Source organism: uncultured Dechloromonas sp. (assembly GCF_945957265.1).
Classification (GTDB): domain Bacteria; phylum Pseudomonadota; class Gammaproteobacteria; order Burkholderiales; family Rhodocyclaceae; genus Azonexus.
Genome location: NZ_CAMFKO010000011.1, coordinates 1 through 105405, shown reverse-complemented (window position 1 = coordinate 105405; position 105405 = coordinate 1). Strand labels below are relative to the sequence as shown.

Sequence of the window (105405 nt, the reverse complement as noted above, 5' to 3'; positions counted from 1 at the left end):
GCCGGTGTTGGTGGCGCGCAGCATGGGGCGGCCGGTTTCCAGCGCCCGCATGCGCGCGATCTGCAGGTGCTGCGGCTGGGCCAGCGAACGGCCGAACCAGGCGGTATTGGAGAGGTTGGCCAGGATGCCGGCGGCGGGCAGGGCGCGGATGATTTCGCTGCCGAAAACGTCTTCGTAGCAGATATTGGCCGCCACCTGCCGGCCGGCGACGGCCAGCGGCGCCTGGCTGTCCGGGCCGCGCGAGAAGGATGAGGCGGGGATGTTGGCGTAGGCCATGAACCAGGCGAAACCGGGCGGGATGAACTCGCCGTAAGGCACCAGGTGATTCTTGCTATAGACCTGCAGCGGCGAGCTGCCGAGGCTGACGGCGCTGTTGTAGTAGGCGTTGCCGTCGCCGGTCAGCGTGCCGAGGATGATGTCGCCGTGCTGGCGGCCGGCCAGCGCCTTCAGGGCGGCGAGATAGTCTTCGGGCAACTGGTCGAGAAAGACCGGGAAGGCGGTTTCCGGCAAGAGCGTCAGTTGCGCCGGGTTGGCTTCGATCAGTTCGCGATAGAGGTTCAGCGTGCGGACGAAGGCTTCCGGGCGGAATTTCATTTCCTGCGGGATATTGCCCTGGATCAGCGCGACGCTGATCGGTTCGCCTTGCGGCGTCGTCCATTCGACCTGGCGCAGGCCGAATCCGGCGATCGCCAGCACGGCCAGCGCCGGCAAGCCGATTCGCCAGCGCAGCAGCAGGGCGCCGCTCAGCGCGACCAGTGCCGACAGCCCGAAGACGCCGAGCAGCGGCGCAAAGCCGGCCAGCGGGCTGGGCGGCGTTTGCGAATAGCCGATGGCCAGCCACGGGAAACCGGTGAGCAACCAGCTGCGCACCCAGTCGCCGGCGGCGAGCAGCGCCGCGAAGAGCAGGGCCTGTTGCCGGAAACCGGCCGGCTGCCAGCGCTTGAATGCCCAGCCGGCGGCCATCGGGAACAGCGCCATCACCGTGCAGAACAGGAAGGCGGCCGGCCCGGCCAGCCACCACGGCATGCCGCCGAAGACGGAGAGGCTGACATAGACCCACGACACGCCGCACAGGAAGAAGCCGAGGCCGAAGGCCAGGCCGGTCAGCAGCCCCCGGCGCGGCGACTCGGTGCGCCGCAGCAGGGCGAAGAAGCCGGCCCAGACGGCAGGCGCCAGCCAGAACAGGTCAAAGGGCGCGAAGCACAATACCCCTGCCGCGCCGATCAGCGCAGCCAGGGCAAGGCGTGCAGGCAAGCGCTCAGGCAGTCTCGCCAGCACCGGTCTGCGGTTTGGGTGGGTCGACGAGCAGGGTGTACAGCCGGCGGCTGTCGGCGCGCAGCACCTGGAAGCGCATGCCAGCGATGTCGACGACTTCGTTGCGCTTGGGCACGCGGCCGAGCTGGCGCAGGACCAGGCCGCCGACGGTGTCGAATTCCTCGTCGGAGAAGGTGGTCGCGAAGGCCTCGTTGAAGTCCTCGATCTCGGTGCGCGCCTTGACCCGGTAGCGGCCGGTGGAGTCCTGGCGGATGTTGTCGTGCGCCTCGTCGAAGTCGTATTCGTCCTCGATGTCGCCGACGATCTGCTCGAGCACGTCCTCGATGGTGACCAGGCCGGCGACGCCGCCGTATTCGTTGACGACGATGGCCATGTGGTTGCGCGAGACGCGGAATTCGCGCAGCAGCACGTTCAGGCGCTTCGATTCGGGAATGAAGACGGCCGGGCGCAGCCAGTCGCGCAGGTCGAAATTTTCTTCGGTGTGGATGCGCAGAAGATCCTTGGCGAGCAGGATGCCGAGCGCGTTGTCGCGGTCGCCGTCGACCACCGGGAAGCGCGAGTGCGCGGCTTCGATGACGGTCTTGACGATCTCGTCCAGCGGATCGTCGACGTCGATGACGTCCATCTGGGCACGCGGGATCATCACGTCGGTGACGCGGGTGTCGGAGGCGGCCAGCGCGCCTTCGATGATGGTCAGCGCATCGGCGTCCATCAGGTTGCGCTCGTAGGCCGAGTGCAGGATTTCAAGCAGCTGCTCGCGATCCTCGGGTTCGCGTAGCAGCAGGGAAGTCAGTCGTTCGATGAAACTCGGTTTACTGTCACTGTCCATATTTTTCAGGCGGCGTAGGGGTCGGGATAGCCCAGCGCGGCGAGGATTTCCTTTTCTTCGTTTTCCATGGCCTCGGCATCATCGTCATTGTCATGATCCCAGCCCTGCAAATGCAGCATACCATGCACCGTCAGGTGCGCGTAATGCGCCGCCAGAGGCTTGTTCTGCTCCGCCGCCTCGCGCGCCACGACGCTCGGGCAGATGACCAGGTCGCCCTGCACCACCGGCTCGGTTTCGTACGGAAAGGACAGCACGTTGGTCGCGTAGTCCTTGCCGCGGTACTCGTTGTTCAGCGCCTGGCCTTCGTCGGCATCGACCAGGCGGATGGTGATCTCGCCGCCGCCGACCAGCGCGGCACGGGCCCAGCGCACGAAATCCGTCCGCAAGGGTAGGCCCTCGCGGTTACAGGCATATTGCACGGACAGGTTAAGACGATTGCTGGCGTTTTTCATAGGCGTCGACGATGCGGGCGACCAGCGGGTGGCGCACCACGTCTTCCTTCTTGAAATGGGTGAAAGCGATGCCGCGCACGTCGCGCAGCACGTCGATGGCTTCCTTGAGGCCGCTCTTGTGGCCCTTGGGCAGGTCGATCTGCGTGATGTCGCCGGTGACAACCGCCTTGGCGCCGATGCCGATGCGGGTCAGGAACATCTTCATCTGCTCCGGCGTCGTATTCTGCGCCTCGTCGAGGATGATGAAGGCGTGGTTCAGCGTGCGGCCGCGCATGAAAGCGAGCGGCGCGATCTCGATGGCGCGCTTCTCGTACAGCTTGGCGACGCGGTCGGCGCCCATCAGGTCGTACAGCGCGTCGTACAGCGGGCGCAGGTAGGGGTCGATCTTCTGCGTCAGGTCGCCGGGCAGGAAACCGAGGCGCTCGCCGGCTTCGACCGCCGGCCGGGTCAGGATGATGCGTTCGACCAGGTCGCGCTCGAAGGCATCGACCGCGCTGGCGACGGCCAGGTAGGTCTTGCCGGTGCCGGCCGGGCCGACGCCGAAGGTGATGTCGTGTTCCTGGATGTGCTTCAGGTACTCGACCTGGCGCGGCGTGCGGCCGTGCAGCTCGGTCTTGCGGGTGACCAGTTGCGGGCCGTCGACCGGGCCTTCGGCGCTGCGCGAAATGCGGCGTACCGGGGCGTTGAGGAATTCGATCAGGCCGAGCTGGATTTCATCGACCGACAGCGGTTCGCGCGCCATGGCGTAGAAGTGGCGGATGGCATCGGCCGTCAGCTGCGCCTTCTCGCCGGTGATCGACAGGCGCTCGTTGCGGCGGCGGATCAGCACGTCGAAACCAGTCTCGATCTGCCGGATGTTCTCGTCGAGCGGCCCGCACAGGTTGGCGAGCAGGGTGTTGTCGACCGGCGCGAGGGCGAACTCGACCGGCCGCGACTTGGGTGCCGGCTTAGTCTTCGCGGATGACAATTTCGCCTCGCAGGCTGTGCGGCAGGGCCGATGTGATGCGGACGTCGACGAAGGTGTTGATCAGTCGCGCGTTACCGGCGAAATTGACGATGCGGTTGTTGTCCGTGCGTCCGGCCAGCTCGTGGGCGTCCTTCTTCGACGTGCCTTCGACCAGCACGCGCTGGATGCTGCCGACCATGGACTGGCTGACGGCCTGTGCCAGTTCGTCGATGCGCTTCTGCAGGCGCGACAGGCGCGCCGATTTCACGTCGGCCGGCGTGCTGTCGTCCAGTTCCAGCGCCGGCGTGCCGGGGCGCGGGCTGTAGATGAAGGAGAACGAGGCGTCGAACTGGACGTCGTCGATCAGCTTCATGGTCTTCTCGAAATCCTCGTCCGTCTCGCCCGGGAAGCCGACGATGAAGTCGGTGGACATCGAGATGTCCGGCCGCGCCGCGCGCAGCTTGCGGATGATGGACTTGTACTCCAGCGTCGTGTAGCCGCGCTTCATCGCGGCCAGCACGCGGTCGGAGCCGGCCTGCACCGGCAGATGCAGGTGCGACACCAGCTTCGGCACCTTGGCATAGGTGTCGATCAGGCGCTGCGACATTTCGCGCGGATGCGAGGTCGTGTAGCGGATGCGCTCGATGCCCGGCACCTCGGCGATGTATTCGATGAGCATCGCCAGGTCGGCCTTTTCGTCGGTGCCTTCCATGTCGCCGCGGTAGGCATTGACGTTCTGGCCGAGCAGGGTCACCTCGCCGACGCCGTGGGCGGCCAGGTCGGCCACCTCGGTCAGCACGTCGGTGAACGGGCGCGATACCTCGCCGCCGCGGGTGTAGGGCACGATGCAGAAGGTGCAGAACTTGGAGCAGCCTTCCATGATCGACACGAAAGCGGTGGCGCCCTTCACTTCAGCCGGCGGCATGGCATCGAACTTCTCGATTTCCGGGAAGGACACATCGACCGCCGCCTTGCCCTTGCTCTTGCGCTCGGCAATCAGCTGCGGCAGGCGGTGCAGGGTCTGCGGGCCGAACACGATGTCGACGTAAGGGGCGCGCGATACGATGGCCTCGCCCTCCTGGCTGGCCACGCAGCCGCCGACGCCGATCACCAGGTTCGGGTTCTGCTGCTTCAGGTGCTTGACCCGGCCCAGATCGTGGAAAACCTTCTCCTGCGCCTTCTCGCGCACCGAGCAGGTGTTGAACAGGATGATGTCGGCTTCTTCGGGGTTGTCGGTCTTGACGATACCTTCGGAGGCGTTGAGCACGTCGGCCATCTTGTCCGAATCGTACTCGTTCATCTGGCACCCGAAAGTGCGGATGAAAAGCTTTTTGGTCATGGAAATGCTTTGAAAATCAGTGGGTGCCGCTTCGGCAAGCCGGCGGCGGAAAAGTTGCGCATTATAACGCGGTTGACCATCCCTCCGCTGCCCCACTATAATTCGCGCCCTCTAAGCGTGGTGATGTAGCTCAGACGGTTAGAGCGATGGATTCATAACCCATAGGTCGGCAGTTCGATTCTGCCCATCACCACCAGTAATATCAAAGACTTAGCCCCGGATAACATCCGGGGCTTTTTCTTTTTCGTTTTCCGTGTACTCGTTGTGTACTCAAATTTGGGTAATGTCGATGCACGCAAATCAACACGTTCTGCCGTCTTTCCCTCGGGCCGGACAGGGATAGGCTGTCTAACAGTCCGGGAAGTTTCGAGATTGATAGAAAAAATCTCTTCTATTTTTGGTTCGCGTTTCTGCATCTGAACTCCATTCAGTTACACATATAAAATCTGAAGACTAGGCCGTCCTGGCCTTCACTCCCCAGTTTCCATCCATTCAAGAGCCCGTTACCTGCAGAGGTAGCGGGCTCTTTTCATTTCCAGGAGAAAAATCCATGCGTAACAAATGTCCCGTCTGCCATTCGACCAATGTCTATCGCCTGCACACCGCCCGAAGGATCGGCAGCACGGTCGGCGCAGTTGGTGGTGCCGCCACCGGTGCCGGTGGTGCCTTATCAGGTGCCCAAACCGGTGCAGCCGTCGGTGCTGTCGGAGGTCCTGCCGGAATGCTACTCGGTGGTCTGGCCGGCGCAATCCTTGGCGGTCTACTCGGCGGCGCGGCTGGTTCCGTGGCAGGTTCCAAATTCGGCGATGTCGTCGACGAAAAATGGCTCGGCAATTTTCAGTGCGGTGATTGCGGCCATGAGTTCAGCGACCGCTGATCTGCTGTTATCACCATTCATATTCAGGAGCCTCAAATGGCACACCAAGTCCAACAAATGGCATACGTGGGTGATGTTCCTTGGCATGGCCTCGGCAACGAACTCACCCCACAACAGCCGATTGAAGTCTGGGCAGAGCAATCCGGCATGTCCTTCCAGATTCTCGAAACGCCCGTTCGCTTCATGGCGGAATCAGCTGGACCGCTCGGTTCCATCAAAACCTTCGCCGATCAGAAAGTCCTGTATCGCTCAGATACACAGGATGCCCTGTCGGTCGTATCGAATCGTTATCAAGTCGTCCAGCCCAGCGAAGTACTCGAGTTTTACCGCGATCTGACGGAAGTCGCCGGCTACGAACTCGAAACTGCTGGTGTCCTGAAGAACGGGAAAAAATTCTGGGCACTGGCAAAAACTGGTCAATCTTCATCCCTCAAGGGGAACGATCTTGTCCAGGGCTACTTGTTGCTGGCAACTTCCTGTGACGGCACTCTGGCCACCACAGCAACACCCACCACGGTCCGTGTCGTCTGCAACAACACACTGACCATCGCTGTGAATGGTGCGGTCTCGGCGATCAAGGTGCCGCACAACACCCGATTCGATGCTCAGGCCGTCAAGCAGCAATTGGGTATTGCCGTATCTCAGTGGGACGGCTTCATGTATCGGATGCGGACACTGGCGGAGCGTAAGGTGAAAAGCCATGAGGCGATGGCCTATTTTCTCCGTGTGCTCTGCGAGGTCGATCCGAACAGTTCCGACCTATCGAATCTGACCAATGAACGCGCACTTGCGAAGGTGCAATCGCTCTACGACGGTCAGGGTCGTGGCTCTGAACTGAATTCCTCCCGGGGCACTGCGTGGGGATTATTGAATGCCGTGACCGAGTACGTCGATCACAAGCGACGGGCACGGAGTCCTGAGTTCCGACTGGATTCAGCCTGGTTCGGCCAAGGTGCTGTCATCAAGCAACGCGCACTGGATACCGCATTGAAACTCGTCGCTTAGTTTCGCTAGCAGCTTCCTCACGACTTTCTCCTCTCCGATTGCCCGGTTCGGTGTTTGCCGACCGGGCTTTTTGTCGTCTGGCGGCAGTGAGCGGATTTCCGATTCTTCATTCCTTACACATATTCAGGAGGTCATCATGGCACTTCCCTCTGTACCACTATCACCCGTGCAATCAAGTCGGCCAGCTTTGAGGTTGGTCAGCACCAAAGCTCTGCCTCGTGAAGATTGGCTCAATGTACGCCGGCAAGGTATCGGCGGTTCCGATGCGGCTGCCGCTGTCGGTCTTAACCCCTACAAATCCCAGCTCGAACTCTGGCTGGAAAAAACTGGCCGTGATGGCCTATTGCCCAAGACTGATCCGCTGGATGAGGAAAGCCCGGCTTACTGGGGCAACATCCTCGAACCCATCGTGGCAGCGCACTACACCCGACGTTCCGGTAATCGTGTTCGTCGTATCAATGCGGTGCTCCAGCATCCCGATCCCCAGTTGCACTGGATGCTGGCCAATATCGACCGGGAGGTCATCGGCGCTCAAGACGTTCAGATCCTCGAGTGCAAAACCGCCGGGATTAACGGTAGCCGCCTCTGGAAAGAAGGTGTGCCGGAGTACGTGCAGTTGCAGGTTCAGCATCAACTGGTCGTCACCGGAAAAGCTGCTGCCGATGTCGCGGTGCTACTTGGTGGTCAACATCTGGAGATCCATCGCATTCATCGGGATGAGGCGCTGATTGCACGGCTGATTCAGTTGGAGGCAGCGTTCTGGCGTTACGTCGAGACCGATACACCACCACCGGCCGATGGTTCCGAATCGGCAGAGCAGGCACTGCGTTGTCTCTATCCTCAGGACAAGGGAATCGCAGTCGACTTCAGTACCGACCGTAATCTGTCCGCGACCTTTGCCGACTGGATCAGTGTTCGTCAGACATTGGCCGAAACCGAGAAGCTGGAATCGAAGTTGAAGCAGACCTTGCAGCAGGCCATGGGTGAAGCGTCACGCGCCATCTTCGAAACCGGCGAAGTCACCTGGAAGAAAGCTAAGGACAGCGTGGTGCTCGATACGGCGAAGCTGTTGGCTGATCAGCCGGATTTGCTTACCCGCTACGGAATGCAACGCCAAGGGTCACGCCGGTTTGTCCAGGCCTGAGTCATCTCCGAAAAGCCAACGTAGCAATAGAAACCCATCACTCCTCATCGGCAACCGGATAGACATCCAGCGCCGGTGAGGAGTTTTTTATTTGAGAGGAACAATCATGTTGAAAGGTTTGGTCATCACCCCGCCGGTACTTGGGCGGATTTCGATCGGCAAGGTCATCGAAAAAAACGGCAAGAAATTGCCGGAGAAGGATGATCAGTTCACCATCACTAGCCAACTACAAGGCAGCGAGGGTTGGGTGCCTCACCCGTGTGACGAGGGACTCCGAAAAGCCCAGGGCGGGAAGATTCGTGCGATTCCGATCCGGCTACTGTTCAACGATCCTGATCTGAATTTCAGGGCTGAATATGCCTTGTTCGACCGTAGGACGGGTCGGCCGGTTTGTGTCGGCAATGGTGAGACCTGCAAGCGTCGGGCGGAGTCGGGAGTTCAGTCATTGCCCTGTCCTTCGCCGGATGGTTGTGCTCTGGCGCAGAGCGGTGCGTGCAAGCCGTATGGCCGGTTGAATGTGCTGATCGGTGACGATGATCCCCTGGGAAGCTTTGTGTTCCGGACGACGGGATTCAACAGCATACGGACCTTATCGGCACGATTGGCTTACTTTCAGGCGATCTCCGGCAACCGACTGGCGTACTTGCCGCTGGAACTTCGGCTGCGCGGAAAGTCGACTCGGCAGAGCATGGGCACCCCAATTTATTACGTCGATCTCACGGTACGCAACGGTGTTTCTGTTGAGGAGGCTCTGACCGAGGCCAAACGGCTGGAGGCTGATCGTCAGGAAGCCGGATTTGATCAGGTTGCGCTGGAAACGGCGGCGCGGCTTGGGTTCTCGAATGGTGCTTTCGAGGAAGGCGATGACGAAGGGGATTCGGTAGTCGAGGAATTTTTTCCTGAGGGGGGTGGTGGGCAGGGTGATCCTGGCATCACTCCAGAGAAAGCGCTTGCACCGAGCCTTGCCGATAAGTTGGAAGATCGGGGGGCAAGCCTTGCTAAGTATGCCGTGTAGCGTTTCCAATTTCCTTGATTGACTACTTCTCGCCAAATCTTCCAGCTGCTGCGAAGGTGAGGCACCCGAGGCGCGCCTGCGCCCCGGGACCATTTTTCCTCACGGTGGATGGGTGGATTTCAGCTGTTTGGCCGAAGCAGCGATGAGCGCCTATAACGCGGACCTGTCTGCTATGGGCACCTGACCGAACGTTCTACGATGAGCTGATTTACACTTAATAATTTTTCCGGGTTCTAATAGTGCTTTTGGGTAAGCATATTCTCCATTGAAAAGGGCTATGCATCAGCTATACTCAGGAAGTTGAATAAACTGTAAATATATACAGTAACAAAGAGGAAGCAATGGCGAGTGATAGTCAAATCGAATGGACGGAACAGACGTGGAACCCGGTGACGGGCTGCACCAAGATTTCTCCGGGATGCAAGCACTGTTACGCTGAAATCATGGCGGGACGGCTAAAAGCCATGGGAGCCGTGGGGTACGAAGATGGATTTCGACTGGCACTACATCCGGAACGTCTGGCCCAGCCGCTGCAGAGGAAGAAGGACACTGTTTATTTTGTGAATTCGATGAGCGACCTTTTCCATGAGGCCGTGCCAGACAACTTTATTGATCAGGTCTTTGACGTCATCAGACGTACTCCGCACCACACTTACCAAATTCTGACTAAGCGGGCGGACCGGCTAACCGGCTATTTTGCCCAACGCAGCTGCCCGGAAAACGTCTGGCTAGGGGTTTCCGTAGAAGATCGGGCCTATGGACTTCCACGCATCGATTATCTGCGCCAGGTTAATGCCCGAATCCGATTCCTATCCGTGGAACCGTTGCTTGAAGATCTTGGAGAATTCGACCTCACAGGCATCCATTGGGTAATTGTCGGGGGGGAATCAGGCCCCAAAGCACGCCCCATGCGGCCGGAGTGGGTTCAGAACGTTAAACATGTTTCTGACAAAGCCGGCGTGGCATTCTTTTTCAAACAATGGGGTGGCTGGGGTGCAGACGGTGTCAAGCGGCATAAGAAGGCCAATGGCCGCCTTTTCCTAGGCAAAACCTGGGACGCTTATCCAGTAGCAGCCGTTACGTCCGTTTGAGGATGTCTGCGGCTATCTTGCAGGCCAGCCCGTATGCCTTGGGGCTCGGGTTCGATGCAGCAAAGTATAAGGCGAACAGTGGCGCACCCTCCTTGCCATTGGGTAGAGCCTGATACAGAAGGCGCGGTTCCGTAACGCCCGGGAAGATTTCTTTCAGCCTTGTAGTTACCCATTTTGTCATTTGCTTGACGTCGGCAGTCCGGACATCTGACTCGTCCGACTCGAAAAGGCTGGTTTGCTTTGGCGGTGCATAGAAATCCTTACGCCAAGTTTCCGTTCCCAGCATTCGATCCAGGGCAGCCGCCTTATCTGGGTCGATAGCAGCTGCATCATTTGCCGCTTGTCGATAAAGGCCGCTTAAAGGGAACAGGTACCATAGGTCAACAATTTGAGAATCGGCAATCGCCTTCAGAGTAATCCAATCGACCGCCATCCCATATGGATCGAGGAATACCAACGCACGATCCTTTTTCGGGTTAAGTCCTCTGAGGATCGGTGGAAGCTCGCTGTTTGCATCACCGTGAATAACTTCGACCGGCATTGCAGCTTCAATTTTCAAGCGCCGTAATGCATCGGCGTGCCGCTTTTTCTTTTCGATAAAGAAAATCTGATGAAAAGGCGGCTTGCAATCAATAGCGATCGATGCGGACCCCGGAATCAAGCGCTTTTCCTGCCCCTTTCCAATCTTAACGTGGCAAACACCAGTGCCGGCAAACGCATCGATATAACTCAGGCGGAACTGCGTATTCGACAATGCTGTTGTGTAGGCCGGTAAGTACTTCGAGATCGCCCCCAATTTGATGCGGGTCTGCTCGCCCCCAAAAATATGTGTATGGTCTAACATCCGCACCCCCCTTATCTATGTCATTTGGGTGCATTATAGGCATCATATATTGCCGAGTACTAACAAATCAGAGCTTCCTTATCACTCTTGGCAGAAGCTAAGAATGCGATACCGTGACAATGACTCAACTAGTCACATGGGGTAATTTCACCGCTGTCGATGGAGAGCAAATGAATCTATCCGATTTTTGGAAAAGGTTTCGACTCGGCGAGGAAATTCACATCTCAGGCACGTTTATCTACAACGGGTTCCGGCGATTGGCCAAAAAACAAGCCATCCCAAAGAATCCGAGCAGCCGGATATCAAAGCTTCGATGTATGATTTGTAACTACATAGGACGGCCGAACTGGCATCCATGGTATGCCGCCTTTGAACCTATGTGCATGCCCAAGCCTGAAGCCGCACTTTTTCTAGACGCCATAGCGCTAGTTATCCCCCTGTCGAGGCCATGATACGAACGACCTTCATTGGATTCTTCTGGAATTCGTGGCTCAATGGCTTTTGCATAACTGCTGCACGAATTTGATTTGCGATTTCGTGATCTGGCGATCCGCCACGCAACATTGGCAATAGTTCGAGATGGTCATTTTGACCTAGACATAGGTGTAATCTGCCAGTTACCGAAACCCTGACACGGTTACATGCCTCGCAAAAGTGTTGGGACATCGGGGTAATAAAACCGACCGAGAATGAGCGATCCGGGGTCCCAAGGTAACGAGCTGGGCCTCCGCCAGCAACGATGTGATCGACCAAATGGAAGCGCTCTCTAAGCTGGCCGATTAGCGGTTGGAGGGACGAGGAGCCAAGTTGACGTGCGCTATCTCCCATTGGCATGTTTTCGATCAAGCGCAACACAAAATTGCGTTCCATGCAGTATTTGATCATTGCATCCAGTTCGTCACCATTGAATTCGGGTAACCAGACCATGTTGATCTTTATCAGGCGAAATCCACTCTCTCGTGCCACCTCGAGTCCTGCGAGGACATCGTGCAAAGCGTCACGCCGAGTTAACGTCAGAAATCGAACTGGAGACAACGTATCGAGGCTAACATTCAGTCGCGTAACACCTGAAGCCAGAAGTTTTGACGCAAATTGCGTCAATCGTGTGCCATTCGTACTGAGGGAAAGATCGTTCAATCCGGGGAGTTGCCCAACATCTTGGACTAGATCTCCGATTCTGGATCTAACCAAGGGTTCGCCGCCAGTAAGGCGCACTCTGGAAACCCCAAGATCAATGAATATCCTGCATATCCGCACAATCTCACTGAACGATAACCAGTTATCGGGAATTTCATAACTATCAAACTCCGGCGGCATGCAATACGCGCATCGCAAGTCGCAACGATCAGTCACCGACAATCGGAGATAGTCTATCCGACGACCACAACCATCAATTAACATCGAATCGTGACTTCGCAAAAATAGGCGCACACTCTTACGCGCCATCGACTAAAAATATGCAATAAGACAATGTTGCATCGTGTTACAAACGGAAACACTGACAGACTTTTGTCTGGAATGGCCGGCTCTCCCAATCGCTGTAGGTTGACTAGACATTACCCTGCATGGAATGCCGTTTAAGCGCTGAGCGTCTCAGGTTTTGTCCCGATTGTGGGAGTCAACCTCATAAGCGCCCTCCTTGAAACCCCTTACTGCGCGACCTAAATCCAGGTCAATATTGGGCAGCCTTTTGGTTCCAAAAATTAGGAGAATGATGGCACGGTCAAACACTTACTGCTTGACGGCTTTAATGTCGCCATCAGCGCCAAAACCAAGTTTGTAGCCAAGCGAAACGTGGTGGAAGCGACCTGTTGAATGATCGGCATGTACCGCAATGCCAAACGGCACTGCTTTGCCCTCAGCTAAGGCACCCGAAAACTTGCGAGTAAAAGTGACGGTGTACATATCCCCCGCCTTAACACCTTCAGCCTTCGCGCCGGTCGTGCCGCCTTCCATATTGCGCTTATCACTAATAGATCCATCAACAACCTTCGCCCCTTTAGAACTCTTCCACTGCATCAGTTCATAGGCGCCATCCTTTACGTATTTCGTCTTTTTGTCGTCGGCCCCGGGCATAGTGCGCGCATCGGCATGGCAGGTTGCCCAGCAACCAACTTGGTCGCCTGGAATCGCTTTGTCACCGGAGGCTGCCGAAACTTTGTCGTTGGCAAACATAACAGCAACCTTGACTTCATTCTCTTTGTCGGCGGTATTAGCTGCTCCGGCAGGCGCCTTGAAGGTTAGGCGGATGTAGGCATACTCCTTGTCGTACGCAACTTGCATAGAGACAGGGAAATTCATCGTTTTTGGAGCGCCGAACGGCTCCAGGTCCTTTCCCGCCAAACGTTTCATATCAAAATTAAGTCCACCTTTTTCTTCGTGGCATCCAACACAGCTTTCTCCTTTAATCAGTCCAGTCCGACCACTGTGATCAGATTTCTTCGCAATCCATTCAATCGGAGTAACACCAGGATGGAACACTTGAATGTCTCTTTTGGGAACCTTGCTCCAGTCCGGTGCGGCATTAGCGATTTGAGACCCAAGGGAAAATACGGCACCAAGAATGGCTACTGACAAGGCACTTTTTTTCATTTAAATTCTCCAGACGATTTGTCGATGATTGGTGTCAGGGATATGCGAGGGCGATCACTCGTCATCATCCTCTTTCATACCTTTTGGCTTGCGGTGAGCAATACCTTTGTGGCAATCGATACAGGTCTTTTTTTCGTCTTGGGCGATTTTGTGCATTTTCGCGCCGCGAAGTTTTTGTTTTTCTGTATTCATGCCTTCGAAACTGTGACAGTTTCGGCATTCGCGCGAATCACTGGCTTTCATTCGCGCCCATTCGTGCTCGGCTAATTCGAGGCGCTTGGTCTCAAATTTTTCCTTTGTATCAATGGTTCCCATAAGTTTGCCGTAGACTTCGCCACTCGCTTGGATCTTGCGCATCATCTTGTGCCCCCAATCTTTGGGTACATGGCAGTCCGAGCAAACGGCGCGAACGCCAGTCCGATTGGAAAAGTGAATGGTTTCCTTGTATTCCTGATATACGTTGTCACGCATTTCATGGCATGAAATACAGAACTCAAGCGTGTTGGTGGCTTCCATTACGGTATTAAAGCCCCCCCAAAAGAAAATGCCTGCGATAAAGCCAACTGAGAGCAAACCCAATAATGAATATTTAGTGCTTGGTTGGCGCAGTGATTTGAGAATGTTTTTCATTAAATTGGCATACTTAATTGCGAGTTGATTACTAAGCGATCTGAAAAACAAAGGTGATCGTCAGTAAATCAAGTGCTCGAATATTGCGGCGTATGGCGAGCGATCCTTGGGCTATTTCAAGGATCGCTGCACTGCAGCTCCAAGCACGCTTGAGAGGAACAGCGATTAGGTTAATCGGCTAATGCCTTGATCACATCTTCTGGAGAGTGAATGGTGCCGAGCGTAGTCGGACTGCCCCAGCGAACGTGGAATTTATTCTCTTTAACCTGTGCCAGAGAGAGCATCAGATTGTTGAATGCGGTCAGATCATCAGTCTCAAAGTAGGTAATGAAATCGGTGTCATCTAAGCCGGTGGAATGGTACAACTTGCGCTTGACGTTCACGAGATAGGCCAAGGTAGGCGCCGTGTGAACTTCCATTTCCTTCAGACGATCTTCCGGCGACATGTTCCACCATTCCGCGTTTTTCTTGACGGGAATTACGATCACATATCGTGGTGCCGGCCCGCTATAGGTAGCAGAACTAAGTCCAGCATTCAGCCCAGGAGACTTGTCTTTGCTGATGTAGTTCAAGGGCTTTGTTACACCGACAAGGGTCTCGAATACATCAGCATTCTTGCCGACAGTTGTCGAGCGGAATTCGCGCATGAAGGTCTGGGCTTTTGCCAAGTCGTAGGCGTTGATGCGGAAAAAAAAGTCAGAATTGGTTTCCAGGCCACGTGTCAGGTAGAGATCAACCAGAACGTTATCCTTATGCTTCTCAATTAGTTTCTTGACTTCTTCTGCGGCACCCTTGCGTTCCATTGCTGGCACCTTGTTCCAATCCGGGCGTAATTTGAACATTGTAAAAACACCGAAGACCCCGGGCTGGGTCAAGATAGTTCCTCGCTCAATTTTCATAGGTTGCATTGCCTGCTGAGCCACAACAGGTGACGAAGCCATCGCGATGGCCGCACCGATAGTAGTGGCGATGAGACTCAATTTGAAACTGCGAATTGATATGTTTTGCATGGATATCTCCTTTTGTGAAATGAATTAACGAAATCTAAATTTAATAAATGCTGGAGTTTTGATGCTTAAACTCCTTCGCAAGTCGACTTTACGAATTAATTTCCCGCAGAATTTCTTGTAGATCAGCCTCCACAAATTTTTCAGCTAGATCTGTCATGGCAACAAAAAACTGGGTTGAAACCTTTGCGTTTACCTCCGCTCGCACAAGAGGTAACCAAGCCACCAAGTGACGCTCCAGAAAATCTCGTTGAGCCCGTTGGTATGCATTTGGTGGCAGGCCGTCCAATTCTGCCTGTGCCTGTTTTGCCGAAAGAAAATGCATAAACTCAAGCTCAGCAGTGAGCGTGTCTTCGAGTTCATTCCCTCGGGCGTCCATGGTTAGTCCGAAATTCCGATAAAAGCCTTTTAGTTCGAGGATCAAGGCCGGGCGGTTACTCCGCTGGACATGCACCCCCTCATTCAAGGCTGCGCTAGGTACAGGAGTGTTTATCTCGAAGGCAGTAAGAAACAAAGCTTCGAAATCCTCGAAAGAGCAAGTCAACTTAAGGCGAGGGGCTATTTGCTCGCAGTAATAATCAGCCAGATCGGGCATACAGACCTCTATCGCCCGTTGCATCTCAAGGATTAGGCGACCATCCGAAAAACCTGCATGACTTTCGAAATCAGGAAATCCCAATCCAATAGCAAGCAAGCTATATACACGGCTACGTTCCAATGAGCGCTCGATTCTTCCAACAACTGCTTGGTCGACAAGGCTATTCATTTGATTCCTCATTTCTTAAACAGGATCTAGGTTGTTAAAACGTCCTGGCGTTACTATCAGCGCTATTCGGGCTCAGGCGCATCTTCCTGAAGTGTTGCGCGAACAGCCGGCACTGGATCGCCCTTGAATACGCCACGCAGTTTGAAGTGGGTATGTACAGGATTGCTTTTTCCAGTCGCCGTTACCGACTTGAGATAATCGAAGTGGTACTTGCTATCGATGGCCGGGGAGAAAGGCGTAAATGGAGCCTTTGCCTGATACTTCGATGAGCCTTCGTAATTGAGATGGCAACGCGCACATGCTTTTTCCATATCGAAGTTCTGGCCAGCATCCACCAGAGGCTTCCGCTCGCTGGTTTCCCCCCGATTCTTCAATCTGTCACTCGCCTCACCATGTAGATTTCGAAACTTTCCTCCCGCCCCATGGCAGGATTCGCAAGTGACACCGACCAGGGTCTTCATATCGTCCAGCGAAGCCCCCGAGACAAATCCACCCGGTTCCCCGTAACCCGTTACGTGGCAGCCGACACAGTTTTTGTCCTGCGTGTAGTCCTTTTGGGGATCAAGTTTTGCCTTGGCTTTCGCCTCTGATTTTGCGTTCGGCTTTAGCGAATCGAAGGCTTTCGCATGTGCCGAAGCCCGCCACGTCTCACCCTGTGAGTCGTGACATTTGGTGCATGCGCGAAAACCAAGGTATTCCGCTTGTTGCGCCACCGTCACACCGGGAAGAAAGCTCGAAAGAAGCAGGGTGGCGAGAGCAAGAATTTTTATCATGGCGGGCAATCTCGAAAGTAACGACTGGTAGGAAGAAGCGGCCCGTGCGGCCGCTCCATTGCAACATTAGGTCAAAGGAGAAATCATCATGTCGGCGCTGCGACGACCGATCAGCACATCCATCAAATCGGAAGCCAGTCCCTTCATTTTTTTCTCGCGCTCGGTTTGAAGGATCGCCAACACATCACGTACCTGTTTGCCAAACAACCCCTCCAGTTGAGCCAATGGAATCTTTGGATCTGAAGACAGCTCGCCATTCGCCATCTCCATGCGCGGCCCAAGTACAGGCGGCACATAGAAGACGTTAGGTTCGGTGCCAAACTCAGGATGCAGAGGCAAAGCAACCTTGTATTGCTTGATGAGCTTGTACACCGAGCTGCTGACATCGTCGACAAAGCCGACGTGCATGGCACGACCCACACATTGCGCAACGCAGGCCGGCGCGACGCCTTGTTCAATCCGCGGGAAGCAGCCGATACACTTGTTGGCCTTATTGGCCAGCGGATTGAAATAGGGCTTGGCGTATGGGCAAGACTGGACACAAGCCTGGGCTCCCTTGCACTTGTCCTGATGGATTACGACCACCCCGTCCTGCTCTCGTTTATAGATTGCCTCGTTCGGGCAGGCTTCCAAGCACGCCGGTTTGGTGCAGTGGTTGCACATGCGCGGTAAGTAGAAAAACGAGTTGTTCGGGTATTCTCCGGCGCCCTGATCCTCGTCCCAGTTGGGCGCAGAGCGAGGGGTAGGGCTGGGTCGCACCCGTCCTGGCTTGCCCTCGAACAACCTACCGGCATAGTCGAATTGAAACGGGATACCGTAGTCGATCATCGGTGGGATTTTGCCTTTTTGCAGTTCCCCGTTCTTATAGCCACCGCCTTTGGTCTGCCAGTTTCTGGGGTACCCTAAGCCCGGCGCGGTTTCAACGTTTCGCCAGTACATGAAGTCCTGACCCGGTCCCGTCGTCCACAATTTCTTGCACGCCACGGTGCAAGTCTGACAACCGATGCATTTGTTCAAATCGGTTACGTAGGTCAGTTGGCGCTTGGGCGCCTTCATCACATTAGCCATGATTAATATTCCTGTTCTGTTGATCAGCGGTTCTGACTAGAAGCTCATCGGCGTAGCGCCGATGTAGCGCTTCACGTCGACTCGCACGTCGCGCTGGGTTCCGCCGGGGCCGTAGTAGTTGGGGCGGAATACGAGATGTCCGTAATTACCAACTAGGTGTGTCGGCGTGATGCGAACCGGGCAGACGCTTTGCGAACCGCCTTCAATCAGATCCATGTACAACTCTGGGGTATGCCACATGGTGACGCGTCCACGCTGCTCGCCGCTGCGGATTTTCACCCGGCAGATCACCTTGCCATGGTCGTTCCAGGCCTCGACCCAATCGTTGTCCTTGATGCCACGGGATTTCGCGTCGATGGGCGACATTTCAATCGACGGTCCGCCACGTTGCAGACGAAGCATCAGAATGTTGTCCTTCCACGTCGAGTGAATCGAGTGACGACTGTGCGGTGTATTGAAACGGAACGGGTACTTATCGGCATCCAGGGGGGCCTTGAAAGTAGGCAGCTCAACACCCATCTCGAAAAATGTCGGGTGATCAAGGTAGAACTGCTGGCGTCCGGTCAATGTGGGCCACGGTTTTTTATCAACTACGAAGTTCTGGAATGGCGTATAAGGCATTCCTTCTTTCATAGTCGATGTCCAGTTCGCCTTGAAACGCTGCGGCTTCTCGCGCAGCATGTCGAGCGTGATGCCCTTGGAATGAGGGGCGTTATCCAGGATGTACTGAGCAGCAGCCGCATCCTCGGCCAGCTTTCCGTCCATCGTCATCTGATTCCAGAGATTTGAAAGGTCGCGCACCCACTTGAACTGCTCATCGTTGAACTTGGTGTAGTTCTTCCGGACCGAGGCCATTTCGACGCGCTTAGACAGGGCCAGGAAAATCTGCCAATCGGTCTTGGACTCCCACATCGGCTTGATTGCCGGCTCGGTCAAGTTGATATAGGTATGCTCTCCGGTTACGTTCAGATCGAGTTTTTCATACCAGTGCGCCGAAGGAAGCACGACGTCCGAGTAAAGCGCCGTCGAATCCATACGGATATTGATGTTGACGATCAACTCCAACTTTGGCCATAGATTACGCAGAACGTACTTCTGACCTTTGGCTTGATTCAGATAGTTGCCGCGATAGACGAAGAGGACCTTCGGATCGCGACCTTCACGAGGCAGATTGGGCATCTGACCGGAACTGATAGCCTCACGCAGATACTTTTCGGTATCAATATCGGCCTTGATGATTTCGTCATTTACCTCAGCGTGAATGTAGGTCCAGATGGTGGTCTGACAGAAACGCTGCTTGCCTGCCCCTTCAGGGAAAGCAAGTGCGGCAAGGCCGGGGAGAAAAGTTGGTTTCCACTGGCCAATGTAGTGGTTCATCCCGCCGCCATTTTTCCCTTCGCTGCCGGTCAGCGCTGTCAATAGATGCATGGCGCGCAACAGTACATCGCTGTAATACCAGTGCTGCGTGCCGCCGCCGCAGATAATCATCGACGGCTTGGCGTTGGCGTATTCCCGCGCCAGCTCAACAATGGCCTTGGCCGGTACTCCGGTGATTTTTGAGGCCTTTTCCGGCGTGTTGTCAGCTAGGACGCGCGACTTGAGAATTTCGAAAACGGGCCGGACTTCAACACTCTTGCCGTCTAACAACTGGATTTTGAAGTTCCCCTCAAGCGCCGGATCAAGATCGCCTAGCTCGATATAGCCTTTCGGGAAGGTGTTGGTATTGCGCCCCATGAAAGCGACGGGCGGCGCTTTCTGCTCTGGCTGATCGCCCCAGCATCCCTTCGGGATCATCGGCATCCCGGTTTTCGCGTTCCAGAAATAGAACTTGTCCTTGGAGCCTCCGGCGACGACATCCGCTTCACGCAAGAAACGCTTGGTATCACTGCGCACCAGATAGGAAAGATCCGTCTGCTCCTTCAGGTTATGTGCGTCATAAAGCTTTTCTTTGATGATGACATGCGCCATCGCCAAGGCCAATGCGCCATCGGTACCTGGCTGCGGATGAATCCACTTGTCGACCTTAATCGCCGACGAGTTGAAGTCCGGCGCAATACTGACGATTTTCGTGCCGTTGAGTTGTGCCTCGGAAAGGAAGTGTGCATCGGGAATTCGCGTCTGGGTGGGATTCGATCCCCAGAGAATGATGTATCTGGAATTAAACCAGTCAGCCGTTTCCGCAGTATCGCCCTGAACACCGCATGTCTGGGTTTGGCCAGTCGGATGATCACCGTACCAGTCGAAGAAAGTATGGGTGTGGGCGCCAATGTAGTGGGCAAAGCGGTGGCCTGCCGAAAACGACACAGGCGATACCGCCGGCACCGGCGAGAAAACGCTGATGCAATCCGGTGCATGGTTTTTGATGGTATCGACGCACTTGTCGGCAATCATGTCGAGCGCCTCCTCCCAGGTCGCGCGCCGCCACTTTCCTTCGCCACGTTCGCCAACGCGAATCAAAGGGTATTTGATACGATGCGGCCCATACATGTAGTCGTGACCACACTCTCCCTTGTTGCATCCGCGCGGGTTGTACTCGGGAATGTTAGGCATGGGAGCTATATCTTTTGACTGCTCCTCGCGCATGACCACGCCGTCCTTGCTATAGACGAAATGAGGGCAGGCGCCAGTACAGTTGACGAGGTGAGCGCCGCGCGTTTTTTTGTCCCAGGACCATTGAGCACGATGGAAGTTTTCCCATCCTGAATATTCGAAAACCCCACTAAGATCTGTAGCTGCAGCTAAGGTTCTTAAACTTAGAGAGCTTCCCAAGAGCGTAGCGCCAGAGGCTAGCAAGAAGCCTCTGCGAGTCATCTGAACCATTGTCATCTCCTTATCTACTGTTTGACCGAGTGCCAAAACCGTACGTCGCTTTCGCGGCGTTCAGAAACCCCCTGATATTGGGAATACGGTCGTATGCAACTTCGAAGGGGTAACAGCAATGAGCATGCCAATGGTTAGCAGCTCGAAAAACAGGTCAAAACCCACATTTAAATTGTGGTTTATTGACCTAGGTCAACAAAACCTCTTGGTGGGTATCAAGTTCCAAAAACCAAGGAGATTCATTTCGTTAAATTGAACGAAATGAGATTTAACGTTTCGTTAAATTCGTTGCGTGCCTGAGCACCCATAGAAAATTTGCTCTATGTCATTGAAGGCAGCATATTTAGATGGCTGGCATCCAAGAAATCCGGTATGCAACTGGGTTATATGCCATCAAGATGCCTGCCTTTTGCCACGATCATCTTCGACCGCTTTCAGGCCATGTTTATGTTCAGCAAGGTGATCCGTAATTGTCGGTGGGCGTAGTTCAAGGAGGCGAAAATCTCTACGATCTGACCGATCAGCAGTCCATCAAGGGGGGATCTATCTCTGCCCCTCACCAATAGCCGCATGCACAAGGACTCTCACCAAACCAAGCTTGACCAGTTGCTAATCCAGAACCAGCCGTTCCCGGCGCTCCTCCCCCTCAATGAGTAGCTGCTGTTCCAGCGGCATTTACCCCCTTCCGCTGACATGGTCGCCCATCCCTGATGACAGGTCTGGCCGCCAAAATCAACGGATTGGAGAATTTCTTGAAGACTTTGTAGACGTATCGCTCCGTCACTTACGCCTACGCCGACCACCCGATCACGACGGCCAGGCGTGAGGGCGGCAACGTCTCTATTGCCCTGTAGCTACGCCGGGCAAAGGGTTCATGGCACCGACAACCTCAAACTCAAAATCTCCGGATGCGCTGACGTTTCGCTATGCCAATGTCCCTGTGCCCGTTTCACAAAGCCGGATTCTTCCCGCATGAAAGCGATTAAGAGCCTAAAAATTTCCACACACCAGAAAACCCTCGGAATATGCTACTCACTTAATTGCCGCTATCACGATCGGGAGGACTAAGATTAAATTCATGGATACGTCGTTCAAGCTTAGGTCGGGAAATATCGAGAATTTCACAGGCCTGACCTTTATGCCAACCGGTTTTTTCCAGTACATGCACGATATGTTTTTTTTCCACTTCCCGAAGAGAAAGTAGGTTTTTCGGCATGGAAGAATTGATCTCCAGTGCTGCTGAGGGCATTCGTGAGCACTTTATTTCCGGCGGAAGGCGGTCAATGGTGAGGGTGTCACCGCGTTCCATTACCGCTGCTTTCATGAGGACATTTTCAAGTTGCCGAACATTTCCCGGCCATGCAAAGGCGTTAAGACAAGCCATGGCTTCACCAGACACTCTACGTATGTTTTTACGTAGATCACGATTGATCTTCCGAAGAAGGAAATCGATCAATCTTGGCATGTCTCCTTGTCGCTCTCGCAACGGTGGTAGGTTGATGGAAGCAACGTTGAGGCGGTAAAAAAGATCTTCGCGAAACTCACCTGAGGCAACCCTTGCTTGCAAATCTACGTTTGTTGCCGCTATGAATCTAGCTTTGCTATTTTTAACCTGTGCACTACCTACCGGACTGTATTCCCGTGCTTCCAGGATACGCAGTAGTTTGCCTTGAATAAGAGGGGTCAATTCGGCGACCTCATCGAGGAACAACGTCCCTTCTCCTACTTGCTCGACTTTTCCCTTATGTGCATTGACAGCACCAGTGAACGCACCTCGCTCATGGCCGAACAGTTCACTCTCAAGGAGGGAGTCAACCAAAGCTGCGCAGTTTACTGCAATAAATGGCATATCCCTTTCGGCACTTGCATTGTGTATTGCTCTGGCAACCAGCTCTTTTCCCGTACCTGACTCTCCAAGAATTAAAGCCGTCACCCTGCTCTGCGCCACAAGAGCGATACTCTTGAAGACCTCCTTCATCGCAAATGATTGACCCACAATTTGTGTTGGGGTTACATCTGTCGCTCCAATGATCAGCGGGTCGCCAGTCACATGATCTGAACGACTGTAAGCAAAGAGCGCTCGACTAACCGCTGCGTCCAATTCAGGAAGGTCGATGGGCTTTGGAACGTAGTCCATGGCCCCGCATTGCATCGCCGCCACGGTCATCTCCAAATCATGAAACGCTGTAATCATGATGATCGGTAGTTCTGGCTTTTCCGCTTTGACCTCTCGCAAAAGGTCAAGGCCTCCTTTTGCCGGCAGGCGAATATCCGAAATGATGGCATCAATATTGCTGGATAAGGCGACCTTAATCCCTTCTTCCGCGGTATTCACCAGCGACACTTGAAATGCGCTTTTTTGAAAGTGAGATTTCAGTGTCTGGCATATTGCCAAGTCATCATCGACAATAAGTATGTGTTTCAATTCGCGATCTCCCGCCATTTCTTGCTCAAGAACATTTTCGGAACCCCTAAGCGAACGCCTCTCGGGAAAGACAGGTACAGTTGTTCGAACCTCTAGATGGGTAGAGCTATATTTCCGTGAGCTAGATTAATGAATCTCAATTTTCTGATGCGGCCTGCCTAGCCATGAGTATTGCAAAAAAGCTTCTATTGATCACGCTACTAGTCACCGGACTCTCTGTGGCTATCACTATTGCTCTAACCTGGAGCGCCGCAAGTGATGCGCTTCACGGATTAGAGGGCAAGCGCGTAATTGATAGTGTGGAGCGGGAGGCAAGCATACTCCAGAGCACCATCGACATGGTGAAGAGTGATCTATCCATGCTCGCCGATGGCGGTGCGCGATACATGATTGAGGAAAACACCGAGCCTAGTGTAGATGGCCTTCAAAAAGTTGCAGACCAACTCGATATCATGATGCGGGAAAGGCACGCCTATCGACATGTGAGGATGCTATTGGACTCTGCCACTGGAACTCATCGCGTGCTGGTCAGTTTGCGGAACGATAACGTAGTTCACACCATGGTGGACCCGCCAGTTGCAAATTGGAATTTCGAGTCATTATTGGCAGAAAAGCAGGGCCTAAGAAATTTCAACGAACAGACCAGAAACCTGAGCGACGAAACAAGTGGAGAAAGGGTGTTGTTCGTCAGCCTCCCAGTTCACGGCAAGGACCGCAATGTAATCGGTGCAATCGCTGTGGTTGTTGCTATCGATCAAGTGTTTAGAACATTAGGTAAAACCCATGATGGCATTGCTTACTGGATTGCTGATAGTGCCGGTCAATACCTTTACCAGTCCCGTCCGGAGACGTCGGGTAGCCATAATCAAAAGGCTGCCAACGCAATCCGCGATTTCAAGTTGGCTCACACTTGGGATCAAGTTTTGTCTGGGGCTAAGCCACAACTAATTATGGAGTTTCCCGCGATTGCAACGATGTTGGGTATTCGTCGTGCGCCTTTGAATGTTGGTGAAGGAAATGAAATTGAGAATGTATTGGTGGTCGGAGGGGTGATATCTCTAGCTGAATTGGAGATCAAAGCTGCAGCCCTTCAAAAGCAGCTTGCTATTGCGGTTGCGAGCATTGGACTCCTGATGTTATTGACGCTGTTTGTGTCTACAGGCCGACTCCTGAGGCCCATTGATGTTTTAATCAAGGCGGCAAACCGCATTGCCTCAGGTGACAAAAATATTGTGATCCCGGCGAACAACAATGATGAAATTGGAACTCTCAGTCGGGCAATGACTCGGATGGCCGAAAAATTGCGCCTAGCCGGAAAAGACTCTGAGCAAAGCGCCTTGGGGCAGATGGCCTCGATGATTGCTCATGATCTACGTAACGCGCTGTCATCGGTCAAAATGAATCTTCAGATACTCGACGAACACCATCGAAAGGAAGGGGGTATGCAAATTGAGAATTGCGAAATCGCCCTCGGGCAGGTTCGTTACATGGAGACAATTCTGAATGACATGCTGACTTATGCGCGTCCAGGTACCGCAGAATTTGACTGGGTAGATCTGGGGGATACGCTCAGGGCGGCGTCGGTATCCCTCTTGCCAGAAATAACGGGGAAATCCGTGGAAGTCCGTATGGAAGGGGAAGAAAAGCTTCCCACGATCATGGCTGACCGAAATAAATTATTACAGTTGTTTCAAAATGTACTCGGAAACGCTATTTATGCCGTACCTGAGTGGGGGCACATAACAATTAGGACTCGCTGCCTCCTACATGAATCGCAGCCATCTGTAGAAATTCGTTTTGACGATGATGGTCCGGGTATTCCCCCCCAAATTGCTGACAAGGTATTTGATCCTTTCTTCACTACTAGTGCCAGAGGAACCGGATTGGGACTGGCAATAGTGCAGCGTATCGTCGCTCAACACCGAGGGCAGGTATATCTGGATTCGGAACGAGACCACGGAACCACCGTTGTTGTCGTTCTCCCGCTTACCCAAGAAGGGACAGATGACTTACCCCAAAGTGAAGAGCTTAGCTAACCTCACCGACTTGGGCGACATGGGTTGTTGAATTACCCAATTACAGGTGAATAGATATTTGGTTAAGTTCGTCCCGATCGCGCAGTTTGCGTATCAGCACTAGCACGCATGATCTACCTGATACTTCAGCCATTCGCATACTAATCTGAACGTAAAAGAGATGTCCGTCCTTGTGCCTGGCCATCCATTCGAAAACGGGTGATTCTCCTTGATTAACCCGCTCAAGCCATTTTGAAAGCACGTCTCGCGTAAATGGCGTCGTGTTTGAACTTAAATCGGCAAGTGTAAGGTGTCTAATTTCTTGACGACCATAGCCAAACATTTCCGTAACCCTAACATTGCCCTCCAAGATCACGCCATTGGCGACGTCGTGGAGAACAATTCCATCGTTCACTCCATCGAAGATGGCCCGAAAACGAGACTCCCCTGCTCTAATCTCTCGCTCCTGGAAATTTCTTTCGGTGATGTCGCGCGCTATGCCGAAAACGCCGATTACCCGCCCCTCCTGGTCGCGCAATGGACCTCGGGTTGTTAGAAAAGTACGCCGACCGCCTGTTGTCGGCAATGATTCCTCTGCACTCTCGATGAGCCCACTTCGCATGGCTTTCTGATCGTCGCCCCTGATCCTTTCAGCATCTTCGGCGGGGAAAACTTCGCGATCATCTCGCCCCAATAATTCTTGGCGACTCTTACCCAGAAAACGGCAAAGCTCACGATTAAGTAAGAGATAGCGTCCATTGAAATCTTTTGCGTATATCGCGTCATTTGAGCCTTCGGCAATCGCTTCAAGCAACTGCAATGCTTGAAGTTTTTCCACTTGATCCTGGCGCTGGATTGCTGCATGTCGAAGTTCGTCTCGCTGACGTATGAAAATAGTGGCTACTGCAGCTACGATCAACGCCAGGATGTCGGCCAAGGCAATCCAGCCGGCATCTCGCTTGGCCCCGGCATAGAGTTCGCCTTTATCAAGTTTTGCAACGAGAAACCATGGGGTTCCGGGTATGGCTTTCACAACGCCCAACACAGGAATGTCTCGGTAATCCACACCTTCAACCGCCTGATCAGGAAGTGCTTCTCCGCGAAGAACTTGAGATGCCAGCAAATTTTTTTCATCCACCGGAACACGCAAGCGTACAGATGTATCCGAACGGTGCCGCAACTCATTCAAAAACAAAACGTTGTTACCCTCACGGCGAAACAACAGTGTTTCAGCGGTCGCACTTGGTATGGGCCATGACTGGATAAATGGAAATAAAAACCGATTGGGGTCGGTTCGTATCACAACAGTAAGTTCTTGCTTAATGCTCCCCGAGCGTAACGGCACCACAAAATCCAGATGTACCCGCCCCAGTTTTCCTTCGTCGTCTAGATAGAGATCAGTATTTATAAACTGGCCCGTTGTATGGGCTTCTTTCACTGCCGCCTGCACAGCAGGAAGCTTGGTCAATATTCCTGAATTTGCATTAGTCGAGAATTGATCACCATCGATACCGAGCAAAACGACCTCAATATAGTCTTTAGATTTCTTATAGGCATGGAGTCGCTCCTCAAGGCGGCGTCGGGCTAGAGTTGACTCCGACTGCCGCCACTCCAGATACGAATTGACCAAAGAATCATCGTTGAAAATCATTTTGGCATCGGCGTCACGTTCCGCAAGCCAAGCCGAGATTTGACTGACCTTGAGATCGGCAATGGCTTGTAAACGTTCAATTTCACTATCCCGTTGTTTTGCTGTCATTTGAGCCACCAGCACAAAACCAGCGAGCAAAATTACTCCAGCCAAAACCGCAAAAATAAGAACCAACGAACCTGCTCCCGGCTCACTGACGCCATTCCATGACGCTCGACTTTCAATACGCACTCGCGGCTTTGCAATCAAGTAAATGACGCACGCAGTGGCAAAGATAAACGCAATACCTTTCCACGTGCCTATCCACGAGAAAACAAGCAAATCCGGGGTCAATGCGAGTAGGATTTGATCTGAAAAAATAGTCCAGCTGATACCAATCAAGGCATACAGTCCGGCAATTTGCAGGGCGGGCCGATTTACTTTCATATTCAATTTCTGTGTTCGATCAGAGCCGAACAGGGATTGGTATTATGGATTCACAAGGTGAAATTCGTATTGGTTGCACCTCAGGCCAATACGTAACCTGCGTTCGCTGGACAAACAACCGAAAGAATTTGAAGCGGCTCATTCGTGTTATTGAGGACACCATGTACCTGCCCTGAGTGTGCCACCACAATTTGTCCACACGATATTGGCGTGGTCGTTACTCCATCGCAGGGTGAATAGTCGCCGCTACCAGACATGACAATCCATGTGTCCTGTCCGTTAGGATGAACGTGTGGTCGAATGCGTTGCCCCGGAAGCAGGTGCCACATAACTACGACAGCATCAGTAGATTCGGTAATGACTGATCGCTTTGGTTCTTCATCCATCGTGGGCTGTACAAAGTCTAAAGATTGAAAGATGCGTTTAAGTGGCAAGGTAGATTCCTTTAAAAACGGAGAGAATTTTTTAGCGTATCGTCGGCCACTCAAGTAAACGGCACATCTAAATCGGAAACGATGCTTCGAAAAGGCTACCAGCGCAGTAGTGAATTCCCAAACGAAAATCCTGCCGCTGCAGGGATGAGCATTCCCAACAGATACCAGAAACCAATGAATGGCGCGCCCAGTTCGGGGCAGTGCAGGCAATAGACGACGGCGGCAACGGCCCCGGCAAGCAGACCAGCAGCAAAACCTGCTAGCCGAGGCCGGGTCGGTGCGAGGTCCTTCATCGTGCGCAGCACGGCAACGAACACCGGTGCCGAGAGCATGGCGATCAGTAAAGGGCAGGATTTCCAAGTATCGCCAAAGAAAATTTTCGAGCGTTCCATCGGCTCCGCCTCGATCAGCGTAAAGGCAGCGATGGTCCACATACCCAAGACAGGAAGGCCGAGCGCGACCGGCACCCAGTTAATATTCGCACCGGGCCGCGACAGGCGGAGCACAGCAAATAGACTCCCTGCGGCAACACAGCCGACAAATCCGACTTTGACCCAGAACATCGGCAGCAAGAGCGCATGCCCGAGATCGTGACGAACCTGCAAAAGGGCGAGCATGAGCAGCGTGGCACCCGTCGCGCCCCAGCCAATGGCCAGGGCGTAGCGCTGTGCGGCGGCGGGTGCCTCGACTGCACCAGCTCCCGTAGCCAACATAGTGATCAAGTCTTCAGTTTTCATTGGGCACCTCGTATCTTTGCTGCGAGCGCTTTCAAGCCGCGGTGGACGCCAACCTTGATAGCCGATTCCGACATCCCACTCAAATCAGCCGCTTCCCTGACAGACAATCCTTCCAACTTGGTGTGCATGATCGGCAGGCGGAATTGATCAGGCAAATCGGCCAGCAGTTTGTTCAGGTCGCGCCGTGCTTCGGCGGCCTCGGCATCGGCTGAGGAGAACAAATCCATGCCGTCATCCAGCGTATCGGTGCGCTGTTCGTAAATGGCCCGCCGGCGAAACAGGTCGACCAGTTTGTAGCGGGCAATCGCCTGTACCCAGGCCGACAGCGGCTGGCTGGGGTCGTAGGTATGGCGCTGGTTATGCACCGCGAGCAGGGCTTCCTGCACAAGATCCTCCACTTCGTCTGGCAGGCGGATCAGGCGTTTGCGCAGGAAAGCCCGCAGGTGCGAACTCAACTCGCCGAGAAACGTCTGGTACGCCGCATTGTTGCCGGCCAGGCCACGCACGAACAAATCTTTCAGGCGATCTTCCTTCGCACGATAGCCTTCTTCTCTGTTTATTCGTTGCATGTATGCCTTTGGTTACAACTGCCGGAAAAATATTGGCAGCAGATCAAAAAATATTTTGCCCGAGCCTGTAACCGATCGCCAACTCGCGACGAATTACCTCGCATAGAACGCTGCAGCAATTATCTCAAAGCAGCTTATCTACCAACCGACGCAAAATCTAAACGGAACGCCATGAGCAAAGAGACTGCCGTCATTCATCCACCTTGGTTGCGAGTGACGCATTGGGTCAACGTCGTCGCCGTCGTCATTCTGGTCATGAGCGGCTGGCGGATTTACAACGCCTCGCCCATCTTTCCCTTCGTCATTCCCAAGGAAATCGCGCTGGGCGGCTGGCTGGGCGGGGCAATTCAATGGCATTTCGCGGCCATGTGGCTGCTGGCGGCCAACGGCCTGATTTACCTAGCTTTCAATATCTTCAGCGGCCGCCTGCGGCGCAAGTTCTTTTCGCTGTCGCCCCGCGCCATAGTGGCCGATCTGCTGGCGGCCCTCAAGGGCAAGCTGTCGCATGACGACCTGAGCCACTACAACGCCGTGCAACGGGCGGCCTACCTGTTTGTGATTGCCGACACCATCGTTCTCGTGCTTTCCGGGCTGGTGCTGTGGAAATCGGTGCAGTTCCCGGTCTTGCGCGAGTTGCTGGGCGGCTACGAGGCTGCCCGGCGCATCCATTTCATTGCCATGAGCGCCCTGGTCGCCTTCGTCGGCGTTCATCTGGTCATGGTGGCGCTGGTGCCCCGCACGCTGGTCGCGATGATCCGCGGTCGTTAAGGAGTCAAGCATGTTGCCGAAAAAGAACCGCCCGATGCTCGCCAACGGCGACCGCGTGCTCAAGGACGCCTTCAAGGATGTCGGCAAGTACATCGAATTGCCGGCCCGCCGCGCCTTCCTGCAACGCTCGATGACGCTGGGCGGGCTGGCGCTGCTTACCGGCTGCTCGATCACCGACGACGAGAGCGTCGAGGCCGCCCTGCTGACGATGTCGCGCTTCAATGACAAGGTCCAGGGCTGGCTGTTCGATCCGAAGCTGCTGGCGCCGACCTATCCGGAATCGATGATGACCCGTCCCTTCCCGTTCAACGCCTACTATGACGAGGACGAGGTGCGCGAGGTCGATGCCGCCGCCTTCCGCCTCGAAGTCAGCGGCCTGGTCGCCGACAAGCACGCCTGGACGCTCGACGAGCTGCATGCCTTGCCGCAGGTCGACCAGGTCACCCGCCACATCTGCGTCGAGGGCTGGAGCGCCATCGGCAAGTGGGGCGGCGTGCCGTTCGCCACCTTCCTGCGCCGGGTCGGTGCCGACCTGGGGGCCAAGTACGTCGGCTTCAAGTGCGCCGACGACTACTACACCAGCATCGACATGGCGACCGCGCTGCATCCGCAGACGCAACTGACCCTCAGCTACGACGGCCAGACGCTGCCGCCGCGCTATGGCTTCCCGATGAAGCTGCGCATGCCGACCAAGCTCGGCTACAAGAACCCGAAGCACATCCAGGCCATTTTCGTCACCAATAACTACCCCGGGGGCTACTGGGAAGACCAGGGGTACAACTGGTTCGGTGGCAGCTGATTTTTTCGGCTGCCCTGATCACCCGGCATTTTCGCCAAGCAACACTCTTCAAAGAGGTAAATACCATGAAAAAGATCGCCGCAGTCCTGATGTCCTCCTGCTTGATGCTTTCCGTCGGCAGCGCCTTTGCCGACGAGATGATGAAGAAGGATGCAATGGCCAAGGACCACATGGCCAAGGACGAAATGAAGAAGGACGGGATGGCCAAGGATTCGATGGCCAAGGACGGCATGAAGAAAGATGCCATGAAGAAAGACGCGATGAAGAAGGACGGCATGGCCAAGGATGGCATGGCCAAGGACGAAATGAAGAAGTAAGGCTGACGGCGGGCCGGGCAAATGCGACATTTGCCCGGCCCAGTTGCGCTTCTGCATGAGTCGCATCATGATCAGTCAATTTCAAAAATTGCAGCGCTGGCCTTTGATGCAGCTACCTGTAGCCGGCAACGTCCGGCACATACGATGGCCCAGATCGAACTCTAAACCGCAGAAGGCTGTAAAAATTGGCCGCTTTGTCCAACATCCGGGCTGTGATTTCAGCATTCAAAGACTTGGCCTCCATGATGAGGCCAAGTACTATTGTTTTTGCCAGTCACTCAGTGCTCAGATTACTGGAAGTCTGAATCATCGTTGTGTTCCTCCTGAGATCCGTCTTCAGTAGCATGCATTTCAGAGAGTCGAGGCCTTCCAGCATTGCTCTTTTTTCGAGGAGCGATCCCTCGAGTAAATGAGCGCTCATTTCCAGACTGCTTGATTGGGCCAACGCTCTGCTCCTCTTTGCAAAGGTAGGCAATGGCCTTCTCCTTCAGGACTGTCCGCTTAGCATCATCCGTGTGATCGATCGTGCCCAGCGCGCAGAATGCGTATTTGTCTTTCTCTCGGTTGCAGTTGTAGTAGATGCCTTTTCCGTCGGTAATCTCGTTTTTCCAGTATTTGCCGATCTTTTCCCCTATAAATTCGTCTTTACGAACCTTTTGTCCGTCAAATATAAAAAGGCTGTGAATGTGCGGACCTTTGTCTTCGGTAAATTCTTTTTTAAAAATGTGGCCAACCATATTCTTGAAAATAGAAGGCTTGGTCCGTCTATTGTTGAGTAAGTGCGTCAGATCCTGATTAATATCCTCCAGCGATGCCTCTCTGGCATGTTCCTTGGTGTAACTCAGATCCAGGCGTATGAAATCCATTTTTGAATAGATATCGAAAAGATCGTCGATATAAGTCGCGGTGCTATCCATCATGCGCTGGCTGTTTCTTGATTCGTTCATTTTAATTATCCGGAATGTTGTTTGGCGTAATTGCCAAACTATGTATACGGATCATTAAAAAATTACGCTCTCTTGAAACACGTTGGCCGGAAGTTGATTTCTCAATATCGCTGAAAGATTATGGTGGATATGAATAATATGAGGTTAATTCGGTGTTGGATATTGTGACAGGTTATTTAAATGTATATATTAATAATAATATTAATTAACCTAAATGGGCGCCTATTTTTTTATCCCCACAATGGTTCGTATACAGAAATTCACCTCCCGAATCTCCAGGTGCTTTGAATTTCTTAGGCACATACTGAGTTGTGGCAAATGATGCGGAGTGATGGAGGGCATGCTTTCCCCTGCCAAGTGCGGAGTTGGTGCCTCTCGAACAATTGAAAGGCGGATCTCCAGGCTGGGGGGGAGATCCGCAATCATGAAATATGGCAAATCGAAAATAAGGACGCCGACCTAGTTAGTCAATTGTCCAGAGCAGCCTTTATCGATTGGCTCAAAACGCACCACGCCAAATGCCTGATCAGCCAACCCTGAGTGAATCTGCATAAAATACTCTACCCTCGCCATGGAAATCACGACTTGCTCCTTGAATGAGCGAATGACTTTGGTGTGGCGGCGCGAAATCACACCAAGGGAATGCGCATTGGAGATTTGCTTGTGCGCGTTATAGCAGAGGTGGTTGCCTGCACCTTTGGTCACAGCAACATCCCATGCATCGCCGATTACAGCCCCTGTTGCAACATCGTCTGAAACTTTGCACCCATCGAGAAGGAACAGCACATGGTGGCCGTAACCCTTCTCACGGCAGTGCTCGAGTTTCCAGGCACACGAGACGAGGGATTCATCGAAGACGTTTCTCAATGCCATCAGCAACACATCTCGATGTGCTATCGCCTCCTCGAGATCCACGAATCCTTGGCCATCGGGCACTGACTCTGGGTGTTTGTACCCAAGGTCTATGCGAATTGCCATGACCTGTGAGGTACGCTGAAAGGCGTCGTCAATGAGGCTGAGTAATCCGTGCTCCATTTCAGTAGAGCGTGCCAGGTAGGTGTTCATGCGCTCCTCAAACGCTTCACTGTGAAACGCTTCCCGGTAGTCATAAACAAAGCTGTTCAGTTCGGTGACCAGCGAGTGCTTTGATTCGGTATCAAGAGGCCACGTTAGCGACGTGACTTTGTCGATCAACCGGCGTTCATCGATCATCTCGAACAAGCGCACAAAAGCCGGGTTGAGTTCATGCAGCGGAAAAGATTCTGAAAACTCTCCGCGATCAAGACAATTCAGCAAACCAAAAACCAACTCCCCCACTGAGTCCATGTGAGCTTCCTCTTCGCCATTTTTCGATACTTGAACGGTAAATGGCGGCTTGGTTGAGTTCACCATCTCAAGTACAACTCGATGAGTTCCAAATAGATGATGAGCCGCCTCGGTGTCACGCGTGGCTTGCAACACACATTGCGTGTCATTCTTTACCGAAAATGCCGTGGATTTGACGTACTCATGCCCCCACGTAGACAACGTATCAATATCAATCTTGATCATTACAATTCCTTGGAAAAATAGCAGTTGATGAGAATCTCGGGGCCTCGTGAACATTTGTGACCCTCGGCGGTGTGGTCTGCGGGGTTGGACGCCCCTCCGTCACTTACGACTTGGATTCGAAGGCTTGCTCGACAACGTTCCGCTTTCCCTCAAAGGAGGGATCGAAAAATAATTTTTCAATCGGCGAGCATTTATTAGCGGGCTCATAATTGAGCACAGTCTTGCCCCAACGCATGGCTACAGCGGCGACTGTCGCCGCTGTAGCCACCTGTTTCACCTCTTAACTTGGAAAAGCGAGGTTCTGGTTGAGGAGCTGAGCGATTTGGTATGGCTGAAACGCATTCGGGTGCAAGAGAATGAATGTGGCCTTTGATCCTTCCGGAACGTGTTCTTGAAGGATCCCCTGTTGCCACAACAGCAGCAATGCGGCATTGAGACGTGCTGAGCTACGGGTTGCGCGAGGACCTTGCTTCAGCAGGTGATTCTTCTGAATGCAGAGCTGGTTGTGCGTACGTACGAAATTTGCGAGCCAGCGCAGTAACAGATTGGCATCGCACCATTCTTGAGGAGGTTTGGGCGCCGGGGTGAACACACGGATTTGCTCGTTTGCGAACCACGTGAAAATTTCGATTGCGTTCATCACGCATTGAGCGGGAATGTCACCCACGCCGTTGTTGAAGACGTGGTTGATGGCGCTGATTCGAATAATCGTATCAGAGGCTTTGGCGCACAACTCCTGTTGGTAAAAGAGTGGGCCACCAGGGGATTTCATCGAGTTGATGCGCTGACGCTCCTGGTCCAACAAGGCGTGCGCCTGTGCATCGAGCTTGAGTACATTTTTTGCAACGGGTATACCTGTTTCGCTCACGCTTGCCAGCAGATGCTCGTAGCAGAGTTCGTTGAATACATCCGTTGCAGCCCACTGCTGATTGACCAATGTTCCCGGCTGGTACTGACTGGGCTCGACATAGGTGAACTGAGTCCGTGGCAATAATCCCTCATCCAGGAACCTGATGCCCGCCTTCCTCATGAATCGCTCGAACGCTTTCGGTTGCACCTGAAGATGCCATGTGATTCGAGGCTCTTTGACAAAAAGCTTCCGCTTGTTGGTATCGACGGAGATGGGCGAACCGGACCAAGTTGAGTTGGCAATGCTGATCAGATCCTCGAAGCGCTTTTCAAGAAAATGAGCTGCTTCATCCTGAGACACAAAAATGTTCGGCCAATTTAATGAAGCGCTATCTTCAATTCCGGCCAAGGTCGTGTTCTTGGAAATGATTTTGGCCAGTTTGGGCACGGGGGGGGAATTGCTATCGAGCTCGGAGAGCTGTTGGCGCACGTACTCAGTGTCCTTGCCGGCTTTGGTTTGTTCCTTCAGTAGACCCAAAATGGCTTTGCGCTCGGCCGTATGGGCGTCCATGGCGGACTGGTACTGAACCCAGTCGCGATCGTATTTCTCGCGCATTTCGCCTTCAAATTTTTTGATGCCGGCAGTAAGTCGATTTTCAACAACAGTTTTTCCGCTCCCGCTAGGAGCGACGATCAACGTCATCAAGGACAGCGGTACACGCATGCCAGGGACTGGCTCTACGTCAAAGGAACCTTGAACAGATGCCGCCATGCAAGATAAAAGCGTTGTGGCAGCCATTTCCGGAGGGATGCCAACGTTGTTGATCAGTTCCCAGGCAGATCCTTGAGAAACAGCTGGCAGGCAGTAAATGGGGAATGGGCTTTGGCGAGGGGTTATTGCTAAATCGCTTGCCAATGCGCTTGAAGCGTTGAAATTCGGAGAGTGGTTGCAAACAAATGCAGCCGATGGCAGTTCGTTTGTGTTCATAAAAGTTGAACCCTATAAAAAAGGATGATGCAAATACTTCGATCCACAGCGTGGATTCGATTTCGGAAGTGCTGGCATGTGTGGATCCGGGCCCTAGATCGCGTTATGCCTATGGGTAAAACAGTTTTACTGAGTTTCTCCTTTCTTTAATGTTTCGATTTCGATATTGTTTTTTGCCGAATAGGTTCTATCGTTTTCTATCCTCCTTAAAATAGGACTTTGCTATGCAAAGTGTTTTGCTGTGCGGTCAGCCAAGAGGCCAAGATAAGCGCCCATTTACTAGTTTTTTGGGCTTGGTGCCGAAATAACTTCCTGTCTGACAGAGTTGCTTGCGAACGGTCTGCGGTTTAACTAAGTTTTTTGCCGCAAATTCAGCAGTCGTCCCGTAGGGTTCAACTGGATCATCGCGACAGGGGGAGGGATATTTCATGGTTGCTCCTGCAAAGGTGAGAACATCTGCGTCGTGAGCGATAAATTGCTTGTCAGCCATACATATATTTCATCGCAGATCACTGGAGCGGATCGTAAAGCAATGCTATCCGTGGCCAAAGGCACGGGAAAAAACGCAAAAAAATTAAGAACCGTAAAAAAGTATGTCCGGTTGTGGCGGAGTTGGTTCTTCGTAAGCACCCGGCGAATACAGGTTGATTTCTGATTCAGGCGGCGGATTCGGGAAGCCATCGATGCGGGAGCAGTTCGCCGATCCGACTATTGGGCTGAGTTGGTAACCGAGACAGGATGTTCTTCAGGTAGAGGAAGGGGGCGTGTCCGTTGAGCTTGGCGGACTGGAATAAGCTCATGATGGCGGCCGCCCGCTTCCCGGCACGCAGGCCGCCGGCGAATAGATAGTTCTATCGGCCTGTAGCTACTGGCCGAATGCGGTTCTCGATCCAGTTGTTGTCGATGTGCACCTGACCTTCGCCGACGTAATGGGCGAGTGCCGTCCAGCGCTTGAGGCTGTAATCGATCGCTTTGGTGCCGTCGATGATCCGTGGGCACCTGCAATCGGTGCCGGGTCAGCCAATCGTGGAATTCATCCAGAATCGGCTTGGCTTCTTCCTAGCGTATTCGTCGCCGTTCGTCGGGTTCCAGACCGGCGACTTCCCGTTCAAGCCGGTAGAGCTTCTGGATATAGACCAGCGCCTGCTGGGTAATCTGGCATTAATCGCCCTTTGTGGCCTTCTTTGCGATGGTGAACCCTAGATTTGTTTCTAGGCGTCGTTCAAATAGTGATTTCGTCAAATATTGGACATCGTCATCACTTTTTTCTTCATTAATCCACTTAATGCCTTCGCCGTGAACATATCCGATTAGCGGTTCTGGCCGGGGAATGGATTTGGCCAGTTGGACCAGAGCAAGCCAGATACTTTCTGTGTTGTTTGGGTCTTTTGCGTTTTCGATTGCCAACTCGATCACACGTGTGATCGGCTTCTTTTTTGATAAGACTCGCTTGTGATTTTTTGTTCCATAATCCGGTTTTGGGTTCGAGGGGGGCGAGGCTATCGACATCGCCTCACTGGGTGCGACGGCTTCACGCAGGCTATGTTTGAGAACTGGGGGCGATTGGGCCGTCTCAATGAGTGCGGACATCAATGAGCGCGGGAGAATTGTGAGGCGCTCAATATCAGAAATTCCGCCATGAGCTATCGAGATTTTTGGCTCGATATTTTCCTCATATAGGCTTCCAATTAGTCGGACCCAGTCAGTGATATAGCCACAATCGAAACACCATTCGATGAATGCATGAGGTGAAACTTCACCTCGATGAGGGTAATCATTTTCCTCGTATTCTTCACGCCAATTTGCGAGTAGGTTGCGGGCGTTTTTTAGGCGAGTTGAGTGATTGGCGAGTTCGAGGCCATCTATTCCGAAACCTGTGTCTGGAATCGTATTGCATTTGCCTGGAGGTGGGCGAACGCCACAAACGATCATCGATCCGATCGCAGGTGTCCACTCCTCGCGTTGTAGATAATCAAGTAGAAGTTCATCTCGTCTTTTGCAGGCAAAAATGAATTCTAGAATTTCTTTCGCACTAGCCGGTTCATGCATGTTTTTTCATTTCAGTTGCGCATAAAGCTTGTAAATTATTCTATTGGAATTTCATTCGGCTGTGAGTGACGTTGCCATGCCGAATGCCTAGTTTAAGAATCCCACGATCTACAGGAAGAGTAAATTTCGTTCGGCCTTGTTTCGCAGAGCATTCGTTAATAAATTTGCCTTTTGCCGGGGTGGGGTTAAGTTGCAACCGAGCGGCGCGAAAGGGATGGGGCATCACTTTCCATTGGTGGCTTGATTCCGGCCTCGTTCAGGATCCATTGCTCGATTTTCGTGTGCCACATCCGAAGCAGATCGATGGGGCGAACGCGGTAATGCTTCTCCGCTGTTGCACTTGGCTTGTGGCCCTGGATCTGCGCCACGATGCCGACTGGGCACTCTACCCACTCGGCCAGGGTGCCGAAGCTGCGCCTTAAGCCATGGATGGTCAGTCCTTTGATGCTGGCAACAGCACAGGCTTTTGTATGCTGTATCCGCGGCTCTTGAAGGCGTCCAGATTTGGCTGTCTTGCTGGCGAATACCCATTGCGGCGGCTTCCAGCCGCTTAGGTCGTTCTCTATTTTCTTCCCGTTGATGATGCGATGCTTCGGGGGCGGGGTGTCATTGACCACTTTCAGCCTCTTCAGCAGTGCCTTGACGTAAGGTGTCAGTGGAATGGCACGTTCGCCGTCCACCTTGTCGTGCATCCGTACTGTGTTCCACTGAAAGTCGATATCTGTCCATCTCAGCCCGGCAATTTCTTCACGGCGGGCGCCTGTCAGGAGTGCCATTTGCAGATACGTTGCGATGACCGGATTCTTGATGCTGCGGACCTGCTTGAACCATTCTGGAAGCTGTTCGCGTTGCAGGCAGTCATCCTTTGCTGCTTTTTTCGGTAGCTGGTCTTTGGCAATGCGCGGTGCGCAGGCGTCAGCGTGGACCATGTCCCGGCATTCCTTTTGGTCGCTGCACCAGTTCAGGAAGGCGCGCAGCAGGCCAAATGCAAGCCGTGCATGGGTGGGGCGTCTTATGGATTCGCCTTGAAGCCATTCCCGCACGGTGTCAGCATCAATTGCAGCAAGCGGCTTGAGCAGCAGCGGGCGCAGCGCTCCTGGCTGTGTTAGTTCCGGCTCCCCAGGGCGACGCCCCCGAGTGCGTTTCTGGCCACCTTCCTTGGCGACATTCTCATGGTCTGCAAGGTGGTTGGCGCTCCACTTACTCTTTCTTGCCTCGATATAGACGTTCCACGCATCGAGTGCCAGAGCTTCCATTCGTTGGGATTCTTCTCGCTTTGCCTCTTCTTCAGCGAGCTTTATCTCAGCTTCGGCAATCTTCCCGGCCTTGTGCTGCCGAGGGTCAATGCCCTGGTCAATGAGAGCTTGCAGGCGCCGGGCTTCTTGACGGGCGCCGGGAACAACAAGGTTGCCATCCTTGTCGCGTGCTTCTTCGATTGCCCAGGCGGTGACATCGCCAATCGTGAGACGCATTACCTTGCCGTTAAACCGAGCCTGAAGGATGTAGCTTTTTCGTCCTCGCGGTGCTGCTCGAACAGCTAGTCCATTGACCTGTGAGTCCCATAAAAAGGCCTGAGTTTCACCTTCGGATTTGAAGGACTCAATTCGTCCTGCGGTCAGGTTGATTTTGCCCATGCCGGCGCCTCGTGTACTCATTGTGTACTCAAATTCTAGGACGCCAATCAACTTTAATCAATGTTTGACCATAGGGTTAATCGCCATGAATTCGGCTAGAAACCTATATTTGGTGAGCCTTTGTGCGTGAGTACACATGAAAATCAACGTATATCAATTTTGTCGATTAGGCGCGCTTCGTCGGATTCATAACCCATAGGTCGGCAGTTCGATTCTGCCCATCACCACCAAAGTTTCAAGCGAAAGCCCAGCCCTCACCGGCTGGGCTTTTTGCTTTCCGGCCTCTTTACGGCCCTGGTGTTCGCCACGTTGCGCGGACATGTCGGCCGCAATCGGCAGCTGGCCGCCAGGTTCTCCTACCGCCCAAGGCCGGGCCGGCCAATGCCATGCATGCGTCCCCCCGAGCGGGGGATAAGAGTTCCATTTGCCCGATGCTCCAATGGACGCAAGGGGCAATGCCATGCCTGCGCGCCGAGGGCGTGCCTGGCGCAAGGGCTGCGGGGAAAGCCTCAATAGACAGACCGGGCAGGCGTTCATCCACACTTACATCTCAGGAATCATCTATGCGTATTACGCGTCTTATCCGTTTGTCGCTCGGAGCTATCGTGGCGCTGGTCGTGCTGACGGCAGCAGGCGGCTATGTTGGATTGCAGTTCTCCGCGACATTGGCGGGCTTTTATCCGAAAACGCTGCTGCCGGGGACCGTGCTGGCGAAAAACATCAGTATCGGCCTGCAGCGATACCTGCTCGTGCAAGCCGACCCGTCCATGCTGGGCGGCAGCGACCTGGCCAGCTTGAGGAAGTCGATCGCGGCCGATCTGGATGCCCTGCAGGGGGTGGCGATAAGGAATGGGAAGACGCCGGCGGCTCCGGAAACCGTGGCGACCGTCAACGAGCTGGTCGAGGGCTGGAAGCTGATGGAAGCCGTGTCTGCCGACGATCCCCAGGCCGCGGAAAAAGTCAGGAATGCCTTCCGCAAGGTCGAGCCGGCGATGCGCGATGTCGACCGGGTCGTCTCCAATCTCGCCAGCCAGGGCAGCCAGAAAATTTCCGAAACCATCTCGATGGTCGGCACCGCGCTACTGGTCGGCGGCTTGCTGGCCATCACGATCGGTTTTGCGATCAGCATCAGCCTGGGACGGGCCGTAAACCGCCCGCTGGCCGCACTCGAGGCGACGATGAAGGATATCGCCGATACCAACGACCTGACCGCGCGCGCCGATGCGAACCGGAAGGACGAATTCGGCGATATCGCACGCGGCTTCAACGGCATGATGGAGCGCTTGCAGGGACTGCTCAGGTTGGTCGCCGACTCCACCCTCAAGGTGCACGATTCAGCGGATACCTTGGCCAGGCAGGCCGACGGGCTGCACGGCAACTCCTCGTCGCAGCTCGATGTCGTGTCGGCCAATGCCGCGGCGATGCAGCAGTTGACGGTGTCGATCTCGACGGTCAGCGACACCGCTGGCGACGTTCGTCGTCAGGCCAGGGAAAGTATCGCCAATACGACCGAAGGCAACCGGAAGGTCAGCGAACTGGTCAGCGAGATTTCGGAAATCCAGGGCAGCGTGGACATGATCGCCGGCGCGGTCGAGGCCTTCGTCAAGAGCACCGATGCCATCACCGGTTTGACTCGGGAGGTCAGGGAAATCGCCGATCAGACCAATCTCCTGGCGCTCAACGCGGCCATCGAGGCGGCGCGGGCCGGCGAGCAGGGGCGGGGCTTCGCCGTCGTTGCCGACGAGGTGCGCAAACTGGCGGAAAAATCCGGCAGTTCCGCCGGTGAAATCGACATCGTGGCGCAGGCCATCGTCAAGCAAAGCACTTCCGTGCGCAGCACCATCGAAAATGGCCTGAAAGCCATCGAAACAAGCGCGAAACTTGCCGGCGACGTGGAGCGGGCGATCAATCAGGCGCGCGAATCGGTCGGCGTGTCGGGCAATGGGGTCGCGGAAATAGCGGCTGCCGTCGAAGAGCAGCGCGCCGCCAGTACCGACATTGCCCGGAACATGGAGCAGATTTCCCAGGGGGCTGAGGGCGCGGCCAGGACGGCGCATGAAATGAATGCCTCCGCCGCGTTGCTCAACCGGTCGGCCAGCGAGCTGAAACTGGCCATTTCCGGCTTTCGAATTTAGAGCAGGCGCTAGCGCGGGGCGGCGAAAAGAAAAATGGCCAGGGGCGGTAAGCCGCCCGCTGGCCATTCGTTTGAACTGTCGGTGGATCAGGCCGGCGCCGAGCTGCGGATCAGGTGGTCGAAGGCCGACAGCGACGCCGTCGCACCGGCGCCCATGGCGATGACGATCTGTTTGTACGGCACCGTGGTGCAGTCGCCGGCGGCGAAGACGCCGGGCACCGAGGTGTGGCCCTTGGCGTCGATCTCGATTTCGCCGAAACGGCTCAGCTCGACGCTGCCCTTCAGCCAGTCGGTGTTCGGCAGCAGGCCGATCTGCACGAAGATGCCTTCCAGTTCGACGTGGCGGACTTCCTCGCTGACGCGATCCCTGTAGGTGATGCCATTCACCTTCTGGCCGTCGCCGGTGACTTCCGTCGTCTGCGCCGACTTGATGACCGTGACGTTGGGCAGGCTGTACAGTTTTTTTTGCAGCACGGCATCGGCGCGCAAGGTATCGGCGAATTCGAGCAGGGTGACATGGGCGACGATGCCGGCGAGGTCGATCGCCGCCTCGACGCCGGAGTTGCCGCCGCCGATCACCGCCACCCGCTTGCCCTTGAACAGCGGGCCGTCGCAGTGCGGGCAGAAGCAGACGCCCTTGGCCTTGTATTCCTTTTCGCCGGGCACGTTCATCTCGCGCCAGCGGGCGCCGGTGGCGAGGATGACCGACTTGCTCTTCAGCGTGGCGCCATTGTCGAGTTCCACTTCGATCAGTTCGCCGGGGGTCAACCTGGCGGCACGCTGCAGGTTCATCACGTCGACCTCGTAGTCCTTGACGTGCTGTTCCAGCGCGGCGACCAGCTTCGGGCCTTCGGTGTGGCTGACCGAGATGAAATTCTCGATGCCCAGCGTATCCATGACCTGGCCGCCGAAGCGCTCGGCGACGATGCCGGTGCGGATCCCCTTGCGGGCGGCGTAGATGGCCGCAGCCGCGCCGGCCGGGCCGCCGCCGACGACGAGCACGTCGAAGGCGTCCTTCTTGCCGAGTTCTTCGGCGGCGCGCGCGGCGGCACCGGTATCGACCTTGGCGAGGATTTCCTCGATCAGCATGCGGCCGGCGCCGAACTCGGCACCGTTCAGGTAGGTGGTCGGCACGGCCATGATCTGGCGGGCGTTCACTTCGTCCTGGAACATCGCGCCGTCGATCATCGTGCTCGTCACGCCGGGGTTGAGCACGGCCATCAGGTTGAGCGCCTGCACGACGTCCGGGCAGTTGTGGCAGGACAGCGAGATGTAGGTGTCGAAGTCGAAGTTGCCGGGCAGGGCCTTGATCTGGTCGATGACCGACTGTTCGACCTTGGGCGGGTGGCCGCCGGTCTGCAGCAGGGCGAGGACGAGCGAGGTGAATTCATGGCCCATCGGGATGCCGGCAAAGTGGATGCGCGGCGTTTCGCCCGGCAGGCCGATGGCGAAGGAGGGGCGGCGGGCGGCATTGCCGTTCTCGCGCAGGCTGACCTTGGCGGAGAGGCCGGCGATGTCGACCAGCAGGTCGCGCATTTCGCGGGCCTTGGCACTGTCGTCGAAGGAGGCGACGAGTTCGATCGGACGTTGCAGTTTTTCGAGGTAGGCCGACAACTGGGCCTTGATGTTGGCGTCGAGCATGGTTTCTCTCCCGTTCTGGATTTCACTGCAATGAACCGCTGGTCGGGGCATTGCGCTGAAATCCCGCCGCCGGGCAGCGGCGGGTTTCTCTTTTTTATGGTTCTCTGTTGGCGGTTGGGGGCTTAGATCTTGCCGACCAGGTCCAGCGACGGCGCCAGGGTCTTTTCGCCTTCCTTCCACTTGGCCGGGCAGACTTCGTTCGGGTGGCTGGCGGTGTATTGGGCGGCCTTCAGCTTGCGCAGGGTCTCGGAGACATCGCGGGCGATTTCGTTGGAGTGGATTTCAACGGTCTTGATCACGCCGTCCGGGTTGATCACGAAGGTGCCGCGCAGGGCCAGGCCTTCTTCGTCGATATGCACGCCGAAGGCGCGGGTCAGGGCGTGCGTCGGGTCGCCGACCAGCGGGAACTGGGCCTTGCCGACGGCCGGCGAGGTTTCGTGCCAGACCTTGTGCGAGAAGTGGGTGTCGGTGGTGACGATGTACACCTCGGCGCCGGCCTTCTGGAATTCGGCGTAGTTGTTGGCGGCATCCTCGATTTCGGTCGGGCAGTTGAAGGTGAAGGCGGCCGGCATGAAGATCAGGACGGACCACTTGCCCTTGAGGCTGGCGTCGCTGACTTCGATGAACTTGCCGTTGTGGAAAGCCTGGGCCTTGAACGGTTGAACCTGGGTGTTGATGAGAGACATTGCTTTTCTCCTTGCTTGGGTTTGGATGCGTTGCTACGGTTAGGACAGAACGAATCTTAGGTAAGCCTTGCGCATTGATCCAATTGATTGCTTCAATGTTGGCGATAGTGTCCGGGAATGGGGCAAGGAGAGATGCTCTTTTGCGGGCATAGTACGAAAGCACTAGTTTTTCTTGGTCGTTGGTATTAGTGCGAATCTTTCGTCCGGGTGGAATTGACTCAAATCAAGTGAATAACCCTACTATTCGGAGAGATTACGCCCCGTGGCAGCCGGCGCTGCCGTCAGCATTTCAGGAGCTTGTCCAACATGAATATTTCCAGTGCCATTCTGCACATTGCACCAGCCCGTTTGGCGGAGGCGCGCGAAGCACTGCTGGCGCTTTCGGGGCTGGAAATTCATGCCGAATCTCCAGAGGGAAAAATGGTCGTCGTGCTCGAAGACGACGATCTGGAATCGGCTGCCAATAAATATGTAGCCCTGCATGGTGTTCCCGGCGTCGCAACGGTGGCCATGGTTTATCAGTACAGCGACGACGAATCAGTAGAAACCGAGGAGGTACAGGCGTGAAACTCAATCGACGCGATTTCATCAAGGCCAATGCGGCCGCGGCGGCCATGTCGGCAGCCGGGATGGCAGCTCCGGGAACGGCGCTGGCGCAGGGCAAGGACGACATCCGCTGGGACAAGGCCGCATGCCGCTTCTGCGGCACCGGCTGCGGCGTGCTGGTCGGCACCCAGGAGGGCCGCGTGGTGGCCACCCAGGGCGACCCGGACGCACCGGTCAACCGGGGTCTGAACTGCATCAAGGGCTATTTCCTGTCCAAGATCATGTACGGTTCGGACCGCGTCAAGACGCCGATGCTGCGGATGAAGGACGGCAAGTTCGACAAGAACGGCGACTTCAAGCCGATCTCCTGGAAGCAGGCCTTCGACATCATGGAAGAGAAGTGCAAGGCGACGCTCAAGGCCAAGGGCCCGAACGGCATCGCCATGTTCGGTTCCGGCCAGTGGACGGTCTGGGAAGGCTACGCCGCCTCCAAGCTGTGGAAGGCCGGTTTCCGTTCCAACAACCTCGACCCCAATGCCCGTCACTGCATGGCTTCTGCCGTGGCCGGCTTCATGCGCACCTTCGGCATCGACGAGCCGATGGGCTGCTATGACGACATCGAGCATGCCGACGCCTTCTTCCTGTGGGGCTCGAACATGGCCGAGATGCACCCGATCCTGTGGACGCGCATCACCGACCGCAAGCTGTCGAACAAGAACGTCAAGGTGGGCGTCCTGTCCACCTTCGAGCATCGTTCGTTCGAACTGGCCGACATCCCGATGGTGTTCAAGCCGAATACCGACCTGGCGATCCTCAACTTCATCTGCCATCACATCATCTCGACCGGCAAGGTGAACCAGGACTTCGTCAGCAAGCACGTCAAGTTCAAGAAGGGCGAAGCCGATATCGGTTTCGGCCTGCGTCCGAACCACGAGTTGGAAAAGAAGGCGACCAACAACGGTTATCCGGGTGAAGATGGCAAGCCGAAGGGCAATCCGGGCAAGGCCGACGACATGAGCTTCGACGACTTCAAGAAGTATGTCGCCGACTACCCGGCCGACAAGGTCGCCAAGATCTCCGGCGTGCCGGCCAAGGACCTGATCGCCATGGCCGAGCTGTATGCCGATCCCAAGGTCAAGTGCGTCTCCTTCTGGACCATGGGCTTCAACCAGCACACGCGCGGCACCTGGGTCAATAACATGATCTACAACGTGCACCTGCTGGTCGGCAAGATTTCCGAGCCGGGCAACAGCCCGTTCTCGCTGACCGGTCAGCCGTCCGCCTGCGGCACGGCGCGCGAAGTGGGCACCTTCGCCCACCGTCTGCCGGCCGACATGGTCGTCACCAATCCGGAGCACCGCAAGCACACCGAGGAACTCTGGCAACTGCCGGAAGGCACCATTCCCGACAAGATCGGCCTGCACGCCGTGGCCATGGCGCGCGCCCTGAAGGACGGCAAGGTCAATTTCTACTGGCAGCAGTGCAACAACAACATGCAGGCCGGCCCGAACATCAACCAGGAGCTGTACCCGGGATGGCGCCATCCGGACAACTTCATCGTCGTCTCCGACCCGTACCCGACCGTTTCCGCCATGGCCGCCGACCTTATCCTGCCGACCGCCATGTGGGTCGAGAAGGAAGGCGCCTACGGCAACGCCGAGCGCCGCACCCAGATGTGGCGCCAGCAGGTCAAGGCACCGGGCGAAGCCCGCTCCGACCTGTGGCAGGTCATGGAGTTCGCCAAGCGCTTCAAGATGGAAGAAGTCTGGCCGGCCGAACTGCTCGCCAAGGCACCCAAGCTCAAGGGCAAGACCCTGTTCGACGCCCTGTATGCCAACGGGACGGTCAACAAGTTCCCTGTCAAGGAAACGCAGGCCGGCTTCGACAATGACGAATCCAAGCACTTCGGCTTCTATGTCCAGAAGGGCTTGTTCGAGGAATACGCCGCTTTCGGTCGCGGCCACGGCCACGACCTGGCGCCGTTCGACACCTACCACAAGGCCCGCGGCCTGCGCTGGCCGGTGGTCGAGGGCAAGGAAACCCTGTGGCGCTTCCGCGAAGGCTACGACCCGTACGTCAAAAAGGGCGAAGGCGTCAGGTTCTATGGCCACAAGGATGGCAAGGCGATCATCTTCGCCCTGCCGTACCAGGATCCCCCGGAAATGCCGGACAAGGAGTACAACCTGTGGCTGTGCACCGGCCGCGTGCTGGAACACTGGCATACCGGTTCGATGACCCGCCGCGTGCCGGAACTGTACAAGTCCTTCCCCGACGCCGTCGTCTTCATGCACCCGGACGATGCGCGGGATCGCGGCCTGCAGCGCGGCATGGAGGTCAAGATCGCCTCCCGTCGCGGCGAGGTCACCATGCGCGTCGAAACGCGCGGTCGCAACAAGCCGCCGCGCGGCCTGGTCTTCATCCCGTTCTTCGATGCCGGTCGCCTGGTCAACAAGCTGACCCTGGATGCGACCTGCCCGATTTCCAAGGAAACGGACTACAAGAAGTGCGCGGTCAAGGTGACCAAGGCCTGATATCCGCAACGACAATAACGAACAGCGGCCGGCGGCATCTGCCGGTCGCCACTCGGAGGTGAAAAGATGAAATTGATTACCACTCTGGCGCTGGCTGCCGGCATCGCCTTGGGCGGCATCGGCATGGCCAGTGCGCAGGAACTGGTCAACGAAATTGGCGGCGTGACGATCGAGGGAAACTCCAAGGTCAACATGTTCAAGCCGGAAAAGGATCAGCAGAGCATTCAGCGCAACTTCCAGAAGCAGCCGCCGCTGATCCCGCATAGCGTCAAGGGCTACAACATCACCCAGAACTTCAACAAGTGCATGGATTGCCACTCCAAGGAGCGTGCCGAGGAAACCGGCGCCACCAAGGTTGCCAAGTCGCACTACCTCGACCGTGAGGACAACAAGTTGAAGAACATCTCGCCGCGCCGCTATTTCTGCATGCAGTGCCACGTGCCGCAGTACGACGCCAAGCCGCTGGTCGAGAATACCTACAAACCAGCCGCCAAGAAGGGGGAATGATGAGTCTCGAAAAATACATGCCCGCCTGGGTCAAGCGCATCGGCCTGGTCACGGTCCTGCTGATCTTCGTTGCCGGTATTGTCTTCTGGGGGGGCTTCAACTGGGCTCTGGAAGCGACCAACAAGGAATCCTTCTGCATCTCCTGCCATGAAATGGAAGAGAACGTGTTCCGCGAGTATCAGAACACGGTGCACTACACCAACCGGACCGGCGTCCGTGCCACCTGCCCGGATTGCCACGTGCCGAAGGAGTGGGGCCCGAAGATGATCCGCAAGATTCAGGCTTCCAACGAAGTCCTGCACAAGATCCTCGGCACCATCGACACCCCGGAGAAGTTCAACAAGAAGCGTCACGAGCTGGCGCAGCATGAATGGGACCGCATGAAGGCCAGCGACTCCCGCGAATGCCGCAACTGCCACAACTACTCGTACATGGACTACACCGAGCAGGGCGACCGTCCGGCCCGCATGCACCCGAAGGCTTTTGACGAAGGCAAGACCTGCATCGACTGCCACAAGGGTATTGCTCACCAGTTGCCGCAGATCGACCAGCATATCGGCAAGCAGAACGAAGGCGCGCTGGAGATTTCGCACGGTGACAAGCCGAAGGCCGCCGAGGAAGCTGCCGAGAAAAAGTAAGCTTCAGTGCAAGGGCATAAAGGAACCCCGGTCTCATGCCGGGGTTCTTGTTTTCGACAGCCCGATATGACGTGTCCAAATTACAAAAATTCACGCCGGAACCGCCATAAACCCGCACTGGGACAACACTTATTCAAAAAGGTGTGCTACTTTTACCGTGCTGCCGTCGAGACGGCCAGTTTTCTTAAACGTTAGTAGGTAACAGGAGGCACTTAGATGAATAAATCCGAGCTGGTCGAAGTTGCTGCAAAAGAAGCTGGTATCACCAAGGCTGCTGCTGACAAGGCGTTGTCCGCCATCATCGGCGCAGTGGTCAAGACCGTAACCAAGGGCGAGTCCGTTACGCTCGTGGGTTTCGGAACCTTCAAGTCCGCAAAGCGCGCAGCGCGCACCGGCAAGAATCCCAAGACCGGCGCCACGCTCAAGATTCCCGCTACCACCGTGCCGAAGTTCACGGCTGGTACGGCTTTCAAGGCTTCCGTTGCCGCCAAAAAAACCGCTGCCAAGAAAAAGTAATTTCGGCGTTTTTCGAATGCGGGGTTCGCCATCGGTGGGCTCCGCTTTTTAGTTTCCAATGAACGATTCCAATCCAGAAAACCTTCCTGAAAACCCTCCCGAGACTCAGCCTGCCGTAACGCCGCAGATTGATTCGCGGCGTCGCCTCCGCGAATTGCTGTCGGTTCCCGAGCGTGATCGCACCGACGAACAATGGGACGAAATCATCGAGCTGGAAATCCAGCTTGCTCCGGGTAACCGCGTCTCCGGCAACGAACAGCATGGTGGCGGCGCGCAGCAGGGCCGCGGCAACGCGCAGCACGGCAAGCAGGGGGGCGGCGGAGGCGGCGCTGGCGGTCAGCAGCAGAAAAAGCATCGGCCGCGCACCAACAACAATCGTCGTCCGCGTCAAAACAAGCCACAGTCTGGTGGCGGCGGCAACCCAGCCTGACGCGCTTGTTTCATTCTTCTGAACCGGCATAATTGCCGACATGCAGCAGTTTGATCTGATCATTGTTGGCGGCGGCCTTGCCGGTGCGAGTCTGGCGCTTGCCCTGCGCGATACCCGATTGCGTATCGCGCTGGTCGAAAGCCAGCAGCCGACTCGTCCCGATGGCTGGGATGCCCGCATCTACGCGATCAGTCCGGCGAATATCGAATTTTTGAGCCGCATCGGCGCCTGGCGCCATCTCGATGCCGCGCGCATTGCGCCTATCCGCGCGATGGAGGTTTTCGGCGACGGCGGCGGCAGGCTCGGGTTTTCTGCCTACGAAACCGGTGTCCCGGAACTGGGCTGCATCCTGGAGTCGTCGCTGATGGCTTGCGAGTTCTGGGAGAGCGCCAAGCGGCAGAGCAATCTGGCGCTGTTCTGCCCGGCGCGTTCCGCGTCGATCGAGTTTCGCCATGATGCCGCCGTGCTGCGACTGAGCGATGGGACGCTGCTTGCGGCGCCCCTGCTGGTCGGTGCCGACGGGCGCGACTCCTGGGTGCGGCAGTCGGCCGGCCTGGAAGCTGTCAATACGCCCTACGGCGAAAAGGGCGTGGTCGCCAATTTCCTCGTCGAGAAGCCGCATCGGAACTGCGCCTACCAATGGTTCAGGGACGACGGCGTGTTGGCGTATCTGCCCCTGCCGGGCAATCGCATGTCGATCGTCTGGTCTACGCCGGATGCCCATGCCGACGAGTTGTGTGCGCTCGAGCCAAATCGTTTCTGCGAGCGCGTCGCCGAGGCGGGTGGGGAGACTCTCGGGGCCTTGCAGTTGTTGACGCCGCCGGCCGCCTTCCCGTTGCGCCTGATGCGGGTTCCGCAGACGGTGGCGCCGCGCCTGGCGCTGGTTGGCGATGCGGCGCACGGCATTCATCCGCTTTCCGGCCACGGCATCAACCTCGGTTTTCAGGATGCGAGCGTGCTGGCTTCCCTGCTGTCCGCCGCGCAGCCCTGGCAGGATGTCGGCGAAATGAGATTCCTGCAGCGCTATCAGCGGGCCCGGCGCGAGGAAACGGTGCTCATGCAGTCCGCCACGGACGGACTGCGCCGCTTGTTCCGCGGCTCTTCGCCCGGCATGAGGCCTTTGCGCAATCTGGGCCTGACGTTGACGGATGGCCTTCCGTTTATCAAGAACACGCTGGCGCGCTACGCGCTGGGCGGGATTTAGGAGCTTTCATGTTGAAGTCGGTTTTATCCCTGACGTTGGCCATGGCCTGCGCTTCGTTTGCCATGGCCGATGAGGCGGATATTCGCAAACTCATGGAAGCCAAGCTCGGCACGAAGGTGGATAGCGTGGCGAAGTCGGGCTATCTCGGGCTTTACGAGGTGTATGCGGACGGCACGATCTTCTACACCGACGACAAGGTGTCCGCCATCGTGGTCGGCGGTCAGCTGGTCGACGCCAAGAGCATGAAGAACGTGACCGACGAGCGCATGCGGAAGCTGACGGCCATCCGTTTCGGCGACTTGCCGCTGGAGCGTGCCATCAAGCAGGTGCGCGGCGACGGAAAGCGGGTTCTCGCTTCGTTCGAGGATCCCAATTGCGGCTATTGCAAGCGCCTGGCCAAGGAGATGCAGAAGCTCGACAACGTCACGGTGTACACCTTCCTGCTGCCCATACTCTCCGAGGATTCGGTGCGCAAGTCGCGGCAGATCTGGTGTTCCTCCGATCGCGCCAAGGCCTGGAACGACTGGATGATCGACGGCAAGGTGCCGGCCGGGCGCGAGGATTGCGATACCTCGGCGATTACCAAGAATCAGGATTTCGGTCGCAAGCTGAACATCTCCGGCACACCAACCTTGTTCTTTGGCGACGGGGAGCGCATTCCGGGGGCTGTCCCCCTGGCGCGAATCGAGCAGAAGCTGAATCAGGTCAAGTAAGCATGCGGCTCGGCCACACATTCAAGGTGACGTGTGGCAAGGGCTTGCCGGGCCGGTCCGGGGATCGTGCCTGATGGAAAGGGAGGCGTTCGGCCAGCTGTTGCTGCGGGCTTATCGCTCCTCCAGTTTCCGGCTGGTGCTGTTTTGCATCCTCACCTGGCTGGGCGTGGCTTCCCTGGTGTTTTTCCTGCTCCAGGAGGGGCGGCAGCAGGTCGAGCGCAAGGCCGAGATCGAGGCGCAGGGCGTTTCTGCGGTTCTAGAGGCCCGCTTGTCCGGCGTTCTCCAGCGTGTCCAGTCCGACCTCGAACAACTGGCAGCAAGCTTGCCGGCGGAGGTTTATGCGCCAGGCGCAGCCCCCGTTTTCCGGGGCGATGTCGTCCGCACCCTGCGCTTGCACTCCCGGCAGTTTTCCGAGGTGGCCGGGTTTCGCGTGCTGGATGCGAACGGTGTCCTGATTTACGACTCCCGTGGGGCTGCGCCGGGGGATAGCTTCGCCCAGCGGGCTTATTTCAAGAATTTCGAGCGGGGGGGCGGCAACGGCCTCTTTTTTTCCGAGGCGCATACCGATCCCTTGCTCGGGCATTGGGTGCTCGGGGTGTCGGTAGCCGTTCGTCGCGAAGGCGGCGGGCTGACGGGCGTGATCATCGCGCTCCTCGACCTGTCCCATCTCTCGTCGTGGTTTGAAAGCGTTGCCGTCGGGGAGCGGGGCGTCGTTTCGCTGCGCCGGGTCGAGAATGGGGGCGTGCTGTTGCGGCGGCCATTCGTGCCCGAGCAGGCCAACAAACCCTTGCTGGACAATCCGTTGCAGAAACAGGTGGAGGCCGGCGGGCGCTCGGGCCTCATGCATTTCCATGGAACGATGGATGGAGTCGAGCGGGTTTTCAGCTATCGCCGGCTGGCCGATTATCCCTTGTATGTGGCGGCGGGGCTGGCGACCGAGGATTACCTGGTCGAGTGGCGTCGTACCCGGCTATTCGGCTGGCTGGCCGGCCTGGCGCTGTTCCTGGCGCTGGTCCTGCTCCTGACGCGCGTTCTCAAGGCCGGCGGGCGGGAGGCGCAGACCGCCGGACAGTTGCGCGAAAGCGAGGCGCGCTATCGCATGCTGGCCGAAAACAGTCACGATGTGATCTGGACGGTCGATATTCCTTCGCGCAGCTACACCTATGTCAGCCCCTCGGTTGGCGGCATGACCGGCTTTACGCCGGACGAACTGGTCGGCCAGCCTTTCGATGTGCGCCTGACGCCGGACTCGGCGCTGCGCCTGGCGCGCGAGATCGATCTCCGCTTGCGCCGCATCGCTTCGGGCGACCGGGCGGCCAGCGTGGTGGTGAGCGAATTCGAGCTGGTCTGCAAGGACGGCACGCAGATATCCACCGAAGTGGTGTCGAGCTACCTGCTGGATGCCGACGGCGTGGCGAGGACGATTCTGGGGATCACCCGAAATATCAGCGAGCGCAAGGCGGCCGAGCATGCGCTGAAGGAAAGCAATCGGCAGCTGCACGCCCGTATCGAGGAAATCGGCCGCCTGCAGGTCGCTCTGCAGGAATTGGCTGTCCGCGACAGTCTCACCGGGCTCTATAACCGCCGCTATCTCGACGAGACCCTCGATCGCGAAGTGTCGCGGGCCCGGCGCGAAGGCAATCCGCTGTCGCTGGTCATGCTCGATATCGACTACTTCAAGCGGGTCAACGACACCTACGGGCATCAGGTGGGCGACGAAGTCCTGCGCACGCTTGCCGCCACGCTGTCGGCCGACATCCGGGCCGAGGACGTGCCGTGTCGCTACGGCGGCGAGGAGTTCCTCATCCTCCTTCCCAACATGCCGCTCGAGACGGCGATGATGCGTGCCGAGGCCTGGCGGGCGGCCGTCGAGAAACTGTCCATCGCGCACGGGAATTTCCAGCTGACCTTCACCATTTCGCTCGGCGTCTCCGCCTATCCGGATCATGGCAAGACCCCCGACGAACTGACCCGCTGCGCCGACCAGGCGCTTTACCAGGCCAAGCACGACGGCCGCAACCGGGTCTCCATCCACGGTCTCTGAGCGGTGACCGGCTGCCTCGGCGCGCTGCGCCCGGGGATTCCTGGCGCTCCACTATTTACCACGCCGGCATGCCGGGTGGCGGTGGCTTTTTGACTTCGATCAACTCCTGATAAGTCACTTTAAGTGTCCATTTTCTCGTGTTGATTTTTAAGGGAAAAATTTTCAAATAATGACCATCAAAACCCTCCGTAAGTCCTTGTTGCATAAGAAAAAATCCGAGATTTTTCTATTGACGGAGGTGGCTTGTTGTTTTAAAGTGGGTAAACGTGTTGAAAAGTGGGTAAACGGGGAGCGAGACGAAGGATGTTCGAGGGGGCTGCAGCACTCAGTCTGGATGCGAAAGGGCGGCTTGCCATTCCGGCAAGGCATCGCGAAGCCCTGCTCGCCGCCAGCGAAGGCTCGCTCGTCCTGACGGCGCACCCGCATCGCTGCCTGCTGCTTTACCCGTCGCCTGCCTGGCAGCCGATCCGCGACCAGATCCTGAAGGCCTCCAGCCTCGATCCGCGTGCCGCGTCGATCAAGCGCGTGCTGGTCGGTAACGCCCGCACCGAGGAGCCGGATTCGGCCGGCCGCATCCTGGTTGCCCCCGAGCTGCGCGATTACGCCCAGCTGGAAAAAACCGTCTACCTGGTCGGCATGGGTTCGCACTTCGAAATCTGGAGCGAGGCCGGCTGGAAGCGGCAGAACGACCTGGCGGCGGAGGCCCTTTCGGGCGACATGCCGCCCGGCTTCGGAGACCTGGTGCTGTGATAGGGGTCTGCCCTCGCCCGGCTCACGGTTGCGCAGGGGTCTGGCGGGGATGCAACGCCAGGCGCCGGTCGTGCCGTGCAGTCATCTGCACAAACGGCCGGCAACGCAGCGGTGAGCCCCGCCAGACCCCTGCCCTCCGGGTTGTCCCGGCTGGCCGCGTTCGCGTCGTTGCACGCGTGGGCCTGGGAGTGGCCCGGGCCGGCGCCCTGCGCCTCGCGCCCATCTGCCTGCCGGCACAACGCGAACCGCGATCCGGGCGAGGGCAGACCCCATGAGCAGCGCCCACGTCACGGTGCTGCTCGATGAGGCGGTAGAGTCCCTGGCGATCAAGGCTGACGGCGTTTACGTCGACGCCACGTTCGGCCGCGGCGGTCATAGCCGTCGCATTCTTTCCTGTTTGAACGAGCAGGGGCGCCTGGTGGCGCTCGACCGCGACCCGCAGGCGATTGCCGCGGGCGAGGCGATTGGCGATTCCCGGTTTCGGCTGGTGCATCGCGCTTTCGGCGAATTGGCCGAGGCCGCGCAGGAGGCCGGGATTTCCGGTGTCGATGGGATTTTGTTTGATGTGGGGGTGTCGTCGCCGCAAATTGACGACGGGGAACGCGGCTTCAGCTTCCGCTACGACGCGCCGCTCGACATGCGTATGGATACGACGCAGGGCGAGACGGCGGCCGAGTGGCTGGCGCGGGCCGAGGTGAGAGACATAACGGAGGTCATTAGAAACTATGGCGAAGAACGGTTTGCTTTCCAGATTGCAAAGAAGGTTGTGGCTGCTCGGGTCGAACAACCTATTGTCACAACAGGTCAGTTCGCGGCCCTCGTACGCGAGGCCGTGCGCACCCGTGAACCAGGGCAGGACCCGGCGACGCGCAGCTTTCAAGCTCTACGGATTCATATCAACCAGGAGCTCCGCCAGCTGGAAGTAGCCCTGCCGCAGGCGCTTGCCTTGCTGAAGCCGGGTGGCCGTCTGGCCGTGATTTCCTTCCATTCGCTCGAAGACCGCATCGTCAAGAACTTCATGCGCGCCCAATCGACCCCGGATACCTTGCCCAAGAACCTGCCGCTGCGCGTCGATCAGTTGCCCAAGCCGAAGCTGCACCTGGTCGGCAAGGCGATCAAGCCGACTGCGGCCGAGGTCGGGGCCAATCCGCGGGCGCGCAGCGCCGTGATGCGTGTGGCCGAGAAGCTGTGATGCTGCGTTTCAATATGATCCTTCTCCTGATCGTCGTCGTTTGCGCGCTGGGTGCGGTGACCTCCCAGCATCGCGCGCGCAAGCTCTTCCAGGGGCTGGAGGCGGAGCAGGAGCGGGCGCGCCAGCTGGATATCGAATACGGCCAGCTGCAACTGGAAATGTCGACCTGGGCGAATCATCCGCGTATTGAAAAGATCGCGCGCGAGCGCCTGCTCATGGTCGCGCCGGACGCGCTGGGGCGTGTCGTGCAGCCGCTGGCGGCCAGAAAGGGCGGTCGCTGATGGTCGTCCGCCGTCGTCCGCAACGCGGTCACCGCTTTACCGAAAGCCCGGTGCTGCAGCTGGCCCTGCAGGGCTGGCGCTCGCGCATGGTCGGCCTGCTCCTGATGGGCGCCTTCCTGGCCCTGGTGATGCGCGGCTTCTATCTGCAGGTGATCCACAACGACTTCCTGCAGCAGAAGGGCGATTCGCGCTATCTGCGCGACATCGAGATTTCCGCTTCGCGCGGCAAGATCGTCGATCGCAACGGCGACATGCTGGCGGTGTCCACCCCGATGAAGACCATCTGGGCCATCCCCGGCGATGCGCGGACGATGAACGGCGAGCAGAAGCGCCAGCTGGCCGGCTTGCTCGACATGGGCGTCCGCGAGCTGGATGGCAAGATCGCCAGCGAGAAGACCTTTACCTTCATCAAGCGCCAGGTTTCCCCGGAAACGGCCGAGCGCATCGCCGCGTTGAAATTCCCGGGCATCCACCAGGAGCGTGAATACCGCCGTTTCTACCCGACCGGCGACATGACGGCGCATATCGTCGGCTTCACCGGCGTCGACGACAAGGGCCTGGAAGGCGTCGAGCTAGCCTTCCAGAACAGCCTGCTCGGGCGTTCCGGCAGCCGCACGGTGATCCGCGACCGGCGCGGCAATATCGTCGAGGACGTCGGCGCCACCAAGCCGCCGCAGGATGGCAAGGATGTCCGCCTGGCCCTCGATTCGAAAATCCAGTACCTGGCCTACAGCCAGCTGAAGGAAGCGGTCGAGAAGCACAGCGCCAAGGCCGGCGGCGCCGTGGTCATCGATGCGCGCAACGGCGAAGTGCTGGCGCTGGTCAATTGGCCGACCTACAACCCGAACAATCGGGAGCGGCTGTCCGGTGCGCAGTTGCGCAACCGCGCCATCACCGATACCTACGAACCGGGGTCGGTGATGAAGCCGTTTACGGCCGCGCTGGCGCTGGAACGCGGCAAGGTTCGCTTCGATACGGTGATCAACTGTGCGCCAGGCAAGATGACCATCGGCCCGGCGACCATTTCCGACGCGCACCCGCACGGCGCGCTGACCGTCGCCCAGGTCATCCAGAAATCCTCCAACGTGGGCACCGCCAAGATCGCGCTGGGCTTCTCGCCCAAGGAAATGTGGGACATGTTCGACAGCGTCGGCTTCGGCCAGGCGCCGAATCTCGGCTTCCCGGGCGAAGTGAACGGCCGCCTGCGTCCCTGGAAGAACTGGCGTCCGATCGAGCAGGCGACCATGTCCTACGGGCATGGCATCGCCGTCAGCCTGATCCAGATGGCACGGGCCTATACGGTCTTCGCCCGCGACGGCGAACTGATGCCCTTGTCGCTGCTCAAGGTCGATGATGCGCCGCCCCGGGGTGTGCGTGTCTTTTCGCCGCAGACGGTCAAGGAATTGCGCGCCATGCTCGAAATGGCCGCCGGCCCCGAAGGCACGGCGCCCAAGGCGCGGGTGCCGGGCTATCGCGTCGGCGGCAAGACGGGTACCGCCTACAAGGTCGAGGGTGGGGCCTATGCCCGGAAATACGTGGCGTCCTTTGTCGGCATCGCGCCGATCAGCGATCCGCGCCTGGTCGTCGCCGTGATGATCGACGAGCCGAGCGCCGGCGGCCACTACGGCGGCGATGTGGCCGGCCCGGCGTTTTCCCAGATCATGGGTGGCGCGCTGCGCACCATGGGTGTTGCTCCGGATGCGCCGATCCAGGTGGCGACCGCCGAGCAGGGAAAGGGAAAGCTGTGAGCACGCCGCGCGAAATTCTCGACCGCTTCGAAGCCTTGGGCGTATTCCCGAGCGGTGTCGCCGACGACAGCCGGCAGGTGCGCCCGGGCGACCTGTTCCTGGCCTACCCCGGCGATCTCGCCGATGGGCGTCGCTACATCGCCGATGCGCTGGCCAAGGGCGCCGTCGCCGTGCTCTGGCAGCCGGGCGGCGATTTCGCCTGGGATGCGGCATGGCGCGTTCCGCATCTGACCCATGACGCCTTGCGTCCCCTGGCCGGCCCCCTGGCCCATACGGTTTACGGCCATCCCAGCGAAGCCTTGTCGCTGATCGCCATTACCGGCACCAACGGCAAGACGACGATCAGCCAGTGCCTGGCTCGGGTCTATCCCAAGCCCTGCGCGATCATCGGCACGCTGGGCGCCGGCTTCCCCGATGCCATGACCGAAACCGGCTTCACGACGCCGGAAGCGACGACCCTGATGCGCTATCTGGCCGGCTTCCGCGAGCAGCAGGCGGCGGCCTGCGCGCTGGAGGCCAGCTCGATCGGCATCGAGGAAGGGCGCATGAACGGTGCGCGCGTCGATGTCGCGGTATTCACCAACATCACCCGCGATCACCTCGACTATCACGGGACGATGGATGCCTACGCGGCGGCCAAGGCCAGGCTGTTCCATTGGCCGCGCCTGCGCACGGCCATCGTCAACCTGGACGACGAATTCGGCCTGCAGCTGATGCGCGAAACGTCGGCCATGCGCGTTCTGGGTTACTGCATCGGCGAGCCGCGTCGCGATTTCCACGCCGTGGTGCGTGCCGAGGACCTGGTCGATACGCCTTTCGGCCAGCGTTTCAACCTCGTGCTGCCGAATGGCCGGGCCATGGTCGATACCGCGCTGGTCGGCCGTTACAACGTCTCGAACCTGCTGGCGATAGCCGGGGTGCTGTTCGACGCCGGCCTGGCGGCCGACGACGTGGCCTTGCGCCTGTCCGAGATCACGGCGCCGCCGGGGCGGATGGAACGGGTTGGCGGCAACGGCGAGCCGCTGGTCGCCGTCGATTACGCACATACGCCGGATGCGCTGGACAACGCGCTGAGCGCGCTGCGCGACGTGGCCGCTGCGCGCGGCGGCCGCCTGTGCGTGGTCTTCGGCTGCGGCGGCGATCGCGACAAGGGCAAGCGTCCGCAGATGGGCGCGGTTGCCGAGCGTCTCGCCGACCGCGTGCTGGTCACCAGCGACAATCCGCGCAGCGAGGTGCCGCAGGCCATCCTCGACGACATCGCGGCCGGCATGGCGCACGCCGACATGGAAGTCGACCGCGCCGCGGCCATCCGCCGGGCGATTCTCGAAGCCGATGCCCGCGACGTGGTCCTCCTCGCCGGCAAGGGCCACGAACCTTACCAGGACATGGGCGGCGTCCGCCTGCCTTTCTCCGATGTCGAACAGGCCGAGGCGGCGTTGGCCCAGCGGCGCAGCAAACAGGAGGATGCGGCATGAACTGGCTGCTCTCGCAAGTCACAACTGCAGTCCACGGCCGCCTGGTTGGCGCCGATGTCGCTGTCGACGGCGTATCGACCGATACCCGCGCCATTGCCCGGGGCGGGCTGTTCGTCGCGCTGGCCGGCGAGCGCTTCGATGCCCACGAATTCCTGGCCCAGGCCGTCGCCGGCGGCGCCGCCGCCCTGCTGGTTTCCGACGAGAGCAAGCTGCCGGCCGGCGTGCCGGCCGTCGTCGTCGACGATACGCGCCTGGCGCTGGGGCATCTGGCGGCCGCCTGGCGCGCCCGGTTCACGCTGCCGGTCATCGCCGTCACCGGCTCGAACGGCAAGACGACGACCAAGGAAATGATCGCCGCCATTCTCAAGGCCGCTTTCGGCGCCGCCGTGCTGTCGACGCGCGGCAACCTGAACAACGACATCGGCCTGCCGCTGACGCTGCTCGGCCTGAGCCCGTCGCATCGCGCCGCGGTGATCGAGATGGGCATGAACCATCCCGGCGAGATCGCCTACCTGGCGCGCATCGGTGCGCCGACGGTGGCCATGGTCACCAATGCCCAGCGCGCTCACCTGGAAGGCATGGGCGACCTCGACGAGGTGGCCCGCGAAAAAGGCGCCATCTTCGGCGGGCTGCCGGCCGGCGGCGTCGCGGTGATCAACGCCGACGACGCCTATGCGTCGGCCTGGCGCGGCATGGCCAGCGGCCATCCGGTGCGCACCTTCGCCATCGACGGCGCCGCCGATGTGGTCGCCAGCCTCCGCCAGCATGGGCTGGAAACCGAGCTGGAACTGCATGCGCCGGAAGGCGAGGCGACGGTCAAGTTGTGCATTCCCGGGCGCCACAACGCACGCAATGCAGTGGCCGCCGCGGCCGCTTGCCTGGCCGCCGGCATCCCGCTCGCCGCGGTCGGCGAGGGGCTGGCGTCCTTTGCCGGCGTCAAGGGGCGCCTGCAGCGTCGTGCCGGCAAGCAGGGGGCCGAAATTCTCGACGACACCTACAACGCCAACCCGGATTCGGTGCGCGCCGGCATCGACGTGCTCGCCTCGACCGTCGGTCGCAAGCTGCTGGTCCTCGGCGACATGGGCGAGATCGGCGAAGCCAGCGGCCAGTACCACGACGAGATCGGCGGCTACGCCAAGAGCCAGGGCGTCGACCGCCTGTTCGCGCTGGGCGACGCATCGCAACTGGCGGTACGCAATTTTGGCGAAGGCGCCCGGCACTTCTGCAATATCGAGAAGCTGATCGCCGCCGTCGACAAGGAGTTGGGTCCGGATACCACCGTGCTGGTCAAGGGCTCGCGCTTCATGAAAATGGAAAGAGTGGCCGACGCACTGGCCGCCGAGGAGAAACCGTAATGCTGCTTGCCTTGGCTCAGTGGCTCGCCCAGGACGTCCGCTTTTTCAACGTCTTCAACTACATCACGCTGCGCGCCGTGTTGGCGGCGATGACCGCGCTGCTCATTTCGCTGGCCGCCGGGCCGCGCGTCATCCGCTGGCTGGCCGCCAAGAAGATCGGCCAGGCGGTGCGCACAGATGGGCCGCAGACGCACCTCGTCAAGTCGGGCACGCCGACCATGGGCGGCGTGCTGATCCTCATCGCCATCGCCATCACCACCCTGTTGTGGGGCGACCTGACCAACAAGTACGTATGGACCGTGCTGGTCGTCACGCTCGGCTACGGCATCGTCGGCTGGTACGACGACTGGAAGAAGGTGGTCTATCGCGATCCGAAAGGCCTGTCGGCCAAGTGGAAGTACTTCTGGCAGTCGGTGCTCGGCATCGGCGCCGCGCTGTTCATCGCCTTCTCGGCGAAGACGCCGGCGCAAACCGAGCTGATCATTCCCTTCATCAAGACGGTCAGCTACCCGCTCGGCGTCATCGGCTTCATCACGCTGACCTACTTCGTCATCGTCGGCACCAGCAACGCGGTGAACCTGACCGACGGCCTCGACGGACTGGCCATCATGCCGACCGTGATGATCGCCTCGGCCTTCGCGCTGATCGCCTACGTCACCGGCCACGCGGTGTACGCCAAGTACCTGCTGATCCCCTACGTGCCGGGAGCCGGCGAGCTGTGCATCCTGCTCGGCGCCATCGCCGGGGCCGGGCTCGGCTTCCTGTGGTTCAACGCCTACCCGGCCGAAGTGTTCATGGGCGACGTCGGCGCGCTGGCCCTCGGCGCGGCGCTCGGCACCGTCGCCGTGATCGTCCGCCAGGAAATCGTGCTGCTCATCATGGGCGGCGTCTTCGTCATCGAAACGCTGTCGGTGATGCTGCAGGTCGGCTACTTCAAATACACCAAGAAGAAGTACGGCGAGGGCCGGCGCATCCTGCGCATGGCGCCGCTGCACCACCACTTCGAACAGACCGGCTGGAAGGAGACGCAGGTCGTCGTCCGCTTCTGGATCATCACCATCATGCTCGTGCTGATCGGGCTGTCCACCTTGAAGCTGCGCTGAGAACATGGAACTGAAGGGCAAACGCGTACTGGTGATCGGGCTCGGCGAGTCCGGACTGGCGATGGCCAAGTGGCTGCATCGCCAGGGCGCGTTCGTCCGCGTTGCCGATTCGCGCGTCAATCCGCCCAATGTCGAGGCCCTGCAGCGGGTGGCGCCGGGCGCCGAGCTGCTGGCCGGGCCGTTCGCCAGCCAGCCGTTCGCCGACGCCGACCTGGTCGCCCTGTCACCGGGCGTGCCCAAGGCGACGCCGGAAATCGCCACCGTCGCCGACAAACTGGTGTCCGAAATCGAACTGTTCGCCGCCGGCGTGCGCGAGCAGGTGCCGGGTTCGCAGATCGTCGCCATCACCGGCAGCAACGGCAAGACGACGACCACGGCGCTGACCGCCCACCTGCTCAACGGTGCCGGCGTGCCGGCCATCGCCTGCGGCAATATCTCGCCGTCGGCGCTCGATGCGCTGATGGATGCGCAGGACGCCGGGATGTTGCCGGAAGTGTGGGTAGTCGAGCTGTCCAGCTTCCAGTTGGAGACGACGCATCACCTGAAGGCCGCCGCCGCCACCGTGCTCAACCTGTCCGAGGATCACCTCGACCGCTACGACGGCAGCCTGGCCAACTACGCCGCCGCCAAGTCGCGCGTCTTCCAGGGCAAGGGCGCGATGATCCTCAATCGCGACGACGACTGGTCGATGGGCAACGGTCGCTGCGGCCGCAAGATGATCACCTTCGGCCTGAACCCGGCGCCGCGCGGCGTCGATTACGGCTTTGCCGACGGCGCCATCTGGCGCGGCAAGGAGAGGCTGGTCGAACTCGCCGACCTGCAGCTGTCCGGCCTGCATAACGCCGCCAACGCCATGGCCGCCCTGGCGCTGTGCGAGGCGATCGGCGTCGCGCCGCAGCGCCTGGTCGCCCCGCTCAAGACCTTCAAGGGCCTGCCGCACCGCGTCGAAACGGTGGCCGAGATCGGCGGCGTGCTCTATGTCGACGATTCCAAGGGCACCAATGTCGGCGCCACGCTGGCCGCCATCGAAGGCATGGGGCGCAAGGTCGCCATCGTGCTCGGCGGCGACGGCAAGGGGCAGGACTTCTCGCCGCTCAAGCCGGCGCTGGAAAAGCACGGCCGCGCCGTGGCGCTGATCGGCCGCGATGCCGCCGCCATCGGCATGGCCCTCGAAGGCAGCGGCGTGCCGACCCGCATCCTGGGCGACATGGAGGCCGCCGTGCGCTGGCTGGCCGGTCACGCCCAGGCCGGCGATTGCGTGCTGTTGTCGCCGGCCTGCGCCAGCCTCGACATGTACCGCAACTACGCCCATCGGGCGCAGGCCTTCATCGACGCCGTGCAGGGGCTGCAGCCATGATGATCGGCGCCCTCGACGCACCGCGCCGCCAGGTGGCAGAACTCGATTACGCCCTGCTGTGGAGCGTGTTGCTGCTGCTGTTCACCGGCCTGGTCTTCGTCTATTCGGCCTCCATCGCCATTGCCGAGGGCGGGCGCTCGACCGGGCACCAGCCGGCCTACTACCTGATCCGCCAGGGCATCTTCCTGTGCATCGGCCTGGTCGCCGCCGCGGTGACCTTCCAGATTCCGCTCAAGCTGTGGCAGCGCTACGCGCCCTACCTGTTCATGGCCGGCGTCGTGCTGCTCGCCCTGGTGCTGATCCCCGGCATCGGCCGCGACGTGAACGGCGCCCGCCGCTGGATCTCGCTCGGCTTCGCCAACCTGCAACCGTCCGAGCTGATGAAGCTGTTCGCCGTGCTCTATGCCGCCGACTACACGGTGCGCAAGATCAACGTCATGCATGACCTGAAGCAGGCCTTCCTGCCGATGTTCGGCGCCATGGCCGTGGTCGGCATGCTGCTCCTCAAGGAGCCGGATTTCGGCGCCTTCGTGGTGATCATCTCCATCGCCATGGGCATCCTCTTCCTCGGCGGCCTCAAGGCCCGCCTGTTCGCGCTGCTCATCGTCGGCCTGCTCATCGCCTTCACGATCATGATCATCGTCTCGCCCTACCGGCGCGACCGGGTGTTCGGCTTCATGGACCCGTGGGCCGATGCTTTTGGCCGCGGCTACCAGCTGTCGCACTCGCTGATCGCCTTCGGCCGCGGCGAACTGTTCGGCGTCGGCCTCGGCGCCAGCGTCGAGAAGCTGTTCTACCTGCCGGAGGCGCATACCGACTTCCTGCTTGCCGTCATCGCCGAGGAACTGGGCTTCTTCGGCGTGCTGGCGGTGATCGCCCTGTTCGCCGTGCTCGTCCAGCGCGCCTTCGCCATCGGCCGCCAGTGCGTGCAGCTCGACCGCCTCTACCCGGCGCTGGTCGCCATGGGCATGGGCGTCTGGTTCGGCGTGCAGTCCTTCATCAACATGGGCGTGAACATGGGCCTGCTGCCGACCAAGGGGCTGACCCTGCCGCTGATGAGCTTCGGCGGTTCCGGCGTCGTGGCCAACTGTATCGCGCTGGCCATCCTGCTTCGCGTTGATTGGGAAAACAGGCAGCTGATGAGAGGTGGGAAGTTATGACCACTTTTGTGCTGCCTGTTTCGGTGAAGGCTAACTTGCGCAGCAAGTTAAGGGCTGTGCCCGGCCGTAGCCAAAATCGCCAATTGATGCGCGGAGGCAAATTATGAGCAAGACCATCCTGGTCATGGCCGGCGGTACCGGCGGCCATATCTTCCCGGCCCTGGCTGTCGCGCATCAGTTGCGCGATGCCGGCTGGCGGGTCGTCTGGCTTGGCAACCCGGAGGGCATGGAAGCACGCCTGGTGCCGCAGCACGGCTTCGAGATGGTGTGGGTCAAGTTCTCGGCGCTGCGCGGCAAGGGCATCCTGCGCAAGCTGCTGCTGCCGCTCAACCTGTTGCGCGGCTTCTGGCAGGGGCTGCGGGCCATTCGCCAGGTCAAGCCGAATGTCGTGCTCGGCATGGGCGGCTACATCACCTTCCCGGGGGGCATGATGGCCGCGCTGACCGGCGTGCCGCTGGTGCTGCACGAGCAGAATTCGGTCGCCGGCCTGGCCAACCGGGTGCTGGCCGGGGTTGCCGACCGCATCGTGACCGGGTTCCCCGATGTGCTGAAAAAAGGCGAATGGGTCGGCAATCCGGTGCGCCCGGACATTGCGAAGATCGCCCCGCCGGCCGAGCGTTTCGCCGAGCGCAGCGGCGCCCTGCGCATCCTGGTCATCGGCGGCAGCCTGGGTGCCCAGGCGCTGAACGAGATGGTGCCCAAGGGCATGGCCCTGCTCGGTGAGGCCGAACAGCCGCAGATCGTCCATCAGGCCGGCGAGAAACATATCGAAGCCCTGCAGGCCAATTACGCCGCGGTCGGCGTCCAGGCGCACTGCGTGTCCTTCATCGAGGACATGGCCGGCGCCTACGAGTGGGCCGACCTGGTGATCTGCCGGGCCGGCGCGCTGACCATCGCCGAACTGGCCGCTGCCGGCGTGGCCAGCATCCTGGTGCCTTTCCCGCATGCGGTCGACGACCACCAGACCGGCAACGCCAGGTTCCTGGTCGGCGTCGGCGGCGCCTTCCTGTTGCCGCAGACCGACCTGACGCCGGAGTCGATCGCGCTGATCCGCAACTATTCCCGGGGCCAGTTGCTGGAAATGGCCGACAAGGCGCGCAGCATGGCCAAGCCCGATGCGACCGAGGCTGTCGCCCAACTTTGCACGGATATCGCCAAATGAAACACAAGGTCAAGAACATCCATTTCGTCGGCGTCGGCGGCTCGGGCATGAGCGGTATCGCCGAAGTGCTGGCCCACCTCGACTTCATGGTCAGCGGTTCGGATATCGCGGCCAGCGCGACGACCCGCCGCCTGGAGGGCGAGGGCGTCAAGGTGATGGTCGGCCATGCCGCCGAAAACATCGCCGGGGCCGATGCGCTGGTGGTATCGACCGCGGTCAAGGCCGACAACCCGGAAGTGGTCGCCGCCCGCGAGCGGAAAATCCCGGTCGTGCCGCGCGCCCAGATGCTGGCCGAGCTGATGCGCCTGAAGAGCGGCATCGCCATCGCTGGCACGCACGGCAAGACGACGACGACCAGCCTGGTCACCAGCATCCTGGCCGAAGGCGGCATCGACCCGACCTTCGTCATCGGCGGCCGCCTGAACGCCGCCGGCGCCAACGCCCGCCTGGGCAGCGGCGACTTCCTGGTGGCCGAGGCCGACGAGTCGGATGCTTCCTTCCTGTTCCTGTCGCCGGTCATCTCGGTGGTCACCAATATCGACGCCGACCACATGGAAACCTACGGCCACGACTTCGAGCGCCTGAAGACGGCCTTCGTCGATTTCCTCAACCGCCTGCCCTTCTACGGCGTGGCCGTGGTCTGCGGCGACGACGCCAACGTCCGCGACATCCTGCCGCGCGTGCCGAAGCAGATCATCACCTACGGCCTGTCGAAGGAGAACAACTTCTACGCCGAGGATGTAGTCGCCGAGGACGGCCGCATGCGTTTTACCTGCGTGCGCGTCAATGGCACGACGACCCGCCTGCCCATCGTGCTCAACACGCCGGGCATGCACAACGTGCTCAACGCGCTGGCCGCCATTGCCGTGGCGACCGAGGTGCAGGTCGCCGACGAGGCCATCGTCAAGGCGCTGGCCGAGTTCAAGGGCGTCGGCCGCCGCTTCCAGCGTTACGGCGAAGTGGCCCTGCGCAACGAGGACGGTACTTCGGGCGGCAGCTTCACCCTGGTCGACGATTACGGCCACCACCCGGTCGAAATGGCCGCCACCGTGGCCGCCGCCCGCGGCGCCTTCCCGGGGCGCCGGCTGGTGCTGGCTTTCCAGCCGCACCGCTATACGCGGACGCGCGACTGCTTCGAGGATTTCGTCAAGGTGCTGAGCACCGTCGATGCGCTCTGCCTGGCCGAGATCTACGCCGCCGGCGAAGCGCCCATCGTCGCCGCCGACGGCCGTTCGCTGGCCCGCGCCCTGCGCGTGACCGGCAAGGTGGAGCCGGTGTTCGTCGAGGATATCGCGGCCATGCCGCAAACGATCATGGATGTCGTCCGCGATGGCGACGTGGTATTGACCATGGGTGCCGGCTCGATCGGCGCGGTGCCCGGCAAGCTGGTGGAAGGCAAATGAGCAGCAGTTTCGGCAAAGTCGCAGTCCTCTTCGGCGGTACGTCCGCCGAGCGCGAGGTTTCCCTGAACAGTGGTTCGCGCGTCCTGGCCGCGCTGCAGGGGCAGGGCATCGACGTCCATGCCTTCGATCCGGCCACCCAGACGCTGGACGACCTGAAGGGCTACGACCGCGCCTTCATTGCGCTGCACGGCCGCCATGGCGAGGACGGCACGATCCAGGGCGCCCTCGAGGTCATGCACATTCCCTACACCGGTTCAGGCGTGCTCGCCTCGGCGCTGGCCATGGACAAGTTCCGCACCAAGCTGATGTGGCAGGCGGCCGGCCTGCCGGTGCCGGAATACGCGCTGTTGAACGCCGATTCCGATTTCGCCGAGGTCGAGGAACAGCTCGGCCTGCCGCTGTTCGTCAAGCCGGCGCGCGAAGGCTCGTCGATCGGCGTCACCAAGGTCAAGGCGCGCGGCGAACTCAAGGCCGCCTACGAGGAGGCCGCCAGGCACGATCCGCTGGTCATCGCCGAGAAGGGCGTGATGGGTGGCGAATACACGGTCGGTATCGTCGGCGACGAAGTGCTGCCGATCATCAAGATCGAGCCGGCGACCGAGTGGTACGACTACGAGGCCAAGTACAACCGCGACGACACCAAGTACCTGTGTCCCTGCGGCCTGCCGGAAGCCAAGGAAATGGAAATCCGCAAGGGTGCGCTGGAAGCCTTCCGCATCCTCGGCGGCCGCGGCTGGGGCCGTGTCGATTTCCTGATGGACGAGGCCGGCAATCACTATTACCTGGAAGTGAATACCGCCCCGGGGATGACCGACCACTCGCTGGTGCCGATGGGCGCCCGCGTCGCCGGCATGGAATACCCGGTGCTGGTCCGCCGCGTCCTCGAACTGGCTGCGAACGACTGAGAACGATGCATGTGGAACAAACCGCACCTGCTCAACGCCATCGCCGACCTGCTGATGCTGGTCGCGTCGGCGGCGTTGCTGGCTGCCGCCGCAGTCTGGCTGGTGCGGGTGCCGTCCTTGCCGGTGCGTCACGTGGTGTTCGCCGACACGCTGGCGCATACCCGGCGCGGCGAGGTGGAGCAGGTGCTGCCGGCGTCGCTGAAGGGCAATTTCTTCAGCATCAACCTGGAGTCGGTGCGCGGCGCGCTGGAGAAGCTGCCCTGGGTGCGCAAGGTGGATATCCGTCGCCAGTGGCCGGATCGGCTCGAGGTCAGCATCGAGGAGCACAAACCGGTCGCCCGTTGGGGCGAGGGGCGGGGCGAGCTGGTGAACAGCTATGGCGAGGTGTTCGCCGCCAGCCTGCCGGACAGCGAGGCGAGCGCCATGCCGCTGCTTTTCGGGCCGCTCGGCACGGCGCCGGAGGTGCTGAAGGAATACGGCGAGCTGGTCGGCGCCTTCAAGGCGGTCGGCGAGGTGCCGGTGCAGGTGACCTTGTCGCCGCGCCTGGCCTGGGCCTTGAAGTTGCAGAACGGGATGTTGGTCGATATCGGCCGCGAACAGCCGAAGTCGCCGGTCGGCGTGCGGCTGGCGCGCTTTATCGAGGTGTATCCGGAAATGGTCGCCAAGCGGGCGGTCAGACCGGCCGTGGTGGATTTGCGGTATCCGAATGGCTTCGCGATGAGGGTCGCGGCCGAGGGGAAGGGAAAGTAAGGACATGAGCAGGGATAACAAGGATTTGGTCGTCGGCCTGGATATCGGCACCTCGAAGATCGTCGCGCTGGTCGCCGAGATCAACAACGAGGGGCAGCTGAACGTCATCGGCATGGGCTCGCAGGACTCCAAGGGCCTGAAGAAGGGCGTCGTGGTGAACATCGAGGAAACGGTGCACACCATCAGCCGCGTCATCCAGGAGGTCGAGCTGATGGCCGACTGCAAGGTGAGCAACGTCTATACGGGCATCGCCGGCAGCCACATCAAGAGCTTCAACTCCAACGGCATGGTGGCGATCAAGGATAAGGAAGTGACCCAGAGCGACGTCGAGCGGGTCATCGAAACGGCGCGCGCCATGCCGATCCCGGCCGACCAGGAGATCCTGCACATCCTCACCCAGGAATTCGTCATCGATGGCCAGGACGGCATCCGCGAGCCGATCGGCATGAGCGGCATGCGCTTGGAGGTGAAGACGCACATCGTCACCGGCGCCGTGTCGGCCGCCCAGAACATCGTCAAGTGCGTGCGCCGCTGCGGCCTGGAGGTCAATGACCTGGTGCTGCAGCCGCTGGCCTCCAGCTACGCCGTGCTGTCCGAGGACGAGAAGGACCTCGGCGTCTGCCTGATCGACATCGGCGGCGGCACCACCGACATCGCCGTGTGGACCCAGGGCGCCATCCGCCACACCTCGGTCATCCCCATCGCCGGCGACCAGGTGACCAACGACATCGCCATGGCGCTGCGCACGCCGACCCGCGAGGCCGAGGACATCAAGTGCAAGTACGGCTGCGCCCTGTCGCAACTGGCCGACATCAACGAAAACCTCGATGTCGCCGGCGTCGACGACCGCCCCAGCCGCAGCCTGAGCCGCCGGGCGCTGGCCGACGTCATCCAGCCGCGCGTCGAGGAGCTCTACGAGCTGATCCAGAACGAGCTGCGCCGCGCCGGCTTCGAGGAAGTGCTGTCGTCCGGCATCGTGCTCACCGGCGGCGCCAGCGTGATGCCGGGCATGGTCGAGCTGGGCGAGGAAATCTTCCACATGCCGGTTCGTCTCGGCAACCCGAAATACCACGGCAGCCTGGCCGACGTCGTGCAAAGCCCGCGCTTCTCGACGGCTTTCGGCCTGCTGCTCGAAGCGCAGGCCCAGCGCAAGCGGGGGCAAAAGATTCAGGAAAAGCAGGGCATCAAGGATGTCTTTTCCAGCATGAAGGATTGGTTCGTCAAGAACTTCTAATTTTGAATTTAAACGGTTTTTTCAGAGGAGGTAGTCATGTTTGAGATCATCGAGAAGGACGAGGAAAGCGGCACGATCATCAAGGTGTTCGGCGTCGGCGGTGCCGGCGGCAATGCCATCGAGCACATGATCAACGAAGGCGTGAACGGCGTCGAGTTCATCGCCGCCAACACCGATGCGCAGGCCCTGGGCCGCAATGCCGCATCGAGCAAGCTGTCGCTGGGCCAGAGCGGCCTCGGCGCCGGTGCCAAGCCGGAAAAGGGCCAGGAAGCCGCCCAGGCGCACCGCGACGAAATCCGCGCTTCGCTGCAAGGCGCCCACATGGCCTTCATCACCGCCGGCATGGGCGGTGGCACGGGCACCGGGGCCGCCCCGGTGGTCGCCGAGATCGCCCGCGAAATGGGCATCCTGACCGTCGGCGTGGTCACCAAGCCGTTCAGCTTCGAAGGCGGCAAGCGCATGAAGGCGGCCGAAGCCGGCATCGCCGAATTCTCCAAGCACGTCGATTCGCTGATCGTCATCCTCAACGACAAGCTGATGGAAGTCATGGGCGACGACGCCGATGTCGACGACTGCTTCAAGGCGGCCGACGACGTGCTGAAGAACGCCGTCGGCGGTATTGCCGAAATCATTACCTACCCGGGCCTGGTCAACGTCGACTTCGAAGACGTGCGCACGGTCATGGGTGAAATGGGCCGCGCCATGATGGGCTCCGCCGCCGCTGCCGGCGTCGACCGCGCCCGCATCGCCGCCGAGCAGGCCGTCGCCTCGCCGCTGCTCGAAGGCGTCAATCTGTCCGGCGCCAAGGGCGTGCTGGTGAACATCACCGCCGCCAAGGGCAACCTGAAGATGAAGGAAGTCAACGAAGTGATGAACACCGTCAAGGCCTTCGCCGCCGAAGACGCGCACATCATCTTCGGCGCCGTGTACGACGAGCTGATGGGCGACGCCCTGCGCGTCACCGTGGTCGCCACCGGCCTCGGCCAGGTTGCCGCCGCCGTGCGCAGCAAGCCGGAAGTGTTCACCCAGCCGGTGCTGGTCCAGGCCCAGGCCACCGGCACGCACGATGCCGTCGCCTTCGGTGCCGGTCCATCCATCGACTACAACCAGATCGCCGACGTCCCGGCCGTGGTGCGTAAACGCAACGTTACCGTCGAAGCCCTTGCCAACAGTGGCGTCGACCGTTACGACATCCCGGCTTTCCTGCGTAAACAGGCGGATTAAAGCGTAACAAAAGCTTTCTCTGAAAAAGGGTGGCGGCGGCTTGTGTTACAATCCGCCGCCTTCCCCAATCATTCAAGCACTTAGCATGCTCAAGCAACGCACGCTCAAGACGATCATTCGCGCCTCAGGTGTCGGCCTGCATGGCGGCGTCAAGGTCAACATGACCCTGCGCCCGGCAGCCCCGGATACCGGCATCGTCTTCCGTCGCGTCGATCTGCCCGAACCCAAGGACATTCCTGCCAAGGCAGTCCTGATTGGCGACACCCGCATGTGCTCCTGTCTCGAAGTGGACGGGGTCAAGGTGGGGACCATCGAACACCTGATGTCTGCCCTCTGCGGGCTGGGCATCGACAATTGCTGGATCGACCTGGATGCGCCGGAAGTGCCCATTCTCGACGGTTCCGCCGCGCCCTTCGTGTTCCTGATCCAGTCCGCTGGCATCGAGGAGCAGGAAGCCGCCAAGAAATTCATCCGCGTCACCCGGCCCATCGAGGTCAGGGATGGCGACAAGTGGGCGCGCTTCGTGCCCTACGACGGCTACAAGCTGGCCTTTTCCATCGTCTTCAACCATCCGGCCATCGACAAGTCGGCGCAGAAGGCCGAAATCGACTTCGCCGAGCAGTCCTACGTCCGCGAAGTGTCGCGCGCCCGGACCTTCGGCTTCATGCAGGAAGTCGAATACCTGCGCGAAAACGGCCTGGCGCTGGGCGGCGGGCTGGAAAACGCCATCGTCCTCGACGAATTCCGCGTGCTGAACCAGGACGGTCTGCGCTACGGCGACGAGTTCGTGAAGCACAAGATCCTCGACGCCGTCGGCGACCTCTACCTGCTCGGCCATCCGCTGCTCGCCGCCTATTCGTCGCACAAGGGCGGCCACGCCCTGAACAACCAGCTGGCCCGCGCCCTGCTCGAGCAGCAGGATGCCTGGGAGCTGACCACCTTCGACGAAGCGGCGCACGCCCCGAGCGGCGTCACCCGCTGGCTGGCCCAGGCCGCCTGATACGCCATGTGGCTGCTGCGTCTGCTGGCAGTCCTCGTCGTCATCGCCATCGGCGTCGGGTTGGTCGTCTATGCCTTTACCGGCAATCGCCAATACCTCGCCTTCAGTTGGCGCCTGTTCCGCTATGCCGTGGTTTTCGCGCTGCTGATCTTTGCGCTGATGTTCGTCGAGCGCCTGGCGATCATTCCGCTCTAGCGGCGCGCTCCAGCAGGGTTTGCAAGGCCTTCCGCAACGGCCCCTCGGGCAGTTTTTTGGCGGTCGATTCGAGCATGCCAAAAGCCTTGCCGGACAGCGGTTTCAAGGTTGAACTCGTTGATTGGAAAGGGATTTGGCGGGGTTGCACTTTGACCTCCAGGGCGCTACACTCCGCCCCTCCCCTGGATAACTCGTCGCACAGGCGCTGGCTCATCTGGCGAATCTTGGCGGCGACCGCACCGTTGTCGGTGTGGATAACGATAGTCCCCGACTTGTAATTGGCAACGCGCGCGGCGTGGCGCAGCCCGGCTGGGGCTATCGCTTCGAAGCGGCGCGAGAGCTTCTGCAGCAGACGTGCGTGGGCCATGATGCGGCTCGTTGTCGCATCGCTGTTGAGGTATTGCTCTGGCCCTTTGTACATAGGAGGTTCCGTGCAGATCATTCTCGTTTCGCGCCATCTGAAGGCGGCGCGCACGATCACCATTATGCCCCGGCATGTGCTCGCGACGATATTCGCGTTGCTGCTGCTGGTGTTTTCCACGTCGGCCCTGTTTTCGTGGCTGTCGGTGGCGCTGCGCTTGCCGCTGGTCGAGGACCTGCTGGTGACCCTGCATTTGCAGGAGGATCGCAAGACCCGCGATCATGTCGACAGCAACCTGCAGCTGATGGCGACCCGGCTGGGTGAACTGCAGGCGCAGGTGTTGCAGCTCGATGCGCTGGGCGACCGCCTTTCCGGCATTGCCGGCGTCAGGCGCGAGCGCCAGGTCGATACGCTCAAGGCGGCGCAGGGCGGCCCGTATGTGCCGGCGCCGATGAACGCGGGCGAATTGCAGAAGGAAATCGAACGTCTCGCCGTGCTGGTCGACCAGCGCAGCGACGATCTGGCGCATGTCGAATACAAGCTGCTGGAAAAGCGGGTCAGGGAGCGTCTGCTGCCGACCGTCCTGCCGGTCAAGGACGCCTATCTCGGCTCGCCTTTCGGTCATCGCGCCGATCCGATAGCCGGCGCCCGCGCCATGCACGAAGGGATCGATTTCAACGCCGAAACGGGGACGCCGGTCGTCGCGACCGCCGACGGAGTTGTCCTGGCGGCGGCCTACCATCCCGATTTCGGCAACGTGATCGACATCGACCACGGCGAAGGCCTGGTTTCCCGCTATGCTCACCTGTCGCGCATCGATATCAAGCCGGCGTCGCTGGTGAAGCGCGGGCAGTTGATCGGCGCCGTCGGCAACACCGGGCGCTCGACGGGGGCGCACCTGCATTTCGAGGTTCGCATGCAGGGCGTCGCCCAGAATCCGGCGCATTTCCTCAAGCAGGGCGACGAATACGCGCATCTCAAGCGTCGCTAGCCTGATCGCCGCGCTCTTGATTTAGGTCGTCATCATCGGGGGGGAGGGGCGTGCTAGAATCCGCGCTTTGCCGCCACCCGCGCAACCACCTTATCTCGCGATGATATCCGGCCTACTCAAGAAGATTTTCGGCAGCCGCAATGACCGGCTGATCAAGCAATATTCCCAGACCGTCAAGCGCATCAATGCGTTCGAACCGGCCCTGCAGGCGCTCTCCGACGCGCAGCTGCAGGCCAAGACCGACGAGTTCCGCCAGCGTCATGGCAACGGCGAGTCGCTCGACGACCTGCTGCCGGAAGCCTTCGCCGTCGTCCGCGAAGCCGGCAAGCGCGTCCTCGGCATGCGCCACTTCGACGTCCAGATGATCGGCGGCATGGTCCTGCACTACGGCAAGATCGCCGAAATGCGCACCGGCGAGGGCAAGACCCTGGTCGGCACGCTGCCCGCCTACCTCAACGCCATTTCCGGCCAGGGCGTGCATGTCATCACGGTCAACGACTACCTGGCGACCCGCGACTCGGAGTGGATGGGCCGCCTGCACCGCTTCCTCGGCCTGTCGGTCGGCGTCAACCTGTCGCAGATGGACCACGAGGCCAAGCAGGCCGCCTACGCCGCCGACATCACCTACGGCACCAACAACGAATTCGGCTTCGACTACCTGCGCGACAACATGGTCTACACGGCCGACCAGCGCGTGCAGCGCGGCCTGAATTTCGCCATTGTCGACGAGGTGGACTCCATCCTGATCGACGAGGCGCGGACGCCGCTGATCATTTCTGGCCAGGCCGACGACCATACCGACCTCTACCTGCGCATGAAGGCCGTGGTGCCGCAACTGACGCGCGCCATGGAAGAAAACGGCGAAGGCGACTACTGGGTCGACGAGAAGGGCCACCAGGTCCATCTGTCGGAAACCGGCTACGAGCACGCCGAGCAGTTGCTGGCCGAGCACGACCTGCTCAAGGAAGGCTCCAGCCTGTACGACGCCGCCAACATTTCGCTGATGCACCACCTGAACGCCGCCCTGCGCGCGCTGTCGCTGTTCCACAAGGACCAGCACTACGTGGTGCAGAACGGCGAAGTGGTCATCGTCGACGAATTCACCGGTCGCCTGATGGCCGGCCGCCGCTGGTCGGACGGCCTGCACCAGGCCGTCGAGGCCAAGGAAGGCGTGGAAATCCAGGCCGAGAACCAGACCCTGGCCTCGATCACCTTCCAGAACTACTTCCGGATGTACAACCGCCTGTCCGGCATGACCGGCACGGCCGATACCGAGGCCTACGAATTCCAGCAGATCTACGGCCTGGAAACCGTCGTCATCCCGACCCACCGGGCGATGGTCCGCAAGGACATGAACGACCTGGTGTACAAGACGGCCGACGAGAAGCACGCGGCCATCATTGCCGACATCAAGGATTGCTCGAAGCGCGGCCAGCCGGTGCTGGTCGGCACGACGTCGATCGAGAACTCCGAACTGCTGTCGCACCTGCTCGACCAGGAAAAGCTGTCGCACCAGGTGCTCAACGCCAAGCAGCACGCCCGCGAAGCGGAAATCGTCGCCGAAGCCGGCCGCCCGGGGATGATCACCATCGCCACCAACATGGCCGGTCGCGGTACCGACATCGTGCTCGGCGGCAACATCCAGAAGCAGATCGACGCCGTCGCCAACGACGAGGCGCTGTCGGCTGCCGACAAGGAAGCCAGAATCGCCGCCCTGCGCGCCGACTGGCTGAAGGTCCATGAGCAGGTGCTGGCCTCCGGCGGCCTGCACATCATCGGCTCCGAGCGCCACGAGTCGCGTCGCATCGACAACCAGCTGCGCGGCCGTGCCGGCCGCCAGGGCGATGCCGGCTCCTCGCGCTTCTACCTGTCGCTCGACGACCAGCTGCTGCGCATCTTCGCCGGCGAGCGTCTGCGCGCCATCATGGACAAGCTGAAGATGCCGGAAGGCGAGGCCATCGAGCACCCGCTCGTCACCCGCTCGCTGGAATCGGCGCAACGCAAGGTCGAGGCCCGCAACTTCGACATCCGCAAGCAGCTGCTCGAATACGACGACGTCTCCAACGACCAGCGCAAGGTGATCTACCAGCAGCGCAACGAGTTGCTGGAAACCGAGGATATTTCCGAAACCATCTCGGCCATGCGCCAGAGCGTCATCGTCGAGACCTTCCGCACCTACGTGCCGGAAGAGTCGGTCGAGGAACAATGGGACATGGAAGGGCTGGAGCGCGCCCTCGCCTCCGAACTGCAGATCGCCGCCCCGGTGGCCCAGTGGTTCAAGGACGAGCCGACCCTGTCCGACGAGGAAATCCTCGAGCGCATCACCAAGGGCGCCGACGAGGTCTATCAGGCCAAGGTCGAACTGGTCGGTGCCTCCACCTTCCACCAGTTCGAGCGCAACGTCATGCTGCAGTCGCTCGACAGCCACTGGCGCGAGCACCTGGCGGCGCTGGACCATCTGCGCCAGGGCATCCACCTGCGCGGCTACGCCCAGAAGAACCCGAAGCAGGAATACAAGCGCGAGGCTTTCGAGCTGTTCGAGGGCTTGCTCGATCTTGTTCGCCGCGAAGTGACCCGCATTGTCTACACCGTGCAGATCCGTTCGCAGGAAGACGTCGAGGAAACCGCGCCGCACGCCGACGTGCAGAACGTGCAGTACCAGCATGCCGGCTACGACGAGGCGCTGGGCGAGGGCGAAGCGCAGCCGCAGGCGGTGGCGCCGGCCGATGCCGGTCCGAAGATCGGTCGCAACGACCCCTGCCCCTGCGGTTCGGGCAAGAAGTACAAGCACTGCCACGGAAAGCTGAGCTAGTTGTTGGTCATTAGTCGTTAGCCGTTAGCAAAATCTGGAGGCCAGCCAAGTGCTGGCCTCGATCCTATCAACGCGATCCTGGATCCTAAAATGCCTGTGAATTACGCCACCCCCGCTGCCGATCAACTCTTTCCGGTGGCCGGTGTCCGCCTCGGCGTTGCCGAAGCCGAAATCCGCAAGAAAAATCGTCGCGACCTGACCCTGGTCGCGCTCGACGCCGGTTGCACCGTGGCTGGCGTATTCACGCTGAACCGCTTCTGCGCCGCACCGGTGCAGCTGTGCCGCAAGCATCTCGCCGGCGGCCAGGAAATCCGCGCGCTGGTCGTCAATACCGGCATCGCCAACGCCGGCACCGGCGAACCGGGTCGCCAGACGGCGCAGGCCAGCTGCAATGCCGTCGGCGAACTGCTGGGCATCGCCGCCGACCAGGTTTTGCCGTTCTCGACCGGCGTCATCCTCGAGCCGCTGCCGGTCGACCGCCTGAAGGCCGGCCTGCCGGCCGCCCAGGCCGATCTGAAGGCCGACAACTGGCATGCCGCCGCCCACGCCATCATGACCACCGATACCGTCGCCAAGGCAGCGTCGCGCCGGGTCACGGTCGGTGGCAAGACGATCACCGTTTCCGGCATCTCCAAGGGCGCCGGCATGATCAAGCCGAACATGGCGACCATGCTCGGCTTCCTCGCCACCGACGCCGGCATTGCCCAGCCGCTGCTCGACAGCCTGGTCAAGGAGGCTGCCGACTCCTCGTTCAACTGCATCACCGTCGATGGCGACACCTCGACCAACGACTCCTACGTGATGGTCGCCACCGGCCAGTCGGGCGCCCGCTTCGCCGCCGAAAGCGACGCCGGCTGGGCCGAGGTCAAGGCCGCCATCGTTGCCGTGTCGGTCGAGCTGGCGCAGGCCATCGTCCGCGACGGCGAGGGCGCCACCAAGTTCATCACCGTTGCCGTGCAGGGCGGCAGGAACGTCGAGGAATGCCGCCAGGTCGGCTATGCCATCGGCCACTCGCCGCTGGTCAAGACGGCCTTCTTCGCCTCCGACCCCAACCTCGGCCGCATCCTGGCCGCCGTCGGCTATGCCGGCATTGCCGATCTCGATGTCGATGCCGTCAAGGTGTGGCTCGACGACGTGCTGGTGGCCGAGAACGGCGGCCGTGCCGCCGCCTACCAGGAAGCCGACGGGGCGCGCGTCATGGCGCAGGCCGAAATCACGGTGCGTGTCGATCTCGGCCGGGGCGAAGCCCGGGCCAGCGTCTATACCTGCGACTTCTCGTACGACTACGTCAAGATCAACGCCGACTACCGCAGCTGATCCGCCTGTCGCGGAGCGATCCGGCTGGCGGCCTGACTGGAGTTAAACCGATGACCGACATTCGCCGCGATCTGGCCAGGAATACCCTGGCCATCCTCTGCATTCTCGGGCTGATCGGCCTCAGCCTGTGGGTATTGCGCCCATTCCTGGCCGCCGCGGTGTGGGCGGCGATGCTGGTCGTCGCCACCTGGCCTTTGTTTGTCGGCCTGGAGGATCGTCTGGGCAAGCGGCGCGGCATCGCCGTGCTGATCATGAGCCTGGGCATGCTGCTCCTGCTCGTGCTGCCCTTGTGGCTGGCCCTGGATACCATTCTCGATCATTCCGCAGCGCTGTCGGCGGCCGGCAAGTCGGTCGCGGCCAATGGCCTGCCGCCGCCGCCTGCCTGGGTTGGTGCCCTGCCGCTGGTCGGCGAGCGCCTGGCCTCCGGGTGGAGCCAGCTGGCGGCCGGCGGGGCGGCGGGTGTCGTGGCCAAGGCAACGCCCCATGCCGCCGATGCCGGCAAGTGGGTGCTCACTCAAGTGGGTGGTTTGGGCGGCATGCTGATCCAGTTCCTGCTCGTCGTCACCATCTCGGCCATCTTCTATTCCGGCGGCGAAACGGGGGCGCGCATGGCGCGCCGTTTCGGTCGCCGGCTGGCCGGCGAGCGGGGCGAGAATTCGATCGTCCTGGCCGGCCAGGCGATTCGCGGCGTGGCCCTCGGCGTCGGCGTGACGGCCATCGTGCAGACCGTACTCGGCGGGATCGGGCTGGCCGTCGCCGGCGTGCCTTTCGCTTCGCTGCTGTCGGCGCTGATGCTGATGCTGTGCATCGCCCAGATCGGCCCGATGCTGGTGCTGCTGCCCGCCGTCGGCTGGATGTTTTGGACGGGCGATACCGGCTGGGCGACCTTCCTGCTGGTGTGGAGCCTGGTCGTCGGCACCCTCGACAACTTCCTGCGCCCGATGCTGATCAAGCGCGGCGCCGACCTGCCGCTGCTGCTGATCTTTGCCGGGGTCATCGGCGGCATGCTGGGTTTCGGCCTGATCGGCATTTTCGTCGGCCCGGTGGTGCTGGCCGTGACCTATACGCTGATGCTGGCCTGGATCGAGGATGCCCTCGGCAAGGACCAGCCGCCGGCCGTCGCGGCCGGGCCGGAAACGCCCGCCTCAGAGTCGGCGCAGGCGGATCGTCCGGAACCAGCCGCCGGCTAGGGCGGCCTGGTCGTCCTCCAGCGCCAGCGCGGGCGCCGCGACGAGCAAATCCTCGAACACGACATCGAGCCGCGTCGCGACGCGGCGCATCAGCGGATTGACCAGGCGCCGCATGAGCGCCGGCTGGCCGCGGCGCAGGAACTTGTCGAATACCAGGATGCTGCCGCCGGGGCGCACGACGCGGGCAATCTCGGCCAGGCAGTCGGCCGGTTGCGGGACGACGGCCAGGATCAGGTGCAGTACGGCGCTGTCGAATGCGGCGTCGGCGAAGGGCAGGCGCTGGGCGTCGCCCTGCACCGCTGCGAAGTCGACGTCCACGGCGCGCGGCAGGGCGCGGCGCAGCATGGCGTCGGTCAGGTCGAGGCCGACGTAGCGGTGACCGCCGGGCAGGTAGGGCAGGTCGAGCCCGGTGCCGATGCCGGCCAGCAGCACGCGCCCCGCCTCGGCCGGCAGCGCGCAAAGGCTGCGCTGGCGGGCGCTGCGGGTCACCCGGTCGATCGCCGCGTCGTAGAACGGGGCGATCAGGGTATAGCTGTGCTTGAGGCTCAATGCAGGGCGCGCGGGCTGGCCAGCACGAATTCGGGAATCTCCGCCTCGAAGTGGGTGCCGTCCTCGGCCACCATCTGGTAGCTGCCCTTCATGGTGCCGATCGGCGTCGTCAGGGACGAGCCGCTGGTGTATTGAAAGCTCTCGCCGGGCTGCAGCAGCGGCTGCTTGCCGACGACGCCCAGGCCGCGCACTTCCTGCACCTCGTTGTGGGCATCGGTGATGATCCAGTGCCGGGAAACCAGCTGGGCCGGCATTTCTCCGGTGTTTCTGATGGTGATCGTATAGGCAAAGATGTAACGGTCATTGTCCGGATCGGACTGATCCGGAATGAACTGCGGCAGGGGGCTGACTTCGATTCGGTACTTGTTGTCGGGCATGGGATAATTTCGTTCGTTATTGTTCAGGGAAACATCATGTCAGCCAAAGATTACGTCATTGCACCGAGCATTCTGTCCGCCAATTTCGCCAAGCTGGGCGAAGAAGTGGCCAACGTCATCGCCTCGGGGGCCGACTGGATACACTTTGACGTGATGGACAACCATTATGTTCCCAACCTGACCATCGGGCCGCTGGTTTGCGAAGCGATCCGGCCGTGCACCACGGCGCCGATCGACGTGCACCTGATGGTCAAGCCGGTGGACCGCATCATCCCCGATTTCGTGAAAGGCGGGGCCAACATCATCACCTTCCACCCGGAAGCCTCGCACCACATCGACCGCAGCCTGTCGCTGATCCGCGAAGGCGGCTGCCAGGCCGGCCTGGTCTTCAACCCGGCGACGCCGCTCGACCACATGGACTACGTCATGGACAAGCTCGACGTCATCCTGCTGATGAGCGTGAACCCCGGCTTCGGCGGCCAGAAGTTCATTCCCGGCACGCTGGCCAAGGCGAGGCAGGCCCGTGCCAAGCTCGATGCCTACGAACGCGAAAGCGGCCGGCGCATCCGGCTGGAGATCGACGGCGGCGTGAATGTCGGCAACATCGCCGAGATCGCCCGCGCCGGGGTCGATGCCTTCGTCGCCGGCTCGGCCGTCTATGGTGCCGGCAAGGACAGCGACGCGCACCGCTACGACTCGATCATCGGCGCCCTGCGCGGCGAACTGGCCAAGGTTTAGTCCTTTCGTCGCCGTCCGGCGATCCGCCGCGGTCGCTGCCTACTCCAGATAAATGTCATAATTCGCCGCCCGGGTTCGCGCCCGGCGGTTCATTGTCAAACATTCTGAGGGGGCGTCGATGTCCTTGTTTTCCGGGCGGCTGAATATTCGGGTCCTGGCCCTGCTGATCGCCGTTGGCGCGGCCATTGCGGGGCTTCTCCATTATTACGTTCCGGCGACCGACGGTGGCGCAGGCGGCGATGCCGGTCCCTTCGAGATCGCCGACGTCGCCAATCGCGACTTCGAAGGCGCACCGGCGCTGGCCTTGAGTTTTACCCATCCGATGAGCGCCCGGGGCAGCTACGACGACACGATCCAGGTCTTCGAAATGCCGCCGCGTGCAGCCGATGGCGTCAGGGCGGCTCGCAATGACGACGAGGAGGGCGGGTTCGACGACGAGCAGGCGCCGGGCATCGCCAATCCGCAGGTCAGCACCAAGGACGAGGACGTCAGGACCGACGGCGGCAAGCTGGTCAAGGGCGCCTGGGTCGTCGGCGACAACCCGCGCCTCCTCTACTTTCCGCACATCAAGCCGCAGACGCGCTACGTGATCCGCGTCGCGGCCGGCCTGCCGGCCGCTTCGGGCGAGAAACTGGCGGCCGAGGGGCGCTATTCGATCCTCACCGCCACGGTTTCGCCGGCCTACTATTTCCCGAGCCGCGGCATGGTCCTGCCGGCCAAACAGAACGGCGGGCTGCCGGTGATGACGGTCAACGTGCCGGAAGTCGACATCCAGTTCCTGCGCGTCAAGCCGGACCAGCTGCCGCGCTTCCTCGACAAGGTGATCAGCGGCCCGCGCAAGGCGCCCAACCGCCGCCAGAACGACGAGGATGGTTTTGCCTACGACGAGGACACCGACTGGCGTGCCACCGACCTCAAGGGGGCGATCAGCAACTGGTCGCTCGACGCCATGCACAAGCTCACCGACAGCGTTTTCGTCGGGCGCTTCCTGACCGAGCAGAAGCCCAACAAGCGCAACGTGACCTTCATTCCGGTCGAGGAAATCAAGGAGCTGCGCGAGCCCGGCATCTACATCGCGGTGATGAGCCTGCCCAACCGCTTCCGCCATGACTACCAGGTCACCTATTTCTACGTCAGCGACCTCGGCCTCGCCACCCGGCTGTTCGCCAAGGGGGCGGATGCCTACGTCAGCTCGCTGACCACGGGTAAGGCGGTATCCGGCATCGAAGTGGCGTGGATGGACGAAAACGCCAAGGTCGTCGCCCGCGCCGAAACCGACGGCAACGGCCGTGCCGCCTTTGCCGAACGCCCGGCCGGCGCCAGGGTCGTCGTCGCCCGCCAGGGGCAGCAGATCTCGATGATCACCCTCAAGGAGCCGGCGCTCGACCTCTCCGAATACGATGTCGCCGGCCTGCCGGGCCGTCCGGTGCGCCTGTTCGCCTACTCCGGCCGCAACCTCTATCGGCCGGGCGAGCAGTTCGATCTCTCGGTGCTGGCCCGCGACGCCGACGGCCGGCCGGTCGCGCCGCAGCCGATCCAGGCCATCCTGCGCCGCCCCGACGGCAAGAGCCAGTTCACCGCCACCTGGCAGCCCGACGCCAGACTGGGCGGCTACTACCAGAGCCGCATCGAGCTGCCGGTCGATGCGCCGACCGGCTTCTGGACGCTGGAACTGCGCGCCGACCCGGCCGACAAGCTGGCGACGACCAGCTACCGCTTCGGCGTCGAGGAGTTCATGCCCGAGCGCATGAAGCTCGACCTGACGAGCAAGCAGGCCACGGTGTCGCCCGACGACAGCCTGAGCGTCGCGGTCAAGGGCGCCTATCTCTACGGCGCGCCGGCCGCCGGCAACCAATTGCTCGGCGTTGCCGTGTTCGAACGGCAGAAGAATCCGCTCGCCCAGAAACTGCCGGGCTTCGAGTTCGGCGACACCAACGAGGACAGCCAGCGCGAGCGCGTCGAGCTGGAACAGAACGTCCTCGACGAGAACGGCGACCTGAGTCTCGACGTCGACCTGTCGCCGGCCAACGGCAAGCGCTCGCCCTATACCGTTCGTGCCACGCTGAGCCTGCTGGAAACCGGCGGTCGCCCGGTGGTGCGCAATTTCGAACGCGTCATCTGGCCGGCGCCGGTGCTGGTCGGCGTCCGTCCGCTGTTCGCCGGCGACTATGCCCGCGAAGGCAGCGTCGCGCAGTTCGAGGTCATCCGTGCCAACGCCGACGGCAAGCTGTTCGCCGGCAAGGCGCTGCCGGTCCGCCTGTTCCGCGAGAACCGCGACTACTACTGGCGTTTCGACGACCAGCGCGGCTGGCACAGCGGCTTCACCGAGACCGACGAACTGGTCGATACCGGCAGCGTCAGCATCGCCGACGGCGGACGCGGCAAGCTCGGCCTGCCGGTCAAGTACGGCCGCTACCGGCTGGAAATCACCGATCCGGAAACCCGGCAGCTCACCAAATACCGCTTCTACGCCGGCTGGAGCGCGCGCGGCGACGAAACCCAGGGCGTGCGTCCGGACCGTGTCGCGCTGAAGTTCGACAAGCCGGCCTACAAGGACGGCGAGACCGCGAAGCTGACCATCACCCCGCCGCATGCCGGCGAGGCGCTGGTCACCGTCGAGGGCGACAGGACCCTGTGGCTGAAGCGCGTCGCGGTGCCGGCCGATGGCACGACGCTCGACATTCCGGTGGACAAGGACTGGAAGCGCCACGATCTCTACGTGTCGGTGGCCGTGCTGCGCCCCGGCAACAGCGGCGAAAAGGTTACCCCGGCCCGTGCCCTGGGCCTGGCCCATCTGCCGCTCGAGCGCGGCGACCGCAAGTTGGCGGTCACGCTGGAGGCACCGAAGAAAATGCTGCCGGAAAGCAAGCTGAAGGTGAAGGTCAAGGTGCCGGCGGCGGCAGGCCAGAAGGCGATGGTGACGCTGTCGGCGGTCGATGTCGGCATCCTCAACATCACCCGCTACGCAACGCCCGATGCGCATGGCCATTTCTTCGGCAAGCAACGCTACGGCGCCGACCAGTACGACGTCTATGGCCGACTGATCGAGAAGATGGCCGGCCAGAAGGGCAAGCTGAAGTTCGGCGGCGACGCCGCGCCCAAGGCGACCAAGAGCCTGCCCAAGAAGGTCCGGCTGGTCGACCTGTTCTCCGGCCCGGTCGAACTCAACGCCCAGGGCGAGGCAGAGGTGGCGCTCGACGTGCCCGACTTCAACGGCACGCTGCGCCTGATGGCTGTGGTTGCCGCGCCCGACAGGTTCGGCAATGCCGAGGCGGAAACCGTGGTCGCCGCGCCGCTGGTCGCCGAGCTGATGACGCCGCGCTTCCTGACCGTCGGCGACAACGCCACCGTCGCGCTCGACCTGCACAACCTGTCGGGCGAAGCGCAGAAGCTCAAGGTCCGCGTCATCAACGGCGACGGACTGAAGGTGGCGAACGCCGAACGCGAACTGGAACTCAAGGACCAGCAGAAGCAGACCCTGCGCTTCGCCGTCGAGGCGGGCAGCGCCTTCGGTCTGACCGATGTGCGCGTGGCGGTGAGCGGCACCGGCGGCCTCAAGCTGGAGCGCAGCTTCGGCCTGCAGGTCCAGGCGGCGACGCCCCAACAGCAGGTCATGAAACTGCTGGCGGTCGGGCCGGGCGAAAGCGTCGACATCAAGGAAGCCGAGCTGGGCGGTTTCATCAGGAGCACCGTGCAGTCGCACCTGGTGATTTCCGACAAGGCGCCGATCGACGTGCGCGGCGCCATCCAGGGCTTGCTGACCTACCCCTACGGCTGCGCCGAGCAGACCACGTCGACGGCCTACCCGCACGTGCTGGTCGACGAGGAGGGCGCCAGGCTGTTCGGCCTCAAGGCCTACAGCCGCGAGCAGCGGGCCGACATGCTGGGCAAGGCGATTGCCCGCCTCGGCGCGATGCAGGCGCCGAACGGCGGCTTCAGCCTGTGGGGCAACGTCTCCGAGTACCAGTACTGGCTGTCGGCCTATGTCGGCAACTTCCTGCTCGATGCCCGCGAACAGGGCTTCGACGTGCCGGAGGCGATGCACAGGAACGCCATGGAATTCCTGCTCAAGAACCTGCAGGAAGGCGCCGCCGGACTGCCGAGCGGCAAGGTGGTCTATCGCGACAACGGCTGGCAGGACTACCGCTACGCCGGTTCCGGCCGCTTCGGCGTGCTGGCCTACGGCGGCTACGTGCTGGCCCGCGAATCGAAGGCGCCGCTGTCCACGCTGCGCCAGATGTTCGAGCTGCGCGAGCAGGCGCATTCGGGGCTGGCCCTGGTCCATCTCGGCCTGGCACTCAAGCTGATGGGCGACGAAACCCGCGCCCAGACGGCGCTGGCCGAAGGCGTCAAGAAGAGCCGCGACGCCGGCTACTGGTGGGGCGACTACGGCAGCCCGCTGCGCGATGCGGCGCTGTCGTATGCGCTGCTCGAACGCCACAAGCTCAAGGTCGAGGGCAAGGACAATCTGGTCGCCATCGCCGCCGCGGAGCTGGGCAAGAATCGCTACACCAGCACGCAGGAAAAACTTGCGCTGTTCCTGCTCGGCCGCAATTTCGCTGGCAAGACGGGGGGTGAAACAACTTGGAGCGCCGAGTTCGCCGGCAAGGACAAGCCGGAAAGCGTCACCGCCTCGGGCAACCTGGTCTACCCGCTGACGGCGTCAGCACTGCAGGGCGGCGTGCGCCTCAAGAACACGCACAAGGACAAGCTCTACCTGCAGCTCAGCCTGAGCGGCCACCCGGCGAAGATGCCGGCCAACCGCGACGACGCCATCGCCCTGTCGCGCGACCTGTTCGAGGCCGACGGCAAACCGCTGCGGCCGCGGGCGCTGCGCGTCGGCGAATCGGTGATCGTGCGCATCAACGTCAATCCGCGGAGCTGGGTGAATACCGGCATGGTCGTCGACAAGATCCCGGCCGGGCTGGAAATCGAGAACCTCAACATCGCGCAGGGCGAGGGCATCGCCAGCACGACCATCGACCGGGTCAATCCGGCCGAGGCGATGCAGGACCCGCGCATTCAGCATGTCGAGTTCCGCGACGACCGTTTCGTCGTCGCCGCCCGCCTGCAGGGCAAGCTGAGCCTGTTCTACCGGGCGCGCGTGGTGACGCCGGGCAGGTTCGTCTTTCCGCCGGTCTACGCCGAGGATATGTACCGTCCGGACGTCTATGGCCTGGCCACCGGCGAGGCGACGCTGACCGTCACCGACGGCCGGGAGAAGGCGGCCTCGGGCACGCCGGCCGCCAAGCCCTGAGCGTGGCGTGACGGGCGAGGGGGGCTTCGCATTCTGGCGCGGCAGGCTGCAACGCCTGCCGCGCCGGGTGTGGCTCGTCCTTGCCGTGCTGGTCTTGCTGCTGGTGCTCGACCGCGCCTTCCCGCCCCGGGTGCCCGGCCGCGATGCGCCGAATGCGCTGCTCATCGTCGCCCGCGACGGCACGCCGCTGCGCGCCTTTCCCGACCGCGACCACGTCTGGCGGCATCCGGTGACGCTGGCCGAGGTGTCGCCGCGCTATCTCGAGGCGCTGGAAGGCTATGAGGACCGCTGGTTCCACTGGCATCCCGGCGTCAATCCGCTGGCCCTGGCCCGCGCGGCATGGCAATGGGCGCGCCACGGCCATGTCGTTTCCGGCGGCTCGACGCTGACCATGCAGGTGGCGCGCATCCTCGAACCCATGCCCAAGACCGTGCCGGGCAAGCTCGGGCAGATCCTGCGCGCCCTGCAGCTGGAAGCCCATTACAGCAAGGACGAAATCCTCGGCATCTACGTCAATTACGCGCCGATGGGCGGCGTCCTCGAGGGCGTCGAAGCCGCCAGCCGCGCCTATCTCGGCAAGCCGGCCCGGCTGCTGAGCCATGCCGATGCCGCGCTGCTCACCGTGCTGCCGCAGGCGCCGTCACGCTTGCGCCCAGACCGCCAGTCCGAGCGCGCCCGTTTGGCCCGGGACAAGGTGCTGCAACGCATGGCCGGCACATGGTCCGAGGCCGATATCCGGGATGCGCTGCAGGAGCCGGTGGTCGCCCAGACGGTACGCGATCCGCTGCTGGCGCCCCTGCTCGCCGAGCGTTTGCGCAAGGAGGCGGCCGGCTGCCAGCGACTCGACACGACCATCGACGCCCAGGCGCAGCAGAGGGTCGAGCTGTTGCTGGCGCATCGCCTCGGCGCCTTGCCGCCGCGCGTCTCGATGGCGGCGCTGGTGGTCGACAACGAGACGCTGGAGGTCCGCGCCTACGCCGGTTCGGCCGATTTCGCCGATGCCGACCGCTTCGCCCACGTCGACATGGTGCGTGCCTCGCGGTCGCCGGGTTCGACGCTCAAGCCCTTCCTCTACGGCCTGGCGCTGGATGAAGGCCTGATCCATTCCGAATCGCTGCTCGGCGACGTGCCGCAGTCCTTCGGCGGCTACCAGCCGGGCAACTTCCAGCAAAGCTTCCACGGCCCGGTCAGCGTTTCCGAGGCGCTGGTCAAGTCGCTCAACGTGCCGGCCGTCGAGGTGCTCGAACGCCTCGATCCCAACCGTTTCGTCGCGGCGCTGCGCCGCGGCGGGCTGAAGCTCGATTTCCCGAAGGGCGAGTCGCCCAACCTGTCGGTCATCCTCGGCGGCGCCGGCACCTCGCTGGAACAGCTGGTCGGCGCCTACACCGCCTTCGCCCGCCAGGGCATGGCCGGCAAGCCGCGCTATACGCCGGAGGCGCCCCGGGTCGAGCAGCGCATGCTCTCCGCCGGCGCCGCCTTCATCATTCGCGACATTCTCGAATCCGGCGGCCCGGTCGGCCGGGCGGTCGAGGCCGGCAGCGGCATCCGGCGCGGCATCGCGTGGAAGACCGGCACCAGCTTCGGCTTTCGCGATGCCTGGGCGGTCGGCGTTTCCGACCGGCTGACGGTCGGCGTCTGGGTCGGCCGGCCGGATGGCACGCCGAATCCCGGTTTCTTCGGCGCCAACATCGCGGCGCCGCTGCTGGTCGATATCTTCAGCGCCCTCGACCAGCAGCCGGCGGTCACCCGCACGCCGCCGCCGTCGGTCGGCCAGCGGAAAGTGTGCTGGCCGCTGGGCGGGCGCTACGATTCGGCGGAGGAAGGGCTGTGCCACCGGCAGGCGCTGGCCTGGCTGCTCAACGACACGGCGCCGCCGACCTTCCCGGATCGCCTGCGCAGCGGCGAGATGCGTTACCGCTACCAGGTCGATGCGGCGAGCGGCTTGCGCGTGACCCCGGCGTGCAGCGACCGGCCGCGCCGCGAGGTCGATGCAGCGCGCTGGCCGGCGGCGCTCGAGCCCTGGCTGGGGGCGGACCTGCGCCGCAAGGCGCTGCCGCCGGCCTGGGATGCGGGATGCCGCCAGCAGGCGGAGCCGGAGGCCGGGCTGCGTATTTCGGGCGTCACCGACGGCGAAGTCATCAGGCGCCTGCGCGCCGACCAGGAGCCGGTCATCCGCCTGGAGGTGCGCGGCCAGCGCGGACAGGTGTACTGGCTGCTCAACGGCAGGCTGCTTGCGCACCGCCCGGCCAGCCTGCCGTTCATCCATCGGCTGAGCGAAACGGGCCGTGTCGACATCACGGTGATGGACGAGCACGGGCGCTTCGACCGGGCCAGCATCAGCGTGCGCTAGGGCGGGCAGGCCGGCGGCGCTATATACTCGCTGTCTTCATCGTCTGCCGGTCCGCCCATCATGCATTTCCACTCAGTCACCTTCGACCTCGACGGTACCCTGCTCGACACCATCGCCGACCTGGCCGAAGGTTGCCGCCTGATGCTCGCCGACGTCGGTGCGCCGCCGCGCAGCCAGGCCGAGGTGCACAGCTTCGTCGGCAAGGGCATGGCCGTGCTGGTCGAGCGTTGCCTGACGCATGGGCAGGCGCCGACCGCCGAGGCGCTGCACGCCGCCATCGAGTCGTTCAAGCGCCACTACAGCGAGGTCAATGGCCGCTTCACGCAGATCTACCCGGGCGTACTGGAGGGCTTGGCGGCCTGGAAGGCGAGCGGCCTGAAAATGGGCGTCGTCACCAACAAGCCGGGGATGTTCACCGAGGCGCTGCTCGAGCGCATGGGCATGGCCGATTTCTTCGAAGTGATCGTCTCCGGCGACACCACGGCGCACAAGAAGCCGCACCCCGAACCCATCCTGCACGCCTGCCGCCTGTTCGGCGTGCGCCCGGACCGCAACCTGCATGTCGGCGACTCGGAAAACGACATCCTGGCCGCCCGCGCCGCCGGTTGCCCGACCTTCTGCGTGCCCTACGGCTACAACGAAGGCAAGCCGGTGGACAGTGCCGATTGCGATGCGCTAGTATCCGATTTGCTTGCCGCCTACCGGCAGGCGCTCACTTTCAAGACCTCCTGACGAAATGACCACCTTGCATCACTGGAACATCGAGCTTCGTTGGCGCCGCTGGCGTCCGTAATCATTCGCCCGTTTGGCGCCCGCGTGTCACGTCCGGCGCACCCCAGTTTTGCAACACCCCGTCATTTTGAGGCTTCCCATGACTGAAACCGAATTCAACGCGCTGGCCGCGCAAGGCTACAACCGCATCCCCGTTTCGCTGGAAACGTTTGCCGACCTCGACACGCCGCTGTCGATCTACATGAAGCTGGCCAACGGCCCCTACACCTACCTGCTCGAATCGGTGCAGGGCGGCGAGCGCTTCGGCCGCTACTCGATCATCGGCCTGGCCGCCTCGACGCGCATCGTGGTCAATGGCCACCAGGTGCTGGTGCTGACCGGCAACCGCATCGCCGAGCGCGAGGACGACACCAATCCGCTCGACTTCATCGGCAAGTACATGCAGCGCTTCCGCGCGCCGCCGGCCAGCGGCCTGCCGCGCTTCTGCGGCGGCCTGGTCGGCTGTTTCGGCTACGATACCGTGCGCTATGTCGAAACCCGCCTGACCCGCACCCACAAGCCCGACGAAATCGGTACGCCGGATATCGGCCTGCTGCTTTCCGAGGAACTGGCCGTCGTCGACAACCTGTCCGGCAAGCTGACCCTGATCGTTTACGCCGAGCCTGGCTTCCCCGGCGCCTACCAGAAGGCGCGCAGCCGCCTGAAGGAGCTGCTGGGCAAGCTGCGCATGCCGGTCACCCTGCCCAGCGAGCAGCCGGTGCATTCCGAAGCGGCGGTGTCCACCTTCGGCGAGGCCGCCTTCAAGCAGGCCGTGCTCAAGGCCAAGAGCTACATCACCGAAGGCGACATCATGCAGGTCGTGCTGTCGCAGCGCATGACCAAGCCGTTCCTGGCCAGCCCGCTGGCGCTGTACCGCACGCTGCGCAGCCTGAACCCGTCGCCCTACATGTTCTATTTCGACTTCGAGGACTACCACGTCGTCGGCGCCTCGCCGGAAATCCTGGTGCGCCTCGAAGGCGAGCGCGTCACCGTGCGGCCCATCGCCGGCACCCGCAAGCGCGGCGCTTCGCCGGAAGAGGATGCCGCGCTGGCCGCCGAACTGCTGGCTGACGAGAAGGAACGGGCCGAGCACACCCAGCTGCTCGATCTCGGCCGCAACGACTGCGGCCGCGTCGCCCGGGTCGGAACGGTCAAGCTGACCGAGAACATGATCGTCGAGCGCTATTCGCACGTGATGCACATCGTCTCCAACGTCGAAGGAAAGCTGCAACCCGGCCTCGACGCGCTCGACGTGCTGCGCGCCACCTTCCCGGCCGGCACCGTGTCCGGCGCACCGAAAGTGCGGGCCATGGAGATCATCGACGAGCTGGAGCCGGTCAAGCGCGGCATCTACGCCGGTTCGGTGGGCTATCTCAGCTTCAACGGCGACATGGACGTCGCCATCGCCATCCGCACCGGCGTGATCAAGGACAAGAAACTCCACGTCCAGGCCGGCGCCGGCATCGTCGCCGACTCGAACCCCGAATCGGAATGGCAGGAAACCCAGAACAAGGCCCGCGCCGTGCTGCGCGCCGCCGAGCTGGCCGAGCAGGGGCTGGATACGCGGATCAACTGAACTCAACGCCATTTGTGATGCAGAAGCCGCCTTCGGGCGGCTTTTTTCATGCGTTTCGACAGGCGGCTGTCGGAAAACCGACGGCGAATTTTTTGTTCCGTCGGTTTTCCGACGAACTGATCCCCTTGTTTTTCATAAAATCTTTTAAAAACAGCTTGTTGTCGTTTGTTATTGGCTCCGTTGTCCTTGGTACGGCATGTGCGTATGATGAATCGGGAAGCCGGAGGCGGCTTCATCTTTTCCGGAGACAAAATAATGAAACGTATCGTTCTCGCCGCTGCGGTCCTGGCCGCCTGCTCCTCGTCCGTCATCGCCCAGGAATCTCCCACGCTCAAGAAGATCAAGGAGACCGGCAGTATCACGCTCGGCCATCGCGAATCCTCGATTCCCTTCTCGTATTACGACGACAAGCAGCAGGTGATCGGTTATTCCCATGAGCTCATGCTCAGGGTGGTCGACGCCATCAAGAGCGAACTCAAGCTGGCCAAGCTCGATACCAAGCTGATGCCGGTCACCTCCGCCAACCGCATTACCCTCGTCCAGAACGGCACCGTCGACATCGAGTGTGGCTCGACGACCAACAACACCGAGCGCCAGAAGCAGGTGGCCTTCTCGACCAGCATCTTCGTCATCGGCACCAAGCTGATGACCAAGAAAGAGTCCGGGGTCAAGGACTTCCCCGATCTCGCCGGGAAGAACGTCGTCACGACGGCGGGTACCACGTCCGAGCGCCTGATCCGCAAGATGAACGAGGAAAAGCAGCTGAAGATGAACGTCATCTCGGCCAAGGATCATGGCGAATCCTTCCTGACGCTGGAAACCGGCCGGGCCGTGGCCTTCATGATGGACGACGCGCTGCTCTATGGCGAAATGGCCAAGGCCAAGCGGGCAAGCGACTGGGTGGTGGTCGGTACGGCGCAATCCAAGGAAGCCTACGGCTGCATGCTGCGCAAGGAGGATCCGGGGTTCAAGAGGCTGGTCGATGCCGCCCTGACCAAGGCGCTGACCTCCGGCGACGCCGAGAAGATCTACGCCAAGTGGTTCATGAATCCGATCCCGCCCAAGGGCCTGAATCTCAACATGCCGCTCTCCGACGACATGAAAGCCCTGATGAAGGCTCCGAACGACAAGGCTTTCGAGTAATTCTGGCGGATTCCGGGGGGGCGACACCCCGGGATGCGTTTCGGGAAAGGGGTTTAGCATGAGCTACCAATGGAACTGGGGCGTCTTCCTGCAGCCGTCGGCTGCCGGGGACGATACCTATCTGGGCTGGATGTTCTCCGGCTTCAAAATGACCATCGCGCTGTCGCTGACAGCCTGGGTGCTGGCGCTGATGCTCGGGGCGCTGGTCGGCGTCCTGCGCACGGTGCCGAACAAGACGCTGGCGGGCATCGCCACAGCCTATGTCGAGCTTTTCCGCAACGTGCCGCTGCTGGTCCAGTTGTTCATCTGGTACTTCGTGCTGCCGGAACTGTTGCCGGCCAGCATCGGCGACGCCTACAAGCAGTCCAATCCGGTACTGCAGCAGTTCCTCGCCTCGATGGTCTGCCTCGGCCTGTTCACCAGCGCCCGTGTCGCGGAGCAGGTGCGTGCCGGCATCAATTCCTTGCCCAGGGGGCAGAAGAATGCCGGCCTGGCCCTCGGCTTCACGCTGCCGCAGACCTACCGCCACGTGATGTTGCCCATGGCTTTCAGGCTGGTCGTGCCGCCGCTGACCTCCGAATTCCTCAATATCTTCAAGAACTCCGCCGTCTGCTCGACCATCGGCCTCCTCGAACTGGCTGCCCAGGGCCGCCAGCTGGTCGATTACACGGCCCAGCCCTACGAGTCCTTCATCGCCGTGACGCTGTCCTACATCATCATCAACGTTACCGTGATGACCCTGATGCACAGGTTCGAGAAGCGGATTGCAGTGCCCGGCTACATCGGAGGTAAATCATGATCTACGAATTCGACTGGTCCTCCATTCCCGGCGCCTTGCCCTTCCTGTGGGACGGCATGAAGATATCGCTGGTCATCACCGCCCAGGCGGTCGTCGTCGGCATCGTCTGGGGCACCATCCTCGCCATGATGCGGCTGTCGTCGATCAAGCCGCTGTCGTGGTTCGCCGCCGGCTACGTCAACCTGTTCCGCGCCGTGCCGCTGGTCATGGTGCTGCTCTGGTTCTTCCTGATCGTGCCGGAGTTCGTTGGGCAGCTGTTCAACATTCCGAAGGGGACTGACCTGCGCTTGTCGTCGGCCATGGCCGGTTTTGCCCTGTTCGAAGCAGCCTACTACTCGGAGATCATCCGCGCCGGCATCCAGAGCGTGCCGAAGGGCCAGATTGCCGCCGCCTCGGCGCTCGGTATGACCTATGGCCAGTCCATGCGCCTCGTCGTGCTGCCGCAGGCCTTCCGCAACATGGTGCCGCTGCTCCTGACCCAGGCCATCATCCTCTTCCAGGACACCTCTCTGGTCTATGTTTCCGCGCTGGCCGACTTCTTTGGCGCCGCCTACAAGGTCGGCGACCGCGATGGCCGCCTGGTCGAGTTGCTGCTGTTTGCCGGCGCCGTCTATTTCGTCATCTGCTTCAGCGCTTCGCAGTTGGTGAAGCGCCTCCAGAAAAAATACACCCCGGCCTGAGCGCCGCCCAAGGAGACACTCCATGATCAACATCACCAACGTGAGCAAGCATTACGGCAGTTTCCAGGTGCTCAAGGACTGCACCACCTCGGTCGCCAAGGGCGAGGTCATCGTCGTCTGCGGTCCGTCCGGCTCCGGCAAGTCGACCCTGATCAAGTGCGTCAATGGCCTGGAACCCTTCCAGGCCGGCGAAATCATCGTCGACGGCACCTCGGTCGGCGATCCGAAGACCAACCTGTCCAAGCTGCGCGCCCGGGTCGGGATGGTTTTCCAGAACTTCGAATTGTTCCCGCACATGAGCATCACCCAGAACCTGGCCATTGCCCAGGTCAAGGTGCTCGGCCGCAGCCAGGACGAGGCGATGGACAAGGGGCTCAAGCTGCTCGAGCGGGTCGGCCTCAAGGCGCACGCAGCCAAGTTTCCCGGGCAGCTCTCCGGCGGCCAGCAGCAACGTGTGGCCATTGCCCGGGCGCTGGCCATGGACCCGATCTGCATGCTTTTCGACGAGCCGACCTCGGCGCTCGACCCGGAAATGGTCAACGAGGTGCTCGACGTCATGACCGAACTGGCCCACGAAGGCATGACCATGATGTGCGTGACCCACGAAATGGGCTTCGCCCGGCGCGTTGCCGACCGGGTGATCTTCATGGACCAGGGCGCCATCGTCGAGGATGACGACAAGGAAACCTTCTTCGCCAACCCGCGCTCGCAGCGTGCGCAGAGCTTCCTGGCGAAGATCCTGCACCACTGAGAAAACCTTCGATGACGAACGAAGCCTTGGCGCGTATGGCACTCAGTTTCTTCCTCGGCGGCATGGTCAGTCTGCTGACCATGACCAATCCGCTGTCGAAGATACCGGTCTTCCTGTCGCTGTCGGTCGGCGTGCCGTCGCTGACAGCCAACCGGGAGGCGCTCAGGGCTTGTCTGTATGCCTTTCTGTTGCTTACGGTTGGATTGTTCGCGGGCGTTGCCGTCCTCGAAGTCTTCGGTATTTCCTACGGGGCGTTGCGCATTGCCGGCGGGCTCACGGTAGCCATGATTGGCTACCGCATGCTGTTCGATACGGTCGAACCGGCGGCACAGTCAGCTTCCGGCGGCAGCTTCGCCTTTTTTCCACTGGCCATGCCGGGTATTGCGGGACCCGGAGCCTTGGCGACAGTGATCGGCATCTCGACCGAGATTGCCGAGCTGTCGGGTGGCCTGCTGCGGGCGACTGCCTACGGGGCGACGGTGGCCGGCATTGCCGTGACCTGTCTGGCGATCTGGCTGGTGCTGCGTTCCGCGCGCTGGGCGTCGCGCTGGCTGGGCAGGGAAGGGGTGAATGTGGTCAGTCGGCTGACCGGCTTCCTGCTCGTCTGCATCGGTGTCCAGTTTGTCGGCTCGGGTGTGCGCACCTTCATGGCGGGCGCCTGAGCGGCGCTTCGCCGTCGCGACCCTCAAGGCCATGCCCCCTACCCTTCCGCATCCGCATCGTGCGCTCGGCCTGGCCATGCTGCTGGCCGTTCTGGCGCTCCTCGGCCTGCTCACCTACCGTCTGTCCGAGCACTTTGGCATCGAACGGATGCGCGATGCCACCAGCCATCAGCTGGATATCCTGGCGGCGGCCATCGATAGCGAAGTGACGCGTCACGCCTCCATCCCCAACGCCATCGAACTGAATCCCGACATACTCGCCCTCTTGCGGGCGTCGACCGAGCAACAGGATGTCCGGCAGGGTGCAGCCAACCATTTCCTGCAGAAGCTGAACGATCATCTGGGCGGCCCGGCCATCTTCGTGCTCGATACCGGCGGCCGGGTGCTGGCTTCCAGCGACTGGATATTTTCCGACAACCTGCTGGGTTCCGATCTCTCCTACATGCCGTTTTTCCGCGATGCCGTGCAGGGAACGCCGGCGCGTCACTATGCAATCGACCCCGCCCGTCAGGAACCGGGTTATTACTTCGCGCTTCCGATTCGCGACGAAAGGCAGGATTGGCGGGTGATTGGCGTAGCCGTCGTCAAGTCAGGCCTGCGCGAGCTGGAAAGGCGTTGGCTGGCTCAGGAAGCCCCGGCATTGATCGTTGACGGCAACGATCTTGTCCTCCTCGCATCGCCGCCCGAGTGGCGCTATGCGACGCTGAGGCCAAATGAGCGCACGACACTGGATCAGATCGGACGTCAGCAGTTTGCCGGCCAGCGCCTGGGTGAACTCAGTCTCGATATCGATCTCTCGGGGGCGGGAGAGGGGACGCTGGTTCGCCTGCCCAAGCATTTGCGGGGCGATTTGCAGGCTTTGAAGGGGGAGCGCCAGTACCTGGCCTTGTCTCGCCACCTGCCGGGAACAGCGTGGCGGATCGTTGTCTTTTCCGATCTGCGTCCGGTCGGCGTACAGGCGGCCACGCATGCGGCGCTCGGCATCGCGGCCTTCGGCTGCATGCTGCTCGGCGTGCTCTATGCCCGGCAGCGCCGGCGTCTGGCACGTGGCCGGGAAGAGGCGCGGGCGCTGCTCGAACGGGCCAACCACGAGCTCGAACGCAAGGTCGAGGAACGTACGGCCGATCTGTCTGAGGCGGTTTCCGGCTTGCAGCGCGAGGTTGTCGAGCGCCAGCGTGCCGAGCAGACGCTGCGTGCCGCCCAGGATGAACTCGTGCAGGCCGCCAAGCTGGCGGTTCTCGGACAGATGGCCACCGGCATCACGCACGAGCTGAGTCAGCCGCTCGGGGCGATCCGTGCGCTGGCAGCGAATGCCGTGGAGTTCATGCGGCGTGGCGACATGGCGACCACCGAGAAAAACATGGCCATCGTCGAGCAGTTGATCGAGCAGATGGGGAGCATCATCGGTCAGTTGAAAACCTTCGCCCGCAAGTCGCCTGCCGTCTATTCGGCAGTCGATGTCGCGCAGGCCGTGGAGGGGGCGCTCTTCCTCTTCGACGTGCGTCTGAAACGGGAAAGCGTCACGGTTGAGCGCAATGTCGAACACGGAGCCTGGATTGCCTGGTGCGACCGCAATCGCCTGCAGCAGGTGCTGGTCAACCTGATCGGCAACGCACTTGACGCCATGCAGGGCGAGGTGGTGCGGCGTCTGGCTTTTTCGGTCGACAAGGCCAGCTCCGGGCAGTTGGCCCTCGCCGTCACCGACAGCGGTTGCGGTTTCACGGAGGAAGCGCTCGCTCACCTGTTCGAGCCTTTCTTTACAACCAAGCAACCGGGCGAAGGCCTGGGGCTGGGTCTGACCATCTCGCGCGATATCCTGCGTGATTTCGGCGGCGATCTCCTGGCCGGCCCCGCGCCGGGAGGGGGCGCCCGCTTCGTCGTCCTCTTGCCGCCTCTTTTGGCCGAACATCGGGAACAAACCACATGAAAACGCCATTGAAAGTCCTGCTTGTCGAGGATGATCCGAATGTCCGGCTCGGCTGCGAGCAGGCGATGCAACTGGCCGGCATTGACGTCGTTGCCACTGCTTCGGGCGAAGAGGCGGAGCGGCACCTGACGCCGGATTTTCCCGGTATCGTGGTCACCGACATGCGTCTGCCGGGGATGAGCGGCATGGATTTGCTGCGCCGTGTCCGCGAGCAGGACGCGGACCTGCCGGTGATCATCATCACCGGCCACGGCGACGTGACGCTCGCCGTCGAAGCCATGCGGAACGGTGCCTACGACTTCATGCAGAAGCCTTTCTCCATCGACGATCTGGTCGATGTCGTGCGGCGGGCGCTGGAAAAGCGCGAACTCGTCCTCGAGGTCGAATCGCTGCGCCGCCGCCTGGATTATCGTGATGACCTCGAAGCGCGGCTCATCGGCCGTTCGCCGCAAATGCAGAAGGTGCGGCGCCTGATCCTCGATGTCGCCAATGCCGCGGTTGACGTGCTTATCGTCGGTGAAACGGGGACCGGCAAGGAAATGGTGGCGCGCTGCCTGCACGACCTGGCCCGTCCCGGCCAGGAAAACTACGTCGCCATCAACTGCGGCGGCATGGCCGACAACCTGCTCGACAGCGAACTCTTCGGTCACGAGCAGGGGGCCTTCACCGGGGCCCAGAAGCGTCGTATCGGCAAGATCGAATACGCCAGCGGCGGCACGCTTTTCCTCGATGAACTGGAGAGCATGCCGATGAACATGCAGATCAAGCTGTTGCGCGTACTGCAGGAACGCGTCATCGAGCGACTCGGCTCGAACCAGCTCATACCCGTGAATTGCCGGGTGGTCGCCGCCAGCAAGGAAGATCTCAAGGTCTGGTCGGAGCAAGGGAAGTTCCGGGCCGACCTGTACTACCGGCTCAACGTGGTGCGCATCGAGCTGCCGCCGCTGCGCGAGCGGCGCGAGGATATCCCGGCGCTCTACGACAGCTTCCTGCTGCACGCCGCCAAACGCTACAACCGCCCGCCGCCGCCCTTGACCCCGGAAACACTGCGTCGCCTGATGGCCCAGGACTGGCCGGGCAATATCCGTGAATTGCGCAACGCCGCCGAATGCCATGTCCTCGGCATTGGCGGGCAGGTGATCGGGAGCGGTGAGGCACCATCCCTGAGCGAAGCGGTCGAAAATTACGAGCGCTTGCTGATCGACGACGAGTTTTCTCGCCAGCAGGGCAATATCCAGCGTACCGCCGATGCCTTGCGCATCGCGCGCACGACCCTGCACGACAAGCTGAAGAAATACGGCCTGATTTGAACCCGGCCTGCACCTTGAGGGGCGCTGCGATGTCGATCCGCTCGGCATCGCAGCGCCCGCTTGCGTCAGGGGCGCCGTTTAGAAAGCGTACTGATAGCCCAATGCCACGCCATAGGCGGAGTCGCCCGGGTTGATCACGTAGTTGCCGGCGGAACTGGTGCCCATCGGGACCAATGCCGAGCCAGCGGCGTTCTTGTGTGCCGAGACGATGCCGTAAACGCGGGATTGGGCGCTGATGCTTTCGACCCAGCCGATGGTCGCGACGCGTCCCTTGTCGTTCGGGCTCGCATCCTCGGTGTGGCCTTCGGCATACGCCAGCAGCAGTTGTCCGGTCAGGGTGGCGGCCGTCCGGCTGCCGATCATCCATTCGCGCCTGACCTTGTTGATTCCGCTGTCGTTGTCGGTCGCTGCGCGGCCAAAGCCGGCCAGCAGGCGGGTGTTGCGCAGCTGGTAACTGGCGCCGACAAACGTGTTCTTGATGACGGCGCTCGTCGAACTGTTGTGGTCGTCGCGCTGGTAGGCGGCGGTCAGGCCGAGCGGGCCATTTTCGTAATTGACGGCGAGCGCGGCGGCATCGGAGCTCCGGCCGGTTTCCCCGCCCAGCGCCAGCATCGCGGTGGCGCTCAAGCCGGCAAACTTCGGCGTGGCGTAGATGATGGAGCTGTCGAAGCGGGTGCCGCCGGTGCTGACGTTGCCGTCGGTGGTCGGGGAGCCGTAGCCCTGCTCGAAGGCATCGTAGGCAATCACGCTGTTGTACATCGGCGAATACTGGCGGCCGGCGGTGAGGCGTCCCCAGGTGTCGCTTTCGACCCCGGCGTAGGCCTGGCGACCGAAGAAGCGGCCGCCTTGGGCCAGCGTGCCCTTGTTGGCGAAGAAGCCGGCTTCCAGCTGATAGACGGCGCGCAGGCCTTCCTTGATGTCGGCCCCGCCTTTGACGCCCAGTCGGCTGCCGTTGAGGCCGCCGGATTCGAGGGCGAGACGGTCCCCCTTGTTGCCGCCGGAGTTGTATTCGGTGAACAGGTCGAGTTTGCCGTACAAGGCGGCGCTTGGGTTCCCGCCCAGGGCCGTGCCGGAGAGCAGCGGAACGCTGGTCGCGGCTGGGCGTGGTTCTTCCTTTTTGGCCTCGAGTTGGGCAATCCGGTCCTGCAATTTCTGCAGGGCTTGTTTCATGTCGTCCAGCTCGCTGGCCTGGGCGGCAACGGGAGACAGGCCGGCAATCAGGCCGGCGCCGGCCAGGGCAATAACGATTTTCTTCATGTGCTTGATCCTTTTTTCGAAATGAACGCCCCCCTGCCCGCAGCGAAACGCTGCAGCATGTACTTGGGCAAGGTGGTTTGCGCTCAGGCCGGCATCACGGCCGGCCCGGGCGATCTAGTGCTTACGATGAGGGAGAGGGCGGGAACTCAGTATTCCCAGAAAATGCGCTGCAGCTCCTTGCTGTCGCTGGTCTTGGTCAGCGCCACGGCAGCGAGGATTCGCGCCTTCTGCGGGTTCAGGTCATGGGCGACGACCCAGTCGTACTGGTCGTCCGGCTGCTCGGCGTTGCGCACGACGAAGCCGCCGGCATTGACGTGCGAGGAGCGGATGATCTGCACGCCCTTGCCGCGCAATTCGCGCAGGGCGGGAACGACACGGTTGCTCACCGAGCCGTTGCCGGTGCCGGCGTGGATGATGGCCTTGGCGCCCTTGTCGGCAAAGGCGCGATAGGCCGTGTCGTTGGCGTTGCCCTGGCCGTAGGCGATCTCGACGAGCGGCAGGCTGCCGATCTTGTCGATGTCGAATTCGGAATTGACCGTGTGGCGCTTGGCCGGCAGGCGGAACCAGTAGTTCCTGCCCTCGACCACCATGCCCAGCGGCCCCCACGGGCTCTTGAAGGCTTCGGTACGGATGTTGATCATCTTCGCGACGTCGCGGCCGCTGTTCAGTTCGTCGTTCATCGCGACCAGAACGCCCTTGCCGCGCGCATCGCGGCTGGCCGCCACGCTGACCGCGTTGAACAGGTTGAGCATGCCGTCCGCCGACATGGCGGTACCCGGGCGCATCGAGCCGACGACCACGATGGGCTTGTCGCTGCGAACCACGAGATTGAGGAAGTAGGCGGTTTCTTCCAGGGTGTCGGTGCCGTGGGTAACGACGATCCCGTCCACGTCGCCTTGCTTCGAGAGGTCGGAAACGCGTTTGGCGAGACTCAGCAGGTGCTCATTCGTGAAGCTCTCCGAAGCGATTTGGAAGACCTGCTCGCCGCGTATGCTGGCCACCTTGGCCAGTTCCGGTACCCCGGCGATCAGCTTGTCGACCGGTACCTTGGCGGCCTGGTAGGTCGCACTGTTGGTGGCTTCGGCGCCAGCGCCGGCAATCGTGCCGCCGGTGGCCAGGATCACGACGTTGGGCAAGCCGGCCCAGGCCGCGACGGAGGCAAGCAGTCCGGCGGCGATGAGCAGGCAACGAGAAATGGTGCGGTTCATTGAATCTCCTTGTTGATCTAATCGGGAAACCGGAGATCGGTTCCGTGCCTTCTGCATTGCACGCTGCGTGCCAGCAGAGGCGACAGGATCGGAGGTCGTTCAAGTCGTTGATTCGATTGCCCGGGGTGGCCGCAAATAGGCCGTCGGCTGTCGGTGGGCCGTGGGCGCGGCACTTTCGAGCCTCGGGTTTCCGACATCGGGCCGGGCCGGCGAATGTCGAGCCGGCCCTGTGCTACGTCAATCCGCCTTGTGCCAGGCCTCGTCGGCAGCCAGTTCGGCCGTCTGGCGGGCCGAGTAGGAACGCACGGTGCCCGATTCGAAATAGATGCGGGCGAGCAGTTCGGAGAGCACGCCGGTGGTGATGAAATGCACGCCGGCGATCAGGGTGCCGATGCCGACGATGAGCAGCGGGCGGCCGCCGATCGACTCGCCCAGCCCGAACTTGACCCAGCCCAGCCAGGCCAGCACCAGGCCGGAAATGGCGGTCAGCGCCAGGCCGATGCTGCCGAAGAAGTGGCCGGGGCGGGCGCGGAAGCGCATGAAGAAATAGACGGCGATGAGGTCGAGGATGACGCGGAAAGTGCGCGAAATGCCGTACTTCGACACGCCGGCCGTGCGCGGGTGGTGCGTCGTCGCCTCCTCGGCGATGCGGCGCGGCGTGGTCACGGTCGCCATCCAGGCCGGGATGAAGCGGTGCATTTCGCCGTACAGGCGGACGCGCTTGATCACGTCGCCGCGGTAGGCCTTCAGGCTGCAGCCGTAGTCGCGCAGCTTGACGCCGGTCATGCGGGCGATCAGGCGGTTGGCGATCTTCGACGGAATCTTGCGCAGGAACAGGCCGTCCTGGCGGTTCTGGCGCCAGCCGGCGACCAGGTCGAGGTCCTCGTTGAGCAGGCGGGCGACCATGCGCGGGATGTCGACCGGGTCGTTCTGCAGGTCGCCGTCCATGGTCACGATCACGTCGCCGCGGGCGGCGTCGAAACCGGCCTGCATGGCCGCCGTCTGCTTGAAATTGCGGGTCAGTTCGACGACGCGGACGTGCGGGCCGTATTCACGGGCGCATTGCAGGCCGCGGTCGACCGTCGCGTCGCTGCTGCCGTCATCGACCAGCACCAGTTCCCATGGATGCTGGTAGCCGGCCAGCGCCTCATGCACCCGCTTCACCAGCGGCGCGATATTGTCTTCCTCGTTGTAGAACGGGACGACGATGGACAGGCTGTGCGGAGGAATGGAAAGGGCGGCGGTCATGATGGGGTCCGGCGGGAAAGCGCGCATTTTAACCCGAACGGGATCGCCGGCCATGATCGGCGCCGCCGGAGATCGTCTGAAAGGCGTCGAACGGCGGTGCTTAAGGTAGAATCTGGCGCTTACAAAACAGGCAAGGAATCAACAGCATGCTGCTGATGATCGACAACTACGACAGCTTTACCTACAACATCGTCCAGTACCTCGGCGAGTTGGGCCAGGATGTGAAGGTTTTTCGCAACGACGAGATTTCCCTCGCCGAGATCGCCCGCCTCAAGCCCGAATACCTGGTGATTTCCCCCGGCCCTTGCGCACCGGCGCAGGCTGGCGTTTCGCTGGCGGCGATCAAGGAATTCGCCGGCAAGATTCCGCTGCTCGGCGTCTGCCTCGGCCACCAGTCCATCGGCGAAGCCTTCGGCGGCAAGATCGTGCATGCCAAGCAGTTGATGCACGGCAAGGTGTCGCCGGTGCATCACAAGGATGTCGGCGTCTTCAAGGGGCTGCCCAATCCGCTAACCTGCACCCGCTACCATTCCCTGGCCATCGAGCGCGAGTCGCTGCCCGATTGCCTGGAGGTCACCGCCTGGACGGACGACGGCGAGATCATGGGCGTCCGCCACAAGACGCTGGCCGTCGAAGGCGTGCAGTTCCACCCCGAATCGATCCTGACCGAGCGCGGTCACGACCTGCTCAAGAACTTCCTGGACGAACATAGGAAATGACTACGGCAATGACTCCGCAAGCCGCTCTCCAGCGTGTCATCGAACACCGCGAAATCTTCCATGACGAAATGGTCTCCCTGATGCGCCAGATCATGGGCGGCGACGTGTCGCCGGTCATGATCGCCGCCATCATCAGCGGCCTGCGCGTCAAGAAGGAAACCATCGGCGAGATCGCCGCCGCCGCATCGGTGATGCGCGAACTGGCGACGCCGGTCAAGGTGCCCTACGACAACCGCTTCGTCGATATCGTCGGCACCGGGGGCGATTCGGCGCACAGCTTCAATATTTCCACCACCTCGATCTTCGTTGCCGCCGCCGCCGGCGCCAAGGTGGCCAAGCATGGTGGGCGCAGCGTATCGTCCAGCTCCGGCAGTGCCGACGTGCTCGAAGCGCTCGGCGCCAACATCATGCTGTCGCCGGAGCAGGTCTCGGCCTGCATCGAGGAAACCGGCATCGGTTTCATGTTTGCGCCCAACCACCACAGCGCCATGAAGCATGTCGCCCCGGTGCGCCGCGAAATGGGTGTGCGCACCCTGTTCAATATCCTCGGTCCGCTGACCAACCCGGCTGCCGCGCCGAATACCCTGATGGGCGTGTTCCATCCCGACCTGGTCGGCATCCAGGTCCGCGTCATGCAGCGCCTGGGCGCCGAGCGCGTCCTGGTCGTGCATGGCAAGGATGGCCTGGACGAGATTTCCCTCGGCGCCGCCACGCTGGTCGGCGAGTTGAAGGATGGCGAGGTGAGCGAATACGAAGTTCACCCCGAGGATTTCGGGCTGCAGATGATGTCCTTGCGCAACCTGCAGGTCGCCAGTGCCGCCGAATCGCGCGCCACCATGTTGGGGGCGCTGGAAAACAAGGCGGGCGCCGCCCGCGAGATCGTTTGCCTGAATGCCGGCGCGGCGCTCTACGTCGCCAATGTCGCCGACAGCATCGGTGACGGCATCGCCAAGGCAAGGGAGGCGATCGCCAGCGGCGCCGCGCGCGCCCGGCTGGACAGCTTCGTCCAATGCACGCAACGACTGGGGGCGCAGGCATGAGCGACATTCTCAATAAAATCATCGCGACCAAGTTCGAAGAGGTCGCCGCGGCACGTGCCGGCAAATCGCTGGCGGCCGTCGAGGCCGAAGCCGCCGCGCAGCCGGCTGCGCGCGATTTAGTCGGTGCCATCCGCAACAAGATGGCGGCCGGCCGCCCGGCGGTCATCGCCGAAATCAAGAAGGCCAGCCCGTCGAAAGGCGTCATCCGCCCCGACTTTCAGCCGGCCGAAATCGCCCGCAGCTACGAACAGCACGGCGCCGCCTGCCTGTCGGTGCTGACCGATCGCCAATATTTCCAGGGCTGCCCGGAATACCTCCAGGCCGCCCGCGCCGCCTGCTCCCTGCCGGTGCTGCGCAAGGATTTCATGGTCGATGCCTACCAGGTCGCCGAAGCCCGGGCCATGGGCGCGGACTGCATCCTGCTCATCGCCGCCGCTTTGAGCCTTGCCGACATGCAGGCCCTCGAGGCGCAGGCCATGGGCCATGGCATGGCCGTGCTGGTCGAAGTGCACAACGGCGAAGAGCTGGATGCCGCACTGCAACTGAAGACCCCGCTGCTCGGCATCAACAACCGCAACCTGCGCACCTTCGAAGTCACGCTCGATACCACCCTCGGTTTGCTCTCCCGCATTCCGGCCGACCGTATCGTCGTCACCGAAAGCGGCATCCTGAAGCCGGAAGACGTCGCCCTGATGCGCGCCAACAAGGTCGAAACCTTCCTTGTCGGCGAAGCCTTCATGCGCGCCCCGGAGCCGGGTGTCGAGCTGGCCCGCGTGTTCGCTTGAGCCTGTTGCGCCAAAACAACAAAGCCCGCCAAAAGCGTCGCAGCAACGCAAACACCGGTTGCTAGGGCGTTTCGCTCTTTGCGACAATCGACGCAACTTCTCGATCCGAGAGGTAAAGCTTGGAATGACTTTCGGGTCAAACCAAAAACTAACCACTAAGGAGATTTTCTGATGCAAAAGAAGATTATCGCTCTGGCAGTTGCTGCTCTGGCCTCTTCCGCCGCTTTCGCTCAAACCAACGTCACCATCTACGGTGTTGCTGACGCCACCTTCGACAGCGTCAAGGCTACCGGCTCTACCGGCAACAGCGACCGTCTGGATTTCAACAGCCGTAACCGCGTTACCGCCAACTCTTCCCTGATCGGTTTCAAGGGTGTTGAAGATCTGGGCAACGGCCTGAAGGCTGTCTTCCAGTTCGAAAGCAGCGTTTCTTTTGACGCCGCCACCGGTGGCAATGCCAACCGTGACTCCTTCGTTGGTCTGGCTGGTGGTTTCGGTACCATCGTTGCCGGTAACCTGACTGGCCCGACCCGTGCCATGGGCGCCAAGTTCGACGTCAACGCCGGCGCTACCGGCATTGGCGCCAACACCGCCCTGCTGGGCAAGTTCGGCGGCGGTTCGGGTGCCGGTCACTTCGACCAGCGCATCACCAACGCCATCGCCTACGTCTCCCCGACCATCGGCGGCTTCAGCGGTGTTGCCGCTTACTCCACCGGCTTCACCACCACGGGTCTGGCTGGTCACGAGTCCATGGGTGCCGACAACAACGGTCAAGGTAACACCGCCTGGACCATGGGCCTGAACTTCGAAACCGGCCCGATCTACGCTGGCTACGCCTACACCGCTGTTAATGCTGCTGGTAACGGTTCCGTTGGCGCTTCCTCCACCACGACCGCTAACACCACGACCGGTGCTGTTTCTACTGTTAACGTTATTGGTGACGGCCTGGCTGCTGGCTGGAACAAGGTTGACAACCACCGTCTGGGCGTCATGTACAAGGCTGCTTTCGGCCAAGTCGGCTTCCTGTTTGACCGTGCCCGCCTCGACCCGACCACCGGTTCCGATCTGAAGCAAAACACCACCTACCTGTCCGGCAAGTTCAACCTGGGCAAGGGCGCGATCCTGGCTCAGTGGGGTCACGCTGGCGACCTGAAGGGTAATAGCGTCGACAAGGAAGGTGCTAACCACTACGTTGCTGGCTACGAATACAACCTGTCCAAGCGCACCATGTTGAAGGCTGTTTACAGCCGCATCAACAACAAGAACAACGCTAACTACGACTACCTGTACGGCGTTTCGAACCCGAACTCCACCGCTACCGTTTCTGGTGGCCTGAGCGACGGCGCCCAAGTCAATGGCTTCAGCGTTGGCCTGCGTCACTCCTTCTAATCTGGCTTAAACCAGGTCTGAAACAGAAACGGGAGCTTCGGCTCCCGTTTTTATTTGCCTCTCGTTTGTCGCTTGGTCGTCGTTTGAGGCGGTGTGTTATGGGTGTTCGGCACTAGTCTCCCCTCGCAATCGCTTGTGTAGGGTGTTCCTGCGTTGCATCGGGGTACGGCTCATCTTTCGTGCGGCGATCTCCGTGATTGGTTCGAGGTATCGGGATGCCAATGCCAGCTCTCTCTCTTAAGCTCAAAAGATATCGGCGACGATTTGGGGTGTTGTCACCTCGAGTGGTTGTTCGCCGACATATGCCGCGCCCTTTGTTCTGGTTGTCTGCCATATTGTTTGCGGTTGTTGTGTTCGGGCTGGGCTGGTTTGCTGCGAGTTACCGAGGTGTGGGGCAGGGTGGAGAGGGTGAGATGGGGCTGCGTGAGCGACTGCAGTTGCAGCAAGATGAGCTGGCTGTTTTGCGCTCGGCGGCGGGGTCTGCCCAGAATGCCTTGAATATCGAGCGTGCCTCTCATCAGCAACTGATTCTCAAGATTGGCGTGCTTGAGGCTGAAAATGCCGCCTTGAAAGAGGAGGTGAAGGTGTTTGAGCGTTTGGTGCCTTCGGGGGCTGAGGCGGGGTTTCGCGCAAACAGAAAACTGTCGCGGTAGCGCTGCGTGAAAAGGATGGCTCCGTGCGGGGGGGGGAGTCTCGTGTTTTGCGAAATGGTACGATAAGACCCAAGCGATTGACGCAGCTTTAGGAGTTTGCGATGTTTGGCAAAAAGGAACACAACAAGCCCTTGGGGCGTATCGATAGCCTGATTGGTGCAGGGACCAGGGTCGAGGGGGCTGTGTATTTCACGGGAGGGCTGCGCGTCGACGGTGAGGTGAAGGGCAGTATCCAGGCCGTGGAGGGCGCTTCATCCTCCACTTTGATATTGAGCGAGCATGCGCGTGTCGAAGGAGGTGTTAGGGTTGGTCACCTGGTCACCAATGGTTCCGTGGTCGGTCCGGTAGTGGTGACTGAGTCGCTGGAGATGCAATCGAAGGCGCGTATTGTGGGGGATGTCGAGTACGCGGCAATTGAGATGCACCAGGGGGCTGTGATCGAGGGGCGCCTAGTAAATGCGATTGGGGCGTCCGTGGAACTTAAGGCCGCGACCCCTGCCTAATACGATTGACCGGGATTGTGCGGCCTCGCATAATCGTGCATGAATTTTTTCTGGAGTTTTGCTCATGAATGCAGTTGCCGAAATGGCCACCCCTTTTGTGTTTACCGACAGTGCTGCCGGCAAGGTTAAGGAGTTGATCGAGGAAGAGGGAAATCCGGCGCTCAAGTTGCGGGTGTTTGTCACTGGCGGTGGCTGCTCCGGCTTTCAGTACGGCTTCACTTTTGACGAGGAAGTGAACGAAGACGATACGACGATGGAGAAAAATGGCGTAACTCTGTTGATTGACCCGATGAGCTTCCAGTATCTGGTCGGTGCTGAAATCGATTACAGCGAAGGTCTTGAGGGGGCGCAATTCGTGATTCGCAATCCGAACGCTACCTCCACCTGTGGCTGCGGGTCGTCCTTCTCTGCTTGAGTAATTAAGTTCTTCCCCAAAGGCAGCTTCGGCTGCCTTTTTCTTTTTATATGCCTGGCTTTTGAAAAACTTTTGTGAGGCTGTTGACGGCGGTTTTTTAATCTATATAAT

The 105405-nt window shown here is 60.6% G+C and carries 93 protein-coding genes, 1 tRNA gene and 1 pseudogene; 60 read left to right on the top strand and 35 right to left on the bottom strand.

All coding sequences use genetic code 11. The annotated features are described in order from the left end of the window. The 5 genes from lnt to miaB form a co-directional block, all read right to left on the bottom strand. Positions 1-1254: apolipoprotein N-acyltransferase (gene lnt / locus Q0P59_RS08190; RefSeq protein ID WP_295005448.1), on the bottom strand; the 1254-nt coding region annotated here is incomplete at its 3' end. Positions 1255-1258: 4 nt separating this feature from the next. Beyond that, positions 1259-2104, bottom strand: coding sequence for a transporter associated domain-containing protein (locus Q0P59_RS08185; protein WP_295005446.1), 846 nt, complete (start codon positions 2102-2104; stop codon positions 1259-1261). Between the two features lie 5 nt (positions 2105-2109). Further along, positions 2110-2556, bottom strand: a complete 447-nt coding sequence (gene ybeY, locus Q0P59_RS08180) for an rRNA maturation RNase YbeY (protein WP_295005444.1) — start codon at positions 2554-2556, stop codon at positions 2110-2112. After that, a complete protein-coding gene (locus Q0P59_RS08175; protein ID WP_295005442.1) occupies positions 2531-3523 on the bottom strand; it encodes a PhoH family protein in 993 nt (330 codons plus the stop codon). The genes ybeY and Q0P59_RS08175 overlap by 26 nt, the downstream gene beginning before the upstream one ends. After that, positions 3504-4841 (bottom strand): tRNA (N6-isopentenyl adenosine(37)-C2)-methylthiotransferase MiaB, encoded by a 1338-nt coding sequence (miaB, locus tag Q0P59_RS08170; protein WP_295005440.1) that lies wholly within the window; start codon positions 4839-4841, stop codon positions 3504-3506. Before miaB ends, Q0P59_RS08175 begins: the two co-directional genes overlap by 20 nt. Positions 4842-4960: 119 nt before the next feature. On the opposite strand from miaB, the gene Q0P59_RS08165 reads away from it, so the two are divergent. The 6 genes from Q0P59_RS08165 (at position 4961) to Q0P59_RS08140 (ending at position 9973) form a co-directional block, all read left to right on the top strand. Further along, a tRNA-Met gene (locus Q0P59_RS08165) sits at positions 4961-5037 on the top strand. Positions 5038-5391: 354 nt separating this feature from the next. Continuing rightward, positions 5392-5718: a hypothetical protein gene (locus Q0P59_RS08160; protein WP_295005438.1), complete on the top strand. Its 327-nt coding sequence runs from the start codon at positions 5392-5394 to the stop codon at positions 5716-5718. 36 nt (positions 5719-5754) lie between these two features. Then, entirely contained in the window at positions 5755-6723 is a 969-nt protein-coding gene (locus Q0P59_RS08155) for a DUF932 domain-containing protein (protein WP_295005436.1), read from the top strand. A gap of 136 nt (positions 6724-6859) precedes the next feature. Continuing rightward, positions 6860-7867 (top strand): lambda-exonuclease family protein, encoded by a 1008-nt coding sequence (locus Q0P59_RS08150; RefSeq protein WP_295005434.1) that lies wholly within the window; start codon positions 6860-6862, stop codon positions 7865-7867. 106 nt (positions 7868-7973) lie between these two features. Then, on the top strand, positions 7974-8882 hold the full coding sequence (locus tag Q0P59_RS08145; RefSeq protein WP_295005432.1) for a hydrolase or metal-binding protein: 909 nt from the start codon (positions 7974-7976) through the stop codon (positions 8880-8882). A gap of 341 nt (positions 8883-9223) precedes the next feature. Next, the gene (locus tag Q0P59_RS08140; protein WP_295005430.1) at positions 9224-9973 is read left to right on the top strand and encodes a phage Gp37/Gp68 family protein; all 750 of its coding nucleotides are present in this window, start codon (positions 9224-9226) and stop codon (positions 9971-9973) included. Here Q0P59_RS08140 and tcmP read toward each other — a convergent pair. From tcmP to Q0P59_RS08085, 11 genes are all read right to left on the bottom strand, one after another. Further along, the gene (gene tcmP, locus Q0P59_RS08135; RefSeq protein ID WP_295005427.1) at positions 9960-10817 is read right to left on the bottom strand and encodes a three-Cys-motif partner protein TcmP; all 858 of its coding nucleotides are present in this window, start codon (positions 10815-10817) and stop codon (positions 9960-9962) included. The two genes, Q0P59_RS08140 and tcmP, sit on opposite strands and share 14 nt — an antisense overlap. 429 nt (positions 10818-11246) lie before the next feature. Beyond that, positions 11247-12218 (bottom strand): GTP 3',8-cyclase MoaA, encoded by a 972-nt coding sequence (gene moaA / locus Q0P59_RS08130; RefSeq protein ID WP_295005425.1) that lies wholly within the window; start codon positions 12216-12218, stop codon positions 11247-11249. Between the two features lie 192 nt (positions 12219-12410). Further along, positions 12411-12548, bottom strand: a complete 138-nt coding sequence (locus Q0P59_RS08125; RefSeq protein ID WP_295005423.1) for a twin-arginine translocase TatA/TatE family subunit — start codon at positions 12546-12548, stop codon at positions 12411-12413. Continuing rightward, a complete protein-coding gene (locus Q0P59_RS08120) occupies positions 12549-13409 on the bottom strand; it encodes an ethylbenzene dehydrogenase-related protein (RefSeq protein WP_295005421.1) in 861 nt (286 codons plus the stop codon). A gap of 54 nt (positions 13410-13463) precedes the next feature. Next, positions 13464-14039: a NapC/NirT family cytochrome c gene (locus Q0P59_RS08115; protein WP_295005419.1), complete on the bottom strand. Its 576-nt coding sequence runs from the start codon at positions 14037-14039 to the stop codon at positions 13464-13466. 170 nt (positions 14040-14209) lie between these two features. After that, a complete protein-coding gene (locus Q0P59_RS08110) occupies positions 14210-15049 on the bottom strand; it encodes a chlorite dismutase family protein (protein ID WP_295005417.1) in 840 nt (279 codons plus the stop codon). 88 nt (positions 15050-15137) lie between these two features. After that, positions 15138-15812, bottom strand: a complete 675-nt coding sequence (locus Q0P59_RS08105; RefSeq protein ID WP_295005415.1) for a molecular chaperone TorD family protein — start codon at positions 15810-15812, stop codon at positions 15138-15140. Positions 15813-15874: 62 nt separating this feature from the next. Further along, the gene (locus tag Q0P59_RS08100) at positions 15875-16585 is read right to left on the bottom strand and encodes a cytochrome c family protein (protein ID WP_205230755.1); all 711 of its coding nucleotides are present in this window, start codon (positions 16583-16585) and stop codon (positions 15875-15877) included. Positions 16586-16651: 66 nt separating this feature from the next. Next, positions 16652-17653, bottom strand: coding sequence for a 4Fe-4S dicluster domain-containing protein (locus tag Q0P59_RS08095; RefSeq protein ID WP_205230756.1), 1002 nt, complete (start codon positions 17651-17653; stop codon positions 16652-16654). Between the two features lie 36 nt (positions 17654-17689). After that, positions 17690-20473, bottom strand: a complete 2784-nt coding sequence (locus Q0P59_RS08090; protein WP_295005410.1) for a molybdopterin-dependent oxidoreductase — start codon at positions 20471-20473, stop codon at positions 17690-17692. A 1036-nt stretch (positions 20474-21509) separates the two neighbouring features. Continuing rightward, entirely contained in the window at positions 21510-22898 is a 1389-nt protein-coding gene (locus Q0P59_RS08085; RefSeq protein ID WP_295005408.1) for a sigma-54 dependent transcriptional regulator, read from the bottom strand. Positions 22899-23062: 164 nt separating this feature from the next. On the opposite strand from Q0P59_RS08085, the gene Q0P59_RS08080 reads away from it, so the two are divergent. Further along, positions 23063-24934 carry a sensor histidine kinase gene (locus Q0P59_RS08080; RefSeq protein WP_295005406.1) on the top strand — a complete coding sequence of 624 codons (1872 nt, stop codon included), beginning with the start codon at positions 23063-23065 and terminating at the stop codon, positions 24932-24934. Between the two features lie 40 nt (positions 24935-24974). On the opposite strand, the gene Q0P59_RS08075 is transcribed toward Q0P59_RS08080, so the two are convergent. The 4 genes from Q0P59_RS08075 to Q0P59_RS08060 all read right to left on the bottom strand — a co-directional run bounded on the left by Q0P59_RS08075 (position 24975) and on the right by Q0P59_RS08060 (position 28730). Then, on the bottom strand, positions 24975-26990 hold the full coding sequence (locus tag Q0P59_RS08075) for a PAS domain S-box protein (protein ID WP_295005404.1): 2016 nt from the start codon (positions 26988-26990) through the stop codon (positions 24975-24977). A gap of 80 nt (positions 26991-27070) precedes the next feature. After that, positions 27071-27376 (bottom strand): cupin domain-containing protein, encoded by a 306-nt coding sequence (locus Q0P59_RS08070; protein ID WP_366090468.1) that lies wholly within the window; start codon positions 27374-27376, stop codon positions 27071-27073. 143 nt (positions 27377-27519) lie between these two features. Beyond that, complete coding sequence (locus Q0P59_RS08065; RefSeq protein ID WP_295005402.1) at positions 27520-28161, bottom strand: DUF1109 domain-containing protein; 642 nt, start codon at positions 28159-28161, stop codon at positions 27520-27522. Then, on the bottom strand, positions 28158-28730 hold the full coding sequence (locus Q0P59_RS08060) for a sigma-70 family RNA polymerase sigma factor (RefSeq protein WP_295005400.1): 573 nt from the start codon (positions 28728-28730) through the stop codon (positions 28158-28160). The genes Q0P59_RS08065 and Q0P59_RS08060 overlap by 4 nt, the downstream gene beginning before the upstream one ends. Positions 28731-28901: 171 nt before the next feature. Here Q0P59_RS08060 and Q0P59_RS08055 point away from each other — a divergent pair, with 171 nt between their 5' ends. From Q0P59_RS08055 to Q0P59_RS08045, 3 genes are all read left to right on the top strand, one after another. Next, positions 28902-29498 (top strand): cytochrome b/b6 domain-containing protein, encoded by a 597-nt coding sequence (locus Q0P59_RS08055; RefSeq protein ID WP_295005398.1) that lies wholly within the window; start codon positions 28902-28904, stop codon positions 29496-29498. Positions 29499-29508: 10 nt separating this feature from the next. After that, positions 29509-30297 (top strand): molybdopterin-dependent oxidoreductase, encoded by a 789-nt coding sequence (locus Q0P59_RS08050; RefSeq protein WP_295005396.1) that lies wholly within the window; start codon positions 29509-29511, stop codon positions 30295-30297. 65 nt (positions 30298-30362) lie between these two features. Next, positions 30363-30614 carry a pentapeptide MXKDX repeat protein gene (locus Q0P59_RS08045; protein ID WP_295005394.1) on the top strand — a complete coding sequence of 84 codons (252 nt, stop codon included), beginning with the start codon at positions 30363-30365 and terminating at the stop codon, positions 30612-30614. Positions 30615-30904: 290 nt separating this feature from the next. Here Q0P59_RS08045 and Q0P59_RS08040 read toward each other — a convergent pair whose 3' ends face one another. The 7 genes and pseudogenes from Q0P59_RS08040 to Q0P59_RS08010 form a co-directional block, all read right to left on the bottom strand. Continuing rightward, on the bottom strand, positions 30905-31561 hold the full coding sequence (locus Q0P59_RS08040) for an inovirus-type Gp2 protein (protein ID WP_295005392.1): 657 nt from the start codon (positions 31559-31561) through the stop codon (positions 30905-30907). 459 nt (positions 31562-32020) lie between these two features. Beyond that, the gene (locus Q0P59_RS08035; RefSeq protein WP_295005390.1) at positions 32021-33112 is read right to left on the bottom strand and encodes an inovirus-type Gp2 protein; all 1092 of its coding nucleotides are present in this window, start codon (positions 33110-33112) and stop codon (positions 32021-32023) included. Positions 33113-33392: 280 nt separating this feature from the next. After that, the gene (locus Q0P59_RS08030; RefSeq protein WP_295005388.1) at positions 33393-34949 is read right to left on the bottom strand and encodes a DUF3987 domain-containing protein; all 1557 of its coding nucleotides are present in this window, start codon (positions 34947-34949) and stop codon (positions 33393-33395) included. 247 nt (positions 34950-35196) lie between these two features. After that, entirely contained in the window at positions 35197-35439 is a 243-nt protein-coding gene (locus Q0P59_RS08025; protein ID WP_295005386.1) for a hypothetical protein, read from the bottom strand. A 166-nt stretch (positions 35440-35605) separates the two neighbouring features. Continuing rightward, a pseudogene (locus Q0P59_RS08020) lies at positions 35606-36107 on the bottom strand (transposase); the annotation flags it as partial. Between the two features lie 3 nt (positions 36108-36110). Continuing rightward, on the bottom strand, positions 36111-36998 hold the full coding sequence (locus Q0P59_RS08015; protein WP_295005384.1) for a hypothetical protein: 888 nt from the start codon (positions 36996-36998) through the stop codon (positions 36111-36113). A 185-nt stretch (positions 36999-37183) separates the two neighbouring features. Then, the gene (locus Q0P59_RS08010) at positions 37184-38632 is read right to left on the bottom strand and encodes an integrase family protein (RefSeq protein ID WP_295005382.1); all 1449 of its coding nucleotides are present in this window, start codon (positions 38630-38632) and stop codon (positions 37184-37186) included. A 563-nt stretch (positions 38633-39195) separates the two neighbouring features. Here Q0P59_RS08010 and Q0P59_RS08005 point away from each other — a divergent pair. After that, complete coding sequence (locus tag Q0P59_RS08005; protein WP_295005380.1) at positions 39196-40767, top strand: methyl-accepting chemotaxis protein; 1572 nt, start codon at positions 39196-39198, stop codon at positions 40765-40767. Positions 40768-40853: 86 nt separating this feature from the next. On the opposite strand, the gene ahpF is transcribed toward Q0P59_RS08005, so the two are convergent. Further along, positions 40854-42407 (bottom strand): alkyl hydroperoxide reductase subunit F, encoded by a 1554-nt coding sequence (gene ahpF / locus Q0P59_RS08000; RefSeq protein ID WP_295005378.1) that lies wholly within the window; start codon positions 42405-42407, stop codon positions 40854-40856. 122 nt (positions 42408-42529) lie between these two features. Continuing rightward, positions 42530-43093: an alkyl hydroperoxide reductase subunit C gene (ahpC, locus tag Q0P59_RS07995; protein WP_295005376.1), complete on the bottom strand. Its 564-nt coding sequence runs from the start codon at positions 43091-43093 to the stop codon at positions 42530-42532. A gap of 306 nt (positions 43094-43399) precedes the next feature. Here ahpC and Q0P59_RS07990 point away from each other — a divergent pair, with 306 nt between their 5' ends. The 26 genes from Q0P59_RS07990 to Q0P59_RS07865 all read left to right on the top strand — a co-directional run bounded on the left by Q0P59_RS07990 (position 43400) and on the right by Q0P59_RS07865 (position 70516). Next, on the top strand, positions 43400-43660 hold the full coding sequence (locus Q0P59_RS07990) for a chaperone NapD (protein WP_150427139.1): 261 nt from the start codon (positions 43400-43402) through the stop codon (positions 43658-43660). Beyond that, positions 43657-46170 (top strand): nitrate reductase catalytic subunit NapA, encoded by a 2514-nt coding sequence (gene napA / locus Q0P59_RS07985; RefSeq protein WP_295005373.1) that lies wholly within the window; start codon positions 43657-43659, stop codon positions 46168-46170. Before Q0P59_RS07990 ends, napA begins: the two co-directional genes overlap by 4 nt. Before the next feature lie 66 nt (positions 46171-46236). Beyond that, the gene (locus Q0P59_RS07980) at positions 46237-46677 is read left to right on the top strand and encodes a nitrate reductase cytochrome c-type subunit (protein WP_295005371.1); all 441 of its coding nucleotides are present in this window, start codon (positions 46237-46239) and stop codon (positions 46675-46677) included. Next, positions 46677-47315, top strand: coding sequence for a NapC/NirT family cytochrome c (locus tag Q0P59_RS07975; RefSeq protein ID WP_295005369.1), 639 nt, complete (start codon positions 46677-46679; stop codon positions 47313-47315). Before Q0P59_RS07980 ends, Q0P59_RS07975 begins: the two co-directional genes overlap by 1 nt. Positions 47316-47531: 216 nt before the next feature. After that, a complete protein-coding gene (locus tag Q0P59_RS07970; RefSeq protein ID WP_117609634.1) occupies positions 47532-47831 on the top strand; it encodes an HU family DNA-binding protein in 300 nt (99 codons plus the stop codon). 58 nt (positions 47832-47889) lie between these two features. After that, positions 47890-48261 (top strand): hypothetical protein, encoded by a 372-nt coding sequence (locus Q0P59_RS07965; protein ID WP_295005366.1) that lies wholly within the window; start codon positions 47890-47892, stop codon positions 48259-48261. A 40-nt stretch (positions 48262-48301) separates the two neighbouring features. Beyond that, a complete protein-coding gene (locus tag Q0P59_RS07960) occupies positions 48302-49465 on the top strand; it encodes a UbiH/UbiF family hydroxylase (protein WP_295005364.1) in 1164 nt (387 codons plus the stop codon). An 8-nt stretch (positions 49466-49473) separates the two neighbouring features. After that, positions 49474-50178, top strand: coding sequence for a DsbC family protein (locus Q0P59_RS07955; RefSeq protein WP_295005362.1), 705 nt, complete (start codon positions 49474-49476; stop codon positions 50176-50178). A 73-nt stretch (positions 50179-50251) separates the two neighbouring features. Continuing rightward, positions 50252-52222, top strand: coding sequence for a diguanylate cyclase (locus tag Q0P59_RS07950; RefSeq protein WP_295005360.1), 1971 nt, complete (start codon positions 50252-50254; stop codon positions 52220-52222). A 303-nt stretch (positions 52223-52525) separates the two neighbouring features. Beyond that, the gene (gene mraZ, locus Q0P59_RS07945) at positions 52526-52972 is read left to right on the top strand and encodes a division/cell wall cluster transcriptional repressor MraZ (protein WP_295005358.1); all 447 of its coding nucleotides are present in this window, start codon (positions 52526-52528) and stop codon (positions 52970-52972) included. A gap of 271 nt (positions 52973-53243) precedes the next feature. Beyond that, on the top strand, positions 53244-54164 hold the full coding sequence (gene rsmH, locus Q0P59_RS07940; protein WP_295005356.1) for a 16S rRNA (cytosine(1402)-N(4))-methyltransferase RsmH: 921 nt from the start codon (positions 53244-53246) through the stop codon (positions 54162-54164). Next, a complete protein-coding gene (gene ftsL / locus Q0P59_RS07935) occupies positions 54164-54445 on the top strand; it encodes a cell division protein FtsL (protein ID WP_295005354.1) in 282 nt (93 codons plus the stop codon). Before rsmH ends, ftsL begins: the two co-directional genes overlap by 1 nt. Beyond that, a complete protein-coding gene (locus Q0P59_RS07930; protein WP_295005352.1) occupies positions 54445-56193 on the top strand; it encodes a penicillin-binding protein 2 in 1749 nt (582 codons plus the stop codon). Before ftsL ends, Q0P59_RS07930 begins: the two co-directional genes overlap by 1 nt. After that, positions 56190-57668, top strand: a complete 1479-nt coding sequence (locus tag Q0P59_RS07925) for a UDP-N-acetylmuramoyl-L-alanyl-D-glutamate--2,6-diaminopimelate ligase (protein WP_295005350.1) — start codon at positions 56190-56192, stop codon at positions 57666-57668. Before Q0P59_RS07930 ends, Q0P59_RS07925 begins: the two co-directional genes overlap by 4 nt. Then, positions 57665-59023: a UDP-N-acetylmuramoyl-tripeptide--D-alanyl-D-alanine ligase gene (murF, locus tag Q0P59_RS07920; protein WP_295005348.1), complete on the top strand. Its 1359-nt coding sequence runs from the start codon at positions 57665-57667 to the stop codon at positions 59021-59023. The genes Q0P59_RS07925 and murF overlap by 4 nt, the downstream gene beginning before the upstream one ends. Continuing rightward, on the top strand, positions 59023-60126 hold the full coding sequence (gene mraY / locus Q0P59_RS07915; RefSeq protein ID WP_295005346.1) for a phospho-N-acetylmuramoyl-pentapeptide-transferase: 1104 nt from the start codon (positions 59023-59025) through the stop codon (positions 60124-60126). Before murF ends, mraY begins: the two co-directional genes overlap by 1 nt. A 4-nt stretch (positions 60127-60130) precedes the next feature. Further along, a complete protein-coding gene (murD, locus tag Q0P59_RS07910; RefSeq protein ID WP_295005344.1) occupies positions 60131-61483 on the top strand; it encodes a UDP-N-acetylmuramoyl-L-alanine--D-glutamate ligase in 1353 nt (450 codons plus the stop codon). Further along, positions 61480-62643 carry a putative lipid II flippase FtsW gene (gene ftsW, locus Q0P59_RS07905; RefSeq protein WP_295005342.1) on the top strand — a complete coding sequence of 388 codons (1164 nt, stop codon included), beginning with the start codon at positions 61480-61482 and terminating at the stop codon, positions 62641-62643. Before murD ends, ftsW begins: the two co-directional genes overlap by 4 nt. Positions 62644-62746: 103 nt before the next feature. Further along, complete coding sequence (gene murG / locus Q0P59_RS07900; RefSeq protein WP_295005340.1) at positions 62747-63805, top strand: undecaprenyldiphospho-muramoylpentapeptide beta-N-acetylglucosaminyltransferase; 1059 nt, start codon at positions 62747-62749, stop codon at positions 63803-63805. Next, positions 63802-65208, top strand: a complete 1407-nt coding sequence (gene murC / locus Q0P59_RS07895) for a UDP-N-acetylmuramate--L-alanine ligase (RefSeq protein WP_295005338.1) — start codon at positions 63802-63804, stop codon at positions 65206-65208. Before murG ends, murC begins: the two co-directional genes overlap by 4 nt. Then, positions 65205-66113: a D-alanine--D-alanine ligase gene (locus Q0P59_RS07890; protein ID WP_295005336.1), complete on the top strand. Its 909-nt coding sequence runs from the start codon at positions 65205-65207 to the stop codon at positions 66111-66113. The genes murC and Q0P59_RS07890 overlap by 4 nt, the downstream gene beginning before the upstream one ends. A 9-nt stretch (positions 66114-66122) precedes the next feature. After that, positions 66123-66863, top strand: a complete 741-nt coding sequence (locus tag Q0P59_RS07885; protein ID WP_295005334.1) for a cell division protein FtsQ/DivIB — start codon at positions 66123-66125, stop codon at positions 66861-66863. 4 nt (positions 66864-66867) lie between these two features. Beyond that, positions 66868-68097, top strand: coding sequence for a cell division protein FtsA (gene ftsA, locus Q0P59_RS07880; RefSeq protein ID WP_295005332.1), 1230 nt, complete (start codon positions 66868-66870; stop codon positions 68095-68097). A 36-nt stretch (positions 68098-68133) separates the two neighbouring features. Continuing rightward, on the top strand, positions 68134-69321 hold the full coding sequence (gene ftsZ / locus Q0P59_RS07875) for a cell division protein FtsZ (protein WP_295005330.1): 1188 nt from the start codon (positions 68134-68136) through the stop codon (positions 69319-69321). Positions 69322-69406: 85 nt separating this feature from the next. After that, a complete protein-coding gene (lpxC, locus tag Q0P59_RS07870) occupies positions 69407-70321 on the top strand; it encodes a UDP-3-O-acyl-N-acetylglucosamine deacetylase (protein ID WP_295005327.1) in 915 nt (304 codons plus the stop codon). A 6-nt stretch (positions 70322-70327) separates the two neighbouring features. Continuing rightward, entirely contained in the window at positions 70328-70516 is a 189-nt protein-coding gene (locus tag Q0P59_RS07865; RefSeq protein WP_295005325.1) for a hypothetical protein, read from the top strand. Here Q0P59_RS07865 and Q0P59_RS07860 read toward each other — a convergent pair. Then, positions 70503-70937 carry a DciA family protein gene (locus tag Q0P59_RS07860; protein WP_295005323.1) on the bottom strand — a complete coding sequence of 145 codons (435 nt, stop codon included), beginning with the start codon at positions 70935-70937 and terminating at the stop codon, positions 70503-70505. The genes Q0P59_RS07865 and Q0P59_RS07860 overlap by 14 nt on opposite strands. A 10-nt stretch (positions 70938-70947) precedes the next feature. Here Q0P59_RS07860 and Q0P59_RS07855 point away from each other — a divergent pair, with 10 nt between their 5' ends. From Q0P59_RS07855 to ydiK, 4 genes are all read left to right on the top strand, one after another. Continuing rightward, on the top strand, positions 70948-71868 hold the full coding sequence (locus tag Q0P59_RS07855) for a M23 family metallopeptidase (protein WP_295005322.1): 921 nt from the start codon (positions 70948-70950) through the stop codon (positions 71866-71868). Positions 71869-71968: 100 nt separating this feature from the next. Further along, positions 71969-74680 (top strand): preprotein translocase subunit SecA, encoded by a 2712-nt coding sequence (gene secA, locus Q0P59_RS07850; protein WP_295005320.1) that lies wholly within the window; start codon positions 71969-71971, stop codon positions 74678-74680. A 90-nt stretch (positions 74681-74770) separates the two neighbouring features. Beyond that, positions 74771-75997 (top strand): bifunctional glutamate N-acetyltransferase/amino-acid acetyltransferase ArgJ, encoded by a 1227-nt coding sequence (gene argJ / locus Q0P59_RS07845; protein ID WP_295005319.1) that lies wholly within the window; start codon positions 74771-74773, stop codon positions 75995-75997. 50 nt (positions 75998-76047) lie between these two features. Beyond that, a complete protein-coding gene (gene ydiK / locus Q0P59_RS07840) occupies positions 76048-77187 on the top strand; it encodes an AI-2E family transporter YdiK (RefSeq protein ID WP_295005317.1) in 1140 nt (379 codons plus the stop codon). Here ydiK and Q0P59_RS07835 read toward each other — a convergent pair. Further along, positions 77143-77736, bottom strand: coding sequence for a class I SAM-dependent methyltransferase (locus tag Q0P59_RS07835; protein WP_295005315.1), 594 nt, complete (start codon positions 77734-77736; stop codon positions 77143-77145). The genes ydiK and Q0P59_RS07835 overlap by 45 nt on opposite strands. After that, positions 77733-78113 (bottom strand): Co2+/Mg2+ efflux protein ApaG, encoded by a 381-nt coding sequence (gene apaG, locus Q0P59_RS07830; RefSeq protein WP_295005313.1) that lies wholly within the window; start codon positions 78111-78113, stop codon positions 77733-77735. Before apaG ends, Q0P59_RS07835 begins: the two co-directional genes overlap by 4 nt. A 36-nt stretch (positions 78114-78149) precedes the next feature. Here apaG and rpe point away from each other — a divergent pair, with 36 nt between their 5' ends. The 12 genes from rpe (at position 78150) to Q0P59_RS07770 (ending at position 96077) form a co-directional block, all read left to right on the top strand. Continuing rightward, entirely contained in the window at positions 78150-78851 is a 702-nt protein-coding gene (rpe, locus tag Q0P59_RS07825) for a ribulose-phosphate 3-epimerase (protein ID WP_295005311.1), read from the top strand. Positions 78852-78969: 118 nt separating this feature from the next. Beyond that, the gene (locus tag Q0P59_RS07820) at positions 78970-84108 is read left to right on the top strand and encodes an alpha-2-macroglobulin (RefSeq protein ID WP_295005309.1); all 5139 of its coding nucleotides are present in this window, start codon (positions 78970-78972) and stop codon (positions 84106-84108) included. A 7-nt stretch (positions 84109-84115) separates the two neighbouring features. Beyond that, on the top strand, positions 84116-86458 hold the full coding sequence (pbpC, locus tag Q0P59_RS07815; protein WP_295005307.1) for a penicillin-binding protein 1C: 2343 nt from the start codon (positions 84116-84118) through the stop codon (positions 86456-86458). A gap of 60 nt (positions 86459-86518) precedes the next feature. Beyond that, entirely contained in the window at positions 86519-87190 is a 672-nt protein-coding gene (locus Q0P59_RS07810; protein ID WP_295005305.1) for a phosphoglycolate phosphatase, read from the top strand. A gap of 139 nt (positions 87191-87329) precedes the next feature. Further along, positions 87330-88805, top strand: coding sequence for an anthranilate synthase component I (trpE, locus tag Q0P59_RS07805; protein ID WP_295005303.1), 1476 nt, complete (start codon positions 87330-87332; stop codon positions 88803-88805). A 255-nt stretch (positions 88806-89060) separates the two neighbouring features. Further along, entirely contained in the window at positions 89061-89948 is an 888-nt protein-coding gene (locus tag Q0P59_RS07800) for a glutamate/aspartate ABC transporter substrate-binding protein (protein ID WP_295005301.1), read from the top strand. 58 nt (positions 89949-90006) lie between these two features. Next, the gene (locus Q0P59_RS07795) at positions 90007-90747 is read left to right on the top strand and encodes an amino acid ABC transporter permease (protein ID WP_295005299.1); all 741 of its coding nucleotides are present in this window, start codon (positions 90007-90009) and stop codon (positions 90745-90747) included. After that, the gene (gltK, locus tag Q0P59_RS07790; RefSeq protein ID WP_295005297.1) at positions 90744-91427 is read left to right on the top strand and encodes a glutamate/aspartate ABC transporter permease GltK; all 684 of its coding nucleotides are present in this window, start codon (positions 90744-90746) and stop codon (positions 91425-91427) included. Before Q0P59_RS07795 ends, gltK begins: the two co-directional genes overlap by 4 nt. A 22-nt stretch (positions 91428-91449) precedes the next feature. After that, positions 91450-92178 (top strand): amino acid ABC transporter ATP-binding protein, encoded by a 729-nt coding sequence (locus Q0P59_RS07785; RefSeq protein ID WP_295005295.1) that lies wholly within the window; start codon positions 91450-91452, stop codon positions 92176-92178. A gap of 11 nt (positions 92179-92189) precedes the next feature. Next, positions 92190-92840 carry a MarC family NAAT transporter gene (locus tag Q0P59_RS07780; RefSeq protein ID WP_295005293.1) on the top strand — a complete coding sequence of 217 codons (651 nt, stop codon included), beginning with the start codon at positions 92190-92192 and terminating at the stop codon, positions 92838-92840. A gap of 31 nt (positions 92841-92871) precedes the next feature. After that, on the top strand, positions 92872-94767 hold the full coding sequence (locus tag Q0P59_RS07775) for an ATP-binding protein (protein WP_295005291.1): 1896 nt from the start codon (positions 92872-92874) through the stop codon (positions 94765-94767). Further along, positions 94764-96077, top strand: coding sequence for a sigma-54 dependent transcriptional regulator (locus Q0P59_RS07770; RefSeq protein WP_295005289.1), 1314 nt, complete (start codon positions 94764-94766; stop codon positions 96075-96077). The genes Q0P59_RS07775 and Q0P59_RS07770 overlap by 4 nt, the downstream gene beginning before the upstream one ends. A 78-nt stretch (positions 96078-96155) precedes the next feature. Here the strand turns inward: Q0P59_RS07770 and Q0P59_RS07765 are convergent, their stop codons facing one another. The 3 genes from Q0P59_RS07765 to Q0P59_RS07755 all read right to left on the bottom strand — a co-directional run bounded on the left by Q0P59_RS07765 (position 96156) and on the right by Q0P59_RS07755 (position 99790). Further along, on the bottom strand, positions 96156-97334 hold the full coding sequence (locus Q0P59_RS07765) for a porin (protein WP_295005287.1): 1179 nt from the start codon (positions 97332-97334) through the stop codon (positions 96156-96158). A gap of 146 nt (positions 97335-97480) precedes the next feature. Then, positions 97481-98542 (bottom strand): asparaginase, encoded by a 1062-nt coding sequence (locus tag Q0P59_RS07760; RefSeq protein ID WP_295005285.1) that lies wholly within the window; start codon positions 98540-98542, stop codon positions 97481-97483. A gap of 237 nt (positions 98543-98779) precedes the next feature. Beyond that, complete coding sequence (locus tag Q0P59_RS07755) at positions 98780-99790, bottom strand: glycosyltransferase family 2 protein (RefSeq protein ID WP_295005283.1); 1011 nt, start codon at positions 99788-99790, stop codon at positions 98780-98782. A 146-nt stretch (positions 99791-99936) separates the two neighbouring features. Here Q0P59_RS07755 and Q0P59_RS07750 point away from each other — a divergent pair, with 146 nt between their 5' ends. From Q0P59_RS07750 to erpA, 7 genes are all read left to right on the top strand, one after another. Then, complete coding sequence (locus Q0P59_RS07750; protein WP_295005281.1) at positions 99937-100509, top strand: aminodeoxychorismate/anthranilate synthase component II; 573 nt, start codon at positions 99937-99939, stop codon at positions 100507-100509. An 8-nt stretch (positions 100510-100517) separates the two neighbouring features. Continuing rightward, a complete protein-coding gene (gene trpD, locus Q0P59_RS07745) occupies positions 100518-101549 on the top strand; it encodes an anthranilate phosphoribosyltransferase (protein WP_295005279.1) in 1032 nt (343 codons plus the stop codon). Beyond that, on the top strand, positions 101546-102334 hold the full coding sequence (gene trpC / locus Q0P59_RS07740; protein ID WP_295005277.1) for an indole-3-glycerol phosphate synthase TrpC: 789 nt from the start codon (positions 101546-101548) through the stop codon (positions 102332-102334). The genes trpD and trpC overlap by 4 nt, the downstream gene beginning before the upstream one ends. Positions 102335-102505: 171 nt before the next feature. After that, complete coding sequence (locus Q0P59_RS07735; protein ID WP_295005275.1) at positions 102506-103723, top strand: porin; 1218 nt, start codon at positions 102506-102508, stop codon at positions 103721-103723. Between the two features lie 413 nt (positions 103724-104136). Beyond that, on the top strand, positions 104137-104376 hold the full coding sequence (locus Q0P59_RS07730; protein WP_295005273.1) for a hypothetical protein: 240 nt from the start codon (positions 104137-104139) through the stop codon (positions 104374-104376). Positions 104377-104477: 101 nt separating this feature from the next. Then, positions 104478-104879, top strand: coding sequence for a polymer-forming cytoskeletal protein (locus Q0P59_RS07725; RefSeq protein WP_295005271.1), 402 nt, complete (start codon positions 104478-104480; stop codon positions 104877-104879). 64 nt (positions 104880-104943) lie between these two features. After that, entirely contained in the window at positions 104944-105294 is a 351-nt protein-coding gene (erpA, locus tag Q0P59_RS07720) for an iron-sulfur cluster insertion protein ErpA (protein ID WP_295005269.1), read from the top strand. Positions 105295-105405 lie beyond the last annotated feature (111 nt).

Bases quoted from the DNA above. Each gene is read 5' to 3' on its own strand.
- Q0P59_RS08080 (WP_295005406.1), top strand. From the start codon at position 23,063: ATGAGTATTGCAAAAAAGCTTCTATTGATCACGCTACTAGTCACCGGA.
- trpE (WP_295005303.1), top strand. From the start codon at position 87,330: ATGACTGAAACCGAATTCAACGCGCTGGCCGCGCAAGGCTACAACCGC.
- Q0P59_RS08050 (WP_295005396.1), top strand. From the start codon at position 29,509: ATGTTGCCGAAAAAGAACCGCCCGATGCTCGCCAACGGCGACCGCGTG.
- trpD (WP_295005279.1), top strand. From the start codon at position 100,518: ATGACTCCGCAAGCCGCTCTCCAGCGTGTCATCGAACACCGCGAAATC.
- Q0P59_RS08075 (WP_295005404.1), bottom strand. From the start codon at position 26,990: ATGAAAGTAAATCGGCCCGCCCTGCAAATTGCCGGACTGTATGCCTTG.
- apaG (WP_295005313.1), bottom strand. From the start codon at position 78,113: ATGCCCGACAACAAGTACCGAATCGAAGTCAGCCCCCTGCCGCAGTTC.
- Q0P59_RS08145 (WP_295005432.1), top strand. From the start codon at position 7,974: ATGTTGAAAGGTTTGGTCATCACCCCGCCGGTACTTGGGCGGATTTCG.
- Q0P59_RS08095 (WP_205230756.1), bottom strand. From the start codon at position 17,653: ATGGCTAATGTGATGAAGGCGCCCAAGCGCCAACTGACCTACGTAACC.
- Q0P59_RS08100 (WP_205230755.1), bottom strand. From the start codon at position 16,585: ATGATAAAAATTCTTGCTCTCGCCACCCTGCTTCTTTCGAGCTTTCTT.
- ahpF (WP_295005378.1), bottom strand. From the start codon at position 42,407: ATGCTCGACGCCAACATCAAGGCCCAGTTGTCGGCCTACCTCGAAAAA.
- Q0P59_RS07765 (WP_295005287.1), bottom strand. From the start codon at position 97,334: ATGAAGAAAATCGTTATTGCCCTGGCCGGCGCCGGCCTGATTGCCGGC.
- Q0P59_RS08045 (WP_295005394.1), top strand. From the start codon at position 30,363: ATGAAAAAGATCGCCGCAGTCCTGATGTCCTCCTGCTTGATGCTTTCC.
- Q0P59_RS07990 (WP_150427139.1), top strand. From the start codon at position 43,400: ATGAATATTTCCAGTGCCATTCTGCACATTGCACCAGCCCGTTTGGCG.
- Q0P59_RS08065 (WP_295005402.1), bottom strand. From the start codon at position 28,161: ATGAAAACTGAAGACTTGATCACTATGTTGGCTACGGGAGCTGGTGCA.
- argJ (WP_295005319.1), top strand. From the start codon at position 74,771: ATGCCTGTGAATTACGCCACCCCCGCTGCCGATCAACTCTTTCCGGTG.
- Q0P59_RS07785 (WP_295005295.1), top strand. From the start codon at position 91,450: ATGATCAACATCACCAACGTGAGCAAGCATTACGGCAGTTTCCAGGTG.
- Q0P59_RS08060 (WP_295005400.1), bottom strand. From the start codon at position 28,730: ATGCAACGAATAAACAGAGAAGAAGGCTATCGTGCGAAGGAAGATCGC.
- Q0P59_RS08090 (WP_295005410.1), bottom strand. From the start codon at position 20,473: ATGGTTCAGATGACTCGCAGAGGCTTCTTGCTAGCCTCTGGCGCTACG.
- Q0P59_RS07890 (WP_295005336.1), top strand. From the start codon at position 65,205: ATGAGCAGCAGTTTCGGCAAAGTCGCAGTCCTCTTCGGCGGTACGTCC.
- Q0P59_RS07760 (WP_295005285.1), bottom strand. From the start codon at position 98,542: ATGAACCGCACCATTTCTCGTTGCCTGCTCATCGCCGCCGGACTGCTT.
- ftsA (WP_295005332.1), top strand. From the start codon at position 66,868: ATGAGCAGGGATAACAAGGATTTGGTCGTCGGCCTGGATATCGGCACC.
- murG (WP_295005340.1), top strand. From the start codon at position 62,747: ATGAGCAAGACCATCCTGGTCATGGCCGGCGGTACCGGCGGCCATATC.
- Q0P59_RS08155 (WP_295005436.1), top strand. From the start codon at position 5,755: ATGGCACACCAAGTCCAACAAATGGCATACGTGGGTGATGTTCCTTGG.
- Q0P59_RS07780 (WP_295005293.1), top strand. From the start codon at position 92,190: ATGACGAACGAAGCCTTGGCGCGTATGGCACTCAGTTTCTTCCTCGGC.
- moaA (WP_295005425.1), bottom strand. From the start codon at position 12,218: ATGTTAATTGATGGTTGTGGTCGTCGGATAGACTATCTCCGATTGTCG.
- Q0P59_RS08140 (WP_295005430.1), top strand. From the start codon at position 9,224: ATGGCGAGTGATAGTCAAATCGAATGGACGGAACAGACGTGGAACCCG.
- ydiK (WP_295005317.1), top strand. From the start codon at position 76,048: ATGACCGACATTCGCCGCGATCTGGCCAGGAATACCCTGGCCATCCTC.
- Q0P59_RS07725 (WP_295005271.1), top strand. From the start codon at position 104,478: ATGTTTGGCAAAAAGGAACACAACAAGCCCTTGGGGCGTATCGATAGC.
- gltK (WP_295005297.1), top strand. From the start codon at position 90,744: ATGATCTACGAATTCGACTGGTCCTCCATTCCCGGCGCCTTGCCCTTC.
- tcmP (WP_295005427.1), bottom strand. From the start codon at position 10,817: ATGTTAGACCATACACATATTTTTGGGGGCGAGCAGACCCGCATCAAA.
- Q0P59_RS07820 (WP_295005309.1), top strand. From the start codon at position 78,970: ATGTCCTTGTTTTCCGGGCGGCTGAATATTCGGGTCCTGGCCCTGCTG.
- lpxC (WP_295005327.1), top strand. From the start codon at position 69,407: ATGCTCAAGCAACGCACGCTCAAGACGATCATTCGCGCCTCAGGTGTC.
- Q0P59_RS07950 (WP_295005360.1), top strand. From the start codon at position 50,252: ATGGAAAGGGAGGCGTTCGGCCAGCTGTTGCTGCGGGCTTATCGCTCC.
- Q0P59_RS08120 (WP_295005421.1), bottom strand. From the start codon at position 13,409: ATGAAAAAAAGTGCCTTGTCAGTAGCCATTCTTGGTGCCGTATTTTCC.
- Q0P59_RS07955 (WP_295005362.1), top strand. From the start codon at position 49,474: ATGTTGAAGTCGGTTTTATCCCTGACGTTGGCCATGGCCTGCGCTTCG.
- Q0P59_RS07885 (WP_295005334.1), top strand. From the start codon at position 66,123: ATGTGGAACAAACCGCACCTGCTCAACGCCATCGCCGACCTGCTGATG.
- Q0P59_RS08185 (WP_295005446.1), bottom strand. From the start codon at position 2,104: ATGGACAGTGACAGTAAACCGAGTTTCATCGAACGACTGACTTCCCTG.
- Q0P59_RS08105 (WP_295005415.1), bottom strand. From the start codon at position 15,812: ATGAATAGCCTTGTCGACCAAGCAGTTGTTGGAAGAATCGAGCGCTCA.
- Q0P59_RS08160 (WP_295005438.1), top strand. From the start codon at position 5,392: ATGCGTAACAAATGTCCCGTCTGCCATTCGACCAATGTCTATCGCCTG.
- miaB (WP_295005440.1), bottom strand. From the start codon at position 4,841: ATGACCAAAAAGCTTTTCATCCGCACTTTCGGGTGCCAGATGAACGAG.
- Q0P59_RS08115 (WP_295005419.1), bottom strand. From the start codon at position 14,039: ATGAAAAACATTCTCAAATCACTGCGCCAACCAAGCACTAAATATTCA.
- Q0P59_RS07755 (WP_295005283.1), bottom strand. From the start codon at position 99,790: ATGACCGCCGCCCTTTCCATTCCTCCGCACAGCCTGTCCATCGTCGTC.
- mraZ (WP_295005358.1), top strand. From the start codon at position 52,526: ATGTTCGAGGGGGCTGCAGCACTCAGTCTGGATGCGAAAGGGCGGCTT.
- Q0P59_RS07795 (WP_295005299.1), top strand. From the start codon at position 90,007: ATGAGCTACCAATGGAACTGGGGCGTCTTCCTGCAGCCGTCGGCTGCC.
- Q0P59_RS07865 (WP_295005325.1), top strand. From the start codon at position 70,328: ATGTGGCTGCTGCGTCTGCTGGCAGTCCTCGTCGTCATCGCCATCGGC.
- ftsL (WP_295005354.1), top strand. From the start codon at position 54,164: ATGCTGCGTTTCAATATGATCCTTCTCCTGATCGTCGTCGTTTGCGCG.
- rsmH (WP_295005356.1), top strand. From the start codon at position 53,244: ATGAGCAGCGCCCACGTCACGGTGCTGCTCGATGAGGCGGTAGAGTCC.
- Q0P59_RS07860 (WP_295005323.1), bottom strand. From the start codon at position 70,937: ATGTACAAAGGGCCAGAGCAATACCTCAACAGCGATGCGACAACGAGC.
- Q0P59_RS07770 (WP_295005289.1), top strand. From the start codon at position 94,764: ATGAAAACGCCATTGAAAGTCCTGCTTGTCGAGGATGATCCGAATGTC.
- Q0P59_RS07960 (WP_295005364.1), top strand. From the start codon at position 48,302: ATGCAGCAGTTTGATCTGATCATTGTTGGCGGCGGCCTTGCCGGTGCG.
- ftsZ (WP_295005330.1), top strand. From the start codon at position 68,134: ATGTTTGAGATCATCGAGAAGGACGAGGAAAGCGGCACGATCATCAAG.
- Q0P59_RS07970 (WP_117609634.1), top strand. From the start codon at position 47,532: ATGAATAAATCCGAGCTGGTCGAAGTTGCTGCAAAAGAAGCTGGTATC.
- Q0P59_RS07930 (WP_295005352.1), top strand. From the start codon at position 54,445: ATGGTCGTCCGCCGTCGTCCGCAACGCGGTCACCGCTTTACCGAAAGC.
- Q0P59_RS07735 (WP_295005275.1), top strand. From the start codon at position 102,506: ATGCAAAAGAAGATTATCGCTCTGGCAGTTGCTGCTCTGGCCTCTTCC.
- Q0P59_RS08025 (WP_295005386.1), bottom strand. From the start codon at position 35,439: ATGGCTGACAAGCAATTTATCGCTCACGACGCAGATGTTCTCACCTTT.
- Q0P59_RS08040 (WP_295005392.1), bottom strand. From the start codon at position 31,561: ATGAACGAATCAAGAAACAGCCAGCGCATGATGGATAGCACCGCGACT.
- Q0P59_RS08110 (WP_295005417.1), bottom strand. From the start codon at position 15,049: ATGCAAAACATATCAATTCGCAGTTTCAAATTGAGTCTCATCGCCACT.
- Q0P59_RS07775 (WP_295005291.1), top strand. From the start codon at position 92,872: ATGCCCCCTACCCTTCCGCATCCGCATCGTGCGCTCGGCCTGGCCATG.
- trpC (WP_295005277.1), top strand. From the start codon at position 101,546: ATGAGCGACATTCTCAATAAAATCATCGCGACCAAGTTCGAAGAGGTC.
- rpe (WP_295005311.1), top strand. From the start codon at position 78,150: ATGTCAGCCAAAGATTACGTCATTGCACCGAGCATTCTGTCCGCCAAT.
- murF (WP_295005348.1), top strand. From the start codon at position 57,665: ATGAACTGGCTGCTCTCGCAAGTCACAACTGCAGTCCACGGCCGCCTG.
- mraY (WP_295005346.1), top strand. From the start codon at position 59,023: ATGCTGCTTGCCTTGGCTCAGTGGCTCGCCCAGGACGTCCGCTTTTTC.
- Q0P59_RS08015 (WP_295005384.1), bottom strand. From the start codon at position 36,998: ATGCATGAACCGGCTAGTGCGAAAGAAATTCTAGAATTCATTTTTGCC.
- murC (WP_295005338.1), top strand. From the start codon at position 63,802: ATGAAACACAAGGTCAAGAACATCCATTTCGTCGGCGTCGGCGGCTCG.
- Q0P59_RS07800 (WP_295005301.1), top strand. From the start codon at position 89,061: ATGAAACGTATCGTTCTCGCCGCTGCGGTCCTGGCCGCCTGCTCCTCG.
- Q0P59_RS07730 (WP_295005273.1), top strand. From the start codon at position 104,137: ATGGGGCTGCGTGAGCGACTGCAGTTGCAGCAAGATGAGCTGGCTGTT.
- Q0P59_RS08150 (WP_295005434.1), top strand. From the start codon at position 6,860: ATGGCACTTCCCTCTGTACCACTATCACCCGTGCAATCAAGTCGGCCA.
- ybeY (WP_295005444.1), bottom strand. From the start codon at position 2,556: ATGAAAAACGCCAGCAATCGTCTTAACCTGTCCGTGCAATATGCCTGT.
- murD (WP_295005344.1), top strand. From the start codon at position 60,131: ATGGAACTGAAGGGCAAACGCGTACTGGTGATCGGGCTCGGCGAGTCC.
- Q0P59_RS08010 (WP_295005382.1), bottom strand. From the start codon at position 38,632: ATGGGCAAAATCAACCTGACCGCAGGACGAATTGAGTCCTTCAAATCC.
- erpA (WP_295005269.1), top strand. From the start codon at position 104,944: ATGAATGCAGTTGCCGAAATGGCCACCCCTTTTGTGTTTACCGACAGT.
- secA (WP_295005320.1), top strand. From the start codon at position 71,969: ATGATATCCGGCCTACTCAAGAAGATTTTCGGCAGCCGCAATGACCGG.
- Q0P59_RS07980 (WP_295005371.1), top strand. From the start codon at position 46,237: ATGAAATTGATTACCACTCTGGCGCTGGCTGCCGGCATCGCCTTGGGC.
- ahpC (WP_295005376.1), bottom strand. From the start codon at position 43,093: ATGTCTCTCATCAACACCCAGGTTCAACCGTTCAAGGCCCAGGCTTTC.
- Q0P59_RS07965 (WP_295005366.1), top strand. From the start codon at position 47,890: ATGAACGATTCCAATCCAGAAAACCTTCCTGAAAACCCTCCCGAGACT.
- Q0P59_RS08035 (WP_295005390.1), bottom strand. From the start codon at position 33,112: ATGATCAAGATTGATATTGATACGTTGTCTACGTGGGGGCATGAGTAC.
- Q0P59_RS08030 (WP_295005388.1), bottom strand. From the start codon at position 34,949: ATGAACACAAACGAACTGCCATCGGCTGCATTTGTTTGCAACCACTCT.
- Q0P59_RS08055 (WP_295005398.1), top strand. From the start codon at position 28,902: ATGAGCAAAGAGACTGCCGTCATTCATCCACCTTGGTTGCGAGTGACG.
- Q0P59_RS07810 (WP_295005305.1), top strand. From the start codon at position 86,519: ATGCATTTCCACTCAGTCACCTTCGACCTCGACGGTACCCTGCTCGAC.
- Q0P59_RS08005 (WP_295005380.1), top strand. From the start codon at position 39,196: ATGCGTATTACGCGTCTTATCCGTTTGTCGCTCGGAGCTATCGTGGCG.
- Q0P59_RS07750 (WP_295005281.1), top strand. From the start codon at position 99,937: ATGCTGCTGATGATCGACAACTACGACAGCTTTACCTACAACATCGTC.
- Q0P59_RS07975 (WP_295005369.1), top strand. From the start codon at position 46,677: ATGAGTCTCGAAAAATACATGCCCGCCTGGGTCAAGCGCATCGGCCTG.
- Q0P59_RS08070 (WP_366090468.1), bottom strand. From the start codon at position 27,376: ATGGATGAAGAACCAAAGCGATCAGTCATTACCGAATCTACTGATGCT.
- ftsW (WP_295005342.1), top strand. From the start codon at position 61,480: ATGATGATCGGCGCCCTCGACGCACCGCGCCGCCAGGTGGCAGAACTC.